At 68.6% G+C, this 101409-nt stretch carries 91 protein-coding genes and 1 pseudogene; 43 read left to right on the top strand and 49 right to left on the bottom strand.

Going from position 1 to position 101409, the window contains the following annotated elements:
* Positions 1–148 precede the first annotated feature (148 nt).
* The 4 genes from FEF15_RS09510 to FEF15_RS09525 are packed head-to-tail and all read right to left on the bottom strand — an operon-like array spanning position 149 to position 5866.
* Positions 149–3013, bottom strand: coding sequence for an FAD-binding and (Fe-S)-binding domain-containing protein (locus FEF15_RS09510; protein ID WP_163558928.1), 2865 nt, complete (start codon positions 3011–3013; stop codon positions 149–151).
* Positions 3010–3678: a lactate utilization protein C gene (locus tag FEF15_RS09515; RefSeq protein ID WP_163558929.1), complete on the bottom strand. Its 669-nt coding sequence runs from the start codon at positions 3676–3678 to the stop codon at positions 3010–3012. The genes FEF15_RS09510 and FEF15_RS09515 overlap by 4 nt, the downstream gene beginning before the upstream one ends.
* Entirely contained in the window at positions 3675–5114 is a 1440-nt protein-coding gene (locus FEF15_RS09520; RefSeq protein ID WP_163558930.1) for a LutB/LldF family L-lactate oxidation iron-sulfur protein, read from the bottom strand. Before FEF15_RS09520 ends, FEF15_RS09515 begins: the two co-directional genes overlap by 4 nt.
* Positions 5111–5866: a (Fe-S)-binding protein gene (locus FEF15_RS09525; RefSeq protein ID WP_163558931.1), complete on the bottom strand. Its 756-nt coding sequence runs from the start codon at positions 5864–5866 to the stop codon at positions 5111–5113. The genes FEF15_RS09520 and FEF15_RS09525 overlap by 4 nt, the downstream gene beginning before the upstream one ends.
* Before the next feature lie 308 nt (positions 5867–6174).
* Between FEF15_RS09525 and FEF15_RS09530 the strand changes: the two genes are divergently transcribed.
* Genes FEF15_RS09530 through FEF15_RS09540 form a run of 3 tightly spaced genes read left to right on the top strand, consistent with a single transcriptional unit; the run spans position 6175 to position 10253 of the window.
* Complete coding sequence (locus FEF15_RS09530; protein WP_163558932.1) at positions 6175–6948, top strand: GntR family transcriptional regulator; 774 nt, start codon at positions 6175–6177, stop codon at positions 6946–6948.
* A gap of 37 nt (positions 6949–6985) precedes the next feature.
* Positions 6986–8878: an ATP-binding protein gene (locus FEF15_RS09535; protein ID WP_163559012.1), complete on the top strand. Its 1893-nt coding sequence runs from the start codon at positions 6986–6988 to the stop codon at positions 8876–8878.
* On the top strand, positions 8871–10253 hold the full coding sequence (locus FEF15_RS09540; RefSeq protein ID WP_163558933.1) for a sigma-54 dependent transcriptional regulator: 1383 nt from the start codon (positions 8871–8873) through the stop codon (positions 10251–10253). The genes FEF15_RS09535 and FEF15_RS09540 overlap by 8 nt, the downstream gene beginning before the upstream one ends.
* On the opposite strand, the gene FEF15_RS09545 is transcribed toward FEF15_RS09540, so the two are convergent.
* From FEF15_RS09545 to FEF15_RS09555, 3 genes and pseudogenes are all read right to left on the bottom strand, one after another.
* On the bottom strand, positions 10229–10900 hold the full coding sequence (locus FEF15_RS09545; RefSeq protein ID WP_163558934.1) for a metal-dependent hydrolase: 672 nt from the start codon (positions 10898–10900) through the stop codon (positions 10229–10231). The genes FEF15_RS09540 and FEF15_RS09545 overlap by 25 nt on opposite strands.
* A 71-nt stretch (positions 10901–10971) precedes the next feature.
* Positions 10972–11535, bottom strand: a complete 564-nt coding sequence (locus tag FEF15_RS09550) for a gamma carbonic anhydrase family protein (protein WP_163558935.1) — start codon at positions 11533–11535, stop codon at positions 10972–10974.
* Positions 11536–11550: 15 nt separating this feature from the next.
* Positions 11551–12893: pseudogene (locus FEF15_RS09555) on the bottom strand (sodium-dependent transporter).
* A gap of 154 nt (positions 12894–13047) precedes the next feature.
* Here FEF15_RS09555 and prlC point away from each other — a divergent pair.
* The 4 genes from prlC (at position 13048) to FEF15_RS09575 (ending at position 19026) form a co-directional block, all read left to right on the top strand.
* Positions 13048–15099, top strand: coding sequence for an oligopeptidase A (prlC, locus tag FEF15_RS09560; RefSeq protein ID WP_163558936.1), 2052 nt, complete (start codon positions 13048–13050; stop codon positions 15097–15099).
* Between the two features lie 62 nt (positions 15100–15161).
* Positions 15162–15407 (top strand): YheV family putative zinc ribbon protein, encoded by a 246-nt coding sequence (locus FEF15_RS09565; RefSeq protein ID WP_163558937.1) that lies wholly within the window; start codon positions 15162–15164, stop codon positions 15405–15407.
* Positions 15408–15751: 344 nt separating this feature from the next.
* On the top strand, positions 15752–16735 hold the full coding sequence (locus FEF15_RS09570; protein WP_163558938.1) for a TAXI family TRAP transporter solute-binding subunit: 984 nt from the start codon (positions 15752–15754) through the stop codon (positions 16733–16735).
* A 95-nt stretch (positions 16736–16830) separates the two neighbouring features.
* Entirely contained in the window at positions 16831–19026 is a 2196-nt protein-coding gene (locus FEF15_RS09575) for a TRAP transporter permease (RefSeq protein ID WP_163558939.1), read from the top strand.
* 82 nt (positions 19027–19108) lie between these two features.
* Here FEF15_RS09575 and metF read toward each other — a convergent pair whose 3' ends face one another.
* On the bottom strand, positions 19109–19951 hold the full coding sequence (metF, locus tag FEF15_RS09580) for a methylenetetrahydrofolate reductase [NAD(P)H] (protein ID WP_163558940.1): 843 nt from the start codon (positions 19949–19951) through the stop codon (positions 19109–19111).
* Positions 19952–20117: 166 nt separating this feature from the next.
* On the opposite strand from metF, the gene FEF15_RS09585 reads away from it, so the two are divergent.
* From FEF15_RS09585 to FEF15_RS09595, 3 genes are all read left to right on the top strand, one after another.
* Positions 20118–21050, top strand: coding sequence for an AEC family transporter (locus FEF15_RS09585; RefSeq protein ID WP_163558941.1), 933 nt, complete (start codon positions 20118–20120; stop codon positions 21048–21050).
* Between the two features lie 69 nt (positions 21051–21119).
* The gene (locus FEF15_RS09590; protein ID WP_163558942.1) at positions 21120–21473 is read left to right on the top strand and encodes a DUF6152 family protein; all 354 of its coding nucleotides are present in this window, start codon (positions 21120–21122) and stop codon (positions 21471–21473) included.
* A gap of 8 nt (positions 21474–21481) precedes the next feature.
* Positions 21482–21940, top strand: coding sequence for a hypothetical protein (locus FEF15_RS09595; RefSeq protein WP_163558943.1), 459 nt, complete (start codon positions 21482–21484; stop codon positions 21938–21940).
* Positions 21941–21962: 22 nt separating this feature from the next.
* On the opposite strand, the gene ahcY is transcribed toward FEF15_RS09595, so the two are convergent.
* From ahcY to metK, 3 genes are all read right to left on the bottom strand, one after another.
* Positions 21963–23372, bottom strand: a complete 1410-nt coding sequence (gene ahcY, locus FEF15_RS09600; RefSeq protein ID WP_205598510.1) for an adenosylhomocysteinase — start codon at positions 23370–23372, stop codon at positions 21963–21965.
* Positions 23373–23450: 78 nt separating this feature from the next.
* Positions 23451–25130, bottom strand: coding sequence for an NAD-dependent DNA ligase LigB (gene ligB / locus FEF15_RS09605; protein ID WP_163558944.1), 1680 nt, complete (start codon positions 25128–25130; stop codon positions 23451–23453).
* 103 nt (positions 25131–25233) lie between these two features.
* Complete coding sequence (gene metK / locus FEF15_RS09610; protein WP_163559014.1) at positions 25234–26454, bottom strand: methionine adenosyltransferase; 1221 nt, start codon at positions 26452–26454, stop codon at positions 25234–25236.
* Positions 26455–26767: 313 nt separating this feature from the next.
* On the opposite strand from metK, the gene tkt reads away from it, so the two are divergent.
* Entirely contained in the window at positions 26768–28777 is a 2010-nt protein-coding gene (gene tkt, locus FEF15_RS09615) for a transketolase (protein WP_163558945.1), read from the top strand.
* Between the two features lie 86 nt (positions 28778–28863).
* Here tkt and FEF15_RS09620 read toward each other — a convergent pair whose 3' ends face one another.
* From FEF15_RS09620 to FEF15_RS09630, 3 genes are all read right to left on the bottom strand, one after another.
* Complete coding sequence (locus FEF15_RS09620) at positions 28864–29916, bottom strand: class I fructose-bisphosphate aldolase (protein WP_163558946.1); 1053 nt, start codon at positions 29914–29916, stop codon at positions 28864–28866.
* A 139-nt stretch (positions 29917–30055) separates the two neighbouring features.
* Entirely contained in the window at positions 30056–30463 is a 408-nt protein-coding gene (locus tag FEF15_RS09625; RefSeq protein WP_163558947.1) for an Hsp20/alpha crystallin family protein, read from the bottom strand.
* A 51-nt stretch (positions 30464–30514) separates the two neighbouring features.
* A complete protein-coding gene (locus FEF15_RS09630) occupies positions 30515–30973 on the bottom strand; it encodes an Hsp20/alpha crystallin family protein (RefSeq protein ID WP_163559015.1) in 459 nt (152 codons plus the stop codon).
* Between the two features lie 196 nt (positions 30974–31169).
* Here FEF15_RS09630 and FEF15_RS09635 point away from each other — a divergent pair, with 196 nt between their 5' ends.
* The 14 genes from FEF15_RS09635 (at position 31170) to kduD (ending at position 45269) form a co-directional block, all read left to right on the top strand.
* Complete coding sequence (locus tag FEF15_RS09635; RefSeq protein WP_163558948.1) at positions 31170–32246, top strand: glyceraldehyde 3-phosphate dehydrogenase NAD-binding domain-containing protein; 1077 nt, start codon at positions 31170–31172, stop codon at positions 32244–32246.
* A 30-nt stretch (positions 32247–32276) separates the two neighbouring features.
* Positions 32277–33446, top strand: a complete 1170-nt coding sequence (locus FEF15_RS09640; protein ID WP_163558949.1) for a phosphoglycerate kinase — start codon at positions 32277–32279, stop codon at positions 33444–33446.
* A gap of 84 nt (positions 33447–33530) precedes the next feature.
* Entirely contained in the window at positions 33531–34595 is a 1065-nt protein-coding gene (fba, locus tag FEF15_RS09645) for a class II fructose-bisphosphate aldolase (protein ID WP_163558950.1), read from the top strand.
* A gap of 145 nt (positions 34596–34740) precedes the next feature.
* Positions 34741–35304 carry a hypothetical protein gene (locus FEF15_RS09650; RefSeq protein WP_163558951.1) on the top strand — a complete coding sequence of 188 codons (564 nt, stop codon included), beginning with the start codon at positions 34741–34743 and terminating at the stop codon, positions 35302–35304.
* An 80-nt stretch (positions 35305–35384) separates the two neighbouring features.
* Positions 35385–36422 (top strand): sodium:calcium antiporter, encoded by a 1038-nt coding sequence (locus FEF15_RS09655; RefSeq protein ID WP_163558952.1) that lies wholly within the window; start codon positions 35385–35387, stop codon positions 36420–36422.
* Positions 36423–36493: 71 nt separating this feature from the next.
* On the top strand, positions 36494–37549 hold the full coding sequence (locus FEF15_RS09660) for a LacI family DNA-binding transcriptional regulator (RefSeq protein WP_163558953.1): 1056 nt from the start codon (positions 36494–36496) through the stop codon (positions 37547–37549).
* Complete coding sequence (locus FEF15_RS09665) at positions 37546–38520, top strand: sugar kinase (protein WP_163558954.1); 975 nt, start codon at positions 37546–37548, stop codon at positions 38518–38520. Before FEF15_RS09660 ends, FEF15_RS09665 begins: the two co-directional genes overlap by 4 nt.
* 13 nt (positions 38521–38533) lie before the next feature.
* Complete coding sequence (locus FEF15_RS09670; RefSeq protein ID WP_163558955.1) at positions 38534–39520, top strand: D-glycerate dehydrogenase; 987 nt, start codon at positions 38534–38536, stop codon at positions 39518–39520.
* A gap of 109 nt (positions 39521–39629) precedes the next feature.
* Positions 39630–40700 (top strand): LacI family DNA-binding transcriptional regulator, encoded by a 1071-nt coding sequence (locus tag FEF15_RS09675; protein WP_163558956.1) that lies wholly within the window; start codon positions 39630–39632, stop codon positions 40698–40700.
* A gap of 68 nt (positions 40701–40768) precedes the next feature.
* Positions 40769–41788, top strand: coding sequence for a TRAP transporter substrate-binding protein (locus FEF15_RS09680; protein WP_163558957.1), 1020 nt, complete (start codon positions 40769–40771; stop codon positions 41786–41788).
* 55 nt (positions 41789–41843) lie between these two features.
* Entirely contained in the window at positions 41844–42464 is a 621-nt protein-coding gene (locus tag FEF15_RS09685) for a TRAP transporter small permease (RefSeq protein ID WP_163558958.1), read from the top strand.
* Entirely contained in the window at positions 42461–43768 is a 1308-nt protein-coding gene (locus FEF15_RS09690; protein ID WP_163558959.1) for a TRAP transporter large permease, read from the top strand. Before FEF15_RS09685 ends, FEF15_RS09690 begins: the two co-directional genes overlap by 4 nt.
* A 62-nt stretch (positions 43769–43830) precedes the next feature.
* Complete coding sequence (locus tag FEF15_RS09695; protein ID WP_163558960.1) at positions 43831–44496, top strand: HAD-IA family hydrolase; 666 nt, start codon at positions 43831–43833, stop codon at positions 44494–44496.
* Between the two features lie 20 nt (positions 44497–44516).
* The gene (gene kduD, locus FEF15_RS09700) at positions 44517–45269 is read left to right on the top strand and encodes a 2-dehydro-3-deoxy-D-gluconate 5-dehydrogenase KduD (RefSeq protein WP_163558961.1); all 753 of its coding nucleotides are present in this window, start codon (positions 44517–44519) and stop codon (positions 45267–45269) included.
* A 9-nt stretch (positions 45270–45278) separates the two neighbouring features.
* On the opposite strand, the gene FEF15_RS09705 is transcribed toward kduD, so the two are convergent.
* From FEF15_RS09705 to FEF15_RS09740, 8 genes are all read right to left on the bottom strand, one after another.
* Positions 45279–46163: an SMP-30/gluconolactonase/LRE family protein gene (locus FEF15_RS09705; protein WP_163558962.1), complete on the bottom strand. Its 885-nt coding sequence runs from the start codon at positions 46161–46163 to the stop codon at positions 45279–45281.
* 58 nt (positions 46164–46221) lie between these two features.
* Positions 46222–47100: an aldose 1-epimerase gene (locus FEF15_RS09710; RefSeq protein WP_163558963.1), complete on the bottom strand. Its 879-nt coding sequence runs from the start codon at positions 47098–47100 to the stop codon at positions 46222–46224.
* Positions 47101–47110: 10 nt separating this feature from the next.
* Entirely contained in the window at positions 47111–48271 is a 1161-nt protein-coding gene (locus tag FEF15_RS09715; protein ID WP_240454128.1) for a Gfo/Idh/MocA family oxidoreductase, read from the bottom strand.
* An 18-nt stretch (positions 48272–48289) separates the two neighbouring features.
* A complete protein-coding gene (locus FEF15_RS09720; protein ID WP_163558965.1) occupies positions 48290–49345 on the bottom strand; it encodes a sugar phosphate isomerase/epimerase in 1056 nt (351 codons plus the stop codon).
* Between the two features lie 73 nt (positions 49346–49418).
* Positions 49419–50372 carry an ABC transporter substrate-binding protein gene (locus FEF15_RS09725; RefSeq protein ID WP_163558966.1) on the bottom strand — a complete coding sequence of 318 codons (954 nt, stop codon included), beginning with the start codon at positions 50370–50372 and terminating at the stop codon, positions 49419–49421.
* 50 nt (positions 50373–50422) lie between these two features.
* Positions 50423–51442 (bottom strand): ABC transporter permease, encoded by a 1020-nt coding sequence (locus FEF15_RS09730; RefSeq protein WP_163558967.1) that lies wholly within the window; start codon positions 51440–51442, stop codon positions 50423–50425.
* The gene (locus FEF15_RS09735; protein ID WP_163558968.1) at positions 51423–52952 is read right to left on the bottom strand and encodes a sugar ABC transporter ATP-binding protein; all 1530 of its coding nucleotides are present in this window, start codon (positions 52950–52952) and stop codon (positions 51423–51425) included. The genes FEF15_RS09730 and FEF15_RS09735 overlap by 20 nt, the downstream gene beginning before the upstream one ends.
* Positions 52952–53722 carry an SDR family oxidoreductase gene (locus tag FEF15_RS09740; RefSeq protein ID WP_163558969.1) on the bottom strand — a complete coding sequence of 257 codons (771 nt, stop codon included), beginning with the start codon at positions 53720–53722 and terminating at the stop codon, positions 52952–52954. Before FEF15_RS09740 ends, FEF15_RS09735 begins: the two co-directional genes overlap by 1 nt.
* 242 nt (positions 53723–53964) lie before the next feature.
* On the opposite strand from FEF15_RS09740, the gene FEF15_RS09745 reads away from it, so the two are divergent.
* Positions 53965–55182, top strand: coding sequence for an ROK family transcriptional regulator (locus tag FEF15_RS09745; protein WP_163558970.1), 1218 nt, complete (start codon positions 53965–53967; stop codon positions 55180–55182).
* Between the two features lie 86 nt (positions 55183–55268).
* Here the strand turns inward: FEF15_RS09745 and FEF15_RS09750 are convergent, their stop codons facing one another.
* The 10 genes from FEF15_RS09750 to FEF15_RS09795 form a co-directional block, all read right to left on the bottom strand.
* On the bottom strand, positions 55269–57029 hold the full coding sequence (locus FEF15_RS09750; protein ID WP_163558971.1) for a potassium channel protein: 1761 nt from the start codon (positions 57027–57029) through the stop codon (positions 55269–55271).
* Positions 57030–57091: 62 nt separating this feature from the next.
* Positions 57092–57475, bottom strand: a complete 384-nt coding sequence (locus FEF15_RS09755) for a DUF6394 family protein (protein WP_163558972.1) — start codon at positions 57473–57475, stop codon at positions 57092–57094.
* Positions 57476–57612: 137 nt separating this feature from the next.
* Positions 57613–58794: a mannonate dehydratase gene (uxuA, locus tag FEF15_RS09760; RefSeq protein WP_163558973.1), complete on the bottom strand. Its 1182-nt coding sequence runs from the start codon at positions 58792–58794 to the stop codon at positions 57613–57615.
* Between the two features lie 15 nt (positions 58795–58809).
* The gene (locus FEF15_RS09765) at positions 58810–60300 is read right to left on the bottom strand and encodes a mannitol dehydrogenase family protein (RefSeq protein ID WP_163558974.1); all 1491 of its coding nucleotides are present in this window, start codon (positions 60298–60300) and stop codon (positions 58810–58812) included.
* Between the two features lie 43 nt (positions 60301–60343).
* The gene (locus FEF15_RS09770) at positions 60344–61624 is read right to left on the bottom strand and encodes a TRAP transporter large permease (protein WP_163558975.1); all 1281 of its coding nucleotides are present in this window, start codon (positions 61622–61624) and stop codon (positions 60344–60346) included.
* Positions 61615–62214, bottom strand: a complete 600-nt coding sequence (locus FEF15_RS09775; protein WP_163558976.1) for a TRAP transporter small permease — start codon at positions 62212–62214, stop codon at positions 61615–61617. The genes FEF15_RS09770 and FEF15_RS09775 overlap by 10 nt, the downstream gene beginning before the upstream one ends.
* A gap of 75 nt (positions 62215–62289) precedes the next feature.
* Positions 62290–63258: a TRAP transporter substrate-binding protein gene (locus FEF15_RS09780; RefSeq protein WP_163558977.1), complete on the bottom strand. Its 969-nt coding sequence runs from the start codon at positions 63256–63258 to the stop codon at positions 62290–62292.
* A gap of 55 nt (positions 63259–63313) precedes the next feature.
* Entirely contained in the window at positions 63314–64336 is a 1023-nt protein-coding gene (locus FEF15_RS09785; protein ID WP_163558978.1) for a Zn-dependent oxidoreductase, read from the bottom strand.
* 10 nt (positions 64337–64346) lie between these two features.
* Entirely contained in the window at positions 64347–65558 is a 1212-nt protein-coding gene (manD, locus tag FEF15_RS09790) for a D-mannonate dehydratase ManD (protein WP_163558979.1), read from the bottom strand.
* Positions 65555–66295: a GntR family transcriptional regulator gene (locus FEF15_RS09795; protein ID WP_163558980.1), complete on the bottom strand. Its 741-nt coding sequence runs from the start codon at positions 66293–66295 to the stop codon at positions 65555–65557. Before FEF15_RS09795 ends, manD begins: the two co-directional genes overlap by 4 nt.
* Before the next feature lie 301 nt (positions 66296–66596).
* Between FEF15_RS09795 and FEF15_RS09800 the strand changes: the two genes are divergently transcribed.
* The gene (locus FEF15_RS09800) at positions 66597–67295 is read left to right on the top strand and encodes an HAD-IA family hydrolase (protein WP_163558981.1); all 699 of its coding nucleotides are present in this window, start codon (positions 66597–66599) and stop codon (positions 67293–67295) included.
* A 73-nt stretch (positions 67296–67368) separates the two neighbouring features.
* Positions 67369–67743 (top strand): translation initiation factor Sui1, encoded by a 375-nt coding sequence (locus tag FEF15_RS09805; RefSeq protein WP_163558982.1) that lies wholly within the window; start codon positions 67369–67371, stop codon positions 67741–67743.
* On the opposite strand, the gene FEF15_RS09810 is transcribed toward FEF15_RS09805, so the two are convergent.
* Positions 67716–68618, bottom strand: coding sequence for an NAD-dependent protein deacetylase (locus FEF15_RS09810; protein WP_163558983.1), 903 nt, complete (start codon positions 68616–68618; stop codon positions 67716–67718). The genes FEF15_RS09805 and FEF15_RS09810 overlap by 28 nt on opposite strands.
* A gap of 110 nt (positions 68619–68728) precedes the next feature.
* On the opposite strand from FEF15_RS09810, the gene FEF15_RS09815 reads away from it, so the two are divergent.
* Complete coding sequence (locus FEF15_RS09815; RefSeq protein ID WP_163558984.1) at positions 68729–69634, top strand: nuclease-related domain-containing protein; 906 nt, start codon at positions 68729–68731, stop codon at positions 69632–69634.
* Here FEF15_RS09815 and FEF15_RS09820 read toward each other — a convergent pair.
* Both FEF15_RS09820 and FEF15_RS09825 read right to left on the bottom strand, forming a co-directional pair.
* On the bottom strand, positions 69631–70425 hold the full coding sequence (locus FEF15_RS09820; RefSeq protein WP_240454129.1) for a ribonuclease I: 795 nt from the start codon (positions 70423–70425) through the stop codon (positions 69631–69633). The genes FEF15_RS09815 and FEF15_RS09820 overlap by 4 nt on opposite strands.
* A 3-nt stretch (positions 70426–70428) precedes the next feature.
* Positions 70429–71763 carry a deoxyguanosinetriphosphate triphosphohydrolase gene (locus FEF15_RS09825; protein ID WP_163558985.1) on the bottom strand — a complete coding sequence of 445 codons (1335 nt, stop codon included), beginning with the start codon at positions 71761–71763 and terminating at the stop codon, positions 70429–70431.
* A 136-nt stretch (positions 71764–71899) separates the two neighbouring features.
* On the opposite strand from FEF15_RS09825, the gene FEF15_RS09830 reads away from it, so the two are divergent.
* Both FEF15_RS09830 and FEF15_RS09835 read left to right on the top strand, forming a co-directional pair.
* Positions 71900–72175 (top strand): type II toxin-antitoxin system Phd/YefM family antitoxin, encoded by a 276-nt coding sequence (locus tag FEF15_RS09830; RefSeq protein ID WP_163558986.1) that lies wholly within the window; start codon positions 71900–71902, stop codon positions 72173–72175.
* A complete protein-coding gene (locus tag FEF15_RS09835; protein WP_163558987.1) occupies positions 72172–72492 on the top strand; it encodes a type II toxin-antitoxin system RelE/ParE family toxin in 321 nt (106 codons plus the stop codon). The genes FEF15_RS09830 and FEF15_RS09835 overlap by 4 nt, the downstream gene beginning before the upstream one ends.
* 10 nt (positions 72493–72502) lie before the next feature.
* Here the strand turns inward: FEF15_RS09835 and FEF15_RS09840 are convergent, their stop codons facing one another.
* From FEF15_RS09840 to glnA, 9 genes are all read right to left on the bottom strand, one after another.
* Positions 72503–73999 carry a tripartite tricarboxylate transporter permease gene (locus FEF15_RS09840; RefSeq protein ID WP_163558988.1) on the bottom strand — a complete coding sequence of 499 codons (1497 nt, stop codon included), beginning with the start codon at positions 73997–73999 and terminating at the stop codon, positions 72503–72505.
* A 9-nt stretch (positions 74000–74008) separates the two neighbouring features.
* Complete coding sequence (locus tag FEF15_RS09845) at positions 74009–74485, bottom strand: tripartite tricarboxylate transporter TctB family protein (protein ID WP_163558989.1); 477 nt, start codon at positions 74483–74485, stop codon at positions 74009–74011.
* A complete protein-coding gene (locus tag FEF15_RS09850; protein ID WP_163558990.1) occupies positions 74482–75477 on the bottom strand; it encodes a tripartite tricarboxylate transporter substrate-binding protein in 996 nt (331 codons plus the stop codon). Before FEF15_RS09850 ends, FEF15_RS09845 begins: the two co-directional genes overlap by 4 nt.
* 93 nt (positions 75478–75570) lie before the next feature.
* Positions 75571–76782 carry a CoA transferase gene (locus FEF15_RS09855; RefSeq protein WP_163558991.1) on the bottom strand — a complete coding sequence of 404 codons (1212 nt, stop codon included), beginning with the start codon at positions 76780–76782 and terminating at the stop codon, positions 75571–75573.
* A 5-nt stretch (positions 76783–76787) separates the two neighbouring features.
* A complete protein-coding gene (locus tag FEF15_RS09860; protein ID WP_163558992.1) occupies positions 76788–77750 on the bottom strand; it encodes a hydroxymethylglutaryl-CoA lyase in 963 nt (320 codons plus the stop codon).
* Positions 77751–77851: 101 nt separating this feature from the next.
* Positions 77852–79264, bottom strand: coding sequence for a nitrogen regulation protein NR(I) (gene glnG, locus FEF15_RS09865; RefSeq protein ID WP_163558993.1), 1413 nt, complete (start codon positions 79262–79264; stop codon positions 77852–77854).
* Positions 79257–80303: a nitrogen regulation protein NR(II) gene (glnL, locus tag FEF15_RS09870; RefSeq protein ID WP_163558994.1), complete on the bottom strand. Its 1047-nt coding sequence runs from the start codon at positions 80301–80303 to the stop codon at positions 79257–79259. The genes glnG and glnL overlap by 8 nt, the downstream gene beginning before the upstream one ends.
* A 282-nt stretch (positions 80304–80585) precedes the next feature.
* Positions 80586–81173 (bottom strand): DUF4124 domain-containing protein, encoded by a 588-nt coding sequence (locus FEF15_RS09875; RefSeq protein ID WP_163558995.1) that lies wholly within the window; start codon positions 81171–81173, stop codon positions 80586–80588.
* Positions 81174–81346: 173 nt separating this feature from the next.
* Positions 81347–82753, bottom strand: a complete 1407-nt coding sequence (gene glnA, locus FEF15_RS09880) for a glutamate--ammonia ligase (RefSeq protein WP_163558996.1) — start codon at positions 82751–82753, stop codon at positions 81347–81349.
* 554 nt (positions 82754–83307) lie between these two features.
* Here glnA and FEF15_RS09885 point away from each other — a divergent pair.
* From FEF15_RS09885 to FEF15_RS09920, 8 genes are all read left to right on the top strand, one after another.
* On the top strand, positions 83308–83844 hold the full coding sequence (locus tag FEF15_RS09885) for a glycosyltransferase family A protein (RefSeq protein WP_163558997.1): 537 nt from the start codon (positions 83308–83310) through the stop codon (positions 83842–83844).
* Between the two features lie 122 nt (positions 83845–83966).
* Entirely contained in the window at positions 83967–85817 is a 1851-nt protein-coding gene (gene typA / locus FEF15_RS09890) for a translational GTPase TypA (RefSeq protein WP_163558998.1), read from the top strand.
* Positions 85818–85967: 150 nt separating this feature from the next.
* Entirely contained in the window at positions 85968–86294 is a 327-nt protein-coding gene (locus FEF15_RS09895; RefSeq protein ID WP_163558999.1) for a hypothetical protein, read from the top strand.
* Between the two features lie 148 nt (positions 86295–86442).
* Positions 86443–87888, top strand: coding sequence for a sodium-dependent transporter (locus tag FEF15_RS09900; RefSeq protein ID WP_163559000.1), 1446 nt, complete (start codon positions 86443–86445; stop codon positions 87886–87888).
* 96 nt (positions 87889–87984) lie between these two features.
* A complete protein-coding gene (locus FEF15_RS09905) occupies positions 87985–88755 on the top strand; it encodes an ABC transporter ATP-binding protein (protein ID WP_163559001.1) in 771 nt (256 codons plus the stop codon).
* A 92-nt stretch (positions 88756–88847) separates the two neighbouring features.
* Positions 88848–89552 carry an ABC transporter ATP-binding protein gene (locus tag FEF15_RS09910; protein WP_163559002.1) on the top strand — a complete coding sequence of 235 codons (705 nt, stop codon included), beginning with the start codon at positions 88848–88850 and terminating at the stop codon, positions 89550–89552.
* A 30-nt stretch (positions 89553–89582) separates the two neighbouring features.
* Positions 89583–90587, top strand: coding sequence for a branched-chain amino acid ABC transporter permease (locus FEF15_RS09915; protein WP_163559003.1), 1005 nt, complete (start codon positions 89583–89585; stop codon positions 90585–90587).
* Positions 90587–91897 (top strand): branched-chain amino acid ABC transporter permease, encoded by a 1311-nt coding sequence (locus FEF15_RS09920; protein ID WP_163559004.1) that lies wholly within the window; start codon positions 90587–90589, stop codon positions 91895–91897. Before FEF15_RS09915 ends, FEF15_RS09920 begins: the two co-directional genes overlap by 1 nt.
* Positions 91898–92007: 110 nt before the next feature.
* On the opposite strand, the gene FEF15_RS09925 is transcribed toward FEF15_RS09920, so the two are convergent.
* Both FEF15_RS09925 and FEF15_RS09930 read right to left on the bottom strand, forming a co-directional pair.
* Positions 92008–93822: a methyl-accepting chemotaxis protein gene (locus FEF15_RS09925; RefSeq protein ID WP_163559005.1), complete on the bottom strand. Its 1815-nt coding sequence runs from the start codon at positions 93820–93822 to the stop codon at positions 92008–92010.
* Between the two features lie 200 nt (positions 93823–94022).
* Positions 94023–95228: an ABC transporter substrate-binding protein gene (locus FEF15_RS09930; RefSeq protein WP_163559006.1), complete on the bottom strand. Its 1206-nt coding sequence runs from the start codon at positions 95226–95228 to the stop codon at positions 94023–94025.
* A 156-nt stretch (positions 95229–95384) separates the two neighbouring features.
* Here FEF15_RS09930 and FEF15_RS09935 point away from each other — a divergent pair, with 156 nt between their 5' ends.
* Entirely contained in the window at positions 95385–96143 is a 759-nt protein-coding gene (locus FEF15_RS09935; RefSeq protein WP_163559007.1) for a dienelactone hydrolase family protein, read from the top strand.
* A gap of 3 nt (positions 96144–96146) precedes the next feature.
* Positions 96147–97220: a C45 family peptidase gene (locus FEF15_RS09940; protein WP_163559008.1), complete on the top strand. Its 1074-nt coding sequence runs from the start codon at positions 96147–96149 to the stop codon at positions 97218–97220.
* Here FEF15_RS09940 and FEF15_RS09945 read toward each other — a convergent pair.
* Together FEF15_RS09945 and FEF15_RS09950 are read right to left on the bottom strand one after the other, a co-directional pair.
* A complete protein-coding gene (locus FEF15_RS09945; RefSeq protein ID WP_163559009.1) occupies positions 97210–98640 on the bottom strand; it encodes an RtcB family protein in 1431 nt (476 codons plus the stop codon). The genes FEF15_RS09940 and FEF15_RS09945 overlap by 11 nt on opposite strands.
* 84 nt (positions 98641–98724) lie before the next feature.
* Positions 98725–99315, bottom strand: coding sequence for a DUF4202 domain-containing protein (locus tag FEF15_RS09950; protein WP_163559010.1), 591 nt, complete (start codon positions 99313–99315; stop codon positions 98725–98727).
* 214 nt (positions 99316–99529) lie between these two features.
* Here FEF15_RS09950 and FEF15_RS09955 point away from each other — a divergent pair, with 214 nt between their 5' ends.
* The gene (locus tag FEF15_RS09955) at positions 99530–100027 is read left to right on the top strand and encodes a hypothetical protein (RefSeq protein WP_205598511.1); all 498 of its coding nucleotides are present in this window, start codon (positions 99530–99532) and stop codon (positions 100025–100027) included.
* A gap of 29 nt (positions 100028–100056) precedes the next feature.
* Complete coding sequence (locus FEF15_RS09960) at positions 100057–100449, top strand: TIGR02452 family protein (protein ID WP_163559011.1); 393 nt, start codon at positions 100057–100059, stop codon at positions 100447–100449.
* 59 nt (positions 100450–100508) lie between these two features.
* Here FEF15_RS09960 and FEF15_RS09965 read toward each other — a convergent pair whose 3' ends face one another.
* Entirely contained in the window at positions 100509–101012 is a 504-nt protein-coding gene (locus FEF15_RS09965) for a c-type cytochrome (protein WP_205598512.1), read from the bottom strand.
* Between the last annotated feature and the right edge of the window lie 397 nt (positions 101013–101409).

Genomic DNA, 101409 nt, shown 5'->3' on the forward strand with positions numbered 1-101409 from the left:
TTGCCCGTCGCCGGCAGCGGATGCGTACTTTACGGCCTGGGCCGGAGCGACGCAAGGGGTCTTGTAAAAATCTTTCAGGCCAGCTGCTCCGCACCCGGCGGCAGGAATACCCACAGGCTCATCAACCCGGGGGCGCCTGTGGACAAGCTCAGCCCCCTTGCCGGGGACGGCTGGCTCGCTCCACCAGCGAGAGGATGGAGCGATAGGGAATACCGCCGTGCTGCGCAAGGCCGATCTCGCAGGTCCGCGAGTTGGAGTAGCCGGCATCGCAATCCGCCACCTGCTCGGCCAGGCCGTGGAGCGCCGAGGCGTTGAGCTCCGGGGTCACGAGCCCCTTGTCGCCCGCGAAGCCGCAACAGGTGATCTCGGCGGGCACCACCACCTCGCGGGCACAGGCCCGTGCCAGAGCCACCATGCGCTCACCGAGCCCCATATGGGTGCTGGAGCAGGTGATGTGGACCGCCACCCGCTCGTCGAGCGGAACGAGTTCGAGCCGTGGCAGTAAATGATCATGGGCAAAGCCGACAGGCTCCTGTACCGAGAGACGCTCGTCCAGGCGCGACTGCAGGTGCAGCACGCAGGGGCTGGTATCGCTGATGATGGGGTAGCGCCCGTTCTCGCTGGCCGCCAACAACTCGTGGTTGAGCTCGCCGGCCTTGCGCGCCGCCTCATCGAACTGACCCTTGGACTGGAAGGCCATGCCGCAGCACAGCGCGTTGGCCGTTTCCGGCACGATGACCTCGAAGCCGGCACGCTCGAGCAGGGTGAGGACAATTTCCATGACCGAGCGTGTCTCGCCGTCCCCGTGACTGGCGCCGAACACGCGAGTGGCGCAGGAAGGCAGATAGACGACTCGTTCAGTGCCCGTGCTGCGGGTCGATGAGGGCCTCGACAGCACCCGCACTGGCGCGGCCTTGGGCACGCTGGGCTGCCACTGGGGCACGCGATTGCCGCTGAACCGCGTCACGGCACCGCTCATGGCCGCGAGCCCGCGCTCCCCCAGCACGGCACGACCTGCACCGGCCAGGCGCAATGCGCCTCGCGCCGAGCGTGTGACGGCAGTGAAATGTCGCCCCACGCGATTCGCCAGCCCGGCCCCATGGGCAAGCCGCTCATGGCGCATCTCTCGAATCAGGTCGCCGGTATTGATACCCACCGGGCACTGGGTAGCACACAGACCATCGGCCGCGCAGGTCTCGTCCCCGGCGTAACGGTAATCCCGCCGGAGGCGTTCGAGGCGATCGCCCTCGTCGGCGTCGAGGGCGTCACCCATGGCCTCGAGACGAGCCACCTCGCGGGCGATGACGATGCGCTGACGGGGCGTCAGGGTCAGGTCCTTCGACGGGCAGACATGCTCGCAGAAGCCGCACTCGATGCACTTGTCGATGACCGGATCGGCGGCCGGCAAGGGCTTGAGGTTCTCCAGGTGCAGGGTCGGGTTGCGGCTCAGGATCACCTCGGGGTTGAGCAGGTTTTCCGGGTCGAAGAGCGCCTTGATCCGCCACATCAGCGCATAAGCCTCGGGGCCCCACTCCAGCTCCACGTAGGGCGCCATGTTGCGTCCGGTGCCGTGCTCGGCCTTGAGCGAGCCGCCGTACTCCACCCCTACCAGCTGGGCCACCTCGTCCATCAGTGCCTGATAGCGCTCGACCTCGCCGGGCTTCTCGAAGCCCTGGGGAAAGACGAAGTGCAGGTTCCCCTCCAGGGCATGGCCGAAGAGGATGGCGTCGTGATAGCCGTGACGCTGGAAGATGTCGGTGAGCGCGAGCACGCCCTCGTCGAGTCGCTCCACGGGAAAGGCCACATCCTCGATGATCACCGTGGTACCGACCTCGCGCACCGCACCCACGGCGGGGAAGAGTCCCTTGCGGATCTTCCAGTAGAGCGCATAGGTGGCGGGGTCACGGGTGAAGGCGACGGGCTCGAGTGTCTCGATGTCGGCCAGCGTCGCCTGCACCGACTCGAGCCGCGCGGCAAGGTCGGCCTCGTCGTTACCGCGCACGTCGACCAGCAGCGCCGCCGCGCCTTCCGGCAGAGCGCCAAGTGCCTCGGGCATCCCCGGCTCGTCAGCCACCGAGCGCAGCGCGGCGCGGTCCATCAGCTCCACGGCCGAGACCGGCACCTGCTTGAGAGCGATGGTGGCGCGGCAGGTGGCAGCCATGTCGGGAAAGAAGGCCAGCGTCGCCGCCTTCTCCGGCTCGTCCACCACGGTGTCGTAGGTAATCGTGCTGATGAAGCCCAGCGTACCCTCGGAGCCGATCATCAGGTGCTTGAGGATCTCGATGCCGTCGTCGAAGTCCACCAGGCTGTTCAATGCATAGCCGGTAGTGTTCTTGAGCCGGTACTTGTGGCGGATCTTGTCGGCAAGCTCAGCATTGTCACGGGTCTCGGCGGCCAGCCGCTCGAGCCCCTCGACAAGCTCGGCATGGCTGCGCCTGAAGGCCTCGCAGCTGGCCGGATCGGCGGTATCCAGCCGTGTGCCGTCAGCCAGAATCACGCGGAGGTCGCGCACCGTGCGATAGCTGTTCTGCGCCGTGCCGCAGCACATGCCCGAGGCGTTGTTGGCGGCGATGCCGCCCACCATGCAGCTATTGATCGAGGCCGGATCGGGGCCGATCTTGCGCCCGTAGGCGGCCAGCAGCTGGTTGGCGCGGGCGCCGATCACCCCGGGCTGCAGGCGGATCGCCCGGCCGCCGTCGAGGATATCGTGGCCGCGCCAGCCGCGCCCCAGCTGAATCAGCACCGAGTCGGTCACCGCCTGGCCGGAAAGCGAGGTGCCGGCAGCGCGGAAGGTAACCGGCAGGCGGCGTGCCCGGCACTCGGCGAGCACGACCTGCAGCTCCTCCTCGTCGGCCGGACGCACCACCAGTTGGGGAATCAGGCGATAGAAGCTGGCGTCGGTGCCGTAGGCCAGAGTGCGCAGCGGGTCGTCGATCAACCGCTCGTCGGGCAATCCGCGCTCGCGCAGGGCCGCTGTCAGCGCGCGCCAGGTCTCGACGGTCGGGGCACTCATTCGACCTCCTCGGCATGGCGCACCAGCACCACCAGCTCGCGGGGACCGTGAACGCCGTAGGCCAGGGTCTGCTCGATATCGGCGGTCTTGCTGGGCCCGGAAATGAGCAGGGCGTTGGTGGGCATGCCGCCGGCCCAGCCGTGGGCCTCGACCACGTCGAAGAAGGTGTCCTCGAGGGTCTCGGCGTCCAGCACGGCGATGTGGATCGGCGGCACCAGGCTGAGCCGCCGCGGCTCGTCCGGCGTGGGCCAGAGCCACAGGCTGCCGGTCTCGGCGATGGCCCCGCGGGTGGAGGTCAGCCCGGCCTCCAGGCTGTCGAACTGCTCGCGCTGCCAGCCCTCGATGTCGCGGTCGGCATCGACCAGCTCGACCTCGGCATCGGCCAGGGCCGCGCGCGCCTCGGCCGCCACCGGATGCTCGCGCCCCAGCCCCAGGCGACGAACCCCCTTGTCGGCGAGCACCTTGGCCAGCGCCTGGGTCCAGTCTGCCTGCGCAGTGTGGATCACCTCGCCGTGGACCGAGGTGATCCACCGCTCGAAGCGCGCGAGGCGCTCGGCCGGGCTCCAGCCGCGGTTCGTCACCACCGAAAAGTCGCTCTCGGGCGCGCTCAGAGGGCCGTCCGCCCGCTCGCGCAGGCGCTTCAAAATGGCGTCGCGGGCACTCATGAGCGCTCCTCCCCGTCGGGCTTTCGAGTCTGGTGGCGCTTGACCAGCGCATGCAACGAGGTCTTGGCCGGCTTGGGTGCGCTGCGATACTCCGTCCAGGGGCCGAGCCGAGTCGGCAGCAGCGCCTCGAGCTTGCCGGCCAGTGCCGTGCTGCCCCGCCAGGCCCTTGGGTGGGTGGCGAGCCACTGGAAACCCTTCCAGGCGGCGACCTCCTTCATCGAGCGCTTGATGCCGGCGCCGGGCACGTTGCCGCGCCCCTCGCCCACCGACTCGCGGCGCAGACGCACCAGCAGATCGGGAATGGGGATCTTCACCGGGCACACCTCGCCGCAGGCCCCGCACAGGCTGGAGGCGGTGGGCAGGTCCCTGGTCTCCTCCAGCCCCATCATGTGCGGCATCAGGATGCTGCCGATGGGGCCGGGATAGGTGGTGCCGTAGGTGTGACCACCGACCCGGGTGTAGACCGGGCAGTGGTTCATGCAGGCGCCGCAGCGGATGCAGCGCAGGGTGTCGAGCAGCTCGTCGTCCTGGTAGATGGCCGAGCGCCCGCTATCGACCAGCACCAGATGGACCTCCTCGGGCCCGTCATGCTCATCCGGCTGTCGCGGCCCCGAGATCATGTTGAAGTAGGTGGTGACATGCTGGCCGGTGGCCGAGCGGGTCAGCAGGGCATAGAGGGGCGGCACGTCGCGCAGGTGCTCGACCACCTTCTCGATGCCGGTCACGGCGATGTGCACCGGCGGCACCGTGGTGGTCATGCGCCCGTTGCCCTCGTTCTCGACGAGGCACAGCGTGCCGGTCTCGGCCACTGCGAAGTTGACCCCGGAGATGCCCACGTCGGCGGCCATGAAGCGCTCGCGCAGCTGGCTGCGGGCCGCCGCCGTCATGTAGTCCACGTCACGGGAGCGCTCAGTGCCGGTCTTGTCGTGGAGGATCTCGGAAATCTCGTCGGTGTTGAGATGGATTGCCGGCATGATGATGTGCGAAGGCGTCTGCTCGTTGAGCTGCACCAGGTACTCGCCAAGATCCGACTCCAGCGCCTCGATGCCCGCCTTCTCCAGATGAGCATTGAGGTGCATCTCCTCGGAGACCATCGACTTGCCCTTGATCACCGAGGTGGCGTCATGGGACTGGCAGATCTCGCGGACAATGCGGCACGCCTCGTCGCCGTTCTCGGCCCAGTGCACCCGGATGCCGTTGGCCTGGCAGTTGGCCTCGAGCTGCTCGAGCAGGTCGGGGAGCCTGGCCAAAGCCCGCAAGCGGATGTTGGCGCCGAGCTCGCGTAGCGTCTCCAGGTCCCAGTCGCTGAAGACGTCGCTGCGCTTGCTCATCAGGCCGTCCATCGCCTTGCGGAAGTTGGCGCGGATCTGCGGGTTGCCCAGGGCATCGTGGGCCTGGCGGTGGAACTCGCGGGGGGTGAAAGTCTCGACGCTCATGAGGTCCTCCGCCACAGGTAGCTGGCGATGTGCTCGCCGGTCACTGCCTTCTTCTGGTGTTCAAAGCGCCCGGCGATGTTCATCAGGCAGCCGCAGTCGGAGGTCACGAAATGCTCGGCCCCCGTGGCCTCGATGGCCTGGGTCTTGTCCTCGACCATGGCCGCCGAGACCTCGGGATGGCGCACCGCGAAGGTACCGCCGAAGCCGCAGCATTCGCTGGCCCGCGCCTGCTCGACCAGTGTCACCTGCCCCAGCTTGGCAAGCAGCGCCGGCCCCGTCTCGGCCAGTCCCATTTCGCGCCGCGCGCTGCACGAGGTGTGCATGGCGACCGTCTCGGGCTCGCCGCGATCCACGAGCTGCAGGTGGCAGACATGGACCAGAAACTCGGTGAGCTCGAAGACGCGCCCCGCCACCTCGTTGGCCTGGTCCTCGCGGTCGCTGCCGGCGAACAGCTGCGGATAGTGGGTGCGCATCATGCCGCCGCAAGAGCCGGAGGGCACGACGATCGGCCAGGGCTCGGGAAAGAGCGCGAGCTGGGCCGCCGCCACGGCCCGCGCCTCGTCCTGGTAGCCGGAGGTGTAGGCCGGCTGACCGCAGCACGTCTGGTCCGCGGGGAACACCACCTCGATGCCCTCGCGCTCGAGCAGGCGAATGCCGTCCAGCCCCGCCTCGGGATAGAAGAGGTCGATCAGGCAGGTGCCGAAGAAGTACACCCGCTCGGGCTTGGCGGGATAGCATTTGACTGGCGTCATCGGTCAACCCTCTACGATGGCCCCACTGGCGTCGTCCGGCCACGGTGGCGTGGTTGTCATTTTGGCGGAAAATTGGTAAAACCAATTGACCAACAAGAGTGTGTGAACCTTAGGGGGCGACCTGCACCCTGTCAAACCGGCGAGCGGCTTTTGCGGCGCAGACAGCCCTAGACTTTGGTCTAATCTGTTCAGGGAAGACAGCAGCCGATTGATTTATGGTCGCTTTCGGCACCGAAGCCGGCATTGCAGCCCCCCGCCAAGCCAGGCACTATTGGTATGACCAATTAGGCACACTGCGGGAAGCACGCATGACCTACCAAGCCCTCCGTCAGCCCCGGCTGGCCGACGTCATCACCGAACGCCTCGAGGCCATGATCCTCGAGGGTAGCCTCAAGCCGGGGCAGCGCCTGCCGCCGGAGCGCGAGCTGGCCGAGCGCTTCGGCGTTTCGCGGCCTTCGCTGCGCGAGGCGATCCAGAAGCTCGCCGCCCGCGGCCTGCTGACCAGCCGCCAGGGCGGCGGCACCTTCGTCACCCAGGAGCTCAACAGCGGCTACAGCGACCCCCTGCTGGACATGCTCGCGCGCCACCAGGAGTTCCACCTCGACCTGCTGGAGTTCCGCGACGCCATGGAGGGCCTCTCCGCCTACTATGCGGCGCTGCGCTCCACGCCTGCCGACAAGGCGATGCTGATCAAGCGCTACGAGGAGCTGGAGGCGAGCTTCGCCGGCCGCGACCCGGAGCTCGAGGCCAAGGCCGATGCCGCCTTCCACCTGGCCATCGCCGAGGCGGCCCACAACGTCCTGCTGTTGCACACCATCCGTGGCATCTTCCATCTGCTCGAACGCAGTATCGTCGAAAACTTAGCGCATCTGTTCGAGAAACCCCAGTCGCGGCCGCTGCTCATGAAACAGCACCGCGCCCTGCTCGACGCCATCCTCGAGGGGCGCGCCGAGGACGCCCGCGCGCGCTCCCACGAGCACCTGGTGTTCGTCGAGGAGGGCCTGCTGGAGATGGAACGCGCCGAGACCCGCGCTCAGCGTGCCCTGCGCCGCGCCCAGGCTCTGCCCGAACAGCAGCTGTGAGGGCCCCGTGAACCGCGCCCCCCTCCGCCCCTCACGCATGCCCCGAGCGCTGCGCCGCGCCCTGCTGGTGCTGCTGCCGCTGGGGCTCGCCGTCAGCGTCTGGCAGGCCGCCGAGATCGCCCGCGAGCAGGCCCTGGAAAGCCTGGCCCGCGAGGCCGAGAACGAGCTGCGCCTCTCCGCCACCGGCCTGGAGGGCCACCTCACCCGGCACGACTACCTGCCCCAGCTGCTCGCCTCGCGAGAGATGGTCCAGCGCTTTCTCACCAAGCGCGGCGAACAGGACCCCATGCCGCTGAACCTGCTGCTCGACCGTTTCCGCGCCACCGCCGATGTCTCCGACGTCTACCTGATCGACCGCCACGGCGACACTCTGGCGGCCAGCAACTGGCACCGCCCCAACACCTTCATCGGCCAGAACTACGCCTTTCGCAGCTACTATCAGGACGCCATTGCCGGAAACCGCGGTCGCTTCTTCGGGCTGGGCGTGCAGTCGCGCGAGCGCGGCTACTACTTCTCCGCCCCAGTATGGCTCGACGAGACCGCGCCCAACGCCCGCCCCGACGGCGTCATGGTGATCAAGGTGCTGCTCGACAGCGTCGAGGCGAGCTGGGCCGAGCAGGATGCCGAGCTACTGGTCACCGACCGCGACGACATCATCTTCATGGCCAGCCAGCCGGAGCTGCGCCTGGCCGCCCTGCATCCGCTCTCCGAGGACGAACGTCAGGCGCTGCTGGCCACCCGCCGCTACGCCGACGAACCCCTCGCCCCCTCGGGCATCGAGGTACTGGAAAGGCGAGGCGACCGCAGCGAGCTGGTGCGCTTCGCCCACGGCCCCCTCGAGCAGGGCAGCTACCTGCGCCTGTCGCGCCCCATGCCCGCCTTCGACTGGGAGATGCACATCCTCAAGCCGCTGGCCCCGGTGCACCAGGCGCAGTGGCTCGCCGCCCTGCTCGCCGGCGGCTTCTACGGCGTGGTGGTGCTGACCGGCGGCGTGGGCTGGCAGCGCCTGCGCCTGCGCCGCGAACGCGAGCAGTTCGCGGCGCGCGAGCGCGACACCCTGGCCCATGCCCGCGACCAGCTGGAACGCAACGTCGAGCGGCGCACCCGCGACCTGGTGGAGACCAACCGGCGTCTCTCCGGCGAGATCGAGGAGCGCCGCCGCGCCGAGGAGAACCTGCGCCGGACCCAGGACGAACTCGTCCAGGCCGCCAAGTTGGCCGTGCTCGGCCAGCTCGCCGCCGGCATCAATCACGAGCTCAACCAGCCGCTGGCGGCCATCCGCGCCTACGCCGAGAACGCCCGGGCCTTTCTGGCCCGCAGCCGTGCCGAGGCCGCCGACGCCAATCTCGCCCAGGTGATCGAGCTCACCGAGCGCATGGCCGAGATCAGCGCCCAGCTACGCCAGTTCTCGCGCAAGAGCAGCGACAATCTCACCGCGGTCTCGGTGTCCGCCTGCTTCGACTACGCCCTGCGCCTCTACCAGGCGCGGCTGCGCGGTGCCGGCGTCGAGGTGGCGCGCCACTGGCCAGCCCAGGAGGCATGGGTGCATGCCGATCTGGTGCGCCTCGAACAGGTGCTGGTCAACCTCATCGGCAACGCCCTGCAGGCCATGAGCGACACGCCCGAACCGCGCCTGCTGCTGACCATCGAGCCCGACGAGGCAGAAGTCGCCATCGGCGTGGCCGACACCGGGCCGGGCATCGCCGAAGCGCACCTCGCGCGCATCTTCGAGCCTTTCTTCACCACCAAGGCGCCGGGTAGCGGCCTGGGCCTGGGGCTGTCGATCTCGTCGCGCATCGTCGACGACCTGGGCGGCCGCCTCACCGCCGTCAACCGGCCTGGCGGCGGCGCCTGCTTCACCGTTATCCTGCCCCGCGCCCAGGCCCCTGCCGCCTCGTCACCCTCCCAGGAGCAGTCCAGCCATGCATGACCCGGTCGACACACCGGTGCTGATCATCGACGACGAACCCCACCTGCGCATCACCGCCGGTCAGACCCTGGAGCTCGCCGGCTACCGGCCCGAGCCCTTCGAGCGTGCCGAACCCGCCCTGGCTGCGCTGCCGGCGGATTTCCCCGGCGTGATCGTCAGCGACATCCGCATGCCGGGCATGGACGGCATGGCCCTGCTGCGCGAGGTGCGCAGCCGCGACCCCGACCTGCCGGTGATCCTGATCACCGGCCACGGCGACATCTCCACCGCGGTGGAGGCGATGCGCGAAGGCGCCTGGGACTTTCTGGAGAAGCCCTTCGCCGGCGAGCGGCTGGTGGAGATGGTGCGGCGCGGCGTGGAGAAGCGACGCCTCAGCCTGGAGAATCGCCAACTCAAGGCCGAGCTGGAGGCGCAGCAGGCCGCGCCCGGCCCGCGCCTGGTGGGGCGCACCGCGGCGATCCAGCGCCTCGCCTCCATGGTCCAGCGCATCGCCCAGGTGGAGACCGACGTGCTGCTGTTCGGCGAGACCGGCACCGGCAAGGACCTGGTGGCGCGCGCCATCCACGAGCGCAGCCCCCGCGGTGGCCAGCCCTTCGTCGCCATCAACTGTGGCGCGGTGCCCGAGAGCATCATCGAGTCGGAGCTGTTCGGCCACGAGAAGGGCGCCTTCACCGGCGCAGTGGAGCGGCGGATCGGCAAGTTCGAGCACGCCGACGGCGGCACCGTCTTCCTCGACGAGATCGAGTCGATGCCGCTGGCGCTGCAGGTCAAGCTGCTGCGCGTGCTCCAGGAGCGCTGTGTGGAGCGCCTGGGCGCCAACGAGCCGGTGAGCCTCGACATCCGGGTGATCGCCGCCACCAAGGTCGACCTCAAGGCCGCTGCCGAGGCCGGCCACTTCCGCGAGGACCTCTACTACCGCCTCAACGTGGTCACCCTGCCCATTCCGCCGCTGCGCGAACGCCTCGAGGACATCCCGCTGCTCTTTCAGCACTTCGCCGTGGTCGCCGCCAACCGCAGCGGCCTGGAAGCGCCACCGCTCGACGCCGGCGGCACCTCGGCGCTGATGGCCCACGACTGGCCGGGCAACGTGCGCGAGCTGCGCAACCTCGCCGAGCGCTATGTGCTGCTCGGTTCCGCCTTCGACTACCGCCTCGATGCGCTGCTCGAGGGCGTCGACACCGAGAGCACCGACGTCGCCCTGCCCCAGCAGGTGGAGCTCTTCGAGAAGAGCCTGATCACCCAGTCGCTGGCCAGCCACCACGGACGCATCAGCGAGGTGTGCGAACACCTGGGCCTGCCGCGCAAGACGCTCTACGACAAGCTCAAGAAGTACGGCCTCAAGGCCGAGGACTACCGCCACAAGGCCGCCCCCTGAGCCACCAGCCCCAGCAGCGGCCCCCAGGGCGGCAGCCAGGGCAGCAGGTTGGCCGCGGCCAGCAGCATCGCCAGCGAATTGCCCGGCGCGCGCCAGTCGAAGGGCTTGAGGGCGGTGCCGAAGGAACGCTTGAGGCGCGCCCCGGTGAGGTCCACGCTGAACAGCTCATCGAGCAGCAGATGAATGACGAAGCCCAGGCCGAGCGCCACCCCGTGGGCCCAGGCCAGGTGGTCGGGCTGGGCGAAGAGCCGATGGCTCAGCGCCGCACAGCCCAGGCCGCACAGCGCCGCCGCCAGCAGCGAGTGCCACAGGCCGCGGTGCACGGTGAAGCGGGCGAAGAGCGCCCCAGCCAGGTAGCGCACGCCCACATAGAGCGTCCCGCAGGCCAGCAGCAGGCTGCCGGTGGCCAGATGCCCCTGCAGCAGCAGGGCGCCGGCCACCACCGCCGGCACGGCGAGCAGGTTGAAGATCAGGCGGATCGCCCTGGAGCTGTCGGCATCGATGTCGGGCAGGATGCCGCCGAAGGTCACCAGCGCCAGCACCGGCAGGCTCTCCACGGCGCTCCACAGGCCGGCCTGCCAGCCGCCGTGGGCGATCACGGCACCGCCGGCGGCGGCCACGCCGAGATGGGTGCGAAAGTCGGCCATGCCGGGACGGGCCCTCGATACCTGGATAAATCACCAGATTATCGCCCGCCCCGGCAATCAAAAACAATGCGTTAGGGAGCGGCCGCCAGGTATTCGTCCTTGAGCTTGACGTAGTTGGCGGCGGTGTAGGGGAAGAAGGCGCGCTCCTTCTCCTTCAAGGGGCGCAGCGCCTTGGCCGGGTTGCCGGCGTAGACATGGCCGCTCTCCAGGCGCTTGCCGGGCGTCACCACGGCGCCGGCGGCGATGATCACCTCGTCCTCCACCACGGCGCCGTCCATGACGATGGCGCCCATGCCCACCAGAATGCGGTTGCCCAGGGTGGCGCCGTGGAGGATCGCCTTGTGGCCGATGGTGACGTCGTCGCCCACGGTGAGCGGAAAGCCGTCGGGATTGAAGTCGCTGGCGTGGGTGATGTGCAGCACGCTGCCGTCCTGCACGCTGACTCGCGCGCCGATGCGGATGCGGTGCATATCGCCGCGGATCACCGCCATGGGCCACACCGAGCAGTCATCACCCAGTTCCACGTCGCCCAGCACCACGCTGGCCGCATCCACATAGACTCGCTCCCCGAGCTGCGGGGTCATGCCGCGCCAGGGGCGCAGCGCCCCAGCGTAGGCGGTCGCTTGTTCGTTCATGGCTATCTCCACAGATCAGATCAGGCCGGCCCCCAATACTACCAGCGTCAGCGGGATCGACACCCAGCGCATCACTGCCTGCCACAGCCGGAAGCCCGCACAGCCCCCGCCCCCAGCGCCTCGCGGGCGGTGTCGCGCGCCATCACCCAGGCGGCAAAGACCGCGATCGCCAGCCCTCCCAGCGGCAGGAAGAACTCGGTGGGCACCGTGGTCACCAGGTCGAAGAAGGTCATCCCCGCCACCGGCTGCCACTCGGCCAGGGTCGAGAAGGAGAGCACGGAAAGCAGCCCCACCAGCCACACCGTCACCCCGGTGAGCGCCGCCGCCCGGCCGCGCCGGACGCCGAGCCCCTGCAAGGTGGCGACCATGGGTTCGGCCAGATTGATCGACGAGGTCCAGGTGGCGAGCAGCAGCAACAGGAAGAAGAGCGACAGCCACAGCGCCCCCCAGGGCAGCTCGGCAAAGGCGATGGGCAAGGTGACGAACATCAGCCCCGGCCCCTCGGCGGGGTCCATGCCCTGGGTGAACACCACCGAGAAGATGGCGATGCCGGCCAGCAGCGCCACGGTGACGTCGAGCGCCGCCACCGCGCCGGCGGCGCGTGGCAGGCTCTGGCGCTCGGGCATGTAGGCGCCGTAGGCCATCAGCGCGCATGCGCCCACCGCCAGGGTGAAGAAGGCGTGCCCCATGGCGTGCAGCACCACCAGCGGCGTGATGGCCGAGAAATCGGGCTGGAACAGCCAGGCCAGCGCCGGGCCGAAGCCCGCCGTGGTGGCGGCGAAGCCGGCCAGTAGCACCAGCAGCAGGTAGAGCAACGGCATCAAGAGGTTGTTGAGCTTTTCCAGCCCCTTGGCCACGCCGGCGGCCACCACCGTCATGGTGAGCAGCAGGAAGAGGGTGTGGTTGAAGGTCATGCGTCCCGGGTCGGCGAGAAAGGCATCGAAGCCGGCACCGATCTCCGCCGGGCTGGCGCCGACGAAGTCACCGTTGATCGCGCTCACCAGGAACTCGATGGACCAGCCGGAGACCACCGAGTAGAAGGAGAGGATGCAGAACACCGTGACCGCGCCGAACACCCCCAGCAACCGCCAGTGGTGGCTAGCGCCGGCCCGGGACGCCAGATGGCCGAGCGAGGCCATCGGCGAGCGACGCCCGGCGCGGCCGATGAGGATCTCGGCCATCATCACCGGCAACCCCAGCAGCAGCACGAAGGCCACGTAGAGCACCAGGAAGGCGGCGCCACCGTTCTCCCCAGTGATATAGGGAAAGCGCCAGATGTTGCCCAGGCCCACGGCGGCCCCGGTCACCGCCAGAATGAAGGCGCGCCTTGTGCTCCAGCGCTCCAGGGTTGCCTGCATGCCATCGCCCTCTCGATGTGAAGGCCGCAAAGCCTATCAGGCCGGTGCGGCGGCGCCCAACCTTTGTTGCCGTTGAAACGCGGCCTCGCTGCCCGCATCTAAATGAAAGTCACGACTCTCCCCGAACCGTCCATTCACCGTCGCCGAGGTGCGCATGACCCGCAACCCCCTGCTCGAGCCCCACGAGCTGCCCCCCTTCGAGGCCATCCGGCCGGATCACGCGGTCCCCGCCATCGACACCCTGCTGGCGGAGAACCGTGCCGCCATCGACGACCTGGTGGCCCGCGCCGAGCGGGAGGCGCCCACTTGGGAGAGCCTGGCGGCCCCGCTGGAGGCGCTCAACGACCGCCTGTCGCGGGCCTGGTCGCCGGTCTCGCACCTCAACGGCACCATGAACAGTCCCGAGCTGCGCGAGGCCTACCAGGCGTGCCTGGGCAAGCTCTCCGACTACAGCACCTGGCTCGGCCAGCACGAGGGGCTGTTCCGCGCCTGGCAGGCCCTGAAGGAGGGGCCCGCCTGGGCCGAATTGGACGCGGCGCAGCGCCGTGCGGTGGACAACACCCTGCGCGACTTCCGCCTGGCCGGGGTCGACCTGCCCGCCGAGCAGAAGCGCCGCTACGGCGAGATCAAGGCGCGCCTCTCGGAACTGGCCAACACCTTCTCCAACCAGTTGCTCGACGCCACCCAGGCATGGCACAAGGACATCGACAACGCCGGCCGCCTGGCCGGGCTGCCGGAAAGCGCCCTGGCCACGCTCGCCGCCAACGCCGAGGCCAAGGGGGTGAAGGGCTATCGCATCACCCTCGATTTTCCCAGCTTCTACCCGGTGCTCACCTTCGCCGACGACCGCGAGCTGCGCCGCGAGGTCTACACCGCCTTCGTCACCCGCGCCTCCGACCAGGGCCCCAACGCCGGCGACTACGACAACGCCCCGATCATCGAGGAGACCCTGCGCCTGCGCCGCGAGCTCGCCGGCCTGCTGGGCTTTGCCAGCTATGCCGAGCTGTCGCTGCAGACCAAGATGGCCGAGTCGCCCGAGCAGGTGCGCGACTTCCTCGACGACCTGGCGCGCCGTGCCGTGCCCCAGGCGCGCGAGGAGTTCGCCGACCTCGAGGCCTACGCCCGCGACGCCCTGGGCCTGACCGAGCTCGAGCCCTGGGACGTGGGCTACGCCAGCGAGAAACTGCGCGAGGCGCGCCACGCCATCTCCCAGGAGCAGTTGCGCCCCTACTTCCCCGCGCCGCAGGTGGTCGACGGCCTGTTCCGGGTGGTGGAGCGCCTCTACGGTGTCACCTTCGCGGAGGACGCGTCGGCGCCGCGCTACCATCCCGATGTGCGCTACTTCCGCATCCTGGAGGGCGGCGAGCCCATTGCCGGCTTCTACCTCGACCTCTATGCCCGCGAGGGCAAGCGCGGCGGCGCCTGGATGGACGAGTGCCGGGTGCGCCGTCGCGACGAGCGCGGCGCGCTGCAGCTGCCGGTGGCCTACCTCACCTGCAACTTCACCCGACCGGTGGGCAATCAGCCGGCCCTGCTGACCCACGACGAGGTCACCACGCTGTTCCACGAGTTCGGCCACGGCCTGCACCATATGCTCACCCGCCAGACGATCGCCGATATCTCCGGCATCAACGGCGTGGCCTGGGACGCCGTGGAGCTGCCCAGTCAGTTCATGGAGAATTTCTGCTGGGAGCGCGAGGGGCTCGACCTAATCGCCGGCCACGTCGACACCGGCGAGCCCCTGCCCGCCGAGATGCTCGAGAAGTTGCAGGCGGCCAAGAACTTCCAGTCGGCCATGGGCCTGGTGCGCCAGCTGGAATTCTCGCTGTTCGACCTGCGCCTGCACCACGAACTGGCCGCACCCTCGGCCGCCGAGGTCCAGGCACTGCTCGACGCGGTGCGCGACGCCGTCTCGGTGGTGCCGCGCGCGCCCTTCAACCGCTTCCAGAACGGCTTCGGCCATATCTTCGCCGGCGGCTACGCGGCGGGCTACTACAGCTACAAGTGGGCCGAGGTGCTCTCCGCCGACGCCTGGAGCGCTTTCGAGGAGGCGGGCATCTTCGATGCCGTGACCGGTCGGCGATTCCGCCGCGAGATTCTCGAGGCGGGCGGTGCGCGCGATGCCGCCGAGCTGTTCCGCGCCTTCCGCGGGCGCGAGCCCAGCGTCGAGCCGCTGCTGCGCCACAGCGGCATCCGCGCCGCCTGACACCCACCATCGACCACCGCCGCCGGGCAGTGTCTCGCCCGGCGGCCCTTCAGGGAGGCCCCATGGCCGTTCAGAAACGCTTCATCGCCGGTGCCATCTGCCCCCGCTGCGCAGCGATGGACCGCATCCGCGCCTGGGAACAGAACGGCGTGCGCTACCGTGACTGCGTCAATTGCGACTTCTTCGAGCAGCTGCCCATCGAAAACGACGCCCAGCCCGAACTCGAGACCCGGGTCAACCGCGACCGCGAGGAGCAGCGCCAGCAGGACTTCCAGCCCGTGCGCATCCTCGATCCCAAGGGTCGCTGAGCGCGGCCCGCCAACCGGCCGTCCCCTGCCCGCCGCCAACTGTGCGGATTCCCACACAGCTGCAACGGCGTTGCGTGCGGATATCCAGCCCGCACGCCCTGCCCATGACTCGACTTTCGTCGAAATCAACTCCCATAACACGTTGTTTTTCTGATAAAAGAACCGACCTGGCAAACCCCTTGCTTTTTCTCCTGTGGCACAACGCGCAACGTTGACAGGCCAAGGGCAGCCATGACGCACCTTTGCCATACTGCCTGACGACGTGCCTGTCGCCAGTCGGCCCGGCCGGCCCCGCGGGGCACGCCACGCCGACGCACAACCACAATCGCAACAGGAGAGACGCCATGCGTATCACCATGACCCAGGTTCTCACCGGCACCCTGACCGGCGCCCTGCTGGTCGCCGGCACCGCCCAGGCAGACCGCGCCGACTGGCCGGAGAGCTTCACCGTAGGCACCGCCAGCCAGGGCGGCACCTACTTCGTCTACGGTTCCGGCTGGGCCAACCTGATCGCCGACGAGCTGGGCATTTCCGGCGGCGGCGAGGTCACCGGCGGCCCCAACCAGAACCTGGCCCTGGTGCACACCGGCGACCTGGCCCTGGGCCTGACCACCATGGGCCCCGCCGCCGAGGCGCTGGCCGGCGAGAGCCCGCTGGCTCCCGGCGTGCCGATGGACAACGTCTGCGCGCTGTTCCCGATGTACGAGACGCCGTTCTCCATCACCACGCTGGCCGGCTCCGGCATCACCAGCATCTCCGAGATCCCGGATGGCGCCAGCATCGGCTTCGGTCCAGCAGCCTCCACTTCCGACACCTACTTCCCGCGCATCCTCGAGGAACTGGGCGTGAACTTCGAGCGCCGCAACGGCGGCTGGAACGACCTGGGCGGCCAGCTCCAGGACGGCCTGATCGACGTCATCGCCTTCGCCGCCGGCATCCCGGTTCCGGCCGTCAGCCAGCTCGAGGTGCAGACCGACGTGAACATCATCGAGTTCACCGAGGAGGAGCAGCAAACGGCCATCGAGAACTTCCCGGTTTCGCCCTTCCAGATCCCGGCCAGCACCTACGAGACTCTCGAGGAGGATGCTCGCGCGGTCTCCATGTGGAACTTCACCATCGCCGGCTGCGACCTGCCGGAGGATTTCATCTACGAAATCACCAAGCTGAGCATGGAGAACAACGACCGCATGCGTGACATCCACCGCAGCGCCGCAAACAGTGTTCCCGAGAACCTCGACAAGAACAACGTGCTGCCCTTCCACCCGGGCGCCGTGCGCTGGTACGAGGAGAACGGCTACGAGATCCCTGAAGAGCGCAAGTTGAACTGAGGCACGCCTCGCTTCCCGTGTGTCATGCCTCGTGCCGCCCCCGGTACGGGGCATGATTGGCATTCCACCGTCCCACACCCGAGGGTGACTTCACCATGAGCCATACACCCGACACCCCGAATGGCCGCGATGACGAGGCCGCCGGCAGCGTCCCCGAGAGCGTTGCCGAGGGCGTCGACGAGGAGGTCGTCGAGTCGAACCGACGCCTCTATACGGGGTGGCAGCTGATCCTGTTCTCCATCCTGGCCATCGTCTACTCCTCCTTCCACCTGGTGTCGCTGAACGTCTACCCGATGGAGACCTGGTCGTTTCGCATCGTGCACATTGCCGGCGCCCTGGTGCTCGGCTACGGCCTCTATGCCGGTACACGCTTTGCCGACGACGACCGCCAACGCTCGGCCACCTGGATGGCCTGGGCCAGCTATGCCATGCTGATTCCGGCGCTCTACGCCCTGGTCCAGGTGGTGTTCATGCAGGGCGAGATCAGCGGCGGTGCCATGCGCATCGAGCCCCACATCGAGGCGTGGCACTACGGCTATCCGCTGATCGTGGCCACCGTGGCCGGCATCCTGCTCTCCTGGGGATATCGCCAGGTGCGCCAGAAGCTCTCGCCGGCAGACCTGGTGCTGATGGTCTGCTCGCTGGCCGTGGCCGGCTACCTGCTGGTGATCTACAACACGCCGCTGCGCGCCTCCACCGGCACGCCCTTCGCCCCCATGGGCATCTCCTATGCCGCCATCGCCGGCTCGCTGCTGATCCTCGAGCTGACCCGACGCGTCGCGGGCCTCGCCCTGGTGGTGATCTCGGCCATCTTCCTGGTCTACGTCTTCGCCGGCCCCTACCTGCCCGGCTTTCTCGGCTATCCGGGCCTCTCGGTGGGCCGCTTCTTCAGCCAGGTCTACACCGATGCCGGCATTCTCGGGCCGACCACCGCGGTCTCCTCGACCTACATCATCCTGTTCATCATCTTCGCCGCCTTCCTGCAGGCCTCCAAGGTGGGCGACTACTTCGTGAACTTCGCCTTCGCCGCCGCCGGCCGGGCGCGTGGCGGTCCCGCCAAGGTGGCGATCTTCGCCTCCGGCCTGATGGGCATGATCAACGGCACCAGCGCCGGCAACGTGGTCTCCACTGGCTCGCTGACCATTCCGCTGATGAAGAAGGTGGGCTATCCCGGTCGCAGTGCCGGCGCCATCGAGGCGGCCGCCTCCACCGGCGGGCAGATCATGCCGCCGATCATGGGCGCCGGCGCCTTCATCATGGCCGAGGTCACCGGCATCCCCTACACCGAGATCGCCGTGGCGGCGGTGATTCCGGCCATCCTCTACTTCGTGTCGATCTACTTCATGGTCGACCTGGAAGCGGCCCGCAAGGGCATGCGCGGCATGCGCCCGGAAGAGATCCCGCTCTTCTCCCGGCTGGTCAAGCAGGTCTACCTCTTCGCTCCCATCATCATCCTCATCGTCGCGTTGTTCATGGGCTACTCGGTGATCCGCGCCGGCACCCTGGCCACCGCCTCGGCCGCCGTGGTGAGCTGGATCTCGCCCCACAAGATGGGCATCCGCGCCATCCTGCGCGCCCTGCAACTGGCCGGCAACATGTCGATCCAGATCATCGCTGTGTGCGCCTGTGCCGGCCTGATCGTCGGGGTGATCTCGCTGACCGGCGTCGGCGCGCGCTTCTCGTCGCTGCTGCTGGGCCTGGCCGGCGTCAGCCAACTGCTGGCGCTGTTCTTCGCCATGTGCATCTCGATTCTGCTCGGCATGGGCATGCCCACCACGGCCGCTTACGCGGTGGCCGCCTCGGTGGTCGCCCCAGGCCTGATCAATATCGGCATCCAGCCGCTGGTGGCGCACTTCTTCGTGTTCTACTTCGCGGTGGTCTCGGCGATCACCCCGCCGGTGGCGCTGGCCTCCTACGCGGCCGCGGGCATCTCCGGAGACAACGCCATGGGCACCTCGGTGGCCTCCTTCAAGGTGGGCCTGGCCGCCTTCATCGTGCCCTTCATGTTCTTCTACAGCCCGGCCATGCTGCTCGAAGGCTCCTGGCTGCAGATCCTGCGCGTGGGCGTGACCGCCACCCTGGGCATCGTGCTGCTTGCCTCCACCGTCCAGGCCTGGTACTTCGGCCCGGTCAAGGCGTGGATGCGCGTGGTGATGCTGGGCGGGGCGCTGTGCCTGATCTACGGCGGCATCTACACCGACATCGCCGGCCTGGCGATCGGCGGTTTGTTGTTCCTGATGCAGCGCGGTCGTCACGGCGGCGGCGCCAAGCCGGCCACCTCCTCGGGCTGAGCCGCTGGCTCGACCGCCCGATGCGCAAGGGCCTCGCCATTGGCGAGGCCCTTTTTCGTGACGCCGCGTGGTGACGATCGAGTCAGGCAGTGATGTTGTCGAGGATCGCCAGCGTCGGGGCAGCCTGGTTCAGGGTGTAGAAGTGCAGCCCCGGAGCGCCGCCGTCGAGCAGGCGCTGACACAGGCGCGATACCACCTCCTCGCCGAAGGCGGCGATCGCCTCGCTGTCGTCGCCGTAGGCCTCGAGCTGCTTGCGGATCCAGCGCGGGATCTCGGCGCCGCAGGCGTCGGAGAAGCGTGCCAGCTTGGTGTAGTTGGTGATGGGCATGATGCCCGGGACGATGGGCGCCTCGACGCCCAGCTTGCGGGCCCGCTCGACGAAGTGGAAGTAGGCGTCGGCGGTGAAGAAGTACTGGGTGATCGCCAGGTTGGCCCCGGCGTGCATCTTGCGCGCGAAGTTCACCAGGTCGTGCTCGAAGCTCGGCGCCTGGGGATGCGACTCCGGATAGGCGGCCACGGCGATCTCGAAGTGGTCACCGGTCTCGGCGCGGATGAACTCGACGAGCTCGTTGGCGTAGCGCAGCTCACCGACGCCGCCCATGCCGGAAGGCAGGTCGCCGCGCAGCGCCACCAGGCTGTCGATGCCCTCGTCGCGGTACTGATGCAGCAGGTCGCGCATCTGTGCCTTTTCGCTGCCGATGCAGGAGATGTGCGGCGCCGTGGTGATCCCCGCCTCCAGCACCTGCTGCACGATCTGGCGGGTGCGCGCCTGGGTAGAGCCGCCGGCGCCGTAGGTCACCGAGAAGAAGCGCGGGCGGCGCTCGGCCAGGGCATCGCGCGCCCGCATCAGCTTGTCACGCCCCGCCTCGGTGCCGGGGGGAAAGAACTCGAAGCTGATGCCCAGCGGATGTGCCTGCGTGCTCATCGATCTACCTCATGTGCGTCCTGTCATTTCCGCCATTCTGCCGACTCGTGAGGGAGGCGGCCAATGAAAGTTCCGCGCCGCACTATCGATCGCTTTCATGTTGACGCCTGACAGCGCGCGGCTTTGCCGGCATCATGGCGGCCTTGGCAAGGATGAGGCAAAGACGATGATCGACCCCGCGACACTCATGGGCCCGCTCTGGACCCTGCTGGCCTTCGTCGGCCTGGGCTGGCTGGCCGCCCGCCGCCTGGCAGTCGACCCGCGCCCCATCGCCACCCTGCTGATCTACCTCATCGCGCCCCTGACCTTCTTTCGCGGCCTGCTGCTCGGCGGCCCCACCCCCGGCTACCTGCTGCTCACCGCGGCGCTGTTCGCCACCGCCAGCCTGCTGGCCCTGCTGGTCAACCGCCTGGCCCGCGGCTGGCTGCCGCCCCAGGAGAGCGCCCTGCTCGCCTTCTCCGCCGGCACCGGCAACACCGGCTACTTCGGCCTGCCGCTGGCCATGCTGCTGCTGCCCCCGGCGGGGGTGACGCTCTACCTCTTCTGCATCCTCGGCGTGACGCTCTACGAATTCACGGTGGGCTTCTACCTGAGCGCCCGCGGCCAGTTCTCGGTGCGCCAGAGCCTGGCCAAGATCGCCCGCCTGCCACTGGTCTACGCTTTCCTCGCCGCTCTGCTGGTCAGCGGCCTGGGGCTCGAACTGCCGGCGCCGGTCCGCGAGGGGCTCGAGGTCTTCCCGGCCACCTACACCCTGCTCGGCATGATGATCATCGGCATGACTCTGGGGCGGGTGTCGATCCGCGAGCTCGACGCCCGCTTCATCGCCGCCTGCGTGGCGGTGCGTTTCGGCCTCTGGCCGCTGCTGGCGCTCGCGGCGGTGCTCGGCGGGCAGGCGCTGGCGCCCCTGCCCGCCGAGTTGGCGCTGGCCCTGCTGCTGCTGGGCGTGGTGCCCATGGCCGCCAACGTGGTGGTGGTGGCCATGGAGCTCGGCATCCGCCCCGAGAAGGGCGCCCTGGCGGTGCTCGCCACCACCCTGGCCGCGCCGCTGCTGATCCCGCTCTACCTTACGGGCATGGCACGCCTCGCGGGGCTGGACTGAACCCCGTATCGCCTTGCGCCGTGCAGCAGGCGAACTAGCCTGAAAGGATATCCTCTGGAGGCGGCAGCCATGCAACGGCGACTCGTTCTACTGACAGCTCTGCTCGGCACTCTGCTTTGCCTCGCCCCGGCAGCGGCCCACCACGGCTGGACCGGCGGCGAGACCATCGAGCTCAGCGGCACCATCACCGCGGTGCGCCTGGGCAACCCTCACGGCGAGGTCACCCTGGACGTGGAGGGGGAGAACTGGACGGTGGAAGTGGGCCAGCCGTGGCGCAACGACCGCGCCGGCCTCGAGGCGGGCGATCTGGCGGAAGGGGTCGAACTGCGCGTCTCCGGCGAGCACACCGGCGAGCAGTTGATGAAGGCCGAGCAGCTGTGGATCGGTGAGCGCCACTACGTGCTCTATCCCGACCGCATCTGAGGCTGGCGGTGGAAGCGCTGCTGCCCTGGCTGGCCGGCACCCCACCGGCCGAGTGGATGCGCCTGTCGCGCTGGGGCTACGCCGCCGTCAACACCCTGCACGTGCTGGGCATCGCCCTGCTGGTGGGAGCGATCACCGCCCTCGACCTACGCCTGCTGGGCTGGCGCCGACGCCTCCCCCTCGTGCCCCTGGCCCGGCTGCTACAGCCCGTGGCGATAGGCGGACTGTGCCTAGCCCTCGGCGCGGGGCTGCTGCTCTTTCTCGCCGACCCGAGCGGCTACGCGGCCATGCCGCTGTTCTGGCTCAAGCTCTCGCTGATCAGCCTGGCCATCGCCAACGCCCTGGCGCTCAGCCTCGGCGCGGGGCTGGCCCACGCCACCCCCGGCAGGCTGGCCGCCGCCGGGGGTGTGTCGCTGGGACTGTGGCTGGCCGTGGTGGTGTGCGGGCGGCTGCTGGCGTTTGTCTAGCCAGCAGCCGCCCGGACGGCGCTCAGTAGCGATAGCTGTCGGGCTTGAAGGGCCCTTCCACCGGCACGCCGGTGTACTCGGCCTGGGCCTCGGTCATGCGCGTGACCACCCCGCCGAAGCCGGCAACCATGTAGCGCGCCACCTCTTCGTCGAGGTGACGCGGCAGCACGCTGACGCCCAGGGCGGCACGTTTGTCGGCCTCGGCGAGATCGGCGAAGCGCCGCTCATAGAGGTGGATCTGCGCCAGCACCTGGTTGGCGAAGGAACCGTCCATCACCCGGGAAGGGTGGCCGGTGGCGTTGCCCAGGTTCACCAGGCGCCCCTCGGAGAGCAGGATCAGGTAGTCGCGGCTGTCGGGGTCGAACTCGCCCGGGGTGCCGTCGCGGTAGACCTGGTGCACCTGCGGCTTGACCTCCTCCCAGTGCCAATGGCGCCGCATGTGGGCGGTGTCGATCTCGCTGTCGAAGTGGCCGATGTTGCACACCACCGCCCCAGACTTGAGCGCCTCGAGCATGGCGGCATCGCAGGCGTCGATGTTGCCGGTAGCGGTGACCACCAGGTCGATGCGCGCCAGCAGGTCGCGGTCGATGCTCTCGGCACCGCGGTTGTTGCCCTCGCGATAGGGCGAGACCACCTCGAAGCCGTCCATGCACGCCTGCATGGCGCACAGTGGGTCGATCTCGGCAATCTTGACGATCATGCCCTCCTGACGCAGCGAGGCCGCCGAGCCCTTGCCCACGTCGCCGTAGCCCACCACCAGCGCCTGCTTGCCGGCCAGCAAGTGGTCGGTAGCGCGCTTGATGGCGTCGTTGAGCGAGTGGCGGCAGCCGTACTTGTTGTCGTTCTTCGACTTGGTCACGGCATCGTTGACGTTGATGGCCGGTACCTTGAGGGTACCGTCGCGCAACATCTCCTGGAGGCGATGCACGCCGGTGGTGGTCTCCTCGCTGATACCGTGAATGGCATCGAGCAGCTCGGGGTGCCTGTCGTGGAGCAACGCCGTCAGGTCACCGCCGTCGTCGAGCACCAGGTTCGGCGTCCAGCCGTCCGGCCCTTCGACGGTCTGCTCGATGCACCACCAGAACTCCTCCTCAGTCTCGCCCTTCCAGGCGAACACCGGGATGCCCGCCGCGGCGATGGCCGCCGCGGCCTGGTCCTGGGTGGAGAAGATGTTGCACGACGACCAGCGCACCGACGCCCCCAGGTCGACCAGGGTCTCGATCAGCACCGCCGTCTGGATGGTCATGTGGATGCAGCCGGCGATTCGCGCCCCGGCCAGCGGCTGCTGGGCGCGGTACTTGTCGCGGATGGTCATCAGCGCCGGCATCTCGGTCTCGGCGATGCGGATCTCGCGGCGCCCCCAGTCGGCCAGGTCGATATCGGCCACCTTGTAGTCCTTGGCATTCAGGGCGGACACGGCAGGCTCGTTCATGCGTCACCTCCTCCACAGGAAATTCGGTGACTTCTACTATAGGCAGGGGAGGACTGGGCGAACAACCGGCGTCGGCAGTCAGAAATCCACGATCCCCTCCTCGCGCAGGCGGCCGGCCAGGCCTTGCACCACCGGATGGGCGAAGAAGGCATGCAGGTCGGCGGCACGCACCGCGCCGACGCCTGGCAGCGCCCGCCACTCGGCCTCGCTGCGCGCCGCCAGGGCCTGCCAGTCATCGTCCGGGCCCGGCTCGGCTCCCGACGGTGCCCCCAGGGCGGCGAGCCAGGCGGCGAAGGGACGCGAGCGCGCGGCGTTGAAACGGGCCATGAGTTGCTCGGCCCGCGCCTCGCCGATGCCCGGCACGGTCGTGAGTCGCTCGACGTCCAGTGCCAGCCAGTCGAGCAGCGCTTCGAGCAGCCCGGCCTGCATCAATGCCCGCCAGGTGCCCGGCCCCACGCCGGCCAGGTCAAGGCCCTGCGGGCCGCCCAACCACTCGAGACGCGCCAGGAACTGCGCCTTGCAGCCGGCGGTGGGGCGAAAGCAGCTCAGCGCATGATAGTCACCCTCGTCGGGCGGGGTGACGGCCCGCCGCTCGGCGACCCGCCACACCACCCCCTCGAGGCGCGGAATGGTCAGTCCCGCCAGGGCAACGGCCACCTGGTCGCCGGGGTGGATGTCCAGCGCGTACCAACGCGACAGCGACCCCAGGCTCACCCGGCGTATCGTGCGCCCGTCGAGCGTGACCGGGTGCAGGTGCAGCAGCGGCGTAATGCGACCGGTGCGCCCAATGCGAAACGCCACGCCGCGCACCTCGGCCAGCGCCTCGCGGGGCGGGTGCTTCCAGGCCGCCGCCCAGCTCGGCGGCTCGGCCTCCCAGGTCGCGCCGGGCGGCCGCGAGGCCTGGCGCAGCACGATGCCGTCGGTAGCAAAGGGCAGCGCACCGCGATACCAGCGCTCGCGCCAGCGGGCGGGATCCTCGAGCCCGGTCACCGAGTGGCTCATGGCGGCGCTTTCGGGAAAGCCCAGCTCCGTCAGCCCCGCCAGGCGTGCCGCCAGCGTCGCGGGACCGTCCGGCCAGTCCCAGACGAAGAGGCCGATCCTCTCGGCCGCCGCCTTGTCCAGGTGGTCGCGGGCCAGCAGCCCGACCAGCGCGCTGCGAGCCCCGGCGCTGCCCGCCTCGGCCTGGACGTGGTTGACGAGTCGCAGATAGAGCTCGCCCTGCAGCACGGCGTCGACGGGCTCGGGTAGCCGCGGCGGCACCGCCGGCAGGCGGCGGACGCGCGCCGTCCAGTCCTGGCCGGTGCGTCCGTCGCCGCGGCTGATCGCCCGCGCCAGGCGGCCCTCGGCGTAGACCAGGGACACCGCCACGCCGTCCACCTTGGGCTGCACCCAGACGTCGTCGCGGCGCGCCAGCCAGGTACCCACGGCGGCGGCGTCGGCCAACTTGGCGAGGCCAGTCAGGGGCACCGGATGGGCCATCTCGCCGGCGGGCAGCGCCACGCCGGGATCGTCTAGCGTCGCCGCAGCGGCGGGGAAGCAGCGCTGCCAGGCCGTCAGGCGCGCCCGGGCCTGGTCGTAGATGGCATCGCTGACCGGCGACTCGCCATGCCGGTGGTAGGCGGCATCCCAGTCGGCGAGGCGCGCCGTCAGGGCGTCGAGCTCGCGCTCGGCACGCGACGTCGGCCAGTCGGGGCAGTCAGCCGCGGCGGCTGGCCCGGCGAGCAGCAGCAGGAGGAAGAGAGCGAAAGGCAGCGGCATGGCGGATTCCCGATGGCACCTATACCGAGAATCCTAATAAAGCGCCCCGCGCGGCGCTGCCAGCGGGGCGTTTGACGCTATGTAAGCGATGGCTTACGCAGCGTTAGAGGCCAGCGGCCTGGCGGAGCACATGCGCCCGGTCGACCTTCTCCCAGGGGAAGGCGGTGAAGGTCTCGGTGTGCTCCTGCCCCTGGTCGTCCTTCCAGGTGTAGCTCGTCTCGAAGGGCTCGCGGCCGAAGTGGCCGTAGACCGCGGTGAGCTGGTACATGGGATGGAGCAGATCAAGCATGCGGGTGATGGCGTAGGGGCGCAGGTCGAAGTGCTCGCGCACCAGCTCGATGATCCTGGCGTCGTCGACCTTGCCGGTGCCGAAGGTGTTGATGGCCACCGAGGTCGGCTCGGCCACGCCGATGGCGTAGGAGACCTGGATCTCGCACTTGTCGGCCAGCCCCGCGGCGACCAGGTTCTTGGCCACGTAGCGCCCGGCATAGGCGGCGCTGCGGTCCACCTTGGAGGGATCTTTGCCCGAGAAGGCGCCGCCGCCGTGGCGCGCCATGCCGCCGTAGGTGTCGACGATGATCTTGCGCCCCGTCAGGCCGCAGTCGCCCACCGGGCCGCCGATCACGAACTGGCCGGTGGGGTTGATGTGGTACTGGGTGGCGGCGGAGAGCCACGCCTCGGGGAACACTTCCTCGATGATCTCGCGCTTGACGATATCGCGCAGCTCTTCCTGGTCGACGCCCGGGTCGTGCTGGGTGGAGAGCACCACCGCCTCGACGGCGCAGGGCTGGCCCTGCGCGTCGTAGCGGAAGGTGACCTGGCTCTTGGCATCCGGGCGCAGCCAGGGCAGCAGGCCGTGCTTGCGCAGCTCGGCCTGGCGCTCCACCAGGCGGTGGGCATAGTGCACCGGCGCCGGCATGTAGGACTCGGTCTCGTTGGTGGCGTAGCCGAACATCAACCCCTGGTCGCCCGCGCCCTGGTCCTCGGGCTTGGTGCGGTCGACGCCCTGGGCGATGTCCACGCTCTGCTTGCCGATCAGGTTGAGCACCCCGCAGGTCTCGCCGTCGAAGCCCACGTCCGAGGAAGTGTAGCCGATGCGCGTGATCACCTCGCGCACCAGGGTCTCGAGGTCGACCCAGGCGGTGGTGCTGATCTCCCCCGCCACGATGGCCACGCCGGTCTTGACCAGCGTCTCGCAGGCCACGCGGGCCTGCTTGTCGCGGGCGATGATGGCATCCAGCACCGCATCGGAGATCTGATCGGCGATCTTGTCGGGGTGTCCCTCGGAGACGGACTCGGAAGTAAACAGGGAGTATTCGCTCATGGCGTCCTCGACCTCGGTGAAACGGCAGCGCATGCAGCGCCATCCTCGGCGGCAGGCCAGCCTGCTGGATACGCACGGGGCCCGCGCGGGGCCAATTGGGTAGCCACCGGCTTTGGGGACAGGAGTTTACACGCTGGCTTGCGCCCTGGCATCCGTCATTTGATGCCGGCCGTCAAGTCGGCGACAATAGGCCCCCGATTCCGACCGCGCCGCCCGCCGAGGTCCCCCAGCCAGAGCGCGATACCCGGCCGCCCCCCACCATTGGCGCCGTCGGGAAGCTGCCCCATTCTGCCGCAGGCGAGGAGCTGACCCAATGCCGTCTCGATTCGAACTGGCCAACGCCATTCGTGCCCTCTCCATGGATGCCGTCCAGAAGGCCAAGTCCGGCCACCCCGGCGCCCCCATGGGCATGGCCGACATTGCCGAGGTGCTGTGGAACGACCACCTCAAGCACAACCCCAGCGACCCTCAGTGGCCCGATCGCGATCGTTTCGTGCTCTCCAACGGCCACGGCTCCATGCTGCTCTACTCGCTGCTGCACCTCACCGGCTACGATCTCGATCTCGAGCAGCTGCAGAACTTCCGTCAGCTCCACTCCAAGACCGCCGGCCACCCCGAGTTCGGCTACGCGCCCGGCATCGAGACCACCACCGGGCCGCTGGGCCAGGGCCTGGCCAACGCCGTGGGCATGGCCATCGCCGAGAAGACCCTCGCCGCGCAGTTCAACCGCCCCGGCCACACCTTGGTCGACCACCACACCTGGTGCTTCGTGGGCGACGGCTGCCTGATGGAGGGCATCTCCCACGAGGTCGGCTCGCTGGCCGGCACCCAGCAGCTCGGCAAGCTGGTGGTCTTCTATGACGACAACGGCATCTCCATCGACGGCGAGGTGAAGGGCTGGTTCACCGACGACACCGCCAAGCGCTTCGAGTCCTACGGCTGGCACGTGGTGCCCCGGGTCGACGGCCACAAGCCCGAGGAGGTCCAGGCGGCCATCGAACTCGCCAAGCAGCACGACGACAAGCCCAGCCTGATCATCTGCCAGACCATCATCGGGTTCGGCGCCCCCAACAAGCAGGGCAAGGAGGAGTGCCACGGCGCCGCCCTGGGGGAGGAAGAGGTCGCCGCGGCGCGCCAGCAGCTCGACTGGCCCCACGCCCCCTTCCACGTCCCCGAGCCGATCTACCAGGCATGGGACGCCCGCGAGGCGGGCCAGGCGCGCCAGGACGAGTGGCAGGCGCGCTTCGCGCGCTACCAGGAGGCTTTCCCCGAGCTGGCCAAGGAGTTCCAGCGCCGCGTGCAGTGCAAGCTGCCCGCCGAGCTCACCAGCGAGGCGCTGATCCAGCGCGCCCAGGAGAAGGCGGAATCCATCGCCTCGCGCAAGGCGTCGCTGGCCTGCCTCAACGAGCTCGGCCCGCAGCTGCCCGAACTGCTCGGCGGCAGCGCCGACCTGGCGCCCTCCAACCTCACCTTCTGGGACGGCGCCAAGGCGATCAGCCCCGAGACTCCCGACGGCAACTACCTGCACTACGGGGTGCGTGAGTTCGGCATGGGCGCCATCGTCAACGGCATCGTGCTGCACGGCGGCTTCATCGCCTACGGCGCCACCTTCCTGATCTTCATGGAATACATGCGCAACTCGCTGCGCATGGCGGCGCTGATGGGCAAGCGGGCGATCTACGTCTTCACCCACGACTCCATCGGCCTCGGCGAGGACGGGCCCACCCACCAGCCGGTGGAGCAGCTCACCAACCTGCGTACCACGCCCAACCTGGCCACCTGGCGCCCCTGCGACGCCGTGGAGACTGCCGCCGCCTGGGACGCCGCGCTCAAGCGCAATTCCGGCCCCACAGCGCTGGTGCTGTCGCGCCAGAACCTGCCCCACCAGGAACGCACCAAGCAGCAGCTCGCCGAGATCCAGCGCGGCGGTTACGTTCTCAAGGACGGTGTGCTCAAGGAGGGCGAGGGCACCCCGGAGCTGATCCTCATCGCCACCGGCTCCGAGGTCGCGCTGGCCGTGGACGCCGCCGCCGAGCTCGAGGCCCAGGGCCGCGCCGTGCGCGTGGTCTCCATGCCCTCGGCCTACCGCTTCGACGGTCAGGAGGCCGAGTACCGCGAGCGCGTGCTGCCCAGGGCGGTGACCAAGCGCCTGGCCATCGAGGCCGGCCATCCCGACTACTGGTTCAAGTACGTGGGCCTCGACGGCCGGGTGATCGGCCTGCGCACCTTCGGCGAGTCCGCCCCGGCCGGCGACCTGTTCAAGCACTTCGGCTTCACCGTGGACAACGTGGTGGCCCAGGCTCGCGAACTGCTCGAGAGCTGATCGCCGCGACTCGGCACCATCGCCACCGACGCAGGAGGGCACGGCCACATGGCCGTGCCCGCCTGCGTTCTAGCCTGCCGGAGCCCTCAGGCCACGGTAACCGCGTCGTCGCGGTAGACGTCCTGGATGGCGTGCAGCAAATCCACCCCGTCGCTCACCGGCTTCTGGAACGCCTTGCGCCCGGAGATCAAGCCCATGCCGCCGGCACGTTTGTTGATCACCGCAGTACGCACGGCCTCGCCGAGGTCGGTGTGCCCTTTCGAGCCGCCGCCCGAGTTGATCAGCCCGGCCCGCCCCAGGTAGCAGCAGGCCACCTGGTAGCGCGCCAGGTCGATGGGGTGCTCGGAGGTCAGCTCGCTGTACACCTTGGGGTGGGTGTGGCCGAAGCCGATGTCCCGGTAGCCGCCGTCGATTTCCGGCAACTTCTGCTTGACGATGTCGGCCTTGATGGTCGCCGCCAGGTGGTTGGCCTGGCCACTGAGGTCGGCGGCCACGTGATAGTCGGTGCCCTCCTGCTTGAACGCCGGATTGCGCAGGTAGGCCCAGAGTACCGTGGCCATGCCCAGCTGGTGGGCGCGCTCGAAGGCCTCGCTGATCTCCATGATCTGGCGGCGGCTCTCCGGCGAGCCGAAGTAGATGGTCGCTCCCACTGCCACGCAGCCCATGTCGTGGGCTTGCTCGACCTCGGCGAAGAGCGTCTGGTCGTACTGGGTGGGCAGGCTCAGCGTCTCGTTGTGGTTGAGCTTGAGGATCATGGGGATGCGATGGGCGTAGCGCCGCGCCACCGACGACAGCACGCCGAGGGTGGAGGCCACGCCATTGCACCCTCCCTCGATGGCCAGCTCGACGATGTTGGCCGGGTCGAAATAGCGCGGGTTGGGCGCGAAGGAGGCTCCCGCCGAGTGCTCGACCCCCTGGTCCACCGGCAGCAGGCTGAGATAGCCGGTGCCGCCGAGGCGGCCGTGGTCGAACAGCGCCTGCAGGTTGCGCATCACGGCGGGACTGCGGTCGCTGTCCGCCACCACGCGGTCGACGAAGTCGGGCCCCGGTAGATGGAGCTGCTCGCGGGGAAAGCCGCGACAGCGGTGATCGAGCAGGGACTCGGCCTCGTCCCCCAAGAGCTTGGCGATATCGGTCATGTGATTCCTCTCCCGGGTGCGGGGGTCAGATCGTGGGTTGTCACTTCCAGCGTAGTGAATGACCGTAGCGAGCGAGCAGTGGCCTTGTAAACGACGGCGCCCTCCCGCGAGGGAGGGCGCCGGTTCGCGTGGCGCGCGCTCAGGCCGACTTGACCTCGATGCGCCGCCGGTGGTGGCTCTGCTTCTTGGGCAGGGTGACATGCACCACGCCATTGTCGATGCGCGCGGCGATGGCGTCGCTGTCGATCTCGTGGCTCAGCGTGAAGCGCCGCGCATAGCGCTGCGCCCGCACCTCGGCATAGATCGCCGACATTCCCTCGGGCATGTCGAGCTGGATGTCGCCTTCGAGGCTGAGCACGTTGTTGTCCACCTCGATGCGCAGCGCATCGCGGGTCACGCCCGGCATATCGACGAGTAGGTGCAGGGCGTTGTCCGCCTCGAAGATATCCACCGGCGGCTGCATGGCCAGCTCGGCCTGCGGCTCGCGGGCCTCCTGGCTCGTGGCTTCCGGTTGCTGACGGGTTTGCTGACGGCTGACCTCATTCATGACCGCTCACCTCCTTCGCTCCGTATCGTTCACCTAACCGTTCATCAACCGCTAGGTCGCCTGGATGGCGATGCGGCGCGGCTTGAGCTCCTCGCGCTTGGGCAAGTGGATCTCCACCACGCCGTTGCGGCAGTTCGCTTCGGCGCGGTCGGCATCCAGGCCCTCGGGCAGCGCCACGGTACGGATGAACTCCCCGGTGCCGCGTTCACGGCGGAAAAAGGCTGTCTCGCCGCCCTCGGCCTCGGGAGAGGCCTCGGGGCGCTCGCCGCGCACGGTAAGCACGTTATCCTGGATACTGACGTCGAGCACCTCGGGGGCAAGCCCGGCGGCAAACACATAGACCCGCACCGCATCGTCGGTGCGCCCGATGTTGATCATCGGGTAGCTGCCGCGGGGCACCGAGCGGATATCGGCTGCCCCGCTCTCCGGGAACATCTCGTCCATCAACTGACGGAACCAGTCCACACCCCGGGATGGCCCGGTATCGAAACGCCTGAGATCTCCGAACATCACGAACACCTCCTACGTTTATCGCTACAAGGGATGCGGGAGGCCCCGGTCGCTGCCGGAAGCATGCGGACAGGTGGCTCCCTATTCGGGAAAATAGGGACGGCGTCGCACTTTTCAAGCGGCCGGGACGGGGAAATGAATCTGCGCTAGAATGGCCGGCTCCACGCAGGTCCACCGAGGAGAAACCGGCACCGCCATGGCCCTTCGCATCGCGATCAACGGATACGGCCGCATCGGCCAGTGCGTGCTGCGTGCCCTCGTCGAAAGACAAGCGATCGACGAACGCCCGGCCGAACGCGGTAGCCCCGGCAGGGGGCGCGAGGCGCCGGCGCTGGAGGTCGTGGCGATCAACGAGCTCTCCGACCTCGCCACCATCGCCTACCTCACCCGCTTTGATACCACCCACGGGCGCTTTCCCGGCGAGGTGGCCGCGGACAACGGCCGCCTGGTGATCGACGGCCACCCCATTCGCGTGCTCTCCGAACCCGACCCCGACCGCCTGCCCTGGGCGGCGCTCGACATCGACCTGGTGCTGGAGTGCTCAGGCAGTTTCCGGGACCGCGCCACCGCCGAGCGCCACCTGGCCGCCGGCGCCAAGCGACTGCTCTTTTCACAGCCCGCGGAGAGCGACGTCGACGCCACCCTGGTCACCGGCATCAACGACGGCGACCTCACCCCCGAGCACCGTGTGCTCTCGGCCGCCTCCTGCACCACCAACTGCCTGGTCCCGCTGCTCACCGTGCTCGACGAGGCGCTGGGTATCGAGCACGGCGTCACCACCACCATCCACTCGGCGATGAACGACCAGCCGGTGATCGATGCCTACCACCAGACCGACCTGCGCCTGACCCGCTCGGCCATGCACTCCATCGTGCCCGTGGACACCGGGCTCGCCCGCGGCATCAACCGCCTGATGCCGCACCTCGCCGGGCGCTTCGAGTGCCTGCACGTGCGCGTGCCCACCATCAACGTCTCGGCCATGGACCTGGCCATCACGGTGGCGCGCGACACCTCCGCCGCCCAGGTCAACGCCCTGCTGCGCCACGCCAGCGAAGGCCGCCTGGCCGGCCTGCTCGGCTACACCGAGACCCCCATGGCCTCGGTCGACTTCAACCACGACCCCCGCTCGGGTATCGTGGACGCCACTCAGACCCGGGTGGCCGGCAGCCGCCTGATCAAGCTGCTGTGCTGGTTCGACAACGAGTGGGGCTTCGCCAACCGCATGCTCGACCTGAGCCAGCGGCTGGCCCAGTTGCCCCCGCCGCCCCCGTAACCCTTCGGCCTTCCCAAGAGGACTTCCCGCATGAACGTGCGCAAGATGACCGACCTCGACCTCCGCGGCCAGCGCGTGCTGGTCCGCGAGGACCTCAACGTGCCCGTCAAGCACGGCAAGGTGACCAGCGACGCCCGCCTGCGCGCCGCCCTGCCGACCATCCGCGCCGCCATGGACGCTGGGGCCCGGGTCATGCTGATGAGCCACCTGGGCCGCCCCACCGAGGGAGAGCCGGCCGAGGAGTTCTCGCTGGCACCGGTGGCCGCACGCCTGAGCGAGCTGCTGGGCCGCCCGGTGCGCCTGGTCAGCGACTACCTGGACGCCAACCTCGACCTGGCCGACGGCGAGGTGGTGCTGCTCGAGAACGTGCGCTTCAACGCGGGCGAAAAGAAGGACGACGAGGCGCTGGCCCGGCAGTACGCCGGACTCTGCGACGTCTTCGTGATGGACGCCTTCGGCACCGCCCACCGTGCCCAGGCTTCGACCCACGGGGTGGCGCGCTTCGCCCCCACCGCCTGTGCCGGGCCGCTGCTGGCCGCGGAGCTCGACGCCCTGGAGAAGGCCCTGGCCACGCCCCAGCGGCCCATGATCGCCATCGTCGGCGGCTCCAAGGTCTCCACCAAGCTCGAGGTCCTCAACGCCCTCTCCGAGAAATGCGACCAGCTGATCGTCGGCGGCGGCATCGCCAACACCTTCATCGCCGCGGCCGGCCACAACGTCGGCAAGTCGCTCTTTGAAGCCGACCTGGTCGAGCAGGCCAAGTCGCTGATGGCCAAGGTGGAGATTCCGCTGCCCACGGACGTGGTGGTGGCCACCGAGTTCTCCGACGCCGCCGAAGCGGTGGTCAAGCCGGTGGACCAGGTGGGCGATGACGAGATGATTCTCGACATCGGCCCCGAGAGCGCCGGGCGGCTCGCCGGCCTGCTCAAGGACGCCGGCACCATCCTGTGGAACGGCCCGGTGGGCGTCTTCGAGATCGACCAGTTCGGCCACGGCACCGAGGCGCTGGCCAAGGCGATCGCCGAGAGCGGCGGCTTCTCCATCGCCGGCGGCGGCGACACCCTGGCGGCCATCGACAAGTACGGCATCGAGGCCCAGGTCTCCTACATCTCCACCGGCGGCGGCGCCTTCCTCGAATACGTGGAAGGCAAGACCCTCCCCGCCGTGGCCGCCCTGGAAGCCGCGGCCGACGGCGCCTGATAGACTAGGCGACCTCACCATTCGACGACCAGCGCGGCGCCGCCCCCGGACGGCGCCGCCCTCACGCTAGACAGGTACGAACACATGGCACTGATCAGCATGCGCCAGCTGCTGGACCACGCTGCCGAGCACGGCTACGGCGTGCCGGCCTTCAACGTCAACAACCTCGAGCAGATGCGCGCCATCATGGAGGCCGCCGACGCCACCGACTCGCCGGTGATCGTCCAGGCTTCCGCCGGGGCTCGCAAGTACGCCGGCGCGCCCTTCCTGCGCCACCTGATACTGGCCGCCGTGGAGGAGTTTCCGCACATCCCGGTAGTCATGCACCAGGATCACGGCACCAGCCCCGCGGTGTGCCAGCGCTCCATCCAGCTGGGCTTCTCCTCGGTGATGATGGACGGCTCGCTGGGCGAGGACGGCAAGACCCCGGCGAGCTACGACTACAACGTCGACGTCACCCGGCGCACCGTGGAGATGGCCCACGCCTGCGGCGTCTCCGTGGAGGGCGAGCTGGGCTGCCTGGGCAGCCTGGAGACCGGCATGGCCGGCGAGGAGGACGGCATCGGCGCCGAGGGCAAGCTGGACATGGAGCAGCTGCTCACCGACCCGGAGGAGGCCGCCGAGTTCGTCACGGCCACCCAGGTCGACGCCCTGGCCATCGCCATCGGCACCAGCCACGGCGCCTACAAGTTCACCCGACCACCCACCGGCGACACCCTCTCCATCCAGCGCATCAAGGAGATCCACGCGCGCATTCCCGAGACCCATCTGGTGATGCACGGCTCCTCCTCGGTGCCCCAGGAGTGGCTCGAGGTGATCAACCGCTACGGCGGCGAGATCCCCGAGACCTACGGGGTGCCGGTCGAGGAGATCGTCGAGGGCATCAAGCACGGCGTGCGCAAGGTCAACATCGACACCGACCTGCGCCTGGCCTCCACCGGGGCGGTGCGTCGCTTCCTCGCCGAGAACCCCGCCGAGTTCGACCCGCGCAAGTTCCTCAAGGCCACCGTCGCCGCCATGAAGGCGATCTGCATGGCGCGCTACGAGGCCTTCGGCACCGCCGGCCAGGCCAGCAAGATCCGGCCGATCAGCCTCGAGGCCATGGTCGGCCGCTACGACAGCGGCGAGCTAGCGCCCAAGGTGACCTAAACGCCTCGATCGGGTAACTGACCGGGCGGCCTGCGGGCCGCCCTTTTGGGTGGGGCACGACCTGGGCTCCGGGAGCCCGCGCCTTGCAACATCACCTCGGCCCTACCTAGAGTGAAGGCGAAGCGTCACCAAGGAGAGGGCTGACATGACACACCTCTGGCAAGCGCCCGGGCTGGCGGCATTGATCCTGCTCGCTGTCGCCCTTCAACCGAGCCTGGCGGACGACGAGCCCGGCAGCGAGGCGACCAACGCGGTGGAAGGACAGCCCGCCAGCGAGGCCGATCCCGACCTGCAGAGCGTCCCCGAGCCCGCCGAACAGGCCCGGGTGGAGACCCGCGAACAGGCGCCCTACGGCCCCTATCTCACCGATCCCGACGGCATGAGCCTCTACCTGTTCGCCAACGACCAGCCCGGCGCCGGCAGCAGCACCTGCGACCAGACCTGCGCCATCGCCTGGCCGCCCTACGCCACCCAGGAAGCGCCCCAGGCCGGCGAGCACGTCGAGGCCGAGCGGCTGGATACCATCGAGCGCGAGGATGGCACTCGTCAGGTGACCTATGCCGGCTGGCCGCTCTATTACTTCATCGGCGACAAGGCGGCCGGCGACGCCCTCGGCCAGGACGTCATCCACCTGGGCGCTCACTGGTTCCTGGTCTCGCCCGAGGGGGAGCGCATCGAGGCGGATGAACGAACGGAAGCCTCACCCTAGCCGCCGGCGGCACGGCACGCCGACGTCCACCACTCGCTGCCAGCCCCCAAGGCGCCCATGATGTTGCGCACCCTGACGCCATGAACCAGGTCCTGAGCGATCTGCCGCTGGAATGGGCCTGGCCGCTGTTCGTGGCCTGCACCCTGGTCATCGGCGTAGCCGGGACCTACCTGACGCGCATCGTCGATGACCTCGCCGACCGCACCGGTCTGGGAGAGGCCATCGCCGGCGCCGTGATGCTGGGGATGGCGACCTCGCTGTCGGGGCTGGTGCTGTCGGTGTCGGCGGCGCTGGCCGACCGCCCCACCCTGGCGATGAGCAATGCCCTGGGCGGCATCGCCGTGCAGACCCTCTTCCTGACCATCGCCGACCTCACCTACCGCCGCGCCAACCTCGAGCATGCCGCCGCCTCCCTGGGCAACCTGATGCAGGGCGGGCTGCTGCTCTGCCTCCTCGCCCTGGTGCTGGTGGGGCGGCTCGCCCCCGAGTGGACCCTATGGCAGGTGCACCCTGTCACGCCGCTGCTGGTGGTGGGCTACCTGTTCGGCCTGCGCCTGGTCGACCGCACCCGCGAGCGCCCCATGTGGCGTCCCGCCCAGACCCGCGAGACCCAGCCCGACGTGCCCGACGCCCGCGCCCTGCAGCGCTCGGCGGTGTGGCTGTGGAGCGCCTTCGCCGTGCTCGCCGCCAGTCTCGGCGTGAGTGGCTGGCTGCTCGAGCGCAGCGCCTCGACGATTGCCCTGGAGACCGGCCTCGGGCAGTCGGTGGTGGGCGCGCTGATGACCGCGGTGGTGACCTCGCTGCCGGAGCTCGTGACCTCGGTGGCGGCGGTGCGCCGCGGGGCGCTGACCCTCGCCGTGGCCGGCATCATCGGCGGCAACGCCTTCGACACCCTCTTCGTCGCTGCCTCGGACATCGCCTACCGGGGCGGCTCCATCTACCACGCCATCCCCGATCCGGTGGCGCTGTGGGTGGCGCTCTCGCTGCTGATGACCGCCATCCTGCTGGTGGGCATGCTACACCGCCAGCGCCAGGGGCCGGCGCAGATCGGCTTCGAGAGCGTGGCCATCATCGGCTGCTACCTGACCGGCGCCCTGGTGCTGCTGCTGTCGCCCTGACCGGGCGAGCGTTTGCTCGTAACACCGATCCCGTCTAGGATGGGAACGTTACCACTCACACCGCCAAGCCCATGCCCCAGTCACGCCAGCGAGCCACCATTCTCGAGGTCGCCCATGCCGCCGGCACCTCCAAGACCAGCGTGTCGCGCTACTTCGGCGGCGAGCGCGAGCGTCTCTCGCGCGAGCTGCAGGGGCGCATCGCCGCCGCCGCCCGACGACTGGGCTATCGCCCCAACCAGATGGCGCGTGGCCTCAAGGGCGGGCGCTCGCGGCTGATCGGCATGCTGGTGGCCGACATCCGCAACCCCTACTCGGTGGCGGTGATGCACGGCGTGGAACAGGCGTGCCGGGCTCGGGGCTACTCCCTGCTGGTGGGCAACACCGACAACGACCCCGCCCAGGAGCGGCGCCACCTGGCGCTGCTCGCCGCCTACCGGGTCGAGGGGCTGGTGATCAACGCCGCCGGCAGCCCCGACCGCGAACTGGCCCGCCTCGCCGAGCAGGGCACGCCTCTGGTGCTCGTCGACCGCGAGCTCGGCGAGGTGCCCGCCGACGTGGTGGGACTCGACAACGCCCGCGCCATCGACCAGGCCCTGGACCACCTCCAGGCCGCCGGCTACCGCGAGGTGCTCTACCTGAGTGAACCGCCGGATCAGGCGAGTTCGCGCCGGGCGCGCCTCGCGCGCTTTCGCCACGGCCTCGCCGCGCACGGCCTCAGCGGCGAGGCACGCTGCCTGTCGATCGGCCACGGGCCGGCAGCGGTGGGCGAGGTCATCGACGGCGTCCTGGCATCGCCGGCGACGATCCCCCGCGCGCTACTGTGCGCCAACGGCAACCTCACCCTGGCCGTCACCCGGCACCTCCAGGCGCACGGGACGCCGCTCGGCGAGGTGGGCCTGATGGGCATCGACGAACTCGACTGGTGCGAGCTGGTCGGCCCCGGCATCACTACCCTGGCCCAGCCCACCGACGCCATCGGCCGCGCCGCCGTCGAGAATCTGCTACAACGCCTGGAAAGTCCCCAGCCTGCGTCGCCGCCCCGCCGCACCCGCTACCAGGCGCAGCTGATCCCGCGCGGATCGACGCGCCTGCCATTCCATCACGACCGCTCCCAGGAGTCGCCATGACCGCTCCCGACAGTGCCCCGACCCTCCTCACCTTCGGCGAGGCCATGACGATGTTCGTCGCCGAATCGAGCGGCGAGCTCGCCGACGTCGCGCACTTCCAGCGCCGCATCGCCGGCGCCGACACCAACGTGGCCATCGGCCTGGCCCGCCTGGGCTTTCCCGTGGGCTGGCTGAGCCGCGTGGGCCGCGACAGCTTCGGCACCTACCTCCGCCGCACCCTGGAGGCCGAGGGGCTGGACTGCCGCCACCTCGTCGACGACCCCGACCACCCCACCGGGCTGGTGTTCAAGGCGCGCGCCGAGGGCGGCGCCGACCCTCACGTGGAGTACTTCCGCCGCGGCAGCGCCGCCAGCCACCTGTCGCCGGCCGATGCCGCCGAGGTGGACTTCGCGGCGCTGCGCCACCTGCACGCCACCGGTATTCCCCCCGCGCTGTCGGCCAGCGCCCGTGCGCTTGCCGAGCACATGCTGGAGCGCGCCCGAGACGCCGGCGCGAGCATCTCCTTCGACCCCAACCTGCGCCCCGGGCTGTGGGCAAGCGAGCATGAGATGTGCTCCACGATCAACGCCCTGGCAGCCAAGGCCGACTGGGTGCTGCCGGGGCTCGCCGAGGGGCGCCGCCTGACCGGCCTCGACACGCCCCACGACATCGCCGGCTTCTATCTCGAGCGTGGCGCCCGGGCGGTGATCATCAAGCTCGGCCCGGAAGGCAGCTACTATCGGGGTAGCCTCGGCGGAAACGAGGAGAGCTTCACCGTACCCGGCTTCGAGGTCGCCGAGGTGGTCGACACCGTGGGTGCCGGCGACGGCTTCGCTGTGGGCGTGATCAGCGCCCTGCTCGACGGCCGCTCGCCGCGCGAGGCGGTGCGCCGCGGCAACCTGATCGGTGCCGAGGCGGTACAGGTGATCGGCGACATGGAGGGCCTACCCCACCGTGCGCGCCTCGAGGAACTGGAAGCCAACCTGGCGTGAGGAGACGATACCCATGAAGAAACGCATTCTGGCCTACGGCCGCCTCAACGACGCCCAGCTCGCCGAGCTCTCGCGGGACTTCGAGGTGGAGGTCTTCAAGGGCCTCGACTCTGGCGACGACCCGGCCTTTCGCGCCGCCCTGGCCGACGCCCACGGCCTGATCGGCTCGAGCGTGGCGATCACCCCCGAGCTGCTCGACGCCGCACCCAAGCTCGAGGCCATCGCCACCATCTCGGTGGGCTACGACAACTACCCGGTGGAGGAGCTGACCCGGCGCGGCATCCTGCTGTGCAACACCCCGGACGTGCTGACCGAGACCACTGCCGACACCGGCTTCGCGCTGATCATGGCCACCTGCCGCCGGGTGGTGGAGCTCGCCGAGTTCGTCAAGCGCGGCGACTGGCAAGCGAGCATCGGCCCCGAGCACTTCGGCACCGACGTGCACGGCAAGACGCTGGGCCTGATCGGCTTCGGGCGTATCGGCGCCGCCGTGGCGCGGCGCGGGGCTCTCGGCTTCGGCATGTCGGTGCGCTACGCCATGGCCTCCCCCAAGCCGGCGCTCGAGGCCGAACTGGGCGCCGAGCGCCGCGAGCTCGACGCGCTGCTCGCCGAGGCCGACATCGTCTGTGTCACCGTGCCGCTCACCGCCGAGACCACCCACCTCATCGACGCCCACGCCTTCGCCCAGATGAAACCCTCGGCGATCTTCGTCAACATCGCCCGCGGCAAGGTGGTCGACGAGGCGGCGCTCATCGAGGCCCTGGAGATGGGTCGCATCCGCGCCGCCGGCCTCGACGTCTTCGAGCAGGAGCCGCTCTCGCCCGAGTCACCGCTGCCCTACATGGGCAACGTGGTGGCGCTGCCGCACATCGGCTCGGCGACCCACGAGACGCGCACGGCCATGGCCCAGCGCGCGGTGGACAACCTCACCCGTGCGCTGAACGGCGAGCGGCCCATCAGCCTGGTCAACGAGGCCGCCTGGACGGCACGCCAGGGCTGAGCCACCGCTGGCGGCCCCGCCTACGACGAAAGGAGGATGGGTCCGGGTCGGGGACGTCTTCTACGATTTGGATCAATCCAAAAACAAACGCCACCACTGCCGAGAGCCCATGAGCCAGGACACGCCTCGCCCCGACAGCCGCGCCTCGCGCAGCGTCACCCTGCAGGACATCGCCGCCCACGCCGGGGTGTCCCGCTCCACGGTGTCGCTGGTGCTGCGCGAGAGCCCGCTGGTCGCCGAGGACACCCGGCGCCGAGTGCAGCGCTCGATCAAGGCGCTGGGCTATGTCTACAACCGCGGCGCCGCGGCGCTGCGCGGGCGGCGCACCGCCACCCTCGGGGTGGTGGTCTACGACATCGCCAACCCCTTCTTCGGCGCCATGGTGGCGGGCATCGACGCCGCCCTGAACCGCGAGGGCTATGTCTCCTTCCTGGCCAACAGCGAGGACTCGCCCGCGCGCCAGCAGCGCTTCCTCGAGCGCATGCGCGAGCATCGCGTCGACGGCATCCTGCTGTGCCCGGCGCAAGGCACCGACCCCCGCCTGATCGACACCCTCGCCAGCTGGCAGATACCGTGCATCCAGGTCCTGCGCCATATCGGCGAGCCGCCCTTCGACTACGCCGGCACCGACTTTCGCCGCGGTGTGGGCCTTGCCATAGACCACCTGGTGGCGCAGGGCCATGAGCGAATTGCCTTTCTCGGCGGCCATATCGAGCACTCGGCGACCCGCGAGCGCTGGCAGGGCTACCGCGAGGCGCTGGCCCGCCACGGCCTCGCCTACCAGCGCCTGCTGCGCTCGGACGTGACGCGCCGCGCCGGCTTCGCGCTCATTCCGGTACTGATGGCCGAGTCGCCGGCCCCCACTGCGGTGGTCTGCCACAATGATCTCGTGGCCTTCGGCGCCCTGCTCGGCCTCAAGCGCCTGGGGCGGGTGCCGGGACGCGACTGCGCGGTGATCGGCACCGACGATCTCGAGGAGGCGGCGCTAGGCGACCCGGCGCTGACCAGCATCGCCACCCATCCCCATGCCGTGGGCGAGGAGGCCGCCCGCCTCGCCCTGCGGCGCATCGGCAACCCCGACGGGGCGCGGGAACTGGTCGTGCTATCGCCCCGACTGCAGGTGCGGGATTCCTGCGGCGCTCACGCCAGCACGCTGGAGAGTCCCGTCACGACAACCTGATGCGGCCCGCCGCATCGACGCCAGCCGCCATGCCCAGAGGCATGGTGCCAACAACAACAGGTGCTTTTATGACTCGCCAATGGATCGATCCAACCTCACTGACCCAACACCACGCCGGCGCCCGGCGCCTGATCGGCACCGCTGTGATGGCCGCTGCCCTGAGCCTAGCCGGCACCGCCCAGGCCGTGGACCTGCGCTTCGGCCACGGCGGCACCGAGGACACCGCCTATCACCTGGGCGCCCAACGTTTCCAGGAGCTGGTCGCCGAGAAGAGCGACGGCGACATCGGCGTCGAGATCCTCGGCGGCGGCGTACTGGGCCACGAGACGGAGATGTTCGAGCAGCAGATGGCCGGCGCGCTGGACATCTCGATCATCAACCCCGGCCTGATCACCGACTTCTCGCCCACCGCCAATGTCTTCTCGATCCCCTTCCTGTATCGCGACGAGGACCACTGGCGCCAGGTCCTCGACGGCGAGGTGGGCCGTGCGATCGCCGATCAGATCACCGCGGAGACCGACGTGCGCGTGCTCGCCTTCTACGGGGGTGGCAAGCGCCAGGTCGTCAGCACCGAGCCGCTGGAGAGCCTCGACGACCTCGAGGGCCTGAAGATTCGCACCAACCCCACGCGACCGCTGATCACCGCCTGGGAGGCGCTGGGTGCCGACCCCACCGTCATGGAGTGGGAGGAGATCTATACCGGCCTGCAGTTGGGCGCCATCGACGGCCTGCTCAACGAGGCGGAGTGGATCCACCGCATGCGCTTCCACGAGGTGGCGCCGCACATCGGCCTTTCCGAGCACGACATCACGGTGCGCCTGCTGACGCTCTCCCAGGCCACCTGGGATCGCCTCGACGAGACCCAGCGCGAGCAGGTCATGGAGGCTGCCGCGGAGTCCGCCAGCTACGCCCGCGATGTCCAGCTCGAGCAGGACGCCGAAGCGCTCGACCTGCTGGTCGAGGAGGGCGCCACCCTGCACGAGATGGACCGCGAGACCATGATGGAGACCGTCGAGGGCCCCCTCGAGGGCGTGATCGCCGACATGGGCCTGACCGAGTTCCACCAGATGATCGTCAACGCGGAATGAGCCGCCCTGCGCCGGCCCGGGCGGGCCGGCGCCTCGCTTGCCACAGGTAATCGCCATGTCCCGACTGCTCGCCGGCCTGGCACGGCTCAACCGGATTCTGGAGCTTGTGCTCCACTGGATCCTGCTGTCGCTGGTGTTTGGCTTCATCCTGCTGGTCATCTACCAGGTGATCAGCCGTAACCTGCCCTTCATGCCGAGCCTCTACTGGACCGAAGAGTTCAGCCGCTTCGCCTTTCAGTGGATGGTGATGCTGGGCGCTGCCGTCGGCGTGCTGCACGCCGATCACTTCGTGCTCGAGGCCTTCCCCCGCGGCTCGCGGGCCGATCTCGTCACTCGGGTGATCCGCGACCTGGCCTGCCTGGCGATCGGTGTCATCTTCGTCTTTTACGGCCACGAGTTCGCTCTCTCCGGGTTGCGCCGCAACGCCACCGCTTCGGGGCTATCGATGATCTATGTCTATTCCACCTTCATGGTCAGCGGGATATTCATCCTGCTGTTCAGCGTAGAGCGCCTGCTGCATACCCTGCTCCACGGCCTGGACGCCATGGAAGCGGCACTCAATACCCCGAACGAGATCGAGACGCTGGACGTCAGCGAGTCTGGCCACAGCGTGGAAGGCCTCGAATCGCCCACCGGCAGTCAAGGCAATTCCGAACAGGGAGGGCCCCGCCCATGATGCCCGCCGACGGGATGTTCCTGCTGCCCTGGCTGCTGTTCGGCCTGCTCGCCGTGCTCATCGTGGTGGGCGTGCCCATCGCCATGGCGCTGATCCTCACCTCCTTCAGCCTGATCCTGCTCGACCCGCGGCTGACCGCCTGGGTGCTCTTCCAGCGCATGTACAACGGCATGGACTCCTTCGTGCTGCTCGCCGTACCGCTCTTCCTGCTCGCCGGCAACCTGATGAACGCGGCGCGCATCACCGACCGGCTGATCACCCTGTGCATGCTGCTGGTGGGTCACCTCAAGGGCGCCCTGGCCCACGTCAACGTCATGGTGAGCATGCTCTTCGCCGGGGTCTCCGGCTCTTCCACCGCCGACAGCGCCGGCGTGGGCACGGTGCTGATCCCGGCCATGAAGCGTGAGGGCTATCCCACCCACTTCGCCGTGGCGGTCACCGCCGCCTCCTCGGTGATGGGCATCATCATCCCGCCCTCGATCAACATGATCGTATGGGGCGCGCTGACCAACACCTCCATCGCCGGCCTCTTCCTCGGCGGCATCTTGCCCGGCCTGATGATCGGCGTGGCCCAACTGCTGCTCAACCTGGGCTACGTGCGCCGCTACAACGTGCCGGTGCGACCGCGCGCCACCTTCCGCGAGCTGCTGCACTCTGGCAAGGACGGCCTGATGGCCGCCGGCATCCCGGTGGTGATCATCGGCGGCATCACTCTGGGGATCGTCACCCCCACCGAGGCGGCGATGATCGCCGTGCTCTACGCCCTGGCTCTGGGCTTTCTCGTCTATCGCGAGCTGCGCTTCGGCGACGTGCTCGACGCCTCCACCGCCACGGTGCGACTCTGCTCGCTGTCGCTGTTCAGCCTGGTCGGTGCGGCGATCTTCGGCTACCTGATCAGCTTCTATCAGATCCCGCCCAAGCTGATGGCCGGGGTCAACATCACCGACCCGGTGGTGCTGCTGCTGGTGATGACCCTGGTGATGCTGCTCATCGGCACCTTCATGGATTCGCTACCGGCCATGGCCATCATGGCGCCGATCTTCCAGCCGCTGGCCATGCAGGCCGGCATCCATCCGGTGCAGTTCGGGGTGATCGGCGTGATGGCGCTGGGCCTGGGGCTGATCACGCCGCCCTACGGGCTGTGCCTGATGATCTCGGCCAAGATCGGCGGCATCCCGCTGCTCAAGGCGCTGGCCACCACCCTGCTCTACCTCGCGGTGATGCTGGCGGTGATCCTGCTGCTGATCCTCTACCCCCAGCTGATCCTGGCGATCCCCCGCGCCGTGGTGCCGGACTTCATCTGACGCGCATGCGCGTCGCTCTGGTACCCTGAACGGCGCGCTCCCCCATCCCCCGAGAGGTCTAAATGTCCACACCCTACTGCCTGCTCTTCGACTCCGACGGCACCCTGGTCGACAGCGAGATCCTGCTCGCCCAGGTGATGGCCGAGACCCTGCCCCGCTTCGGCTTGCCCTTCACCGCCGAGCAGTACATGGCGGAGTTTCGCGGGGTGCGCTTCCTGACCATTGTGCTCGAGCTCGAATCGCGCCATGTCACCCTCGACGCGACCCAGCGCCAGCAGCTGGAAGACAGGATGCGCGAGCGCATGGAGGCGCGGATGCGCGCCGAGCTACAAGCCATTGCCGGGATTCCCGAAGCGCTCGCCGCCCTGGCCCACCACCCCAAGGCGGTGGTGTCCAACGGTCCCGAGCGCAAGATCCGCTGCGCCATGGAGAGCGCCGACCTCGCCGCGCACTTCGGCGACAATCTATTCAGTGCCTACAGCCTGGGCGTGTGGAAGCCCGATCCCGACCTCTACCGCCAGGCCGCCGCCGCCATGGGCCACTCCCCCGAGCGCTGCGTGGTGATCGACGACGCCGATGTCGGCGTGATGGCCGGGCTCGAGGCGGGCATGCAGGTCATTCACCTCAACCATTTCCCGGAGCGCGAGGCGACCCCACCGGGCGCCATCGCCATCCACCACGCCCGCGAACTGCCGGCGGCCATCGCCCGGCTCGGCACGGCGGCCTGAATCCCCACGAGGAGATAGCCATGAGTGCGTTTTCCCTCACCGGCAAGGTGGCCCTGGTCACCGGTTGCAACAAGGGCCTCGGTCAGGCCATGGCCGTGGCGCTGGCCGAAGCCGGCGCCGATGTGGTGGGCGTCAACCGCCGCGCCGCCGACGAAACGCGCGAACGTATCGAGGCTCAGGGCCGGCGTTTCCACGCCGTCGAAGCGGAGCTCGGCCACGACAGCGCCGAGTCGATCGTCGCGCGCGCCCTAGCGCAGGCCGGCCAGCTCGACATCCTGGTCAACAATGCCGGCACCATCCGCCGCGCCCCGGCGCTGGAGTTCAGCGAGGCGGACTGGGACGCCGTGGTCGACGTCAACCTCAAGGCGGCCTTCTTCCTCGCCCAGCAGGTGGCGCGCCACCTGGTCGAGCGCGAGGCCCCGGGCAAGATCGTCAACGTCGCCTCGGTGCTCTCCTTCCAGGGCGGCATCCGCGTGCCCTCCTACACCGCCAGCAAGAGCGGTCTGCTGGGTCTCACGCGGCTGCTCGCCAACGAGTGGGCAGCCCACGGCATCAACGTCAACGCCATCGCCCCGGGCTACATGGCCACCGACAACACCCAGGCACTGCGTGACGACCCCGACCGGCGCGCCGAGCTGCTCGGGCGCATTCCCGCCGGGCGCTTCGGCGAGCCGGAGGATCTGGCCGGCGCCGTGGTCTTTCTCTGTTCGGATGCCGCCGCCTACGTCAATGGGCATGCGCTGGCCGTCGACGGCGGCTGGCTGGCGCGCTGAGTCGACGCTTCAGGCCCGACAAACCGACTCCCTCAGGCCCGCCACGGGCGCCGGCAGGCTGAACAGGCTGCCGGCCAGCGGCCAACGGCGCTTCCCCTCGGCATCGAGGTGCTGGGTCGCCGTGGTGATGTAGAGCGTGCGCAGGTCGGCCCCGCCGAACGCCACCATGGTCGGGTGGGGACACGGCACCTCGTATTCCGCCATCAGGTCGCCGTCCGGCGAGAACCGTACGATGCGACCGCCGTCGTAGAGCGCACTCCAGTAACACCCTTCGCTGTCCACTGCCGCGCCATCGGGCACCCCGGGCAGCTCCAGCGCGTCCAGATCGACCCAGGTTCGCCCCTCGCCCAGCGTGCCGCTGGCGAGGTCGAAGGGGTAGCGCAGAATGCGCCGGCTCAGCGAGTCGGTGTGGTAGAGCCAGCGCCCGTCGGGGCTGAAGGCGAGTCCGTTGGAAATGGCGATGTCCGTCAGGCACGGCGTCAGCTCTTCCTCATCGAGACGGTAGAGCGCCGCCGTGGGGCTCGTTTCGTCGGCATCGATGGTCCCCACCCAGAGGCGGCCAGCACTGTCGCAGCGGCCATCGTTGAAGCGGTTGCCTCGCCCTTTCTGCCACTCGGGATTGTCGGCCAGTCGCTCGGCCTCGCCGTTCTCCGGCAGGCGCAGGATGCCCGACGCCGCAGCGGCCACCAGCCCCGTGTCCTCAAGGGCGATGCAGCCCACCTGCTCGCCCAGCTCGGTGCGTGTCGGGGCACCGCCGTCCTGCGGTCGCCAGGCGTAGATCGCCCCGCGGTTGATATCCACCCAGTAGAGCGTCCGGCGCGCCACCGACCACACCGGGCTCTCGCCCAGGCTCATGCTCAGATCGTGCACCACCTCGATACGTACCTTGCTCATCGACGGCTCCTCGACTCAGGCAATGCCGCTGACGTCGCTCCTGCCCCTACCGCGACCATCAGGCAAGACGCCGGAAACGCCACCTTTGCCTCAGCGTCTGTCCCCTAGCCAGTTCAACCAGCCCGTGGGCCAGCGGATCGGCGAAGTGATGGGCGTCCACATCGTGGGAGACCGGCTCGAAGCAGAAGAAGTCGGCGTGCTCGCCGGGCGAGTAGACCAGGTAGCGCTCGCCGGGCGAGGCGCTTTCCACCGCCAGGGCCAGCCCCCGCGACGGCCAGGCGATACGCGCCATGCCGGACCAGCCGGTGAAGAGGTTGTCGATGGGGCCGGCGGGCAGCCCGCCTCCCGCGGCGAAGCACCAGGGATCGTCGGAGTCGAGCGGCCGCCAATGGGTCGGCAGCTGAGCGTCGTCCACCTCCCAGACACCCCTGGCCGGGGCCGCCAGGGTCACATCGGCCGTGCGCGGCAGCCAGGGATGCAGCCCCACCCCGTAGGGCACCGGGCCGTCCCCGAGGTGAGTCACCGCCAGCTCGATGCACAGGCTCTCTCCCTCCAGGCGGTAGCCCAGCTCGGCGCGGTGGTCGAACGGCGGCTGCTGGGAGGAACGCAGGGCGAGCCGCAGCTCGGTCTCCGCGGCGGCCACCACCTCCCAGGGCCGCTGCCAGCCGTCTCCGTGGATCGGCAGCGGCTCGCCGGCCAGGTTGGCGGGCAGGTCGTACCGCTGCCCATGCCAGCGGAAGCCGCCGCCGGCGATACGGTTCGACCAGGGCACCAGGGGGTAGAGTCCCATGCCATTCGGGTCGTGGCCCGAGGCGTGCCCGGGTCGAAACAGCGGCTCGGGACCGTGCGGCGTCAGGGCGTCGAAGCGCACCACGCAACCGCCCAGCTCGGGCAGCACTTCCAGGTAGAGCCGGTCATTGCTCAACCGCACGCTCATCGCCCACTCCTCAGACAGTCACCCAGGCACCGCCCGCCTGCGAAGACTCCAGCGCCCGGGTGATGAAGCACACGCCGTCGACGCCATCGCCCACGCCGGGGACGTCGCGCTGGTGGGCGGCGACCTCGGGGCCGCCGCGGCGTGCCCGCAGGTGGGCGGCAAAGTCGCTGTAGAGCTGCGCGAAGGCTTCCAGATAGCCCTCCGGGTGGCCGGGCGGGATGCGCACCGCGGCCATGGCCGCCTCGCCCAGGCCCGGGCCGTGGCGGGTCAGGCGGCGCGGCGGCTCCCCCTGGGGCGTGTAGAGCAGCTCGTTGGGCTCCTCCTGGCGCCACACCAGGCCGCCGCCGCTACCGTAGACGCGCAGTTTCAGACCGTTCTCGTTGCCCGGCGCCACCTGGCTCGACCACAGCATGCCACGGGCGCCGCCCTTGAAGCGCAGCAGCATGTGCACATTGTCGTCCAGGGCGCGGCCTTCCACGAAGGTGTGCAGGTCGGCGGCCAGCGCTTCGACCTCCAGGCCGGTGACGAAGCGCACCAGGTGGTAGGCGTGGGTGCCGATGTCTCCCAGGCAGCCGGCCGGGCCGCTGCGCTTGGGGTCGGTACGCCATTCGGCCTGCTTGACGCCGGCCTCTTCCAGACGGGTGGCCAGCCAGTCCTGGGGATACTCGACCTGCACCACGCGCAGCTCGCCGAGCTCACCGGCGGCGACCATATCGCGGGCCTGGCGAATCAGCGAATAGCCGCTGTAGTTGTGGGTCAGGCCGAAGAAGCGCCCGCTGCGCTCCACCAGCTGCTGCAGCTCCCGGGCATCATCGAGGTCGGTGGTCATCGGCTTGTCGCAGATGACGTCGATGCCCGCTTCGAGGAAGGTCTTGGCCACCTCGAAATGCAGATGATTGGGGGTGACGATGGCGACCACGTCGATGCCGTCGTCGCGGGCTCGCTCGGCCTCGGCCATGGTGCGGTAATCGGGGTAGGCGCGCGCCTCGGCGACGTGCAAGGCCGCCGCCGAGGCGCGACTGCGCTCCGGGTCCGAAGCGAAGGCGCCGGCCACCAGCTCGTAGTGGTCGTCCAGCCGCGCGGCAATGCGATGCACGCCGCCGATGAAGGCGCCCTGGCCGCCGCCGACCATGCCCAGGCGCAGGCGGCGCGGTGTGTCGTGTTGGGTCATGTGCATGGCTCCTTGTCGCTAGTCCAGCCCCAGGATGCGCCGGTTGGCGGCCTCGTCGGTGCCCGTGTCGGCGAAGTCGTCGAAGGCACGCTCGGTGACCTCGATGATGTGGTCGCGGATGAAGGCGGCCCCTTCTCGGGCACCCGCCTCCGGGTGCTTGAGGCAGCATTCCCACTCGAGCACGGCCCAGCCGTGGTAGTCGTTGGCCGCCATCCACGAGAAGAGGTGCTTGAAGTCCACCTGGCCGTCGCCCAGCGAACGGAAACGCCCGGCACGCTGGGTCCAGCCCTGGTAGCCGGAGTAGACGCCCTGCTTGGGGCTGGGATTGAACTCGGCATCCTTGACGTGAAACATCTGGATGCGCTCGCGGTAGACGTCCAGAAAGCCCCGGTAGTCGAGCTGTTGCAGGATCAGGTGGCTGGGGTCGTAGAGGATATGGCAGCGCGGATGATGCCCGACGCGCTCCAGGAACATCTCGTAGGTGATGCCGTCGTGCAGATCCTCGCCGGGGTGAATCTCGTAGCAGAGGTTCACCCCCGCCTCGTCGAAGGCATCGAGGATCGGCCGCCAGCGCCGGGCCAGCTCGTCGAAGGCGCTGTCGATCAGCCCCGCCGGGCGCTGCGGCCAGGGGTAGACGAAGGGCCAGGCCAGGGCGCCGGAGAAGGTGCCGTGGTCGGTGAGCCCCAGGTTGCGCGAGGCGCGCGCCGCCAGGTGCAGCTGCTCCACCGCCCAGGCCTGGCGGGCCTTGGGATTGCCGCGCACCTCGGGCACCGCGAAGCCGTCGAACATCTCGTCGTAGGCCGGATGCACGGCCACCAACTGGCCCTGCAGGTGGGTGGAGAGTTCGGTGAGGGCCAGGCCGTGCTCGGCCAGGGTGCCCAGGATCTCGTCGCAGTAGGTCTGGCTCTCCGCCGCCTGCTTCAGGTCGATCAGGCGAGCGTCCCAACTGGGCAGCTGCACGCCCTCGTAACCCAGGCCAGCCGCCCAGGCGGCGATGCGCTCCAGGCTGTTGAACGGGGCCTCGTCGCCGGCGAACTGCGCCAGGAATAGCGCCGGTCCCTTGATGGTCTTCATATCGAGCCTCTCATGCCGGTGTCACGATCGTCGGACGGACGGCGACACTGCCGGTGCCGCCGCGCCTGCTTCCTCAGAACGGTGAATCGGGGTGATAGTACTGTTCGGCGTTCTCCTGGGTGATCAGCGGCGAGCCGAGGATGTACTCGCCGATCACCGGCCCGTTGGACGTGAAGTGCTGCACGGTGAGGTCCATGGCGGTGGCGATCATCGCCGGCGGATAGAGCACGTCCACGGGCACAAGGTCGTCGCCCTCCATCACCCGTTCGATGATGTCCTTCATGCCGGCCCCGCCGACGATGAACAGCTCGTCCTCGCGCTCGGCCTGGCGCACCGCCTCGATCACCCCCAGGGCGATGTCGTCGTCCTGGGCCCAGACGGCATCGATATTGTCGAAGCGGGCCAGGAAGTCCTGCATCACCTCGAAGCCGTCGTCGCGGTTCCAGTTGGCGTGCTGCATGTCGAGGATCTCGATGTCGCTGCCCTCGATGGCCTCCTGGAAGCCCTGCACCCGCTCGTCGTCGATCACCGTGGGGATGCCGCGCAGCACCACGATCTCGCCCTCGCCGTCGAGCCGCTCGCGGATGTACTCGCCGGAGACGCGCCCCATCTCGTGGTTGTTGCCGGCCACGTAGAGGTCCTCGATGCCCTCCTGGTCGAGCCCGCGGTCGACCACGGTGACGAAGACCCCCTCCTCCTTGACCCGCCTCACCGGGTCGGTGAGCGGCCCCGACTCGAAGGGCAGTACCACCAGAGCATCGATGCTGCGCTGCGACACCAGATCCTCGAGATCGTTGGCCTGCTCGCCGGGATTGCTGGCGGTGGAGATGGTGATCTCGATATCGGGATAGAGTGCCTCGAGGCGCTCCTTGGCCTGCTCGGCATGGAAGTTGACGCCGCCCGTCCAGCCGTGGGTCGCCGCGGGAATCGAGACCCCGATGGTGACCTCCTGCGCCGTGGCGGCGGCCGGCACGCCGACGGCCGCCGAGACGGCCAGGGCGAGTAGTGTCTTCTTGATGTGTGGCATGCTCTTGCTCCTCGTGCTTGTGCTTGTTGTCGCTGCCAGTGCTGACGGGCTCAGGGTCCCGCCTTCCTCCACGATGCGCGCTGCAGGTAGACCGCCACGATGATGATGATCCCCTGCACCGTACCGTTGAGATAGTTGGAGATGGCGTCGGTGAGGTTGAGGATGTTGCCGATCATGGTCAGCATGATGGCGCCCACCACCGTGCCCCAGATGCGGCCGTGGCCGCCCTTGAGCACGGTGCCACCGATGATCACCGCGGCGATCGCCTCGAGCTCCCAGAGCACCCCGGTAGCCCCCGACGCCGAGCCCAGCCGCGGCACGTAGATGATGGTCGCCACGGCGACGCAGACGCCCTGCAATACATAGGTCAGGGTCTTGATGCGATCGACGCGGATCGCGCTGTACTCGGCCACCTTCTCGTTGGAGCCGATGGCGAAGCAGTAGCGCCCGAAGCGGGTATGGTTGAGCAGCACGTAACCGACCACGGCGACCAGCAGGAACACCAGCACCGGGATGGGCACGCCCAGCAGGCTGTCGTAGTAGACCGGGCGATAGATGTCGCGAATGTCCCAGTCCAGGGTCAGGGTGCCGCCGTCGGCCAGGTAGGTGACCAGCGACCGGTAGATGCCCATGGTGCCCAGGGTGACGATGAATGCCTCGATCTTGCCCTTGGTGGTGACGATGCCGTTGATGACGCCGGCACCGGCACCCAGGATCAGTGAGGCACCCACGCCCAGCATCACCGTGGTCAGGCCGGCACCGAACTGCTCCACCAGGCCGTTCATCAGGATGATCATCACCCCGGCGATGAAGGCCGCCATGGAGCCCACCGAGAGATCCAGGCCACCGGCGGTGATGACGAAGGTGGCCCCCACGGCGATGATGCCGATGAAGGCACTCCGGGTGAGCATGTTGGTGAGGTTGTCCAGCCCCAGGAAGGCGGGGTTGATCAGTACCCCCAGCAACGCCAGGGCCAGCAGGGCGATGAAGGGCCCCCAGGTCTTGAGATCCAGGGAGAAGCCGCCACCGCGGGACGGTTGCGCTTTGCGCTCAGGCACGACGTCGTTCATCCGCTTCTCCCCCCTTGATGCCGGATGCGTACTGCATGATTTCGTGTTCATTGATCTGCTCGCCCTCGAGGATGCCGGTCAGCTCACCGGCACACATCACCGCGACCCGGTGCGCCAGTCCGATCAGCTCGGGCATCTCCGAGGAGATGAGGATCACCGAGCGCCCGGCATCGGTGAGCTCGCGGATGAAGCGATAGATCTGCTGCTTGGTGCCCACGTCGATACCCCGGGTCGGCTCGTTGATGATGACGATCTCGGGGTCGATGGACATGACCTTGGCCAGCAGCAGCTTCTGCTGGTTGCCGCCGGAGAGCTCGCCGGCGCTGCGCACCGCGGTGCGCAGGCGGATGTCGAAGCGCTCGACGGCCTCCTGGAAGGCCTGCTCTTCACGGCGACGATCGATCAGCGGGCGGCAGTAGGCACGCAGGTTGAGCAGGGTGAAGTTGGGGCGCAGGCCCATATTGAGCACCAGCCCCTTGCCCTTGCGATCGTCGGTGAGGTAGGCGATACGCTCGCGCACGGCATCGCGCAGGTGGCGCAGGGTCACCGGGCGCCCGTTGCGCCGCACCTCGCCGCTCGTGCGGGGCCGCAGGCCCAGCAGCGACTCGAGCAGCGCCGTCCGTCCGGCCCCCACCACCCCGCCGAAGCCCAGCACCTCGCCGCGGCGCAGGGTGAAACTGGCCCGGCGCACCGCCCCGGGCACCACGATGTCACGGGCCTCCAGCACGATCGGCGCATCGTCGGCAACCGGCGTGCGCTCGGGGTACATCTCGGTGATCTCGCGCCCCACCATCATCCTCGCCATGTCCTCCTTGCTGCGCCCCGCCACCGGTCCGGTATCGATGCGCTGGCCATCGCGCAGCACGGTGACACGATCGGCGATGCGCTCGATCTCACGCAACTTGTGGGAGATGTAGAGGATCGCCACCCCACGCCGGCGCAGCCGATCGACCAGGGCGAAGAGCACCTCGACCTCGTGCTCGGTCAGGCTGGCGGTGGGCTCGTCCATGATCAGCACGCGCACGTCGCGGGTCACCGCCTTGGCGATCTCCACCATCTGCTGATCGGAGGTCGATAGGTCCTTGACCCGGGCACGGGGATCGACCCGGGTTTCCAGCTCGGCCAGGGCCTCGCGACAGCGCTCGCGCATGGCCCGACGGTCGAGGAAGGGACCGCGGCGTAGCTCGCGGCCCAGGAAGACGTTCTCCTCCACCGTCAGTTGCCCGGCCAGTGCCAGCTCCTGGTGGATCATCACGATGCCCTCGGCCTCCGCCTCGCCGCTGCCGCGGAAGCGGCGTGGCGCGCCATCGAGTCGCACTTCCCCCGCGCTGGGCGGCAGGTAACCGGCGAGGATCTTGACCAGAGTCGACTTCCCGGCACCGTTCTCGCCCAGCAGGGCATGCACCTCACCGCGATTCAGCGTCAGATCGATACCGAACAGCACCTGGTTGCCGCCGAAGGCGCGATCGATACCCCGGGCTTCGAGCACGGTAGCGTGTTCATGGCTCATCAGCCCCACCCTCCGTCGACCGGGATAGCGGCACCGGTGAGCTGGGCACTGTCATCCGCGGCCAGGAACAGCACCGCGGGGGCCACGTGCTCGGGCAGCAGGCGCACCTTGAGGCACTGGTGCTCCTGGATGCGCGCCTCGTCCTCGGGGCCGATCCAACGCTCGAGCTGGCGCGCGGTTAGGATGCAGCCGGGCACCACGGTGTTGACGCGGATATTCTGAGTGCCGAGATCACGGGCCAAGCTGCGGGTCAGACCGTGCACCGCCGCCTTGGCGGTAACATAGGCGGAGAGATTGCCGATGGCGTTCTGTACGCTGATCGAGCCGAAGTTGATGATCGAGCCGCCGCCGGCCGCCGCCATGCGTTCGGCAACGGCCTGGATAGCGAAGAACATGGGGCGCAGGTTGAGCGACATGCGCTCGTTCCAGTCGTCGACGCTCAACTCGCGCCAGTCGTGGCGTTCGTCGTTGGCGGCGTTATTGACCAGGGTGCGAATCGGTCCCAGCGACTGGACCGTCTCGTCGAGGGCGGCCCGCAGCGCATCGACGTCGCGGACATCGCAGTGCTGATACAGCGGCGCATGGCCGCTTTCCTGCTCGATCTCCCGGCAGAGACGTCGGCTGGCCGCCTCGTCGATGTCAACGAAGGCGACCCGGGCTCCTTGACGATGGAAAGCGCTCACCAGGGCGGCGCCGATGCCGCTACCGCCGCCAGTAACGAAGACCACGCGGTCCTCGAGACTGGGGTAGCGAGCGGAAGGATCTGTCATGGGCATCACCGGTTATTGTTGTGGATTTGTTGAGCCAGCTCAGGATTTACTTTAGGCAGAAAAATAAATCACTGCAGATTCAACTTTGGTCGCAATGCATTCACGTCCCTATCGCCCCACTACCAGCGTCATCCCGAGAGTAAACCCGCTTCGTCGACGGAAAACGCACCTGGAACTGGAAAATTCGACGGTTTTACGCTGATATAATTTAGTCCTCAAAATAATCTGGAAGCGAAGTCACCATGACCAGCCTAGTGCCCGATCCCACCAGGAGGGACAACACGCTCGCCATCGTCGCCACCCTACGCAACCAGGGCCCCATGGCTCGCGTCGACCTGGGTACGGCCAACGGCATCAGTTCGGCCACGGTGACGGCAATCGCCACCGAGCTGCTGCGCCACGGCCTGGTCACCGAACTGCCCGCCGAACCCCACCGTCACGGCGGCCGGGGGCGCCCCAAGACACTGATTCGTCTGGATCCCGAGGCGGCACGAGTGGTCTGCGTCAAGCTGTCGCTCAACGAAGTGCAGGTGGTAGTGGGTGACTTCACCGGCCAGGTACGCCACGCCGAGACATGCACGCTGAACACCGCCGGCCTGACCCCGGAGGCGCTCTGCGATCTCCTCGAGGAGCGGATTCTTGCGACGCTGGCCCCCCTGCCGGGTGAGCCACGCGAGCTGGGCGGTGTCTGCCTCGCCGTGCAGGGCGTGGTGTCGCCGGCCAGCGGCAGGCTCATCTGGTCGCCGGCGCTGCGCTTTCGCAACGCCCCCCTGGCGGCCCCCTTGGCCGAGCGCCTCGGCTGCCCGGTACTGCTGGAGAACGACGCCAACTGCATCGCCAGCATGCTCGCCCGCCAGCCGGCATACGCCGATACCCCCAACCTCGCGGTCATCATGCTCGGCTACGGCATCGGCATGTCGGTGCTGATCGATGGCAAGCCATTCCTAGGCGCCGGCGGCTCGGCGGCCGAGATCGGCCATAGCAAGTTCGAACCCGGTGGCGCTCTGTGCGCCTGCGGTCGGCGCGGTTGCATCGAGGCCTATACGAGTGACTACGCGATCTACCGCGAGGCCCATGCCCTGCTGCCGCTGCCGCCGGGCGACAGCGCCCACCCCTCGGAAGAGCAGATGCAGACCCTGGTACGCCTCGCCGAGCAAGGCGACCCAGTGGCCCGGCAGATCTACCACAAGGCAGGACGCGCTCTGGGCTTCGGCATCGCCAACGTGCTGGCCCTGTTCAACCCCGACCTGGTGCTGATCACCGGCTCGGGCGTGCGGGGGTATGCGGCGATGCGCCCCGCTCTGGAGGCGGCCATCGACGAGGCCCTAGTGCCCGAGCTGGTGGGCGCGAGCCGGCTGGCGATACACCCCTGGGACCGCGACATGACCTGCCTCGGCGGCATCGGCATGATCCTGGATGCCACCGACGCCACGCAATTGGCCAGTGTCGTACAGCCCTGACGGGAGCGTGCATGCCCCGCGAGTTGCCGGCGGTGATCGCCGGACTCATGTCCTAGGATGCCGTCGTACTCACGCGGCCGATGCTTTCATGGCCGGGTCCGACGGCCGTTCGGCTTATGAGCGCTGCGACGACGCCGTAACCTACCTTCCAGCCAGGCGAACGCGTAGCCGCACGGCTCATCGACCCCCGTTACGACATACCGAAGCGTATAGGGATTATGGAGCGTCGCCTGCAGGATGAGCGCCACCCACTGGACCCCGCAGAAGAGAATCTCGTCACCGGCTAGGAGCGGACAAGCCTCATCCGGAAGCATGATCGAATGGCCCGCCCTGCGGATCGCGAGTGCCTCGCACGGAAGCCCCTCCGGGAACACGCGTGCATCGCGGCACAGCGCACCGAGCGTGATCACTCCACCCTTGTCCAGATAGTCGGTCACGGCCGGGGCCTCCCCCGGGATCAGCCTGACCGACCAGAGGTGCGGAGGCTCCGCCCCCACCGCCGCCTGAAGACGGGCCACCAGTTCTTGCGTCAGGGCCGGTTCGCGGTCGGCGAGCCAGTCGATCAGTTCCTGGACGAGCGGCGAGATCAGCAGCTTCAGGATCCGGCGCGCCGTTGTCAGGCTGTGCTGGAGGACCAGGTCGGCCCGCGCGGCGTCGAACGCGACCTGATTCGCATGACTGTTCTGGCGCACGATGCGAAACGCCTCCGGATTGAGCTCCACCACCGACAACAGCGTACTGAGATTGTCCGAATCGCGATTCGTCGCGGCGACGACCCCGGCCGCGTCGTCGATCCCCGCCGCTTCCAGGGCCGAATGATCCGCATGCGCCTGGACCATGATCGTACCGTCTCCGGCCACTGTGGCGTCCACTTCCGGATCGATAATGCGTACCCCGACGCCATGGACCTGGAGGTAGCGATGGATGCAGTGCCCCATTCGTCCGTACCCGCAGAGAATCCAGTTGCCCCGCGGGACCTGTATCGGTGCCCCGAGTTCGACGCCACGTGCGCCCACGAACCACGCATTGAGGTTGTGAAGTTCAGGGCGTGCGATCGCCCAGTAGAGGAGTTGAGCGAAAATCTCGAAGGGGTTGACGACCGTGACATTGTCCAGCGCGCGCAGATTGGCCTCGTGGCGGGCCGAGGTCGATCGACAGATGACCCGCAGCCGCGGGTTCAGGTGCCGTGCCATCACCGCAATCTTGAGATTGATGTCGTCATCGTTCGTCAGCGCGACCAGAGCCCGGCATGCGGTGTGTTCTACACCCGCGGCCAGGAGGTGTTTCGGCGCGCTGGCATCCGCATGGAGTCCCGGCATCGCGACCGTGTAATCGCGCACGCCCAGTGCCTTGATGCGCTCCGGGTCGGAATCGAGTATCACCGCCCGCATCCGGTGGTCGCTCAGGCCCCGAGCCAGCAGGCTGCCGGTATCGCCGAAACCGCAGAGGATGACGAAAGGTTCCACGTTGCCTTTGACCTTGCGGGCGAACCGGAACTCATCCATGGCCTGGATGAAATGGGGATTCTGAACCAGACGAATCAGGGATCCGATCGCATAGAACCACGCGATGACGCCGGTATAGAGGCAGAAGATCGTCCACAGGCGCTGCTCGTCGCTGAAGCCGTTCGGCAGTTCGCCGAAACCGGTGGTGGTCGCCGTGTAGGTGAAGAAATAGAAGGCGTGGAAAAGACTCATGTAGGTCGTCTCACCATCGACGACCCGTCCTGGCATCAGCGCCATGCCCATGATGCCCACCGAATACACGAACAGCAGCGCGAACAGCGGCCGGCGCATATAGCGCAGGACGATCATCGTCACACGGTCGAGATTGGAGGTCGGCGTCATGCGTTCACCCCTCCCTCTGCCAGTCCCGGATCGAGGCTGCCACGCTGAACCGGCCCGCGCGGCTAACGCCGCGAGAGCAGCGTATCGCCCACCAGAATCGCCGTCGCGACGATATTCGCGACCAGCGCCCCCTTGGCGATCGAGACGATATCGGCCATGTCTCCCGGCCCCGGTCCGCCCCCGGCACCGCCGTCCGCGACGATCCAGACGACACGCGCCGTGATCAGCAGCAGACCGGCAACCAGGCCGGACGCCAGCAGCAACGCCCCGGTCTGGGAGCGATCCCCCAGTTTCAGGCCGATCGCGACAAGATTGACGATGATGGCGAGCGTCAGAATCCACACATTGTAGTGTGCGGACGCCTCGACGCCCCCCATGACGAACGCGTAATTGAGGCTCAGGGTGAGGATGATGAAAAAACCGAAGACGACGCGTTCGAGATTCATGGGCCTGCTCCTGGCCGGGTCGCGCCGTCAGTATAGGCATGGGCCTTCTGGGACCGCGAACGCCACCCCGGCGCCGGGCACCCCGACCCTCCGGCCGAGAGGCTGCGAAGCGCCGCCTTGCCTGCCTGTCGGCTGGGTCAGCCCGGCGTCAAATGCCTGACGGCAAGCTCCACCCCGCGCAGCTCGGCGAGCCCCTTGAGGCGCCCGTAGAGCGGATAGCCCGGGGCCGTGCGGCGCTGCTGGTCGTCGAGCAGATGGTGGCCGTGATCGGGGCGCAGCGGCAGGCGCGGGCCGCCCTCGTTCTCGCGACGCCGCTCCTCGGCGACCAGCGCGGCGATCACCGCCACCATGTCCACGTCGCCGGCGAGGTGCGCCGCCTCATGGAAGGTGCGCGGGTCAGCCGCCTCGCGCTTCGTCGAACGCAGGTGGGCGAAGTAGACCCTGGGGCCAAAGCGCCGCGCCATGGCGGCCAGGTCGATGTCGGCACGCACGCCGTAGGAACCGGTGCACAGGGTCAGGCCGTTGGCGGGGCTGGGCACCGCATCGAGCAGCCACTGGGCGTCGTCGGGGGTGGAAACCACCCGCGGTAGCCCCAGCAGCGGGCGCGGCGGGTCGTCGGGGTGAATCGCCAGGCGGATGCCCACTTCCTCGGCCACCGGCACCACTGCCTCGAGGAAATGGCGCAGGTTCTCGCGCAGCCGCGCGGCGTCGATGCCGTCATAGGCGGCCAGGGCCTCGCGGAACTGCGCCAGGGTGTAGTGCTCCTCCGCCCCCGGCAGGCCGGCGATCAGGGTATCGACCAGGGCGTCGCGGCCGGCCGCATCGAGGCTATCGAGGTAGGCCCGGGCCGCGGTCTGCTCGGCCTCGCTGTACTCGGCCGCCGCCCCGGGCCGGGCGAGCAGATAGAGGTCGAAGGCGGCGAAGGCGGTCTGGTCGAAGCGCAGCGCCAGGCCGCCCTCCGGCAGGCGCCAGGCCAGGTCGGTGCGGGTCCAGTCGAGCACCGGCATGAAGTTGTAGCAGACGGTGTCGATGCCGCAGGCGGCCAGGTTGCGCAGCGTCTCGGCGTAGGTGGCGATCAGGCCGTCGCGCTCGGGGCGACCCTGCTTGACCGCCTCGGGCACCGGCACGCTCTCCACCACCGACCAGGACAGGCCGGCCGCCTCGATCAGCGCCTTGCGCTCGGCGATGGCGGCCACCGACCAGGCCCGGTCGTTGGGCACCTCGTGCAGCGCGGTGACGATCCCGGCCGCGCCGGTCTGGCGGATCTCGTCGAGACGGATGGGGTCGGCGGGGCCGAACCAGCGCCAGGTGTGTTCCATGGGTAGGCTCCTCTGTCAGGCTCGCACCAGCGCCGCCAGGGCGGCGTCGAGCCCCTGGTCGGCCAGGGTACGGTAGGCGGCGGTCACCGCATCGGCGAAGCCCGGAGCCGCCGCCAACGCCGGCGGCACGATATCGTCCATGCCCAGGAAGGCGGCGACCAGCGCCGGCACATCGCCGCCGTGCCGCTCGTGCAGCTCGGCGAAGCGCCACGCCAGGGGGTCGTCCACCGTATAGGCCTGGCCCTGGCGGTCGCGGCCGGCGGTGTAGCGAATCCAGGCCGCCGTGCCCAGGGCCACGCAGGGCGCGGCCTCGCCCAGCCGGTAGCAGTGCCGGGCCCCCTCGAACCAGCGCTGCGGCAGCTTCTGGCTGCCGTCCATGGCGATCTGGTGCAAGCGGTGCTGCAGGCTGTCGTTGGCGAAGCGTGACAGCAGCGACTCGGCGTAGGCAGCGAGGTCGGTGCCCTCGGGCATGGCCAGCGTCGGCGCCGCCTCCTCCAGCATGTAGCGGTGCAGCAGGGCGCGCAGGTCGGGATGGCGCACGGCATCGACCACCGTGGCGATGCCCTCCGGCGCCCCCAGGTAGGCGAGCAGCGAGTGGCTGCCGTTGAGCAGGCGCAGCTTCATGGTCTCGAAGGGCGCCACGTCGGCGACCGTCTCCACGCCGACCGCCTCCCAGTCGGGGCGCCCCTGGGGAAAGTTGTCCTCCACCACCCACTGGGCGAAGGTCTCGCACACCACGGCGTTGGGGTCGTCGACGTCGAGCTCGGCCAGCCGCGCGAAATCCGCCTCGGTCATCGCCGGCACGATGCGGTCGACCATGCTGCACGGGAAGGCCACGGCGCGAGCGATCCAGTCGGCGAGCGATGCATCGCGGTGCATGGCCAGCTGCACCACCGCGGCGCGGGTGCGCTTGCCGTTGTTGGGCATGTTGTCGCAGGAGAGCACCGTGAAGGGCGCCAAGCCGAGGGCGCGACGCCGCGCCAGCGCCTCGACCAGCAGGCCCGGCGCGGTGCACGGCGCCTGGGGGGTGGCGATGTCCGCGGCGATCATCGGGTCCTCGCTGAGCAGCGAGCCGGTGGCCGGGTTGAGAAAATAGCCCTTCTCGGTGACGGTGAGGGTTACCAGGCGCACGTCCCCCGAGGTCAGCCGCGCGAGCAGCGCCTCGCGGTCGCGCCCCCAGCGCCCCTCGCCGTCGCCGCCGGCACTCTTGTCTTGCCCCGTGAAGTGCGTCTCCTCGATCACGCCGATCTCGCGCAGGGTCAGGTGCTCACGGTCGCGATACTCGGCCACGTGGTAACGATGGCCGGCCTCGCGCAAGGCGTCGACCAGCGCGACGCCGCCGCGCAGGTTGGCCGCGCTCACCCCCCAGACGCTGTCGCCGCTGTGCTGGCGATAGCGCTCCAGGTAGACCGCCTGGTGGGCACGATGGAAGGCGCCCAGGCCCAGGTGGACGATGCCGATGCGGCCGCTGGCCGGCGCGGCCGGCACGCGTTGGACTTCACTCATTGCAGACTCCTCGATCTTGTCTCACGGCGGGCCGCGCCACGCCTCACTGCCCCATGATCAGGTTAGGCAACCACAGCGAGATCGCCGGCACGTAGGCCACCAGCAGCAGCACGACGAGGTTGCACGCCAGGAAGGGCAGGATGGCGCGCGCCACGGTGAGCATGGGCAGCTTGCCGATGCCCGACACCACGAACAGGCAGACCCCGACCGGCGGCGTGGTAAGACCGATCATCAGGTTGAGCACCGCCATCACCGCGAAGTGCACCGGGTCCATGCCCACTCCGGTGGCCACCCCGAGCAGCGCCGGGAAAAGAATGATCAGCGCGGCGATGGTCTCCATGAAGGTGCCCACGAACAACAGGATCAGGTTGAGGATCAGGATCACCACGATGGGGTTGTCGCTGATCGCCAGGATGAGGTCGGCCACCATCTGCGGGATCTGCTGGCTGGTGAGAATCCAGCCGAACAGGTTGGCCAGGCCCACCAGCAGCAGCAGCGCCGAGGAGGTGAGCACCGTGTCGCTGAGGATCGCCGGCAGCTTGCGCCAGGTGAGCCCCTTGTAGACGTACATGCCGACCACCAGGGCGTAGAGACTGGCCACGATGGACGCCTCGGTGGGCGTGAAGAAACCCCCGATGATCCCGTAGAGGATGATGCCCGTCATCAGCAGGGCCCAGAAGGCGGTGCGCCCCTCGCGCAGCAGCTGGCGCAGCGGCACCCGCGCCTCCTTGGGGTAGCCGCGACGCACCGCCAGCAGATAGACGGTGACCATCATCGCCACGCCGAGCAGCAGCCCCGGCACGGCGCCGGCCAGGAACATGCGCCCCACCGAGACCCCGGTCAGCGAGCCGGCAATGATCATCGGCACGCTGGGCGGGATGATCGGCCCGATGGTCGAGGAGGCGGCGGTGACGGCCGCGGCGAACGGCTTGTCGTAACCCGACTTGGCCATGCCCGGGATCATCACCGAGCCGATGCTCGCCGCATCCGCCACCGCCGTGCCCGAGATGCCGCCGAAGATCATCGAACCGCCCACGTTGGCCAGTCCCAGACCGCCGCGGATATGGCCCATGAGCGCGTTGCAGAAGCGCACGATGTACTGGGTGATATTGCCCACGTTCATCAGGTTGCCGGCGAGCACGAAGCCGGGAATGCACAGCAGCACGAAGGTGTCGATGCCGGCGTACATGCGCTGGGGCACGATGGTCAGGGAGATGCCCTCGAGCAGCAGGTAGACGAGCGAGGCGATACCCAGCGAAAAGGCGATGGGAATCCCGAGGAGCAGCAGCACCAGAAAGGTCACGAACAGCAGGGTCACTTCCATGACGGAGCTTCCTCCTCGGGATCGATGGGCCCGCGCACCAGGGCTACCAGCCCCTCGACGACACCGATGACGCTGTAGACGAGCACCAGGGCGAACAGTACCACGGTGGAAAAGAAGATATAGAGCATGGGCACCTTGAGGGTCGGCGAGGTCTGCCAGGCCCCGTTTTCGGCGTACGCCCAGGCGTAGGGCAGCACGATAAGGGCGAACGCCCCGACCACCAGGCACACCAGCACTTGGTAGAGGGCGCGGCCGCGCGGGCCCAGCCAGTGCTGGAAGAGTTCCACGCTGACGTGGCGGTGACGATGGATCACCGCACCGGAGGAGAGCGCCACCATGTAGATGAACAGATAACGCGACAACTCTTCGGTCCAGGCCGGGGAGAAGGGCAGGAAGAGCCGCCCGGCGATCTGCAGCATCACCGTGGCGGCGATACCCAGCAGGGCCAGCGTGGCCAGGGCGGTGAAGAGGCGGTCGGACCAGCCGATCAGCCACCCCACCCGGCCTGGCAGCTTGGGCACCTTCGACAGGGCATCCAGGTCGTCGACGACCCGACGCTCGTCCACCGCGCCCTGTTCACGAGTCGACATAGGGGTACCTCACTGCGGCGGCCAGCCGCGGGTTGAACAGGCCTCGGGCGAGCCATGCCCGCCCGAGACGAAGGCTCACAGGTCCTGGATGGCGTCGAGCAGCTCACGCTGCTCCTCGTTGAGGGATTCACGCACGGCGGGAAGCGCCTGCTCGGCGAACGCCTCGCTGTCGACCTCGACGAATTCCATGCCCTGCTCGGCGAGAGCGTCTCGCAGGCGCTGCTCGTCTTCGGCGAAGAGCTCGGCCTCATGGGCCTGCATGGTCTCGGCGGCGTCGAAGATCACCTGCTGCAGCTCTTCGGGCATCGCCTCGAGCTGGTTCTTGCCGATGACCACGTAGATCCAGCTGCGCACGTGGCCGGTGAGGTTCACGTAATCCTGCACCTCGTAGAAGCTGGCGCTCTCGATCAGGCTCAGCGGGTTCTCCTGGCCCTCGATGGTGTTCTGCTGCAGGGCGGTGAACACCTCGCTGAAGGCCATGGGGGTGGGCCGCGCGCCCAGCGCCTCCCAGGTATCCACGAACAGCGGCACGTTGGGCACGCGCAGGCGCAGGCCGTCGAGGTCGTCGGGATGCTCGATCGGCCGGTTGGAAGTCAGGTGGCGCGGACCGCGCTCGAACCAGGCCAGCGGGACCAGGTTCGCGCTCTGGGTGATCTGCGTCTCGATCTCCTCGCCGATCTCGCCGTTCACCGCATCGTGCAGGTGCTCGGAGTCGCGGAAGGCGTAGGGCACCGCCATCATCGCCGCCTTGGGCGCCCAGTTCTGCAGGCTCTCGCCGGTGATGGTCATGTCGGCGGTGCCCAGCTGGATGCTGTTGATCACGTCCATCTCGGCGCCGAGCTGCTCATTGGGGAAGATTTCCACGGCAATGCGCCCGTCGGAGTTGGCCTCGACCTCCTCCTTGAACTTCTCGGCGGCCAGGTGCCAGATGTTCTCCGTGTTGGCGAGGTGGCCGAACTGCAGGGTGTAGTCGGCGGCCAGCAGCGACTGGCTGCCGAACAGGGTGGCCCCGAGGGCGGTCGCGGTGATGAGCTGCTTGAGCATGGCTGAAACTCCTGACTGACTTGTTGTGGATTGTTGCACTTGGCGTGGCGGGCGCTCAGCTGCCGAGCTGGATCAGTACCTTGCGCGCCCGTTCCGGGTGGTGGTCGAGCATGTCGATGGCGCCGGGCATCTCGTCGAGCGGCAGCCGGTGGCTGACCAGCGCCAGCGGGTCGAGGCGACCCGACGCCATCAGCGCGAGCACCTCCGGAAACTTGCGGTTGTTGAGCCGCGAGCCGACCAGGGTCAGCTCCTTCTTGATCACTTCCAGCTGGATCAGGTCGCTGGGCGTGGGGTTGAAACCGAGCAGGCCGATGCGTCCGGCGGGGGAGGCGAGGCGCAGCATCTGCGGCAGCAGCGCCGGCACGCAGGCGGCATCGGCGATGAGCGGCACGCCCTCGCCCCCGGTGAGCTCGGCCATGACCGCCTCGAGGTCTTCCTGCTGACCGTTGACGGTGCGCGTGGCGCCGAGCTCGCGGGCGGTGTCCAGACGGGCCTCGATCACGTCGGTGACGGTGACGTCCTCGATACCCAGGGCGCGCGCCACCTGCAGGATCGTCAGGCCGATCACCCCGGCACCGAAGATGAGCAGGCGGTCGCCGGTATGGGGCTGCATGCGATCGAGCACGTTGGCGGCGATGGTGTAGGGCTCGACGAGGGCCGCGGCATCCAGGCTCAGCCCCGCGGGCAGGCGGTGCACGTTCCCCGCCGGCACCGCGACATGCTCCTCGAAGCCGCCGTTGCGGTGCACGCCGATCACCTGCAGTGACGTGCAGACGTTGGGCCTGCCGATGCGGCAGGGATAGCACTCGCCGCAGCTGATCACCGGGTCGATACACACGGCATCGCCCACCGTCACCCCCTCGGCGCCCTCGCCCACGGCGTCGACGACACCGGCAAACTCGTGGCCGGTGATTCGCGGGAAGCGCACGAAGGCATTGTCGCCATGGATGATGTGCATGTCCGAACCGCAGATGCCGGCGAAGGCCACACGGACCAGCACCTCGCCGGGGGCGGCCTGGGGCGTCTCGATCTCGGTGATGCGATAGTCCAGCGGAGCGCGGACTTCAAAGGCTTTCATGGGTCACCTCTTACCAGTGCCAGAGCGTGCCGTCTTCCAGCCGGTTGACCGGCAGGCTGGCGCGTTCATAGGGATACTGCCGGGCCAGCGCCTCGTCGATGTCGACGCCGTGCCCCGGCGTCTCGCCGACCAGGAAGTGGCCGTCGGCGAAGCGGTAATCGTGGGGAAAGACCGCATCGGTCTCGTCGGTGTGCGGCATGTGCTCCTGGATGCCGAAGTTGGGCACCCAGGTGTCGAAGTGGATCGCTGCGCCCAGGCACACCGGGGAGAGATCGGTGGGGCCGTGGAAGCCGGTGCGCACGTGGTAGAGCGAGGCCAGGTCGGCGATGCGCCGCACATGGGTAATACCGCCGCCGTGGGACAGCGGGGTGCGGATGTAGTCGATCCACTGGTTCTCGAGCAGCTCGCGGTAGTCGTGAATCGAGTTGAACACCTCGCCCACTGCCAGCGGCGTGGTGGTGTGCTGGCGGATCAGGCGGAAGCTCTCCTGGTTTTCCGCCGGCACGCAGTCCTCCAGCCAGAAGAGATGGTAGGGCTCGACGGCCTTGCCCAGCCGCGCCGCCTCGATGGGGGTGAGCCGGTGGTGCACGTCGTGCAGCACGTAGAGGTCGTCGCCGAAGCGCTCGCGCACCGCGGCGAACAGCTTGGGCACGTGGTTGAGATACTTCTCGGTGTTCCACACGTGCTCGGCGGGCAGCGCCGAATCCGCCGGCTCGTAGCGCTCGCCCTCGCGCTTGGCCACGCCGTAGATGGTGGGAATGCCCGGCACCCCGGCCTGTACGCGCACGGCGCGATAGCCGAGCTTGACGTGAGCCGCCACTTCCTCGAGGCAGGCGTCGATGTCCTTGCCGGTGCAGTGGGCATAGGTCATCACCCGCTCGCGGCTCTTGCCGCCGAGCAGCTGGTAGAGCGGCATGTCCGCCGCCTTGGCCTTGATATCCCACAGTGCCAGGTCGACCGCCGAGATGGCCGCCATGGTCACCGGGCCGCGCCGCCAGTAGGCACCGCGATAGAGATAGTGCCAGATATCCTCGATGCGGCTGGCATCGCGGCCGATCAGGGCGGGGATGACGTGCTCCTCGAGGTAGGCCACCACGGCCATCTCGCGGCCGTTCAAGGTGGCGTCGCCGATGCCGTAGGTGCCCGACTCGGTGACGATCTTGAGGGTGACGAAGTTGCGCCCCGGCGAGGTGACGATGACATAGGCCTGCTCGATCCTCATGACACAACCTCCTCGTCGACAGCGGCCACCGCCGGCGCGGCCTCGAACATTTCGGGAAAGCGCTGCACCAGATCGGGCAGCGACTGGAAGATCTCGCGATGGTGAACGCGCATGGCCTGCTCCGCCGCCGGGGGTTCGCGCTGCTCGATCGCCGCCACGATCGCCACGTGCTGGTCGATGAGCCGCTTGAGGGGCGTGGCCTCGGGAATGCTCAGGTAGCGCACCCGGTCGAACTGCGCCTTCACCTCCTCGACCACTTTCCAGGCCGCCTGCTGCCCCAGCCCCAGCGAGAGGGTGCGGTGAAAGGCCTCGTCGAGCTGGTAGAAGCGGTCGTAGTCGTGGGGCTCGATGCAACGCCGCTGTCGCGCGATCAGCTCGTGGAGCTCGTCGATGACCCGCGGCGACAGTCCCTGTTCGGCCGCCGCCCGGGCCACGGCCACCTCCACCGCCTCGCGCACGAAGCGCGCCTCGAGCACGGCCTTCTGGGAGATCTTCACCACAAAGGTGCCGCGCTGCGGACGCACCTCGACGAGCCCCGCCTCGGAAAGGCGGATGAATGCCTCGCGCACCGGCTGGCGGCTCACCTCAAAGGTGTCGGCGACCTCCTTCTCGGAGAGCGCCTGCCCCGGGGCCAGCACCATGCGGATGATCGACTGACGCAGCACCTGGTAGAGGCGCTGGCGTACCGAGGGCTGGTCGCTGGCCTCCTGCCAGAGGGTTTGCAGGGTGGTGTTCATCGCGTGGCTCCCAATTCCTGACGCCGGCTGGCGCCGGCAACTGACATGACTAGTATGGTAGTATGGCGAAACGAGCGAAACCCGCGAACGCTTAGACGTTGGTCGCACTCGCGCCAGCCTGATGTGACGGCATGCCCGTGTCCCATGAATGGCTCGAATACCTTGCGCGATGAGAGATGAGGCGCAATACTATTCGGAAACGGCGTTCGAAAAGTGGTCAGGCCCAGGCCATCTCCAGTCGCCAGGGCCGATCTGGTAGGGTTGTTGAGTAACACCTCTGAATTGCGAGGACTGTTCGGCGATGACACGCCCCCTGTGCCTGCTCTTTGACTGTGACGGAACCCTGGTCGACAGCGAGCCGCTGCTTGCTGACGAGATGGCCGATAGCCTCAGCCGACTGGGGCTGCCCTTCCAGGCCAGCGACTATGCCGGCGAGTTCCGCGGCGCCCGCTTCCGCAATATCGTCGCCGTTCTCGAGAGCCGCCACGGCCCCATCGACCCGCAGCGCCTCGCCGATACCGAGACCACCATGCGCGCCAACCTCAACCGCCGCCTGGCTCGCGAGCTCCTGCCCATCGACGGCGCCCTCGAGGCCCTCGCCCAGCTGGCCTACTACCCGTGCGGCCTGGTCTCCAACGGTCCCGAGAATAAGATTCGCACCTCGCTGGCCAGCGTGGGCCTGGCCGAGCACTTCGGCGACAATCTGTTCAGCGGCTACAGCGCCCAGTGCTGGAAGCCCGACCCCGGCCTCTACCTGCACGCCGCCCGCCGGATGGGCTATCCGCCCGAGGCGTGCGTGGCCATCGATGACGGCCTGGTCGGCGTTCAGGCCGCCCTGGCCGCCGGCATGACGGTGATCCACCTCAACCGTTTCCCTGACGCCGAGGAGACCCCCGAAGGCGCGCTGATGGTGACCTGCATGCACCAGCTGCCCACGGTGATCAGCCAGCTGGCGCGGCTGCAGGCGATGGACCGCCGTCAGGTGGCGCAGGGGCGCTGAGCGTCCGCTGCAGCTGGCGCGACCAAGCGGTATCATCCCCGGCCATCGACGCCACTCACAGGAGCCCGACGATATGGCCTCTCTCCAGGACCAGTTGCGCGGCCTGGTCTACTCCACCGAACACGGCGAGACGTGCCCCGACTGTCGAGCGCCGGTGGCCGAGTGCACCTGCGCCGAACAGGCCGAGCAGGCGCGTCTCGCCGCCCTCGACGACATCGTGCGCATCCGCCGCGAGACCAGCGGCCGCAAGGGCAAGGGCGTGACCACGATCAGCGGGGTGCCGCTGGCGGAGAAGGAGCTCAAGGCGCTGGCCAAGGCGCTCAAGCAGCGCTGCGGCACCGGCGGCGCCGTGAAAGAGGGCGTCATCGAGATCCAGGGCGATCAGCGCGAGGCGCTCAAGGCCGAGCTCGAGCGGCGCGGCTACCGGGTCAAGCTGGCCGGCGGCTGAGTCGCGACGTCCGCCTCGCCGCGGCTTTCGCCCAGGCCTTCGACCAGGCGCGCCAGGGTCGTGCCGGCGGCGGCTTCCACCTTGAGGGCGTAGAGCGCGTCGGCGCGGGTGCGTCCCTGATTCACGCAGGCGATGGGCGTGCCGCGGCGCGCCGCCTCGCGGGCGAAGCGAAACCCCGAAAAGACCATCAGCGACGAGCCCACCACCAGCAGGGCGTCGGCCTCGTGCAGGCAGGCCATGGCCGCCGCGACCCGCTCTCGCGGCACGCCGTCGCCGAAAAACACCACGTCGGGCTTGTAGATGCCGTCGCCGCAGCGCGTGCAGCTCGGCACCTCGAAGGCCGAAAAGTCCGCTTCCAGGTCGGCGTCGCCGTCAGGCCCCGCCGCGGCGCGCGCCTCGAGCCAGGCCGGGTTGCGACGGGCCAGCTCGGCGTGGAGGTCGTAGCGCATGCGCCGTGCCCCGCAGCCCATGCAGCGCACCACCTCGGCGCGGCCGTGCAGGTCGATCACCCGCCGGGAGCCCGCCCGCTGGTGCAGCCCGTCGACGTTCTGGGTGATCACGCCCACCACGTGTCCCAGCGCCTCGAGCCGCGCCAGAGCGTGATGCGCCGCATTGGGGCGGGCCGCCTGCAGGGTGCGAAAGCCGAGCAGCGCCCGCGCCCAGTAGCGCTGGCGCGCGGCATGGCTGGCCATGAAGACGCCATGCTCCATGGGCGGCGGACGCTTCCAGGCGCCGCCGTCGTCGCGGTAGTCGGGTATGCCGCTGGCGGTGCTGACACCGGCGCCGGTGAGCACCGCCAGCCGCGGGTGATGCGCCACGAAGGCCGCCAGGGCCTCGCGGTGGATGTCGTCGCGGGGAATGACCGGCTCCGTCATGCCTCTCCTCCCGTGGGCCGCGGCAGGCGGCCGTCTCCTGACCATGGCCCCGAGAGGCCGAGGTTGTCTAGAATGAGCGCTCATGTGCGCGCCTCAGGCAAGGAACCCCGATGGCCTGGCTGGAATACCTGCTTCCCCTGATCTTCCTGTTCCCCCTCGGGGCCACGGGGGTGATCGTGATCGCCCTGCGCAACCTCCACGATGCGCGGGTGCGCTCGCCCTTCGACGCCTGCCCGCTGCGCGAGCCGGGCCAGGCCCAGCGTGACCGTCTCGACCGCGCCTTCGCCAGCCTGTTCCTCAACGGCGCCCTGGGGCCCATCGTCACCCTGGCGCCCCTGGTCTACGGCATGGGCCGCATGCTCTTCGCCAGCCGCCAGAACTGGCTGGAGTGGGCGCTCTACGGCGCGCTCAGCACCCTGCTGGTGCTCGTCTTCTGCTTGCTGCTGATCCGCGACTTCCAGCAGATCCGGCGCATCAAGCTGGGCCTGGCCGGCAAGCTGGCGGTAGGCCAGGAGCTCGAGCGCCTGGTTCGCCCCGAGGCGCACCCCTACTACATCTTCCACGACGTGCCCACCGACACCGACACCATCGACCACGTGGCGGTGACGCCCCACGGCGTCTTCGTCGTCGAGACCCGCGGGCGGGCCCCCCCCTTCACCCCGGACGGCCGCGAGATCAACGTGGTCAGCGTCGAGCACGAACGCCTGCGCTTTCCCGGCTGGAGCGAGCGGCGCCCGCTGCAGAAGACCCGCCGCGCCAGCCGCTGGCTCTCCCGCTGGCTGCAGAGCCGCTGCGAGGCCCCGGTGCCGGTGCTCGGCGTGCTGGCCCTGCCCGGCTGGGACATCCTCTGCGAGGGCGCCCCGGAAGGCGTCATGGTGGTCAACGGCGAAGCGCTCGACCGCCGCCTGGCCGAGCGGCGCCTGGGCGAGCTGACCGGCGAGCTGCACGACCGGGTGATCGCCGCCCTGATCGAGCGCAGCAAGCAGCCCAGCCCCCGCCCACCGTCCGACTCCTAGTCGAAAACCGCGATCCGAATTCGCGTGGCACAGCGCCCCCGCGACTGGGGCACCAGGCTCTCCGCGGCCGGGAAGTCGGCGAGCCGTTCGGCGTCGATGGCGATGCGCGCCTCGGTGAGCACGCGATTGCCGCGGCCGTCGCACTCCAGGCGCAGGGCCCGGCCGGTATCCTCGCCGAAGGCCGCCTCGAAGGCGCCGATCAGGTCGTTGCGCGCCACCGTCCCGCCCTGGTTGAGCGCCACGAAGGCCCCGAAGGCGCTGTCGTTCACTGTCTCCAGCAGTGCCACGGCCGCGGCGAAGTAGTCCTCCTCGGCGAGGTCGAAGCAGGCGGCGTGCTTGGCGAACTGGTAGCGGTCCAGGCAGCTCGCCCGCCCCGGCATGGCGTCGTCCAGCGCCTCGGCAAGCGGGGGCTCGAAGCCGAAGGGCGGGTGCGCCCGGCAGAAGCTGCCCTCGATGCGCGGCTGCTCGAGGAAACACCCCTGCGCCCACCAGCGGCGCCGATCGACGCCCCGCTCAGCGAAGCGCTCGGGCAGCGACGGCCACAGGCCGTGCAGCACGAAGCCACGGTCGCGCTCCTCGAGCAGCGAGGGCTCGCGGCACTCCCGCGGCGGGTTCGTCCGGGTCGTGCAGAACCCGGGGTGCCAGGTCAGTGCCAAGGTGTAGTGCTCGAAGCCATCGCGCGCCAGGCGCGACAGCGGCGTGTCGGCCGTCTCCGCCGGCTGGGCCGCAGCGAGCGGCGCCAGCAGCCAGGTCGCCAGCAGCAGCGGGAACAGCATCGGCCGGCCACGCATCCCTCAATCCCCCCGGAGCCGACCGCCCATCTCCTGGGCCAGGTCGACGGCGTAGTGGTCGGTCATGCCGCCGATGAAGTCGAGCATGCGCCGGTAGCTGTCGTAGAGGCTCCAGGAAGGGCGCGGGGTGTTCTCGCCGATCAGCGCCAGCACCCGCTGGTGCTTGAAGGTGGAGCGGCCGGTGTGGTGGAGCTCGTGAGCGGCGCCGATAAAGGCCTCCAGAAGAATGCCCAAGGTCGTGTAGGCGCCGATCTCCAGCTTGGCCTTGCGCTCGTTCTGGAAGATGCGCTCGCGGGCGAGCTGCTTGGCCGCCTTGACCCCCCAGTCCAGGTCGGGGTGGCACAGCTCCAGCAGGTCGTTGCTGAGCGTACCGTTCAGCAGCGCCGCCTCGTGTTCGACGAAGACCGCTCCCACGTCGTTGACCGCCCGTTCCATGGCCGCGCCGCGCAGGGCGGCGATGCGCCGCCGCTGGGAGACCCCCTGACGCTGCATGTCGACGAAGTCCGGCGGGGTACCGCCGGCGATCTGTACCAGCACCTCGGCCACCTCATCGAAGCGCAGGATGCCCATCTCCAGACCGTCCTCGAGGTCGAGCAGGGCATAGCAGATGTCGTCAGCGGCCTCGACCAGCCAGGCCAGCGGGTGGCGGCACCAGCGCCCCTCGCCGCGCGGCAGCAGCCCCAGCTGATCGGCCACCCGGGCGAGCAGAGCCTTCTCCGACTGGTAGCAGCCGAACTTGCCGGCCGTGCCACCGTACTCCACCGTCCAGGGGTACTTGAGCAGGGTGCCCAGCGTCGCCGCGGTGAGGCGCATGCCGCCGCGGAACTGGTTGTACTCGATCTGGGTGACGATGCGAAAACCCTGGGCGTTGCCCTCGTAGGTGAGCAGGTCGTCGCGCTCGGTCGGGGCGAGGCCCTCGAGCAGGCCGCTGCCGTCGGCCTCGGCGCGCTTGAACCAGTCGCGGATGGCATACTCGCCGGCGTGGCCGAAGGGCGGGTTGCCGATGTCGTGGCCCAGGCAGGCCGCCTGGACGATCACCCCCAGGTCGGCCGGGGTGATCCACTCGGGCAGGCGGCCGCGCAGCCCCTCGCCGGCGATCATGCCCAGCGAGCGGCCCACGCAGCCCACCTCCAAGGAGTGGGTCAGGCGGGTGTGGATATGGTCGTTGTCGGTGAGCGGATGCACCTGAGTCTTGCGCCCCAGGCGGCGGAAGGAACCGGCAAAGACGATGCGGTCGTGGTCCTTGTGGAAGGGGCTGCGGCCGACCTCCTCGCGGCCGGTGCCGCGGCCGTGCAGGCGCGACGGGTCGAGCAGCCGCGGCCAGGTCATCTGCGTCATGGGCGTCCTCTCCTTGAGCACCCCATTCTGGCACTGAGGCGCATGGCTTTGCCATCGCGGTCCCGATACAGAACATTGCCATAGCACCAGATAAAGACTAAATTCAGTCTGACCACACAACGATTAGCCAGCCGCCATGAAATACTCAGAGAACATCAAGCCGATCAGCTACCTGAAGGCGCATGCCGCCGAGATTTCCCGCTCGCTCAACGAACTGCGTGAACCCATGGTGATCACGCAGAACGGCGAAGCCCGGATGGTCGTACAGGATATCCGTAGCTACGAGCAGACCCAAGAGACCCTGGCACTGCTGAAGATCCTCGCGCTCGGCAACCAGGAAGTCGACCAGGGCAAGACTCTGGATGCCAAGGAGTGTTTCGCTCGGCTACGCCGTGGAGACGAACCCCGGTGACCTGGCGTGTCGAGCTGACGGCCTCGGCCTTCGACGACTTGAGAGAACTCATCGACTTCATTGCCGAGGACTCGCCGCCTGCTGCCCAGCGGCTGCTGGCCTCCATAGAGGCTCGAATCGACGCCCTGGGGGAGTTTCCCGAGCGGGGCAGCCATCCCCGCGAGCTGATGGAACTGGGCATCCACGAATACCGACAGGTTTTCGAGCCACCGGTACGCATCATCTACCGCCGGCACGATGACCGTGTCATCGTCTATCTGATCGCCAACAGCCGCCGCGACTTGCAGCGGCTGCTGGCACGCCGCTTGCTCAGTTAACGTCACGAGCCTACTGCAGCCGCCCCTTGACCAGCCAGGAGTAGACCAGCCCGGCGACGATCAGGGTGATGGCGAAGAGGTAGATGCCCACCGAGATGCCACTGCTCCACAGAATGCTCCAGTCGCCGCCGGAGATCGCCATGGCACGGCGCAGGTTGAACTCCATCTGGCTGCCGAGCAGCAGCCCCAGCACCACCGGTACCGTGGGGATCTCCAGCTTGCGCAGCGCATAGCCCAGCACCCCGAAACCCAGCATCATGTAGAGATCGAAGGCGCTGTTGTTGAGCGAATAGATGCCCACGAAGGCCACCATCACCACCATGGGCATCAGGAACCAGCCGGGCGCCTGCAGCACCTTGGCGAAGACGCTCACCAGCGGCACGTTGAGCACCAGCAGTACGAAGTTGCCGATCACCAGCGCCGCCACCAGCCCCCAGACCATCTCCGGCTGCTGCTCGAAGAGCAGCGGCCCCGGGGTGATGTTCATCGACAGCAGCAAGGCCAGCAGGATCGCCGTGGTGCCGCTGCCCGGAATGCCCAGCGAGAGCATGGGGATCAGCGCGCCGCCGGCGGCGGCGTTGTTGCCCGCCTCGGGGGCCGCCACGCCGCGCGGGTCGCCCTCGCCAAAGTGGCCGCTGCGGCCCAGCCAGCGCTTCTCGAGCATGTAGGCGAGAAAACTGCCCAGCGCTGCCCCGGCGCCGGGCAGCACCCCGGCCACGAAGCCGATCAGCGAGCCGCGGGCGATGGTCGGCGCGCAGCGCCCGGCGGCACGCACACCGGGCACCGCCGAGCCCATGGTCAGGGTGGGGCGACTCGTGCCGCGAATGTCCTCGAGGAAGATCAGGCACTCGGAGATGGCGAACAGCCCCACCAGGGCGACGATGAAGTCGATGCCGTCGTAGAGCTCGTAGAGCCCGAAGGTGTAGCGCGGCACCCCGCTGACCGCGTCGATCCCCACGCTGCCCAGCAGCAGGCCCAGGAAGGCGGCGATGAAGCTCTTGATCAAGCTGCCGCCGGTGACGCCGCCGATGGTAGCGAAGGCCAGCACGAAGAGCGCGAAGTACTCCGCCGGACCGAAGCGGATGGCGAAGTCGACCAGCAGCGGCGCGAAGAGCGCGAGCCCCAGGGTCGCCACCGCGGCACCCACGAAGGAGGCCACCGCCGAGACCCCCAGCGCCTCGCCGCCGCGCCCCTGGAGCGCCATGGGATAGCCGTCCAGGGTGGTCATCATCGCCGGCTCGTCGCCGGGAATGTTGAGCACGATGGAGCTGATCCGCCCGCCGTACATGCAGCCGTAATAGACGCTGACCAGCAGGATCAGCGCCCCGGTGGCGGGCAGGCCGAAGTTGAAGGAGAGCGGGATCATCAGCGCCACGCCGTTGACCGGCCCCAGTCCGGGCAGCGCCCCGATCAGGGTGCCGATGACGCAGCCGATGAGCGCCAGCAAGAGGTTCTGGGGCTCCAGGGCCACCGCGAAGCCCTGGGCGAGAAAGGCGAGGATTTCCATATCGGGGGGCTACCAGTCCAGGCCCGGCATGTTGGGCAGCGGCATGCCGAGGGCGAATTCGAACAACGCGTAGAGAGCCAGGGTGAGGACGCTGCCGCTGGACAGGGCGGCCTTCCAGGGGGCGCCGAAGAGGCGGATCAGCAGGATCACCGCCACCAGCGAAGCGGGCAGGAACCCGAGCGGCTTGACCAAGCCGGCGTAGCAGGCCAGCAGCAGCAGGGTCAGCGCCTGGCGCACCAGGGCGGCGCGCCCCGGCCAGCGCTGGTTGAGTCCCGGCTTCACGATCAGCAGCAGCGACAGCGCCGCCAGCGGCAGGCTCACCAGGCGGGGATACTCGCCGGGCCCCACGGGCTGCATGAAGCCGGACTCCAGGTCGTGGGAGAGCCACCAGGCGCCCACCGCCAGGATCAGCAAGAGGGCGCCGGCGATGCGATCGCCGATGACGCCGGGCACTCGCCCGGCGTCGTCCGACAGCGGCTCGCTCACTGCAGGACCCCGATCTCGCGGGAGATCGTCTCGACCTCGTCGATGGAGTCGCGCACGAAGGTGTCGAATTCATCGCCGCCCCGCCACAGCGGCACCAGGCCGTTCTGCTGGGCAACCTCCTTCCACTCGTCGCTGTCATAGAGCGTCTTCAGGTCCTCCACCAGGGCGGCATAGTCGGCGTCGGAGACCTCGCCGCCGGTGTAGAAACCGCGCCAGTTGTAGCCGGCCACGTCGTAGCCCTGGGCGGCGGCGGTGGGCAGGTCGGCGAAGGGCTCGGGGAGCGGCTCCTCGGAGAGCACCGCCAGCACGCGCACGTCGCCCGACTCGATGAAGCCGGCGATCTCGCCGAGGTCGGTGGAGACCGCATCCACGTGGCCCCCCATCATCTGGGTCACGGCCGGACCGCCGCCGTCGAACTGCACCCAGCGCACGCTGCCGATCTGGTCATCCGGCATGCCAGCCGCCTTGGCGAGCATCAGGGCACGGATATGATCCCAGCCGCCGGCCCCGCTGGAGCCGGCCATGGCCAGGGCGCCCGGGTCCTCGATCATGGTGTCGAGCAACTGATCCAGCGACTCATACTCGCTCTCGTCGTCGACGAGGATCACCCCCACGTCGGTGCCCAGCATGGCCAGCCAGCGCATGGTGTCGGCCCCGCCGGGATACTTGCCCTGGGCGATCTGGGTGACCCCGACGGTACTGGTGGCCACGATCAGGTCGCTGTCGTCGGCGCGGTCGCTGGCGACGTTGGCGAAGGCCACGGCCCCCACCCCGCCCGGCATGTTGGTGACCTGCACGGGGCTGTCCACCAGTTCGAGATCGAGCAGCAGCTTGCCCACGCTGCGGCAGGTGAAGTCCCAGCCGCCGCCCGGGTCGGCCGGGGCGATGCATTCGTCGATGGGCAGCGCCTGGCTGGGCGTGCTGACGGCCAGGCCGGCGCCCAGCAGGGCCGTGGCAGCGATACCCGAAAGGCTCTTGGTGACGGGCTTCATTGGCGTGTTCCTCCGCTTTTGTTGTTGTGGTGAACGTCCCAGCGTCGCACCAGTGTCGTCAGCCGCCAGAACGGCGACCGTTCTCAGGGTAGTTCAGATGATTCCGCGCGCGGCCAGGTCCTCCACGTCACCCTTGGCGAGGCCCAGCTCGTCGAGGAGCTGGCGGGTGTGCTCACCGAGCCGCGGCACGGGGTGATAGAGCGTCGCCGGCGCCTCGCGCAGCTTGACCGGAAAGCCCGTCACGGGCACGCGCCCGGAGGCCTGCTCCAGCTCGAGGCGCATCTCCTGGGCCTGCACCTGGGGGTCGGCGAAGGTCTCGCGCAGGTCGTGCACCCGCCCGCAGGGCACCCCCGCCCGGTTGAGGTGGTCGATCCACTCGTCGACCCGGCGCCGCTCGGTCACGCCGTTGAGGATCTCGCGCAGCGCCTCGCGGTTGGCCATGCGCCGCGCATTGTCGGCGAAGCGTTCGTCGTCGAGCAGGTGCAGCATGTCCAGCGCTGAGAGGAAGCGCTCCACCATGGTGTCGTTGCTCGGCGCAATGGCCACTTCACCGTCGCTGGCCTTGAACAGCCCATAGGGGTAGAGCATAGGGTGGTCGTTGCCGGTGCGCGCCGGCACCCGGTCGGTGGCGAAGAACTCGGCGGCCAGGTAGCCCATCATGGCGATCAGGCCGTTGGTCAGCGCCGTCTCGACGATGTCCCCCTGGCCGGTGGTGGCCCGCCGCACCAGGGCGGCGCAGATGCCGAAGGCGAGGTTCTGGCTCGCGACCATGTCGCTGATCGGCGGCGCGGCGCGCATCGGCTCGCCGTCGCCCGGGCCGTTCACGCCCATGAACCCGCTCATGGCCTGGGCGATGAAGTCGTAGGCGGGCCGGTCACGGTAGGGGCCGGTGGAGCCGAAGCCGTTGATGCGCCCCACCACCAAGTGCGGGTAGCGGGATCGCAGGGTGTCGTCGTCCAGCCCCATCTTGGCCAGCACCCCGGGGCGGAAGTTCTCCACCAGCACGTCGGCCCTCTCCAGCAGCCGGTGCAGGATCGCCTTGCCCTCGTCGCTGCGCAGGTCCAGGGTCAGCGAGCGCTTGTTGCGGTTGAACTGGGCGAAGTACCAGCTCTCGCCGTTGACCATGTTGCCCTGGCTGCGCACCACGTCGCCGCGCCCCGGCGGCTCGACCTTGATCACGTCGGCGCCGTGGTCGCCGAGGATCTGGGTGCAGAAGGGGCCGGAGATCACCCGCGTCAGGTCGATGACGCGAATGCCGGCGAGGGTTCCTTGAGCAAGCGTTCCTTGAGTCTGTGCGGATGGCATCCTTGTCACCCCCGGGCCGCGAGCGTGCAGGCGGCATCATGGGTCGCCAGCCGCGGCCCCGCCTTGGAGACCTGGGCGGGCAGCTCGCGCCCCATCAGGCGCGAGGCCAGCCGCGACGCCGCGATCATGTCCTCGAGCGCGATGCCCGTGGCGATGCCCAGCTCATCGAGCAGGTAAATCAGATCTTCGCTGGCGATGTTGCCCGAGGCCCCCGGCGCGAATGGGCAGCCGCCGAGCCCGCCGATGGCGCTCTCGTAGCGGTCGACGCCCAGCGAGAGCCCCTGAAGGACATTGGCCAGACCGATGCCCCGCGTGTTGTGGAAGTGCAGGGTCGGGGTGATCTCGGGCACCGTCTCGCGCAGGTGGCGGATGCGTTCGGTCACCAGCGGCGGCGTGGCCATGCCGGTGGTATCGCCCAGGGAGACGTAGCGGGCGCCGAGGTCGGCGAAGTGGCGGGCGATGCGCCCCACGGACTCGACCGGCACCTCGCCCTCGAAGGGGCAGCCGAAGCTGGTGGCGATGGCACCGCGCAGCGCGATACCGCTACCCTCGAGGTGACGGGCAATCCGATCGAACCCCGCCAGCGACGCCTCGACGGTCGCGTTGACGTTCTTGGCGTTGTGGCTCTCCGACGCCGACACGAAGAGCACCACCGAGTCGACGCCCGCCTCGAGGGCGCGCTCGGCGCCCCGCGGGTTGGGGACCAGGGCCGAGAAGTGGATCCCGGGGATGTCGCGTACCGCGGCCACCAGCTCGGCGGCGTCGGCCAGCGCCGGCACCGCCCGGGGGCTGACGAAAGAGGTGAGCTCGAACTCGCGCACGCCGGCCGCGACCAGCGCGCGCACTAGCGCCACCTTGTCCGCCGTGGCCAGCACCACGGGCTCGTTCTGCAGGCCGTCGCGCGGGCCGACCTCGGTGACATGCACGCGGTCGGGCAGGCTGGCGTCGAGAGGGGCGGGGGTCGCCATGGATGACCTATCCTACATTATGAAAGCATGCTCAAACACGCTAGGCGCCTCCTTCCGAGCCAGCAATGCGCCTTTAGTCGCCCCCCCCCCTCGCTCGACGATCAGTCGCTGTCCGCCAGCGACGGCAGCAACGTCTTGAGTTTTCGCGTCAGCGTATTACGCCCCCAGCCGAGCAGCTCGGCGGCCTCGCCCTTGCGCCCCCCGGTGTGCTTGAGCGCGGTCTCGATGAGGATCCGTTCGAAATCGGGCACCGCTTCCTCGAGCAGATGGGTGTGACCCGCGGCCAGGGCCCGGTCGGCCCAGTCGCGGAAGGCGGCACGCCAGTCGCCGAGGTTGCCCTCGGTGACGCCCGACTCGAGCAGCTCCGGCGGCAGGTCCTCCACCAGCACTTCGCGCCCCGAGGCCATCACCGTCAGCCAGCGGCAGGTGTTCTCCAGCTGGCGAACGTTGCCCGGCCAGGGCAGGCGCATCAGGTACCCCTCGGCGTCCTGGGTCAGCACCTTGGTGTCGGTGGCCAGCTCCTTGGCCGCCTCGGCCAGGAAGTGGCGGGCCAGGCGCGGGATGTCCTCGCGCCGTTCGGCGAGCTTGGGCAGGTGCACGCGGATGACGTTCAAGCGGTGGAAGAGGTCCTCGCGGAAGCGACCGTCCTCCACCAGCGTCTCGAGATTCTGGTGGGTGGCGGCGATGATGCGCACGTCCACCTTCACCGAGGTGTGGCCGCCCACGCGGTAGAACTCGCCGTCGGCCAGCACCCGCAGCAGACGGGTCTGGGTCTCGGCCGGCATGTCGCCGATCTCGTCGAGGAACAGCGTGCCGCCGTTGGCCTGCTCGAAGCGCCCCTGGCGCTGCGCCGTGGCGCCGGTGAAGGCACCCTTCTCGTGGCCGAACAGCTCCGACTCGATCAGGTCCTTGGGGATCGCCGCCATGTTGAGCGCGATGAACGGCTTGCCGCCGCGGGGGCTGTGCTGATGCAGGGCGCGGGCGACGCGCTCCTTGCCGGTGCCCGACTCGCCGTTGATCAGCACGGTGATGTGCGACTGCGAAAGGCGCCCGATGGCGCGAAACACCTCCTGCATGGCCGGCGCCTCGCCGATGATCTCGGCGTCCAGCCCCTCGGGCACGCTGACCGGCCTCTTGCGCTCGCGGGCGTGGGCCACGGCGCGGCGCACCAGGGCCAGCGCCTCGTCCACGTCGAAGGGCTTGGGCAGGTACTCGAAGGCACCACCCTGGTAGGAGGCCACGGCGCTGTCGAGATCGGAATGGGCGGTCATCACGATCACCGGCAGCTCGGGGTGTGCCTCGCGCAGGCGCGACATCAGGTCGAGGCCGTCGATACCCGGCATGCGGATATCGGTGACCAGCACGTCCGGCGGGTCGTCGAGCAGGTGTCCCAGCGCCTTGTCGGCACGATCGATGCTTTCGACCTCGAGATCGGGCTGGGCCAGGGCGCGCTCCAGCACCCAGCGAATGGCGCGATCATCGTCGACGATCACCACGCGTGCGACGTCACTCATGGCACTTCTCCAAGGGAATCAGCAATCGGAATTCGGTGTGGCCGGGCCGCGAGTCGCACTCGATCAGTCCCTGATGCTGGTGCAGGATGCCCTGGGCGATGGAAAGCCCCAGGCCGCTGCCCTCGGCGCGGCCCGACACCATGGGATAGAAGAGGGTTTCCTGAAGACTCGCCGGGATGCCCGGGCCGTTGTCGATCAGCGCTACCTCGCAGACCAGACGGTGGCGCTCGGCGCCCAGGGTGAACTGGCGCCGCGCCCGCGTGCGCATCAGCAGCTGCGGCGCCTCGGTGTCAGCCTCACGCATCGCCTCCACGGCGTTGCGTGCCACGTTGAGCACGGCCTGGATCATCTGTGCCTCGTCACCGGGGAAGTCCGGCAGGCTGGGATCGTAGTCGCGCTGGATGCGCACGTCCGGCGTCTCGGCGACGAGCAGCGCGCGCACCCGCTCCAGCACCTTGTGGATGTTGAGCGGCGCGTGGCGTTCCAGGCGGTTGGGCCCCAGCATGGTGTCGACCAGGTCGCGCAGGCGGTCCACCTCCTCGATGATGACGCGGGTGAACTCCTTGAGCATGGGGTCGTCGAGGTCGCGTTCGAGCAGCTGGGCCGCGCCACGGATGCCGCCCAGGGGATTCTTGACCTCGTGGGCCAGCCCCCGGGAGAGCACCTTGATCGCCTCCTGGCGGTTGAGCAGCGCCTCCTCGCGGGAGATGCGCAGCAGCCGGTCCCGCGGCTCCATCTCCACCAGCAGCTCCGTGGCGGAGAGCGGCGTGACCGTGTAGTCGACGGTGAGCGCTGCCCCGCCCAGCAGTTCCAGGCGCACCTCGCGCTGGGTGAAGGGGTGGCCGTCGTCCCGGGCCTTGGCCAGCACCTCGTGCATGCCATCGTCCGCCGGCAGCAGGGCCGGCAGCGGCGTGCCGGTCACCCGCCCCAGGCTCACGGCCAGCAGCGCTTCGGCCGCGGGGTTCATCCAGCACACGGCGAGGGCGTCATCCAGCAGCAGCACCGCGGTGGTGAGATGTTCCATCAGGCGTCGATACATGGGCCCTTCCTTGCAGAGCAGAGTGGCGGCACCCGCATCGCGCGGACGCGTCATCATGGCGCAGCCGAAGGTGGTCACAGAGGGAACTGCAAGAAGCGCGCCAACTCAAGACAGCGCAACGACGGGCCTGGGCGGCGGCGTCGCGCCGCACTACGCACCACTATGGTGCACAAAAAGGGGCCAGACCAACCTCGCCTGCCCCATCACGACACCGCACCGAGGCCAGGCGCACGCCTTCGGCGCAGCGGACGGCGCGACCGGCAATCGCGACGAGCGAGCGGCTCAGTTGCCGCGGGCGGGATTGTTGGGGTTCTGGGGCAGGTTGATGCTCGCCCGCTGCACATAGAGGGTCACCGGTTCGGTGCGGTGGCGCACCTCGCCGGTCCCGTCGAGCAGCTCGGCCTGGAGCACGTACTCGCCGCGCGGCAGGTTGTTGAGCAGGAAGGCGTCGGTGTGCATGGCGCTCTGGCTCACCTCGCCGTCGAGCAGCAACCGCACCCGGTGATCCTCGCGCAGCGCCGGTTCGATGGCGAGCTCCACCGCCACGTTGCCCGCCGCGCCGGTGGGCAGGGTCGCCTCGTGTTGCGGGGCGCTGATACCGAAGCGGTCGTAGGGCATGAAAGGCGCCGAGGGACTTGCCGCAGGCCGCGGCTCCCCCGACTCGGCCCGCGCCGGGGGCTGACCGCTGCGCCCCTCGCCGCGGGAGGGCACCACGGTGAGGGGCTCGAGCTCCACCTGCTCGCCGCCGCGGTCGGGGTCGTCGGTGAACACCACGTTGCCCTCGGCATCGGTGGTACGGTAGACGGTCGTCGCGCCGGCCGGCGCGGCCAGTGCCAGTCCCAGGGCGATCAGCAGCAGCGTCTTGGCCATCGAATGTCCCTCTTCGGTGTGGCGGCATCGGGCAGCGTGGCATGGCGGCGACACGCGCGCCAGCGCCACCCTCTTCCCGCAGTGTACGCCAAACGCGCCAAGGGCTCCGCCGTGGCGGAGCCCCTGGATGGGCGCCGCGTGGCCGCGGCGCCGACAGTCCGAGCCGACGTGGCTCAGCAGCTGTAGTAGAGATCGAACTCCACCGGGTGCGTGGTCATGCGCAGGCGCTCCACGTCCTCCATCTTGAGCTCGATGTAGGCGTCGATCATCTCGTCGGTGAAAACGCCACCCTCGGTGAGGAAGCCACGGTCGGCGTCCAGCGCATCCAGCGCCTGGTCGAGGCTCTCGGCCACAGTGGGCACGGCCTTGCCCTCTTCCGGAGGCAGGTCATAGAGGTTCTTGTCCATGGCGTCGCCGGGGTGGATCTTGTTCTTGATGCCGTCGATACCCGCCATCAGCATCGCCGCGAAGGCCAGGTAGGGGTTGGCGGTCGGGTCGGGGAAACGACACTCGACGCGCTTGCCCTTGGGACTGGCGGTGTAGGGGATACGGATGGAGGCAGAGCGGTTGCGGGCGCTGTAGGCCAGCATCACCGGCGCCTCGAAGCCCGGCACCAGGCGCTTGTAGGAGTTGGTGGAAGCGTTGGTGAAAGCGTTCAGGGCGCGGGCGTGCTTGATGATGCCGCCGATGTAGTAGAGCGCCATCTCGGAGAGCCCGGCGTATTCGTCGCCGGCGAACTGGTTCTGCCCTTCCTTCCAGAACGACTGGTGCACGTGCATGCCGCTGCCGTTGTCGCCGACCAGCGGCTTGGGCATGAAGGTAGCCGTCTTGCCGTAGGCGTGGGCCACGTTGTGGACGACGTACTTCATCTCCTGAAGCTCGTCGGCCTTTTTCACCAGGGTGTTGAACTTGACGCCGATCTCGTTCTGGCCGGCGTTGGACACCTCGTGGTGATGCACCTCCACGGTCTGGCCGATGGCCTCCAGGGTGTTGCACATTGCGGTGCGGATATCGTGGAAGCTGTCCACCGGGGGCACCGGGAAATAGCCGCCCTTGACGCGCGGCCGGTGGCCCAGGTTGCCGCCCTCAATGGGACGGTCGGTGGACCAGGCACCCTCTTCGGAGGTGATCTTGTACATGGCGCCTTCGATGTCGGCCTTCCAGTGCACCTCGTCGAAGATGAAGAACTCGGGCTCGGGGCCGAAGAAGGCGGTGTCGCCCAGGCCGGACGACTGCAGGTAGGCCTCAGCGCGCTTGGCGATGGAGCGCGGGTCACGCTCGTAGCCCTGCATGGTGGCCGGCTCGATGATGTCGCAGCGCAGCACCAAGGTGGCGTCTTCGGTGAAGGGGTCGAGGAAACCGGTCCCATCCTCCGGGCGCAGGATCATGTCGGACTCGTTGATGCCCTTCCAGCCTTCGATGGAGGAACCGTCGAACATCTGGCCGTTCTCGAAGAACTCCTCGTCGACGTCCTTGGCGGGAATGGTGACGTGCTGTTCCTTGCCTTTGGTATCGGTGAAGCGCAGATCGACCCACTTGATGTCGTGTTCTTCGATCAGGGCGAGCGTCTTGGCAGACATGGTGTCCTCCGTTTAGAGCGATTTGAGCGATGGCTGGATGTGCTGGCCGCTTGCAGTCTCGTTGCGCTGGGGCATGCCAGCGTCCGTTGTAGCACGCCGCGAGCGACTCGCCCACGGCCGCCATGCACGATCATGGCGCTGGCCAAAACAATGCAGGCAGCGTGCCAATCTTGCACCGCCTTGGCGAAGCAAAGCCCATCCACCTGAAAGAAAACGGCTTTTTCGATACCGCCTGACAGGCTCCGGTTGCCACCGCGCAACTGGGCGCCCTGCCCAGGGGCACGACGGCTTGATTTTGCACCACCAATGATCACTTGAATCGCCATCTGCACTAAATAGGTGCAACACCCCGTCGCACGTCCAGTGCCCGAGCACGACGGCCCCTGTCATGCGCGAGGATGACGACCCGGCCCGCCGGGAATAGCAGAGATTTCAGCCAAGTCAAATATTGATACTTTTGATGACTTATCGCTACACTTAATTACAGATCAGACTGGGCCCTGCTCCGCTTGGTGCCCGCCCGAAAACCGTCGCCAGTTGGAGCCTGTCCCGCCATGACCCTCAGCCTCATTCTGGATGTGCGTACGGCAGGGCATCGGCTCCCCCGCCAGCTCCATGCACTGCAGCGACTGGCGCGCCACCTGGCCGAACCCATCGAGCTGCTGGCGACCGACAACACCGGCGATGCGCGCCTGCCCCGCCTGATGCAGCGCTACGGGGCCCGCCTGCTGCCCTGCCAGGGCACCCCGCTGGGCGATCGCCTCAATACCGCCGTGGCCCGCAGCCAGGGCAGCGTGCTGGTGTTTCCCGCCCCTGATCTGCGCCTGCCCCACCACTGGCTGGCCCGGGCGGCGGAACGGATCGCCCACCAGCAGGGCGACGTGATGATCTTCGCCTCCCGCTCGCTGGGCCCCCTGGATCGCCTGCGACGACGCCTGCAGGGCCAGCCTCCCACCGAGACGCTGTGTGTCGCCCGCCCCTGGTTCGAGCGCATCGGCGGCTTCGACCCGGCGCTGGACCTGGACGCCGTGACCAACCTCCTCGAACGCCTCAGGGCCTGCCAGGCGCGCATCGAACGCTCGCCCGCCTGACGCGTTTTCGCTATTCCCGTCCCGCCCTTCTCTGTACAATGCGCCACCACTCCCCCTACCCCGCGCCTAGGGCACTCCCACACGTGTACATAGGTGCGTAAAGATTTGACGAGCGACACCCTATGAACACCCCAGTCAGCGCCTCTCGCATCGAGAGTCTCCGCAACATCGCCATCATCGCCCACGTCGACCACGGCAAGACCACCCTGGTCGACAAGCTGCTGAGCCAGTCCGGCACCCTGGACCGCAAGGCCGAGGGGCAGGAGCGCATCATGGACTCCAACGACCAGGAGAAGGAGCGCGGCATCACCATCCTGGCCAAGAACACGGCGATCCGCTGGCAGGCTCCCGACGGCGAGGACTACCACATCAACATCGTCGACACGCCCGGGCACGCCGACTTCGGCGGCGAGGTGGAGCGCGTGATGTCGATGGTCGACTCGGTACTGCTGCTGGTCGACGCCGTCGACGGTCCCATGCCACAGACCCGCTTCGTCACCCAGAAGGCCTTCGACCAGGGCCTCAAGCCCATCGTGGTGGTCAACAAGATCGACCGCCCCGGCGCGCGCCCCGACTGGGTCATCGACCAGATCTTCGACCTGTTCGACAACCTCGGCGCCAGCGACGAACAGCTCGACTTTCCGATCATCTACTGCTCGGCCCTCAACGGCATCGCCGGCCCCGAGCCGGAAGAGCTGGCCGAGGACATGACGCCGATGTTCCAGGCCATCGTCGACATCGTCGAACCGCCCAAGGTCGAGATCGACGGCCCCTTGCAGATGCAGATCTCGGCGCTGGACTACTCCAGCTACGTGGGCGTCATCGGCCTGGGCCGTATCACCCGCGGTGCCGTAAGGCCCAACCAGCAGATCGTGGTGGTCAGCAAGGAGGGCCAGGAGCGCCGCGGCAAGGTCGGCCAGGTGATGACCCACCTGGGCCTGGAGCGCGTGCAGACCGACCAGGCCACCGCCGGCGACATCATCTGCATCACCGGCATCGACTCGCTGGCCATTTCCGACACCCTTTGCGATCCGGCCGTCGTGGAGGCGCTGCCGCCGCTCTCCGTGGACGAGCCCACCGTCTCCATGACCTTCCAGGTCAACGATTCGCCTTTCGCCGGGCGCGACGGCAAGTACATCACCAGCCGCAACATCAAGGATCGCCTCGACCAGGAGCTGATCCACAACGTGGCACTGCGCGTCGAGCAGGGCGACAGCCCCGAGAAGTTCAAGGTCTCCGGCCGCGGCGAGCTGCACCTCTCGGTGCTGATCGAGACCATGCGCCGCGAAGGCTTCGAGCTGGCCGTGGGCCGCCCCGAGGTGATCATCAAGGAGATCGACGGGGTCAAGCAGGAGCCCTACGAAGAGGTGATCATCGACTGCGAGGAGCAGCACCAGGGCGCCATCATGGAGGAACTCGGCTATCGCAAGGGCGAGCTCACCAACATGAACCCCGACGGCAAGGGCCGCGTGCGTCTCGACTTCATCATCCCGGCGCGCGGGCTGATCGGTTTTCGCGGTCAGTTCCTCACCCTCACCTCAGGCACCGGCATCCTCACCAGCCGCTTCGACCACTACGGCCCGCTCAAACCCGACGCCGCCATCGAGCGGCGCAACGGCGTGCTGGTCTCCATGGTCGACGGCAAGGCGCTGGCCTATGCGCTCTACGCCCTGCAGGAGCGCGGCAAGCTGATCATCGATCACGGCACCGAGGTCTACGAAGGCATGCTGGTGGGCATCCACAACCGCGCCAACGACCTGGTGGTCAACCCCACCAAGGGCAAGAAGCTCGACAACATGCGCGCCTCGGGCAACGACGAGAACATCGTGCTGACCCCGCCGGTGAAGTTCACCCTGGAGCAGGCCATCGAGTTCCTCGACGACGACGAGCTGGTGGAGGTGACCCCCAACCACATCCGCCTGCGCAAAAAGCACCTCAAGGAACACGAGCGCAAGCGCGCCGGCAAGAAGTGAGCCGGTCTCGCCCAGCCCAGCGCCCGCCATCCGGCGGGCGCTGTCGTAGTGACCCGGGTATCGACCCCGAATGCTTCGCAACGCTGGGCTTGGGAGCGCCGCAGGGGATACTCTTGGGCTGAGCCATCCATCGGCAACAAGGAGAGCGTCATGCATCGCCATGTGGAGTGGGACGACCCCGGCACCGACAGCGTGCTGCGCCATTTCGAACACGACCCCACCGGCTACTCCGAGCCGGGGCCGGGCGACATCCTCTCGGCGCGCTACCGCGGCCGGGTGGTGCGCATCCGCGTCAAGGCCTACGTGGACGCCACCAGCATCGGCGAGGTGGTGGCCATCATCGACCCGGCCAGCGACGAACGCCAGAAGGCCTTCGGCAAGCTCCAGCGGGGCGACACGGTGCGCCTACCGGACGACAAGCGCGCCTTCGAGCCCGGCCCTCCCCCCGACGACGCCACGCGCTCCGAAGAGTCATGATCGCCGCCCGGCGTCACCTGGCGCAGCCCAACGCACCCTTAACGCTTGACCACTGGCAAAGACGGGTGTTTCTGGCACAGTTAGGCTCGTTTACCCAAACGCGATGTTCCACCGGCCCACAAGGCCGCTACCAACCGCTGGACCCGCAATGAGCACGCACAACGTCTGGACACACAAGGGCACCTTCCTGCTGGCCGCGGTCGGCTCGGCGGTGGGCCTGGGCAACCTGTGGCGCTTCCCCTACCTCGCCGGCGAGAACGGGGGCGGCGCCTTTATTCTCGTCTACGCCCTGACCATCTTCGCCGTGGGCATTCCCATCCTGATCGCCGAGACCATGCTCGGCCGCGCCAGTCGCCGCAGCCCCATCATGGGCATGCAGCACCTGACCCACACTCACAAGACCTCGCGTGCCTGGGAGTCCATCGGCTGGCTGGGCGCCGCCTCGGCCTTCCTGATACTGAGCTTCTATTCGGTGATCGCCGGCTGGGCGCTGCACTACACCTGGCAGATGCTCACCGGCTCGCTGGCCGGCGCCGATGCCGAGACCATCGGTGCCGGCTTCGATGCCCTGCTCGCCTCGCCGGGCCTGCTCACCCTCTACCACACCCTGTTCATCATCGCCTCGGGGCTGATCGTCGGCCTGGGCATCCACAGGGGCATCGAGAGCAGTCTGCGCATCCTGATGCCGGCGCTGTTCGTGATCCTGCTGGTGGTGCTCGCCTACGGCATCGCCACCGGCGACTTCGCCGCGGCGGCCAGCTTCCTGTTCACCTTCGACATCGCCGAGCTGAGCCTCGAGGGCTGGCTGGAAGCCATGGGCCAGTCGTTCTTCACCCTGAGCCTGGGCATGGGGGCCATCATGGCCTATGGCGCCTACATGTCCGGCGAGGCCTCGCTGACCCGCACCGCCTTCGCGATCGCCGTGGTCGACACCGCCGTGGCCATGGTCGCCGGCCTGGCCATCTTTTCGCTGGTGTTCGGCGCCGGGCTGGATGCCGGCTCCGGGCCGGGCCTGATGTTCGTCACCCTGCCGCTGGCCTTCGCCGAGATGCCCTTCGGCGCCCTGGTCGGCGGCGTCTTCTTCATCCTGGTGCTGGGCGCGGCCATCAGCTCCTCGATCTCACTGATCGAACCGGTGGCGGCCTTTCTGGTCGAGCGCTTCGACCTCACCCGCCCCCAGGCCGTCACCGCCATGGTGGTGGCCAGCTGGGCGCTGGGCCTGCTCACCGTGGTCAGCTTCAACCTCTGGGCCGAGGGCACGCTCTTCCACGCCCTGTTCGGGCGCAGCGCCTTCGAGTTCATCGAGCTGCTGACCAACATCTTCATGCCACTGGGCGGCCTGTTGATCGCGCTGTTCGCCGGCTGGGCGCTGACCCACGGCGAAGTCATGAAGGAGATGCGCACCAACGAGGGCTGGTTCGCCACCTGGCGCTTCCTGGTGCGTTTCGTGGCCCCGGCCGCGGTGGCCTTCGTGTTCCTGCGCAGCATCCCGCAGGTGGAGGGCTACCTGATCCCGGCCATCGGCGCGCTGGTGATCGTCGGCGCCTTCGCCGCGGGTCGCACCTTCCTGGCCGAACCGAGCCAGGAGCGCTAGCCGCCAGGGCGACCGACAACCACAACCATGCGCGGCGCCGCCCGCCCAGCGACGGCGCCGCCAATCACAAGCGGGACAGGGGGGGCCGTAGCCCAGATGGCAGCCATCATCGACGTCAGACACGTCAACAAGGCCTTCGGTGGCCTCAAGGTCATCAACGACTGCTCGATCCAGGTGGAGCAGGGCTCCATCACCGGGCTCATCGGTCCCAACGGCGCCGGCAAGTCGACCCTGTTCAACATTATCGCCGGCGCCCTGCCGCTGGACAGCGGCCAGGTGCTGCTCGACGGCGAGGACATCACCAACCGCCCTGCCAACGAGCTCTTCCACAAGGGCCTGCTGCGCACCTTCCAGATCGCCCACGAGTTCTCCCACATGACGGCCCTGGAGAACCTCATGATGGTGCCGCCCGGGCAGGACGGCGAGAATCTCTTCAGCGCCTGGCTCAAGCCGTCGCTGGTGCGCCAGCGCGAGAACGAGGTGCGCCAGCGCGCGCTGGAGGTGATCGACTTCATCGGCCTGCACCACGTGCGCAACGAGCTGGCCGGCAACCTCTCCGGCGGCCAGAAGAAGCTGCTCGAACTGGGCCGCACCATGATGACCGACGCCCGGGTGGTGCTGCTCGACGAGATCGCCGCCGGCGTCAACCGCACCCTGCTGGGCGACCTGGTGAGCAACATCGAACGGCTCAACCGCGAGATGGGCTACACCTTCCTGGTCATCGAGCACGACATGGACATGATCGCCCGGCTCTGCGACCCGGTGATCGTGCTCGCCCAGGGCAGCGTGATGGTGCAGGGCACCATCCAGGAGATCCAGAACAATCCGCAGGTGATCGAAGCCTACTTCGGTTCCAACGTAGCCTGAGGGGCGCCAACGTCGCCTGAACACCGCCGGCGCCGCCCGACGGCCCGGCCCCAAGAAGAACGCCACAACGACCCTTACGCTGGGACATCACAATGCCACTACTCGACGCACGCGACGTGCACGGCGGCTATGGCGGCATGAACATCCTCAACGGGGTGAACATGGCCATCGAAGCCGACGAGATCGGGGTGATCGTCGGCCCCAACGGTGCCGGCAAATCCACCATGCTCAAGGCCATCTTCGGCCTGCTCACCGTCAGCCGGGGCGAGATCCTGCTGCGCGGCGAGCCCATCCACAACCTGCCACCCAACAAACTGGTACAGCGGGGCATGGGCTTCATCCCCCAGGAGAAGAACGTCTTCCCGAGCCTCACGGTGAAGGAGAACCTGGAGATGGGCGCCTTTCTCAAGCCCCACAACACCCGGCGCATGCTCAAGCAGGTCTACGGTTTCTTCCCGCCGCTCTACGACAAGCGTCATCAGCCGGCCGGCGAACTCTCCGGCGGCCAGCGCCAGATGGTGGCGATGGGCCGGGCGCTGATGGCCGAACCCGAGCTGCTGCTGCTCGACGAGCCCACCGCCGGCCTCTCGCCGCTCTACATGAACGAGATCTTCGAGCGGGTGAAGGAGATCAACGCTGCCGGCGTGGGCATCCTGATGGTGGAGCAGAACGCCAAGCAGGCACTGGCCATCGCCGACAAGGGCTTCGTGCTGGCCGCCGGCCAGAATCGCTTCACCGATACCGGGCAGGCACTGCTGGCCGACCCGGAAGTCGCCAAGAGTTTCCTGGGCGGCTGAGCCCCGGCGCCTGGACCTGGAGTGTATGCCGTGAACGAATTCGTTTTCTTCCTCAACAACGTGGTGATCGCCGGCAGTGTCGCCGGCTCGATCTACGCCATCGGCGCGGTGGGCGTGACCCTGGTGTTCAGCATCATGCGCTTCGCCCACTTCGCCCATGCCGACATGATGACCTTCGGCGCCTTCATGGTGCTGCTGCTGACCCTGCTGTTCCCCGGCGCCGGCAGCGCCGTGGGCCTGCCCACTGCGGTGGTCATGCTGCCGTTGGCCATGGTGCTCACCGCCCTGCTCGCCGTGGGCATCGACCGCGTCTTCTACAAGCCGCTGCGCGCCCACGGCGTCCAGCCCATCGTCATGGTGATCGGCTCGCTGGGGGTGACCCTGCTGCTGCAGGGGCTGATCCGCCTGTTCGCCGGCACCGGCGGGCAGAACCTCTACGTGGATGACCGCAAGGAGATCTTCCGTCTGGCCCTGCCCTTCGAGGGGGCGCGCGCCCCCATCGTGATTACCGAGCCGCAGATCATCCTCTTCGTGCTGACCATCACTGCGGTGGTCGGGTTGCACCTCTTCCTCACCCGCTCGCGGCTGGGCAAGGCGATGCGCGCCATGTCCGACAACCCCGACCTCGCCCAGGCCTCGGGCATCAACACCAACCTGATCGTGGCGGTGACCTGGGTGATCGCCGGGGGGCTCGCCGCCATCGCCGGCACCCTGCTGTCGCTGGACGTGACCTTCAAGCCGGATCTCAGCTTCTTCATCCTGCTGCCGATCTTCGCCGCGGCCATCGTCGGCGGCGTGGGCCACCCCTTCGGTGCCATCGCCGGGGGCTTCGTGGTGGGCTTTGCCGAGACGCTGGCGGTGTTCAACTGGTCGGTGCTGCTGCGCCCCTTCCGCGACAGCCTGCCCGAGTGGCTCACCCAAGCGGGCAACCTCGCCTTTGTCGGCACCGAGTACAAGATCGTGGTGCCCTTCTTCATCCTGGTGGCCATCCTGGTGTGGCGCCCCACCGGCATCTTCAAGGGGAAGGTGATCTGATGAGCACACAACGCGAACAACGCACCGACCTGGTCACCACGCCATCGCGCCTTCCCGTCCGCGAGCTGACCCTGTTCGCCACCCTGCTGGTGGCGGTGCTGGGCGTCTATGCCGTGATGGGCGCCGCCTACAGCACGCGCATGCTGGTGGAGGCCGCCTGCTACGCCATCCTCGCCCTGGGACTGACCATCCAGTGGGGCTACGCCGGCCAGTTCAACGCCGGGGTGATGGGTTTCGTCGCCCTGGGGGGCTTCTCGGCCATGGCCTTCAGCGTGCCGGTCAACGAGGCCTTCTGGGCCAGCGAGCTGCCCGGCGAGCTGGGTGTGGCACTCCTCTATGCCCTGGCCGCCGTGCTGGTGGTATTCGGCGCCACCCGGCTCGACCGCCTCGGCGTCCCCAAGAAACTGCGCACCCTGATCGCCGTGGTGCTGGCCGTGGTGCTCTACCTGGTGGTGGTCAACGTGCTGCGCGGGGTGACCGGCGAGATCGAGTCGCGGGCCGGCTTCATCGGCGGGCTGGGGCTGCCGCCCTGGACGGGCTGGATCGTCGGCGGGGCGCTGGCCGGCGGCATCGGCTACTTCATCGGCAAGGTTTGCCTGGGGCTGCGCAGCGACTACCTGGCCATCGCCACCCTGGGCATCGCCGAGATCATCAAGGCCTTCCTCAAGAACTCCGACTGGCTGACCCGCGGCACCGCCACCGTATCGCCGCTGCCCTGGCCGACGCCCGGGCCGGCAGAGCTGGGCTTCACCCTGGCCCGTGCGCTCTATCTGTCGCTCACCGCCGTGCTGATCGCGGCAATCTTCTTTCTGCTCCATCGCGCCTATCATGCCCCCTGGGGACGCATGATCCGCGCCATCCGCGACAACGAGATCTCCGCCGCCGCCATGGGCAAGGACATCAATCGCCGCCGGCTGGAGATCTTCGTGCTCGGCTGCATCCTGATGGGCATCGGCGGCGGCGTGCTGGGCACCTTCAACAGCCTCTTCGACCCCCAGGGCTACCTGCCCCTCAACCACACCTTCCTGGTGCTGGTGATGGTGATCCTCGGCGGCCCCGGCAACAACCTGGGCACCATCTTCGGCGCCGTGGCGGTGTACATCATCTGGATCATGTCCGAGCCGCTGGCCCTCTACCTGATGCAGCTCGCCGTCACCATCGGCGAGGGCGCCTTCGGCTGGGACGCCCCCAGCAACCTGGACAGCCGCGCCCTGCAGGCTCGGGTCTTCGTCATCGGCCTGCTGATCACCCTGGTGCTGCGCTTCGCCCCCAAGGGGCTGCTGCCCGAGAAGGTCAAGCACCACGGCTGACGATCTTCCGCGACCCAAACCCACCCGGCCCGGGACGCAGGTCCCGGGCCGGGCTGACTGGCGGCGTGATCGCGGCCCGGTCGGTCACCACCGACCGGGCCGCCGGCGTTTTAGAAGGCTTCCCACTCCGGTTCACGCTGAGCCGGTTCGCGATGGGCCGTCTCGCGCTGAGTGGCTGGCGAGCGTGGCGCCGGCTTGGGGTCGTGGGCCACGGCGGGCGCCGGCCGGCCAAACGCGGCGGCCGGTGAAGGCTGCGTTTCCTGCTCGTCGCCCAGCACGAAGCCGCCGATCAGCTGGCTGAGCTGCTCGGCCTGGCTGCGCATCTGGGCGGCCGTGCCGGCGCTCTGCTCGACCATGGCCGCATTCTGCTGGGTCATGGTGTCGAGCTGGCTGACGGCGGTGTTGACCTCGGCGATGCCCGAGCTCTGCTCCCGCGAGCCGGCGCTGATCTCGGCGATCACCGCAGTGACCTGGTTCACGCTGTCGAAGATCTCGCGCATGGTCTCGCCGGCACGCTGGACGATGCGCGTGCCGTCCTGGGCATGCTGTACCGAGGCATCGATCAGCCCCTTGATCTCCCGGGCCGCCTCCGCCGAGCGCTGGGCCAGCTTGCGCACCTCCTGGGCCACCACCGCGAAGCCGCGGCCGTGTTCGCCGGCCCGCGCCGCCTCCACCGAGGCGTTGAGCGCCAGGATGTTGGTCTGGAAGGCGATGGAGTCGATCATCGAGACGATGTCGCCGATCTGCGCGGAAGAGCGATTGATGTCGTCCATGGTCTGTTCTACCTCGCCCATGGCCGCCTGCCCCTGCTGGGCCACCGCGGCGCTGGAGGTCACCAGACGGTCGGCCTGGTGGGCATGCTCGGCGTTGTTCTCCACCGTGGAGGTGATTTCCTCCATGGCCGAGGAGGTCTCCTGCAGGTTGGCAGCGGCCTGATCGGTGCGCGTCGCCAGCTCCTCGCTGCCCTGGGCGATATCGTTGGCGGCCAGGTATACCGAATTGGCACTGTGCCGCACATCGCTCAGCGTTGCCTGCATCCGCGACAGGAAGGCGTTGAACTGCTCGCCCAGCTCGCCGATCTCGTCACGGCTGCGCACCGCCAGCCGCTGGGTCAGATCGCCCCGGCCGGCGGCCACCTCGCTGGCGATCTCCTTGATGGTCGAGGCCGTGTAGCGCACCTGTTTCACCGTGCGGCGGGCCAGCCACATGGCAAAGGCAGCGATGATCAGGTTGGCCACCGTCCCCACTCCCCAGAGGCGCACCAGGGAGGTGATGAGCTCCTGCTTGGCCGTTGCCTCGATCTCGGCCATGGCCGCCTCGATATCGGTGACATAGACCCCGGCGCCGATGACCCAGTCCCAGGCCGCGATGCCCTCGGCATAGGAGTGCTTGGGCTCGGGCTCGCCGGTATTGGGATGCGGCCATTCGTATTGGTAGAAGCCGCCGCCCTGCTCGGCCAGCGCCGCCATGTCGCGGATCATCTGCTTGCCGTTGGCATCCGTGGCACCCAGCATGTTGGTCCCTTCGCTGTCGGGGGCCGCCGGCTGGACCAGCATGTCGCCGTTCGACCGAAAGGCAAAGATGTAGTTGTCACCCTCGAAGCGCAGGCGTCTCAACCGCTCGATGGCGCGCTGTTGCGCTTCCTGGGTATCGGGCACCGTGGCGGCAATCGCCTCGACCATCGACTTGGCGAGTTCGACGTTGCTGCGCACGCCGCGCTGGCGCGACTCGAGCAGCAGCTGGCGCTGCTGCTCGATCTGCGCCTCGTTCGACTGGATGCGTTCATACCCCTCCAGCAGCAGCAGACAGGAGGAGGAGAGGATCAGCGGCATGAGGACGAGCAGCAGGATCTTGATCTGCAGGTTGCCGGTGACGAGGTGTAGCAGGCGTGGCCTGCGGAAACGGAGACGGCGTGGCGTTGTCATTGGCTATTGTTCCTTGCGTTGGAAGCGCGATCACGGTGACGCCGTCAGGGAAATGTCTAATTCGTTATGGTGTTATAGGGCCTTAACTTACAGCACCACCTCTCACAATCAAGGGGATCGACGCCTGACCCTGACACCCGTCAATACGAAGCCCCGGCGGCTCACGCCACCGGGGCTCCGAATACTGTGCGGGCTGGAGCTTAGAGGTCCAGCTGGCCCTTGCGCACGAACTCGCCGTCTTCCACGGCCATTTCGACCACCACGCCGGGCACGTCGCCGTTGTCGTCGAACTCGTGGCGACCGGAGGCCCCTTCGTAGTTGATCTCGGTACCCTCGGCGATCAGCTGCACCGCCTTTTCCCACTCGCCGGGCAGGATCACCTCACCGGGCTCACTGGCCACGCTGCGCAGCGCCTGGGAGAGCCCCTCGCGCTCGGCGCTGCCGTTCTGCTCGATGGCCAGTGCCAACAGGAAGGCCGCGTCGTAGGCCTGGGCGGCGAACACCGCCTCGGGGTCGACATCGGCCGCGCGTGCCTTCTCCTGGAACATCGCGGTGCCCGGCAGGTCGGGGCTGCCGGGGCGGGTGGCGATCATGCCCTCGAGCACGTCGGCGCCCACCGCCTCGACCAGGCTGTCGCCGACCATGCCGTCGGCCCCCACGTACTGGGTGAACATGCCGCTCTCGTAGGCCTGCCGCAACACCGTCTGACCGGAGGTATCGGCGTAGGCCAGCACCACCAGGGTCGGCACACCGGTCGCGGAGAGGGTGCCCAGTTCGGAGCGGTAGTCGGCGCGGTTGTCCTCGTGGGCGAGGTTCTCGGCAACGGTACCGCCTTCGGCCTCGTAGGTGGCCACGAAGGAGTCCGCCAGGCCGCGGCCGTAGTCGTTGTTGACGTAGGTCACCGCCACTTCGTCGATACCCTTCTCGAGCAGCAGCTTGGCGAGCATCTCGCCCTGGAAGGCATCCGACGGCACGGTACGGAAGACCAGGTCGTTGTCGTCGAGCTCGCTCACCGCCGGCGCCGTGGAGGCCGGCGAGACCATCACCACGCCACCGGGAATCGCCGCGTTGTTGGCCGCGGCGATGGTCGCCCCGGTGCAGAGGGCGCCCACGATGGCGGTGACCTCTTCGGTGTTGACCATGCGATCCGCCGCGTTGGAGGCGGCCGAGGCGTCGCTGCAGGTGGTGTCGCCGGTGGGCATCACCAGCTCCTCCCCATCGAGGATGCCACCCTGCTCGTTGACCTGCGACACGGCCAGCTGGGCCCCGTCGAAGATGGGCGGCGTGAGACTCTCGATCCCGCCGGTGAAGCCACCCAGGAAACCGACCTTCACTTCCGCCTGCACGGCACCGGCGAACGCCACGCTGGACGCCGCCACCGCCATCGCCAATATGCTCTTTTTCATATTGTTCCGCTCACTGTTGGCTCATGTAAGGGTTGCCCCCTTAATCTGGAAGCCCCCGGGCCAAAATACAAGCCACCGCCACCAACGCTCGCCTTGCACCACGCGTCGCCTGCCTATACTGGAGGTTCGACCTGAGCCATTCGACAGGAGGTTGCCATGCGAACCCTGACGTACTCCGTGACCCTGCTCACTGCCCTCGGCCTTGCTAGCGGCGCCCACGCCTACGAACCGGCCGGCGAGGACGTCGTCTACGAGGTCGGCGACGAGAGCTTCGAGGGCTACTACGCCTCCGCCGGGGACATGGCCCGCGGCACGGTGCTGATCGTTCACGACTGGGACGGCCTGGACGACTACGAGCGAGAGCGCGCCGACATGATCGCGGGGATGGGCTACGACGCCTTTGCCGTCGACCTCTTCGGCGAGGGCAACCGCCCTGAGACCACCGAGGCGCGCCAGGAGGCCACCAACGCCCTCTACAGCGACCGCGAACGCATGCGCGAGCTGACGCTGGCCGGCCTGGCCGAAGCCCACGAGCAGGGGGCCACCGAAACCACCGTGGTCATCGGCTACTGCTTCGGCGGCACCGTCACCCTGGAGATCGCCCGCTCCGGCCTGGCGGACGAGGTCGTCGGCTACACCAGCTTCCACGGCGGCCTGGGCACTCCCGAGGACCAGTCCTGGCCGGAAGACAGCGCCCCGCTACTGATCGCCCACGGCGGCGCCGATACCGCCGTCCCCATGGCCGACGTAGCCACCCTGGTCGAAGAGCTGGAGGCTGCAGGCCTCACCTACGAAGTGGAGATCTACTCCGGAGCGCCCCACGCCTTCACCGTGTTCGGCGGCGAGCGCTACCAGGAGCGCGCCGACCAGAAATCCTGGGCCGCCTTCACCGACTTCCTCGAGGAGGTGCTCTAGGCAATGCAGCTCACCGCGCTTTCCGGCAGCCGCCGTGAGATCGGCCTGGCCCATGGCCGGGCGCATGCCGCCCGCATCCAGCGCAGCGTGGCGGTCTACGACCGGCTGTTCCACGACTTCGCGGGCCTGGGCTGGGCCGACGCCCGCCGCGAGGCCGAGCGCTTCACGGCCCTGATCGAGCGCGGCTTTCCCACCATTCTCGACGAGATGGACGGCATCGCCGCCGGTGCCGGGCTCGATCTGCTCGACATTCTCACGCTCAACTGCCGCAGCGAGATCTCGCTGACTCGCGCCAGCGGCGGCTGCTCCGCCTTCGCCCTCAAGCAGCGGGGCGAGCAGTGGCTGGCCCAGAACTGGGACTGGCGCGCCGACCAGCTCGACAACGTGGTGGCGCTGCAGATCGAAAGCGAGGATGCCGCCCCGCTGGTGAGCATCGGCGAGGCCGGCATGGTGGCCAAGATCGGCCTGAACGCGAACGGCCTGGGCGTATGCCTCAATGCCATCCGCTCGCGCACCTGCGGCGAGGGGCTGCCGATCCACGTGGCGCTGCGCAAGATTCTCGAGAGCCCGGATTTCGACAGCGCCCTGCGCGTGGCCACCCACGACCGCGTCTGCTCCCCCGCCCACTTCCTGCTGGCCAGCCACGACGGCCGCGCCGCCGGGCTGGAGGTGCACCCCGGCGAGCCGGGCCGTCTCGAGCCGCAGCGCGGCGTCGTCACCCACACCAACCACTTCGTCGAGCCCACCGTGACCTGCCAGGTGGCGGACTTCCCGCGCCCCGACTCGCGCCCGCGCCTGGCGCGCCTCGACGCCCTGCTGCAGGCCCGCCTGCCTGACGAAACCGAGGTGACCGAGCGCGCCCTCTTCGAGGTGCTCAGCGACCACCACGGCGCCCCGCTCGCCATCTGCCGCCACCACAACCCCGACCAGCCGCCGGAGGAGCGCATAGAAACGCTGTTCGCCGTGGTCATGAACCTCAACGCACGACGCCTCACCCTGCGCCACGGCAAGCCCTGCGAGAGCGCCGACGACCTGACGGTGAGCCTCGCCGAGCCGGCGGGCAAACCTACCCCTTGATGCAGGCGAGGGGTCTCAGCCTGGCCACCTTGCGCGCCAGCCCGCCGTCGTTCGCGGCATCGACCACCGCCTCGACATCCTTGTAGGCGCCGGGCGCCTCCTCGGCCACACCGCGCGGCGAGGGGCTGCGGATGATGATGCCGCACTCACGCAGTGAACTGAGCAGCTGCTCGCCGCGCCAGGTCTTGTGGGCCTGACGGCGGCTCATGGTGCGCCCGGCCCCGTGACAGGCGGATGAGAACGACGGCAGCCGCGGCGGCTCGTTGCCGGCCAGCACGTAGGAGGCCGTGCCCATCGAGCCGCCGATCAGCACCGGCTGACCGACCTGGCGGTACACCTCGGGCAGCTCGGGGTGGCCGGGCCCGTAGGCGCGCGTGGCCCCCTTGCGGTGCACGAACAGGCGCCGGGTCTCGCCGTCGAGCGCGTGCTCCTCGGCCTTGCAGGTGTTGTGCGACACGTCGTAAAGCAGCGTGAGTGCCGCGCCGGGAAACAGCTCCGCAAAAACCTCGCGGGCGAAGTGGGTGATGATCTGGCGGTTGGCCAGGGCACAGTTGCTGGCCGCGCGCATGGCGCCCAGATAGCGCTGGCTGGTCTCGGAGTGCAGTGGCGCGCAGGCGAGTTCGCGATCGGGCAGCTCGATGCCGTGCTCCCGGGCGGTGAGCGTCATCTGCTCGAGCGCCTCGGTGCCGATCTGATGGCCCAGCCCGCGCGACCCGCAGTGGATGAACACCACCACCTCGCCCTCGGCGAGGCCGTAGGCCCGGGCGGTGGCCGCGTCGAAGAGGTCGCTGACCTCCTGGACCTCCAGGTAGTGGTTGCCCGAGCCCAGGGTGCCCATTTCATCGCGCTGGCGCTGCTTGGCCTTGGCCGAGACGGCCTCGGGGCGAGCCCCGGGAATGCACCCCTGCGCCTCGATGTGCGCCAGGTCATCCGGCTCGCCCCAGCCCTGGTCCACCGCCCAGCGGGCGCCGCCGGCCAGCATCGCCGCCATGCTCTCCTCATCGAGATGGATCGGGCCACGGCTACCGACCCCCACCGGCACCCGCCGGAACAGCGCATCGGCCAGCCGCTCCTTGACCGGCTCGACCTCGTCCCGGGTCAGGCCAGTGCGCAGGCAGCGCACCCCGCAGGAGATGTCGAAGCCCACGCCGCCGGCGGAGACAACCCCGCCCTGGTCGGCATCGAAGGCCGCCACGCCGCCGATGGGGAAGCCGTAGCCCCAGTGCGCATCGGGCATGGCGTAGGCGGCCGAGACGATCCCCGGCAGGCAGGCCACGTTCACCACCTGATCGAGAACCCGCTCGTCCATGGCCTGAATCAGGTCTTCGCTGGCATAGATGACGCCGGGCACCCGCATCTTGCCGGTGGGCTCGACACGCCACGCGAAGTCAGAAACACGGGTGAGGGTATCGGGATTCATGGCGCATCACCTCCTCCACCCTCAGGGTAGTTGCCGACCCGCTCAGCCATCGACCACACACTGCGCGCGCCTGAAAGCCTGCGCCTAACCGGCCAGCGCCTCCTCCACCAGCCCGCGCGCCTCGTCGCTCATGGGCAGGCCCAGCGCCAGCTCATGGGCGCGCGGCGACATCTTCTTCCAGGTCATCTGCACGATGCGGATCAGGTGGTCGTGATCCACCTGCTTGGAAAAGTCGGCGAAGTAGTTCTCCAGGAACACCAGGCAAGCGCAATCCTCCACCGCCTGGGTGCCGACCTCGCGGCCCAGGCCCTGCTTGCGGATCATCCGCGCCACCTGCTGCGCCGCGTCGGCGTCGTAGCCCGCCTCCTCCATCAGGCGCGCCGTGGTCTCGGCCGCCCGCTGGCCCTGATCACGCCGCCAGGTGAGATAGCCCACCCGTCCCTCGGGGTAGTCGCTGCGCGGCACCTGCCAGCGCTGCAGGTGCTGGGCGCGCACGGCAATCCGCGTGAGCTCGTCGGGCGCCGGGTCGAGCCGCTCCAGCCAGGCGCTCATCCGCCCCGCGTGCCACAGCTCCTGCGGCAGAGTGTCGTCTTCCACCGTCACCTGCCGCGGATCCTCGGCATGCAAGGCATCGAGGGCGGCGAAAGTCTTGTCGAAAGGGGTCGTCTCGGTCATGGGAAAACTCCGATCAAGGGGCGAAACAGCATACCAAGGCCAGCGCCACCCGCCTCACTTAACCGACGCGAACCCGGCATGCGGCATCAGCATGGCATCGATATTCGGTAACAGGCGCGACTATGCTGATAGCGGGCGCTGAATAAACGATACGTCAACGCCTCGGCGGTAACGCCGCTCATCAACCGGATACAGTACAAGCTAGAGGTCCATGATGAACATCATGCGTCCCTTCCTGGTCGGCCTGGCGACCACCACCCTCGCCGTCACGACCTTGGCCGAGGAACTCGCCATTGAAGCCGTGATGTCCCCCATTGACGAGATGCGGCTCGACTTCGAGGACGACTCCGGCCGCTTCGTCTTGCTCGTGCAACGCCAGGGCAAAGCCAGCGGCAGCGGCCTGCTTGCCGGTGCCACCGCCACCGAATACGGCATGCACGATATCCAGCCCGGCGTGAACGGCAATGCCGGCGGCTACCTGGTGTTCGAGGATGCCGACGGCGACAAGGCCTACCTCGACTGGACCCTGCGCGCCGTGTTCGCCACCGATGGCGCCGGCAACACCACTCTGCTCGACAACGGCTTCTGGGAAGTCGCCGGCGGCACCGGCAAACACCAGGGCCTGAAGGGTGCCGGCACCTTCCATCTCGAGATCATCAACGATACCGACCGCAACTACATCCTGTCGGGAGAGCTGTTCCCGGCCAACTGAACGAGGCGGGAAGGCGCCGGAAGGATACGATGAATCGGAAAGCGAGATCCCGACTGGCCAAGGAGACACTGGCGATTCTCGACGCAGGTCGCTACACCCTGGACGCCGGCCAGGTCGTCGACATGGGCGATGCCCTGCGGCGCTGCCTGGCCGACACCCGGAGCTTCGGCCCCGACGACCTCCATGACATGCGCGAGCAAGCGCTGTCGCAGGCCACCCCCTCCGGAAAGACGCTCATCGAGGTGGTCAACCAGAGCACGCTCTGCGGTGCGGCGCAGCTGAGTCGGTGCGTGCCGGATCGGCAAATCGGTGTGCTCAACTTCGCCTCGGCCAGGAACCCGGGCGGCGGTTTTCTCGCCGGGAGCCAGGCGCAGGAGGGTGGAATCTGGCAGTTGCGTCCTCGACGAGTGCCCCTGCCATGACCGACCTGCGTGACGGGAATGCAAGGGACCATGCCGGCCCTCCCTGCCCGGCAGGAGCCTCACTGCAGCACAAAGTCGACGTAGGGGAGGGGAGGCGTCTCGCCCGGTGGCAGGTAGGCAGGGGCCGGTTCACCCAACGACTCGAAGGAACGAATGTAGTGATAGAGAGCGCCGGCGTCCTCGGCGGTCATCTCGTTCAGGTTGAACCAGGGCATCGGGGGGCGGGCGCGCAGGCTGTGGGTCATCTCTACCCACTGCTGCTTGTCCATCTTTGCCGCCAGCAGCCGCAAGTTGGGCGCATAGGTGGTGCCCCAGGGGCCATGCCAGCCCAGCACGTCGCCGGTCAGCCAGAGTTCCTCCGGCACCTGGCCCTCGGCGATGGAATAGTTGGGGGTATGGCAGTCGTTGCAGCCGCTGGTCAGGGCGATATAGCGTCCACGCTCCACGACCTCGGCAGGCACGTCGGAGCCATTTCCTGTCTGGGCCAGTGCGAGGGTGGCAGGCAACAGCAGAATGGCGCCCATGGCGATCACGCCCAGGCACCTCGTTTTCACGGTCTTCATCGATTGTTTTCCTTGGAAGAACGGACACTGAGCGTCCGCCAGAAGAGAATAGTCCCGCCTTCGGAATCCGGACAGGGTCCTGCCAACCCCCTCGCTGAAAAAAACTTGCATCAAGGGCTCGGTTGCCCGCCGAGCAAATTCCTCATGCCGCTTTGCTAGAGTGAGCTTTCTGGCGCAGGCTCAGACGCGCCGCGACTACTGGCCGGCCTCGGTGTCGCCCAGGGACTGCAGGTTTCTATCCGCGCGGCCCGAGCGGGCCGCGACAGGAGGAGATGGCCAAGGAGTTCAAGCAGGCGGCAGCGAACCGGCGCTGGAGCGCGCCCAGATGGTGACCCGATTGTTAATGGCCAAGTAAATTGACCCAGTACCGGCCAACGCTTTTGACCCACCCCCGAGG

Origin of the sequence: Halomonas sp. NO4 (genome assembly GCF_010994375.1) — a bacterium.
GTDB lineage: Bacteria > Pseudomonadota > Gammaproteobacteria > Pseudomonadales > Halomonadaceae > Halomonas.

Excerpts from the sequence above, each read along its gene's own strand:
- FEF15_RS09510 (WP_163558928.1), bottom strand. The coding sequence starts at position 3,013 with ATGAGTGCCCCGACCGTCGAGACCTGGCGCGCGCTGACAGCGGCCCTG.
- FEF15_RS09515 (WP_163558929.1), bottom strand. The coding sequence starts at position 3,678 with ATGAGTGCCCGCGACGCCATTTTGAAGCGCCTGCGCGAGCGGGCGGAC.
- FEF15_RS09520 (WP_163558930.1), bottom strand. The coding sequence starts at position 5,114 with ATGAGCGTCGAGACTTTCACCCCCCGCGAGTTCCACCGCCAGGCCCAC.
- FEF15_RS09525 (WP_163558931.1), bottom strand. The coding sequence starts at position 5,866 with ATGACGCCAGTCAAATGCTATCCCGCCAAGCCCGAGCGGGTGTACTTC.
- FEF15_RS09530 (WP_163558932.1), top strand. The coding sequence starts at position 6,175 with ATGACCTACCAAGCCCTCCGTCAGCCCCGGCTGGCCGACGTCATCACC.
- FEF15_RS09535 (WP_163559012.1), top strand. The coding sequence starts at position 6,986 with ATGCCCCGAGCGCTGCGCCGCGCCCTGCTGGTGCTGCTGCCGCTGGGG.
- FEF15_RS09540 (WP_163558933.1), top strand. The coding sequence starts at position 8,871 with ATGCATGACCCGGTCGACACACCGGTGCTGATCATCGACGACGAACCC.
- FEF15_RS09545 (WP_163558934.1), bottom strand. The coding sequence starts at position 10,900 with ATGGCCGACTTTCGCACCCATCTCGGCGTGGCCGCCGCCGGCGGTGCC.
- FEF15_RS09550 (WP_163558935.1), bottom strand. The coding sequence starts at position 11,535 with ATGAACGAACAAGCGACCGCCTACGCTGGGGCGCTGCGCCCCTGGCGC.
- prlC (WP_163558936.1), top strand. The coding sequence starts at position 13,048 with ATGACCCGCAACCCCCTGCTCGAGCCCCACGAGCTGCCCCCCTTCGAG.
- FEF15_RS09565 (WP_163558937.1), top strand. The coding sequence starts at position 15,162 with ATGGCCGTTCAGAAACGCTTCATCGCCGGTGCCATCTGCCCCCGCTGC.
- FEF15_RS09570 (WP_163558938.1), top strand. The coding sequence starts at position 15,752 with ATGCGTATCACCATGACCCAGGTTCTCACCGGCACCCTGACCGGCGCC.
- FEF15_RS09575 (WP_163558939.1), top strand. The coding sequence starts at position 16,831 with ATGAGCCATACACCCGACACCCCGAATGGCCGCGATGACGAGGCCGCC.
- metF (WP_163558940.1), bottom strand. The coding sequence starts at position 19,951 with ATGAGCACGCAGGCACATCCGCTGGGCATCAGCTTCGAGTTCTTTCCC.
- FEF15_RS09585 (WP_163558941.1), top strand. The coding sequence starts at position 20,118 with ATGATCGACCCCGCGACACTCATGGGCCCGCTCTGGACCCTGCTGGCC.
- FEF15_RS09590 (WP_163558942.1), top strand. The coding sequence starts at position 21,120 with ATGCAACGGCGACTCGTTCTACTGACAGCTCTGCTCGGCACTCTGCTT.
- ahcY (WP_205598510.1), bottom strand. The coding sequence starts at position 23,372 with ATGAACGAGCCTGCCGTGTCCGCCCTGAATGCCAAGGACTACAAGGTG.
- ligB (WP_163558944.1), bottom strand. The coding sequence starts at position 25,130 with ATGCCGCTGCCTTTCGCTCTCTTCCTCCTGCTGCTGCTCGCCGGGCCA.
- metK (WP_163559014.1), bottom strand. The coding sequence starts at position 26,454 with ATGAGCGAATACTCCCTGTTTACTTCCGAGTCCGTCTCCGAGGGACAC.
- tkt (WP_163558945.1), top strand. The coding sequence starts at position 26,768 with ATGCCGTCTCGATTCGAACTGGCCAACGCCATTCGTGCCCTCTCCATG.
- FEF15_RS09620 (WP_163558946.1), bottom strand. The coding sequence starts at position 29,916 with ATGACCGATATCGCCAAGCTCTTGGGGGACGAGGCCGAGTCCCTGCTC.
- FEF15_RS09625 (WP_163558947.1), bottom strand. The coding sequence starts at position 30,463 with ATGAATGAGGTCAGCCGTCAGCAAACCCGTCAGCAACCGGAAGCCACG.
- FEF15_RS09630 (WP_163559015.1), bottom strand. The coding sequence starts at position 30,973 with ATGTTCGGAGATCTCAGGCGTTTCGATACCGGGCCATCCCGGGGTGTG.
- FEF15_RS09635 (WP_163558948.1), top strand. The coding sequence starts at position 31,170 with ATGGCCCTTCGCATCGCGATCAACGGATACGGCCGCATCGGCCAGTGC.
- FEF15_RS09640 (WP_163558949.1), top strand. The coding sequence starts at position 32,277 with ATGAACGTGCGCAAGATGACCGACCTCGACCTCCGCGGCCAGCGCGTG.
- fba (WP_163558950.1), top strand. The coding sequence starts at position 33,531 with ATGGCACTGATCAGCATGCGCCAGCTGCTGGACCACGCTGCCGAGCAC.
- FEF15_RS09650 (WP_163558951.1), top strand. The coding sequence starts at position 34,741 with ATGACACACCTCTGGCAAGCGCCCGGGCTGGCGGCATTGATCCTGCTC.
- FEF15_RS09655 (WP_163558952.1), top strand. The coding sequence starts at position 35,385 with ATGAACCAGGTCCTGAGCGATCTGCCGCTGGAATGGGCCTGGCCGCTG.
- FEF15_RS09660 (WP_163558953.1), top strand. The coding sequence starts at position 36,494 with ATGCCCCAGTCACGCCAGCGAGCCACCATTCTCGAGGTCGCCCATGCC.
- FEF15_RS09665 (WP_163558954.1), top strand. The coding sequence starts at position 37,546 with ATGACCGCTCCCGACAGTGCCCCGACCCTCCTCACCTTCGGCGAGGCC.
- FEF15_RS09670 (WP_163558955.1), top strand. The coding sequence starts at position 38,534 with ATGAAGAAACGCATTCTGGCCTACGGCCGCCTCAACGACGCCCAGCTC.
- FEF15_RS09675 (WP_163558956.1), top strand. The coding sequence starts at position 39,630 with ATGAGCCAGGACACGCCTCGCCCCGACAGCCGCGCCTCGCGCAGCGTC.
- FEF15_RS09680 (WP_163558957.1), top strand. The coding sequence starts at position 40,769 with ATGACTCGCCAATGGATCGATCCAACCTCACTGACCCAACACCACGCC.
- FEF15_RS09685 (WP_163558958.1), top strand. The coding sequence starts at position 41,844 with ATGTCCCGACTGCTCGCCGGCCTGGCACGGCTCAACCGGATTCTGGAG.
- FEF15_RS09690 (WP_163558959.1), top strand. The coding sequence starts at position 42,461 with ATGATGCCCGCCGACGGGATGTTCCTGCTGCCCTGGCTGCTGTTCGGC.
- FEF15_RS09695 (WP_163558960.1), top strand. The coding sequence starts at position 43,831 with ATGTCCACACCCTACTGCCTGCTCTTCGACTCCGACGGCACCCTGGTC.
- kduD (WP_163558961.1), top strand. The coding sequence starts at position 44,517 with ATGAGTGCGTTTTCCCTCACCGGCAAGGTGGCCCTGGTCACCGGTTGC.
- FEF15_RS09705 (WP_163558962.1), bottom strand. The coding sequence starts at position 46,163 with ATGAGCAAGGTACGTATCGAGGTGGTGCACGATCTGAGCATGAGCCTG.
- FEF15_RS09710 (WP_163558963.1), bottom strand. The coding sequence starts at position 47,100 with ATGAGCGTGCGGTTGAGCAATGACCGGCTCTACCTGGAAGTGCTGCCC.
- FEF15_RS09715 (WP_240454128.1), bottom strand. The coding sequence starts at position 48,271 with ATGACCCAACACGACACACCGCGCCGCCTGCGCCTGGGCATGGTCGGC.
- FEF15_RS09720 (WP_163558965.1), bottom strand. The coding sequence starts at position 49,345 with ATGAAGACCATCAAGGGACCGGCGCTATTCCTGGCGCAGTTCGCCGGC.
- FEF15_RS09725 (WP_163558966.1), bottom strand. The coding sequence starts at position 50,372 with ATGCCACACATCAAGAAGACACTACTCGCCCTGGCCGTCTCGGCGGCC.
- FEF15_RS09730 (WP_163558967.1), bottom strand. The coding sequence starts at position 51,442 with ATGAACGACGTCGTGCCTGAGCGCAAAGCGCAACCGTCCCGCGGTGGC.
- FEF15_RS09735 (WP_163558968.1), bottom strand. The coding sequence starts at position 52,952 with ATGAGCCATGAACACGCTACCGTGCTCGAAGCCCGGGGTATCGATCGC.
- FEF15_RS09740 (WP_163558969.1), bottom strand. The coding sequence starts at position 53,722 with ATGACAGATCCTTCCGCTCGCTACCCCAGTCTCGAGGACCGCGTGGTC.
- FEF15_RS09745 (WP_163558970.1), top strand. The coding sequence starts at position 53,965 with ATGACCAGCCTAGTGCCCGATCCCACCAGGAGGGACAACACGCTCGCC.
- FEF15_RS09750 (WP_163558971.1), bottom strand. The coding sequence starts at position 57,029 with ATGACGCCGACCTCCAATCTCGACCGTGTGACGATGATCGTCCTGCGC.
- FEF15_RS09755 (WP_163558972.1), bottom strand. The coding sequence starts at position 57,475 with ATGAATCTCGAACGCGTCGTCTTCGGTTTTTTCATCATCCTCACCCTG.
- uxuA (WP_163558973.1), bottom strand. The coding sequence starts at position 58,794 with ATGGAACACACCTGGCGCTGGTTCGGCCCCGCCGACCCCATCCGTCTC.
- FEF15_RS09765 (WP_163558974.1), bottom strand. The coding sequence starts at position 60,300 with ATGAGTGAAGTCCAACGCGTGCCGGCCGCGCCGGCCAGCGGCCGCATC.
- FEF15_RS09770 (WP_163558975.1), bottom strand. The coding sequence starts at position 61,624 with ATGGAAGTGACCCTGCTGTTCGTGACCTTTCTGGTGCTGCTGCTCCTC.
- FEF15_RS09775 (WP_163558976.1), bottom strand. The coding sequence starts at position 62,214 with ATGTCGACTCGTGAACAGGGCGCGGTGGACGAGCGTCGGGTCGTCGAC.
- FEF15_RS09780 (WP_163558977.1), bottom strand. The coding sequence starts at position 63,258 with ATGCTCAAGCAGCTCATCACCGCGACCGCCCTCGGGGCCACCCTGTTC.
- FEF15_RS09785 (WP_163558978.1), bottom strand. The coding sequence starts at position 64,336 with ATGAAAGCCTTTGAAGTCCGCGCTCCGCTGGACTATCGCATCACCGAG.
- manD (WP_163558979.1), bottom strand. The coding sequence starts at position 65,558 with ATGAGGATCGAGCAGGCCTATGTCATCGTCACCTCGCCGGGGCGCAAC.
- FEF15_RS09795 (WP_163558980.1), bottom strand. The coding sequence starts at position 66,295 with ATGAACACCACCCTGCAAACCCTCTGGCAGGAGGCCAGCGACCAGCCC.
- FEF15_RS09800 (WP_163558981.1), top strand. The coding sequence starts at position 66,597 with ATGACACGCCCCCTGTGCCTGCTCTTTGACTGTGACGGAACCCTGGTC.
- FEF15_RS09805 (WP_163558982.1), top strand. The coding sequence starts at position 67,369 with ATGGCCTCTCTCCAGGACCAGTTGCGCGGCCTGGTCTACTCCACCGAA.
- FEF15_RS09810 (WP_163558983.1), bottom strand. The coding sequence starts at position 68,618 with ATGACGGAGCCGGTCATTCCCCGCGACGACATCCACCGCGAGGCCCTG.
- FEF15_RS09815 (WP_163558984.1), top strand. The coding sequence starts at position 68,729 with ATGGCCTGGCTGGAATACCTGCTTCCCCTGATCTTCCTGTTCCCCCTC.
- FEF15_RS09820 (WP_240454129.1), bottom strand. The coding sequence starts at position 70,425 with ATGCGTGGCCGGCCGATGCTGTTCCCGCTGCTGCTGGCGACCTGGCTG.
- FEF15_RS09825 (WP_163558985.1), bottom strand. The coding sequence starts at position 71,763 with ATGACGCAGATGACCTGGCCGCGGCTGCTCGACCCGTCGCGCCTGCAC.
- FEF15_RS09830 (WP_163558986.1), top strand. The coding sequence starts at position 71,900 with ATGAAATACTCAGAGAACATCAAGCCGATCAGCTACCTGAAGGCGCAT.
- FEF15_RS09840 (WP_163558988.1), bottom strand. The coding sequence starts at position 73,999 with ATGGAAATCCTCGCCTTTCTCGCCCAGGGCTTCGCGGTGGCCCTGGAG.
- FEF15_RS09850 (WP_163558990.1), bottom strand. The coding sequence starts at position 75,477 with ATGAAGCCCGTCACCAAGAGCCTTTCGGGTATCGCTGCCACGGCCCTG.
- FEF15_RS09855 (WP_163558991.1), bottom strand. The coding sequence starts at position 76,782 with ATGCCATCCGCACAGACTCAAGGAACGCTTGCTCAAGGAACCCTCGCC.
- FEF15_RS09860 (WP_163558992.1), bottom strand. The coding sequence starts at position 77,750 with ATGGCGACCCCCGCCCCTCTCGACGCCAGCCTGCCCGACCGCGTGCAT.
- glnG (WP_163558993.1), bottom strand. The coding sequence starts at position 79,264 with ATGAGTGACGTCGCACGCGTGGTGATCGTCGACGATGATCGCGCCATT.
- glnL (WP_163558994.1), bottom strand. The coding sequence starts at position 80,303 with ATGTATCGACGCCTGATGGAACATCTCACCACCGCGGTGCTGCTGCTG.
- FEF15_RS09875 (WP_163558995.1), bottom strand. The coding sequence starts at position 81,173 with ATGGCCAAGACGCTGCTGCTGATCGCCCTGGGACTGGCACTGGCCGCG.
- glnA (WP_163558996.1), bottom strand. The coding sequence starts at position 82,753 with ATGTCTGCCAAGACGCTCGCCCTGATCGAAGAACACGACATCAAGTGG.
- FEF15_RS09885 (WP_163558997.1), top strand. The coding sequence starts at position 83,308 with ATGACCCTCAGCCTCATTCTGGATGTGCGTACGGCAGGGCATCGGCTC.
- typA (WP_163558998.1), top strand. The coding sequence starts at position 83,967 with ATGAACACCCCAGTCAGCGCCTCTCGCATCGAGAGTCTCCGCAACATC.
- FEF15_RS09895 (WP_163558999.1), top strand. The coding sequence starts at position 85,968 with ATGCATCGCCATGTGGAGTGGGACGACCCCGGCACCGACAGCGTGCTG.
- FEF15_RS09900 (WP_163559000.1), top strand. The coding sequence starts at position 86,443 with ATGAGCACGCACAACGTCTGGACACACAAGGGCACCTTCCTGCTGGCC.
- FEF15_RS09905 (WP_163559001.1), top strand. The coding sequence starts at position 87,985 with ATGGCAGCCATCATCGACGTCAGACACGTCAACAAGGCCTTCGGTGGC.
- FEF15_RS09910 (WP_163559002.1), top strand. The coding sequence starts at position 88,848 with ATGCCACTACTCGACGCACGCGACGTGCACGGCGGCTATGGCGGCATG.
- FEF15_RS09920 (WP_163559004.1), top strand. The coding sequence starts at position 90,587 with ATGAGCACACAACGCGAACAACGCACCGACCTGGTCACCACGCCATCG.
- FEF15_RS09925 (WP_163559005.1), bottom strand. The coding sequence starts at position 93,822 with ATGACAACGCCACGCCGTCTCCGTTTCCGCAGGCCACGCCTGCTACAC.
- FEF15_RS09930 (WP_163559006.1), bottom strand. The coding sequence starts at position 95,228 with ATGAAAAAGAGCATATTGGCGATGGCGGTGGCGGCGTCCAGCGTGGCG.
- FEF15_RS09935 (WP_163559007.1), top strand. The coding sequence starts at position 95,385 with ATGCGAACCCTGACGTACTCCGTGACCCTGCTCACTGCCCTCGGCCTT.
- FEF15_RS09940 (WP_163559008.1), top strand. The coding sequence starts at position 96,147 with ATGCAGCTCACCGCGCTTTCCGGCAGCCGCCGTGAGATCGGCCTGGCC.
- FEF15_RS09945 (WP_163559009.1), bottom strand. The coding sequence starts at position 98,640 with ATGAATCCCGATACCCTCACCCGTGTTTCTGACTTCGCGTGGCGTGTC.
- FEF15_RS09950 (WP_163559010.1), bottom strand. The coding sequence starts at position 99,315 with ATGACCGAGACGACCCCTTTCGACAAGACTTTCGCCGCCCTCGATGCC.
- FEF15_RS09955 (WP_205598511.1), top strand. The coding sequence starts at position 99,530 with ATGAACATCATGCGTCCCTTCCTGGTCGGCCTGGCGACCACCACCCTC.
- FEF15_RS09960 (WP_163559011.1), top strand. The coding sequence starts at position 100,057 with ATGAATCGGAAAGCGAGATCCCGACTGGCCAAGGAGACACTGGCGATT.
- FEF15_RS09965 (WP_205598512.1), bottom strand. The coding sequence starts at position 101,012 with ATGAAGACCGTGAAAACGAGGTGCCTGGGCGTGATCGCCATGGGCGCC.